The sequence below is a fragment of the Nitrospirae bacterium YQR-1 genome (assembly GCA_039908095.1).
In the GTDB taxonomy this organism is placed as follows: Bacteria; Nitrospirota; Thermodesulfovibrionia; order Thermodesulfovibrionales; family Magnetobacteriaceae; genus Magnetomonas.
Map to the genome: position 1 here is coordinate 67,643 of JAMOBJ010000003.1, position 115,343 is coordinate 182,985.

Here is a 115,343-nt window from a genome sequence, read left to right on the forward strand (position 1 = left end):
TGATGACAGTGCCTCAAGCCTGTTTTCAAAATCCTTAAGCGTTTCCTTGCCCGCATCCGCTATTTTTTCATAATCTATTTTTTCATGCACCGGAGTCGGGACACTCTGTTTAAGTGTCGTCTCAAGACGATTATCAAAAGCGGCGGCCATAGTGCTTAGTTCTGTTGAAAGAGTTGTCAGCTTACTTTCAATTGCCAGCATGAAGTCCTCTAATCCGGCCTTGAGTGTTGGTATGCCACATGTGGTTAGTGTCAGCATTTCAAGTTTATTCTCAAAATCCTTCAGAGTCTCCTTATTGGCCTCTGCAATTTTTTCATAATCTGTCTCTTGAACAGCTTGACTGATTGCTGCGCTGAGACTCGTTTCAAAGTTTGCAGCCATAGTGGAAATTTCTAATGAAAGCCCGGAAAGTCTGCTTTCAACTCCGGCATAATATGTCTCTGACTGAATTTTCATTGAGGGTATATCACTTAGTGCTCCTGTGAGAGTTTCATACTTAGAATTAAAGCTCACGGTAAGCTCCTGTTTTAACTCTGCTATTTTAGCAGACAGTATGTCTGCCACCATAGCCTGTGCTCTCTCCGCCCCTGCGCTTTGTTCAGTTTTATACATCTCTCTTATTCTCTCAAGGGCGCTCTCAACAACGCTTATACGTGATTGCAACACGCCGGAAAGATTAGAAATGTTCTCCTGTAAAAGCACATATTCCTGACTCTTTATCTCCCCGATGTTTGCTATAGCATTTTTAGTTTCTATTTCAAGCCGTCTCAGGATATTTTTTATATTTTCGTGTGTACCCTCAACAAACTTGTTCATCAAACTATGAATGAAGCCCTCAAGTCCTTCATTATCAGTTATTATCAATTCGCTTTTATGAATTTCAGAAAGCCTCGCATTAATTAATTTCAATTCACTCTGCATATCTTTAACGGCAAATGTAACTGAAGTGTCGGCGCCTTTCTTTTTACTCAATAGCAATATAAGGACAATTAAGAACAGTAAAAATATGATAATCAACAAAATAAGCCACTGATAGTTAAGCATCAGCTCTCCGATTGAACCGGGCGATTCGGCTTTCGTTACAGCAGTCACGGTGCTTTTTGGCTCAGGGGTACTCTGGGGCGTGCTCTGCGCAGTACCGGCAGGCACAGTAGTGGCTCCGGATGGGGGTAAAGCAAATTCTCTTTTTAATGAAATCTCCCCTCCCTGATATTTCAGCTTAACCAGACACTCATGCTTTCCCGCTGCTCCGGCGTACTTATAATCAATTAAATACTTAACCCTTTTAGGGATGAAGATTGCCCTCGAAAGACCTTGAATCTCCTCAAAACCAGGATTAACCAGCATCGTACCCTTTGTAAGCTTTGTTATATTATCCAGAGACTCAAAGTACAGCCGGTTGTTACCATATACCATTACATGTATAGGAATATGGGGCTTTTTAAAATCTTTGAGGAGCTCCTCAAAAGTTATATCGCTGTGGTCATCTTTTGCATCTGTAATTACCAACATGGACGTCTTTGCCGTCTTTGATTTCTCTGCTAATTTAAGTCCATCTGAAATTGCGCGGTAAAGTAAGGTTTTTTGCTCCAGAGCCGTAAGTGAATCTGTTTTACTTATCAGGGTGTCCTTATCATCAGTTAAGTTTTCAAGAATCCTTATATAGTTTCCAAAAGTCATAAGCATTACATAGTTACCGTCGGTAATGGGAGCAAGGAGGTAGGAAGCGTATTTTTTAGCACTTGCAAGCGGAATTCCATTCATACTCCTGCTCACATCAAATGCTAAAATAAGCGCCGTTGACTCATCGTTGACAGGGGTTAATGAAAAATCGCCTATTGTTTGGCCATCTACGGTTACACCGGTGTTTTCCTTCTTTAGCGGAATATCGCTGTCGTTGGAAACCACTACAGCCGTAACCCTGCTGTTGCCGTTAAGTTGTATATCATGAAATTCAAACGGAGACTTCTTTACACCGGAAACATTTGCGGTCACAGCTGAAATCACAACAACAAATACTATCGCTGCTATACAGGAAAAAAATAAAGATTTTCGCATTTTTATGCTCCAACATCAGAACCACAGGAGAAAGGACACTATCGGGCACAACCACTTCCACCTTATGAGTACGCCGCCTTAACATCCCTAATCTGTGTACCAAGACCTGTACTTATACGCACCGGCACACGGACATAAATACCGTGCCCTCCGTTTGAGTTTCAGTTTATGTGGTAATTATGCACTATTTTAGATAAAGAAACCTTACTTTCCACTTCCTTAAAAGCCTTATGTATCTGCTTTAAAACAACATCATATTCACTAAACTTAGGCATAATCAATTTCTTTTTTCTTTCAATTGAGTTCATAACATTCTGAATTTCTCTGAACCTGGTTACTACAATTTCTTTATCGTCTCTTGCCTGGGCAAGCTCATCCATAAGGTGGGTTTTAACGCCGGCCGTGTTTTGCAGATCCTCTTCCACTATTTTAATATTGCCCTTATAGCGGTTAATTTCTTCAATAAGGCGCTCTTTCTTGCTTTGTAACCCGGCTATAGCGCCCCCGTAGCCCTCCACTGTGGACTCCACACGCTGCAGCTCCTCTTTTGACCTCTTTATGATAACATCAAGACCATCCGCCTCTCCGGTCAGAGTTCTAAGCTTTTCTTTTAGGACAACATTGTCCTTTACAAGCTCCTCTTTAGACTGGGCCAGCTTTTTTAGCTCATCTATTAGTTCATGTACCTCTTCAAAAACACTTTTTTCAGAATACATATCATCCATCATATCTTCCATTTTCTCACCATAGACCTTTTTGATATATATTATATGTACATTTATAAATTACAATTCCCGGCAGCTTACTCCGGGTTCTCATCATAATTTGCAAACTTAGCATCCAGGTTGTCCCTGTATCTCTTCTGTAAATCTGCTAACTTGCCCTCTCTGATAACCCTCTCCCCTTCCAAAGTATTTAACCGTCGCTGATAAAAGTTCAGCTTGCCGGCGGCTTTTTCCAGTTTTGACTCTAAAACGCCGACGTCTCCTATCAGATCAGCCTTTTCGTTTTCAAGCTCTTTTATTCTCATTTTTGCAAATTCGAGTTCTTTGACTGCCTTTTCGGCTTTCACTTTCAGGTCATGAATAGTTGCCTGAGCGGCGTTTCTTTCATTAACCATATACTCTACCTCTGCAAGCATCTGGTTTTTGGCAGGTATCTCCTGGCGCATCTGTTCAATCAAAGCCTCACGCTCCGCCTTTTCCAAGCGTAGGTCCGCAATCGCATCCTTTGCAGCGGTTATGTCTCTGACTAAGGCTGCATTTATTGAGAGCACATCGTTTAGCTCCGCCTCCATTCTTACCAGCGAGACCACTATTTCCTTAACAGTTGCGCCAATATTCGGCGAGGCTGTCTCTTCATTTAGTAACTTGAATATATTTAACTCCTTTGCCTTAAAAAACCTCCTTGCAATCGGACTCACTAAAGCATCACCACCGCTCTCTATGGCAACATCATTACTATGCTCACCCGGTTCACTACCACGCTCATCCTCCGGCTCCTCTGTTAAGTAAAAGTCTTCCATAGTCTCACCTTTTATAATATTTTATTTTAAAATTTCTCTCCACTGTCTTTATGCCGCTGTGGAGACCCAGCAATGCATCAGAGGTCCATTTCAGCCGCTCGTGAAGGTATTCCAAATCTTTGTATTTGGTTGAAATCCTCTGCTGCGCCTCTTCTGTCTTATCCCGGAAAGTCTCTGTCTCTCCCTTTGTAAAGTCCAAATCTATGAGGCTGGCTCCGATGTTGTTTATCTCTGTGTTGAGCCGGTCGGAAAGCTCGTTGTATTTTTCCATCAACTGCACCTTCTCCGCTTCTAAAAACTTTATCTCTGAGGCTAATCTGTTTTCCTCGGAAAGTGGCGGCAGGTTTTTTCTCTTTATTGCACTTATTTTTTCCTCCTGCTTTTTAGCCTCTTTCTCTTTTACTAAAATCTCATATTCGAGCTTCTTTATTTCCTTTTCCAGATTATGGTTTTCCTCTTCAAGAGTTTCCACCTCTTTGGAAAGCTCCTTCTTTTCATTACCCAGACTCTCGGAATATGAGTTGAGTTCGTCTTGATTTTCCAGGATTTTCGCTATTGCCGCCTCCCGGATGCTCTCAGTGCTGATAAAACCACTGTCCGGCATTAAGTCATCATTTTCATCTGTATCCATCATATGTCCTCTGTAGTATCCCCTGATTGCTCAGAGCTTTGCACTGCGGCCTCTGAGGAGACTGATTCCGGCAAAACCGGCTCAGGAAAAACTGATTCAGTTGTCAAAGGCGATAGTTCCAGTGTCTTTACGCCTTGCCACCATCTCCTTAACTTATCTATTTCCGATGCAAGCACATCACCTTTGAGATCAATGTTGAAGGACACATACTCGCCGGTAATTGTCTTTATAGCTTCAAGCGCTTTTTCCCTGACCTCACGCGATTCATCCATAAGTGTGCGTATCAGGGGAGAAACGGCTCCTTTGTCCTTTATTGAGCTAAGGGCTGCTATGGCTGCCTTTTTCACGCCCTCGTCTCTATCATGAAGTACCTGCACAAGGGCGGGAACCGTGTCGGCGGAATCTCTCCAGCCTAAAAACATCGCCGCCGTCTTTCTGACCTCATGGTGCTCATCCTTTAACGCAGAAAGCAGCACAGGGAGGGCGTCAATGTCTGAGGCAAGTTTATATAGTCCCCTCAGACTCCCTACCCTTACCCTGAAGTTGGGAAACTTAGCAGTCTCTTTTAAAAACGGTACGGCCTCGGCATCCCCCAGATTTATCAGCGCATTTATAATGTCTGAAATCAAATACGGATTTTTATAATTGGCTGCCTCTATCAAAATCGGCACTGCGGCTTTAAACCCAAAACGGCCAAGCTCCGATACCGCCATTATTTTTATCTCCATTTCACTGTCAAGAATATCGCCTGCAATTTTAGCAAATATCTCCCGCTCGGAATCCGTCAAAAACTCTCTACTCTTTAGCGCCCTCTGGATTGCCGTCTCTATTGAAGATGATATTTTACCGTCATCCGGCTTACCCTTTTTATTTATCATAGAGACGGTCTTAGACTGGCGTTTTTGTGCCTCTTCCTGCTTTTCAAGTTCCGCAAGCTCCGCCTGTCTGCCTCTCAAACGCTCTATTTCACGTTCGTAGTCTTTGACCTGTCTTATAATCACACTTACGCTTTCCGACTCGGCATCCTCGCCCGCAGCGCTAAGTCTGCCGATCTCTGCGTATAATTTCTTTACCTTATCTTCGTAATCCTTAATCTTAGCGTCAAAGTCCTTCCTCCGCCCAACACCGGCAAGTCTTGTTGAGAATATATTATCCGGAAATTTAGGGAATTTCGGCAATCCCGGCATCCTGGGCTTAATGTTCACTACAGAGTTTGCGGCTTTTGAAACAAGGTCCGCCGTTGAATCATACATGTTTAATATGGCGGCACCTCCGGCATTTAATGCCTTTGCAAATTCACTCAGCATAGAGGGCCTCTGCGTTGTTGATTTATCTTCCATCCTAGTATATACCTCCCTTTTTCTTTACCTGAGATTCAATAAAAGTTTCAACGCCATGAAAATTAGTAAAAAAGCTATTATCTTCTTTATAACCACGGCATTTGTTTGTTTTGCCGCCTTTGCACCAAAAACCGCCCCTAAAATTGTCCCAACCCCCACAAATATAGCATAATCAAAATCTATTGTGTGCAGCCCTATGAAGGCCAGCACGCCAAAGAAACTGGTTATCACTACGATGAAATGGCTGGTTGCAGCAGCCACGTGAATCGGGATACCGATAAAACTCATAAGAGGAACATGTAAAAGCCCTCCGCCTATGCCAAGCAACCCCGAAAGAATACCGACAATAAAACTCCCGCCAAACCCTACCGATAAGTCCGGTGCATATGTGTGTATCTGCCCGTAGGCGTCATTCAATACCCGCTTTTTAGGCTGTTGCGCCGTCTTTTCACATACCAGCGAAAAGTCCTCCATAAATACCATGCTATAGGAAAGCACAATTAATAAAATTGAAAACATTATGGAGAAAACTAAAAAATTCAGCGCCTGCGTAAGAAACGCTCCTATTATCACGCCCACCACCGCTATTACGGAAAACTTCACTCCCAGCTCATAATCTATCCGCTTTTGCTCTATGTAGGAAAACGTACCGGAAAGGGCATTTAAAAACACAACCGCCGTTGATGTGCCTATTGCGTGCTGCGGAGTGAAATTATAAAAAATCAAAAATATAGGTACTAATAAAAACCCGCCGCCTGCTCCTATCATTGTGCCCAAAAACCCGACAAATAATCCTACTATAACCACCTTAATTACATCCCAAAGCCCGTCAAGCGTTATATGCTCCGGAACCGTCAGCACAGTAGCGCAGCCCCCTAACAACACAATGAGAGCGATGAGTGCCGTTACTTTCAACATGCTCTTCACGGCGGCTACAATATCCCACCGGCTAAGGCGTTTTTAAGATTTTCCAAAGACATCTCATACTTATCTGATATTGATTTTAATGCCTTATGGTTAAGTTTCAGAAACTCCTCTATTGGAACACTAAACTGGGTAAGACGCTCTGTTACGCCTATTTCCAGCTCCCTAAGCGATACTTCCTCTTTGAGGGTCCTGACCTCTTCACGCTTTAGAGCATGATCATTGACCGTCTTTTCAAACCCCGCTGCAAAAACCCCTTCTTCTTTTATCTGAATCTCAGTCTTCTTTATCTTTCCTTCACTCTCCGTCTTTGTGCTTTCCAGAGCATGTAGTGCAGCTGTTAACGATTCTTTACCCGATTGAAGCTCCGACACTATCTTCTGTAACTCTTCCACAGATTCGTAGCCGGTAATCTCAGCAATTTCCCTCTCCAGCTCCTCTTTCTTTGCGGTAAGACTTTGACGCTCATTGTGTGCCTTATCGCTTTGTGCAGTGCGTGCAGAAAGGGTCTCTGTGCTTTTTGCTATCTCTTTGTTTACGTTTTCTATTGCCCTTTTAAGGCCGGCTATTTCCCCCTGTGCCTCATCCTTATACCTCTGAAGTTCGTTTAAATCCTTATACGGCGGAATCACGGATTTTTGAAAGGCAAGTGTCTCACTTAATTTTTTTGTCTCATCAGTCAGGTTATCCAGCTTCTTTTGAGCCTCGGTTACCATACTTTCTGAACGGTTTTTCTCTTCCACTATTTTCTCGTGGCTCTTCTGAAGATGTTTGGCCTTACCCTCTGAAACAGCAACCTCTTTTTTAAGTGAAAATATCAGAGCATCTCTGTCTATCAACTCCGCCGCTTTTTGCTCGATATTGGCAAACTTTTCTATTTCACGCTCTAAATGCTCTTTTTCTTTTTTAAGATGAGAAATCTGCTCTGTCATCTCTGAGGATAAATCGTTATGCTCCTTCAGGGATTTCTCGGCTTCCGAGTTTTTTAACTCAGACCGTTCTATTCTTTCCCTGTAATATTCCAGCTCTTTGGTGATTTCATGAATTTCGGCCTCTAAATTTGCCTTACGCATTTTATGTACGACATTTTCACCGAAAATACCTATCAGCCGGTGTATATCCTCTTTGGTGTATGTTATATCCTGCTCCACGAACATGCCCATGGTTATATCCTCAGTATATTTATGGTTTCTTCAAACAGCTTTTCCATTATCTCTATCTCTGCCTCGATGTACTTGTTTTCCTGAAAATAAGATTTTATGCCCTTAAAAACTCCCTCGTTTTCCCTTATTATTAACTCAATTCTTGCCTTTTCACGGTTAATGACGCCTATTTCATTTATAAACTCCTTAAACTGCTTTTTAAGGTTTTCCGCCTCGATCTTCTTTGCTGCATTTTTTTCTTTTTCAGCTTCTAACTTTGCAAGCAGCTCTTCATGTGTTGTCTGCAGTGTTTCAAGTGAAAACTCAATAGCCCTCTTTTTGCTGCCAAGCTCGGTCAGCTCAGCATTTAACACCTCCTGCTGTGCCAGATACTCCTTAGACTCCTGCCTCTTTTTCTCAAGCGATGCAAGCTCTTTGGTTAATGATTCCACTGTGCTTTTTAACCCGGGCAACACACTTTCGTCCTCGTTGAGTTTGGTATTAACCGTTTCTGTTTCATGTAGGATACCGTCCCGCTTTTCAGTAAGGGACTGAAGCTCTTTTTCCATTTCGGCTTTTTTTACAAATATATCAGAAACATTTTTAATTTCAGCAATCTCGCCGTTAAGAGATTTCCTTTCCTGCTCTCTCTCTGCAATTCCTAACTTCAGCGTTTCCATTGTATCAGAGTTGGATGATATTATCTCACTAAAAGCCGCCGTCTCGGTTTCATACTTTGTTATCGCCCCGGTTGATGCTGCAGACTTTTCCTTAAGCTCCCTTATCTCATCCTCTTGTCGTGCATACTGTTGCGCCACCTTATTCATGGAACCGATAGAAGACAACCTCCCTCTGTACATAAACACATCGGCTTGCAGCGATTTGACCTGCTTTTCCTTTGCAGCATTGTCAACCAACACATCTTTCAAGCCGGCCTGTTTGCTTTCATAGCCTGCAATGAGTTGCAAAAGAGTTGCAGAGAGTTCTTTTAGCTCCGACTTATACTTAAGACGGTCGGCTAAAAGCTCGTCGGCTTCCTTTGTAAAACTCCCTATATCCTGCCAATTTAAAGGTTTATGCTTTTCCATATTATACACCCTGCATCAGCTTTTCCCACTGTTCCTGAAGGCGATTAAGCTTTTCCTCAACGTTCTTTTTCTCCTCCAAAGCACTGCTTAGCTCAGCCTTAGCGGTTGTAAGTTTGTGTGTTAAATCCTTTATAGTGTTTTCAAGCCCCTCAACCTTTGAGGTGTCCATTATCACTTCTTTTAATTCCTTTTTCAGTTTTTCGTTTTCCAACTCGAGCCGCTGAACCTGTTGTCCCTTTATTATTGTGATTATATTCTGAAGATTCTCATCAGACTGCTGTCTTACGGTTGCAAATACATTCCTTTTCTCGTTTAATACCGTCTCCATATTGGCAACGGCATCCGCCAGTTTCTCAAGCAAGGCTGCTCTTTGCCCGTCATCTAAGGATTTTATTTTAGTCTTTAGCGCAGTTGCAGTATCCGACATATCTCACTCTCCCTGTTTTAGTAATTTGTGCTCTACACATTATTGAACCCCCGGAGTTACTTTTGCCCTGATTTCCGACTCAAAGACCGGCATCGGCTTAAAATTAAAAAGGAGGTTAAATATATTACCGGGAAACATCTTTAATCTTGAGTTGTAATAACTTGACTCTCTGTTGTAACTAATGCGCATCTCGACAATTTTTGTTTCAGTGTCGGAGAGCTCTTTTAGCAAAAGAGTATAGGCCTCAGATGACTTCAGCATTGGATAAGCCTCCGCTACCGCCTGAAATTTAGACAGCACCGAGAGGTCATCGGGCTTAAGCCCCTTAAGCTGCATAGCCTTATCCAGAGATTTAACGGCGGCTCTGACATCGGCCACGTGCATAAATACATTTTGCTCATAGTTCATATACTTTGCAGCCGTTGCCACCAGATTGGGAATGAGGTCGCCTCTCCTTTGCAGTTGCGCCTCTATCTGAGCCCTTTCCATTACCACCTTGTAGTAGTTCATTATAAATGAGTTGTAGTAATACACACCGGCGGAGAGTACAACCATAACAAGAGCTACGAAAGCGGTTTTTAAGGCTCCCGACTGCCTACTCCACAGAGTGCTGTATATTCTGCTCAGTACATTTTTGTTTCTCAGCTCTATGTTTGGAGCTTTCTCTATAAAACCAAGCTCCGCTGCATAGACCTTTTTCAGTATCTCGTTTATCTGATCTCTGTCATTCATACTGTTTGCTTCTATCCCTTTACAGTTATAAACATGGGCTGTCCCGCCCTTATTATATCCAATACAAACCCCTCTTTAACATTAACCTGGCCGGTTAAGCCGACAAATGAAAACATATCATAAACCGGTTTGTTATTTATCGAGGTTATCACATCACCTTTTATGATTCCAGCCGCCTTTAACACACCGCCTGAGTCGGAAACATAGACGCCTTTTTTGATATAAGCTGAAAGCGGAGCTTTAATCGGTTGAATTTCAGAGCCCAGCCAATCGAACTCTTTTATCGGTTTCACAGCCTGTGTCATTTTAGGAAGAAACGGCGGCTCCGGTATCGTCTTCATAGTAACCGTCTTTCTTGTATCACCGGTTGCCACCACTAATTCAAACTTTGAACCCGCCGGTTTATCCGCTATGACGGTCTTAAACTCCGCAACATTGGCAAGCCGCCTGCCGTCAATTCGCAGGATAACATCTCCGCGCTGCAGGCCCGCCGCCTCCGCAGGTGTGCCCGGATAGACCTTATCCACAAGAAGACCGCCACTGTGAGGCAGGTTAAAGTGCGTTGCTATAACGGAATCCACATCAAGCAGCAGTGCGCCGAAAAAGGGCTGTGAGGCCTGAGGGTCTTGTAAAGCTACGGGCACATTGGGATTCTGTCCCGCAGGGGTTTGTTCCAAAGGATTCCGCCCCACAGGGGCTTGAGCCGCCAAACGCCCCTGCCCATTTAGTTGGCACAATTGAGGGTGGCAATCCAGACACTTCCCTCTGTATGGATGCGGAGGGGTTATCATCATGCCGCCCGGCAGTTTATAGGAATTCCCTACCTGCTTACCCTGCTTTGCCCATGCCACCATCTGACCGCCCACCTGCGGCACTATTTCATTAAAATCAACCACACCGGCTACCAACTGGGAAGCCTCGCTTATCGGAATGGCAAACCCTATGCCTGTAAAGCCGCCGGTCGGTGAGTAAATTGCATTGCTTATCGCTACGACCTCACCGGCTGTATTGACAAGAGGACCGCCGCTACTTCCTTTATTCAGAGCCGCATCGGTTTGGAACAGCCCGTCATATACCCTGCCCCCTACCGTAATTGACCGGTCTCTGCTGCTTATTATACCCACACTTACGCTAAAATCAAATCCAAACGGGCTGCCAACCGCTATGACCACATCACCGGTGCGCACTGCATTGGAATCGCCCAGTTCAGCATGGGGAAAAGGTCCCTCGCCGTCAAGCCTTAAGAGGGCCAGGTCCGCCTCCTTATTTACATTTACTACCTTAAGTTTGTACTCCTTGCCGCCTCCGGGCAAATAAACCGTGCCTTTCATCTTCTTAGCATTGTCTATCACGTGAAAACTTGTAAGCACATAACCGGTGGGCTCCACTATAACGCCTGAGCCGACCCGTGTATATGTAGTCGGAGGATTGGCCACAAGCTCAGGGACCTGAAAGGCCACGTTGGTCTGTGGGTTAGGGTCAAACACCACGTCTATGCTTATCACAGCGGGACGCACTTTCTCTATGATTTCGTGATAACCCGCCTGTACTTTGTTTATCGGTTCCACCAAAGCAACATTGTCATATGGGTTGGGCTTTTTCATTTTGACCATCTTTTTGATGTCGTCTGTTTCGAGGATATTTTTGACAATACCCCCCTCCTTGTAGCTTTCAAAAAAAGCCCAGCCTAACGTTAAAACAGCCAGCAGTACAAGGGTCCATATCCACGGCCTAAAGCTCTTCGGGCAGCTTGCCCGCGGCTGCTCAAACCCGTTGAGGTTATTGTTTCTGTATTGTCTTTCGCTAGTATCACCCATGGCCCTCTCCTATCTGTCTTCTCTGCCTGTATCATTGTTATCGCCGTTTTTCTCCATTACCTTGGCCTTAAGTCCTGTGTTTCTAATGCCTGCCATCAGGGCTACAAACCCGCCCACTATCAGCACTACCGGCATAACCGCCAAAAACACATCCATCACATACCACTTGTACTTTACCACTCCCCACAACCCTAAACAAATTGCTATTAATCCCATCACTATACTTGTCATAACCACCGCTCCTTTTGTTTCTATATTATTAGTATTTTATTTAAAACCCTTTCCTTCCAGCTCAAGAGCCTTTTTGAAATACTTCAGTGCCTCCTCCCTCTGCCCCTTGCCCTCATACGCAAGCCCAATGCTCTGGTATGCTTTTATAAAGTTTGGGTTTAAGGAAATTGCATGTTCATATGCCTCTATTGATTTATCAAACTCATTCATGCTGTCATAGACAAGCCCCTGCTTGTAATAAGCCTCTGCAAAGGAAGGGTCAAGCCTTATTGACTCACTAAAGGCGGTCAACGCCTTTGCATACTCATCAATCATGTAGTAGGATGAGGCAAGATAAAAGTAACACTGTGCATCTGAACGATTTAGCACTGCAGCACGGCTTAACACCTCTATCGCCTCATTGGGCAGTCCCACATACACATAGGCCTTACCCAGCCTCATAAGCGTCTCAAGATGCGTGCTGTCAACATCCAGCACTTTCTTATAAGACTTTATCGCCCCCTCATAGTCGCCCTTTTGCTTCATCTTATCGCCTGTGCTTATGTAAATCTCTACTGCATCCGTTGGATTTAGCTTTGTCACGTCATTGTAGGCATCTATCATGCCGTCAAGCAACCGTTTGCCGTTTGTCACAACGGTTTTCATAACAATTTTAAACTCGCTCAGATCAAGGTTTAATTTCAACTTCTTTATTGCATCCATCAACTCCATCCCCTCATAATTATAATATTGAATGTCCGATTATTATCAAAAGTATCCACACTACAAACATAAACTGCTGGGTATGAATCAGCTTCATTTTATTATAAAGTGCAGTTGTTTTTCCCCATTGCATTATACCTCCGACCACACACAGCCAAATGGTAACCAGCATAGAGGCCTGAAGTATTATGTTTCTCTCATCGGCATTATGTCCGTGAATGAAAGTCAGCAGCAACCCTATAAGGTTTAAAGTTATATGCAGGTCCAGGTATGTCCGGAAAAACCTGGCTATCTCCGGCGACTGCCCTATAAACTTCTTTGTAAGTGCTTTAGCCGGATAGTAGGCATTTGCCACGATAAATAACACGGCTGTCAAAAAGCCTAAAAAATCATTACTTACTCTCATCTAAGCCCCCACCATTTATTCACAGGCACGGTTTTAACAAACACCTCGTCTATTCCTTCCACCTTTTGAAGGACAAGGTTTCTGACGTACCCTACAAGTTCCTGCGTCTCAAGAACTGTTTTAGAACTTAACACCTCTATCTCCAATTCAACGGAGCACTTCTGCCCCATACACCTTGACCGTATCTTTTTCACTCCTTCAATGCCCTTTATGGAAAGACAGGTTCTGGATATGTCCTGAAGTATGTCCTTATCCACGGCTACATCAATGAGGCCGTTGACTCCCTTCATAAACATCTCGACACTTATATGAAAAACAAACACAGCAACAACAAGGGCCGCTATAGTGTCTGCATACACATAACCCAGTTTTGAGCCGATGAGACCGGCAAGCACAGCGATGGAGGCAAGGCTGTCGGCTTTACTTTCGGCGGCATCCGCAAGCAGTGCCGGAGAGTTTAACTGTGTGGCCGCACAGGTGTTTGAGGTGTACATCAGCCACCCATAGAGCAGGGCAAGCAGTGTTGCCGCTATTGCTGCATTGTCGGGTATTTCCCGCGTCCCTGTTTTAAAACTATGTAGAGCGTCTATTAAAATAAACACGGCACAGATAAAAATAAACACACTTGCCGACATCGTGCTTAAATATTCAACCTTACCGTGTCCAAACGGGTGCCCCTCATCTTTTGGTTTACCGGCAATTTTTAATGCTATCAGCACAAACAACGATGAGATGGTGTCTGCGATTGAGTGCACACCGTCTGCCATAAGCCCCTTGCTGCCCGTTGTCAGTCCCACAAGAAACTTAAAAATGGACATCGTAAAATTCCCTATCACACTAAGGCGCGGAGACCACTTACCGCAATACTCACACTCAGGATACTTCATACGGCAAATCTCCTTTGGATGTTAATTGACCATTGGGACATTTTTTGCACCCTCCTGCGCTTTGTAAAACTGTTTCTCATGAAAACCAAGATATTTGGCAAATATATTGTAAGGAAAAAGGTAAATAAAATCATTGTACTCAAAGACAGCCTCATTGTATTTTGTCCTGGCATAGGAAATTCTCGCCTCCGTAGCCGTCCTTATATCCATAAGGTACAGAAAAGGCCCCTTTGCCTTAAGCTCCGGTGACCGCTCACCTAAGTATGACAGCTCACTCATCAGGCGTACTATTTCGCTCTTTGCATGCCCCTGTGCAGCCTGGGCGGCACCGGCTCTGATGAGTCCGCTTAACTCTACCAACAGGTTAAATAGCTTTGCCTCAGTTTCCATATAGGTATCGGCGGCTTTGGCGGCACTTTCAAGTACCTGATGTCTTCTCTGCTCCTCCGCTATGAGGTTATTGTGTGTGATATCGTATATATGTTCCTCATCCACCAACTGGTTGTATATAAACACATGCACCAAAAACTTATAAAGCAGCAAAACGCCGAGCGCAGTGAATATGTACTTAGATTTTAGATATTTGAATTTAAATTTATTCTTTATCATTATTTCCAGCTTACCTTTAAATTGTCGTCATCCCATACGCTAAAATACTTCCTTGCGTGGTTTCCAACCGTCATAGTTGAAGCGAGATTGAAGGCGGCTCCTAAGGGCACCCCTATATAGGGAATGTATCTGTAGTACTTCTTTAACAGTCTTGGGATAAGGCGTTCGGCAAACTCCACCGTGGCCACCTCCACCCCTCTGTTGATATAACCCTGGGCAATCTCATCAACTGCGCTTCTGAGCAGCCCGGCAGCGGTTGCCTTAAAAGCCTGGCTTGAGCCGGAAAACCCCAAAAGCGCCAGAGTTATTGCCTTTAGCTCATCCTCATCCAGCTCAACCCCGTATGCCGCCGATATGGCAAAACACAACTCTATCTGAATTCTTAGAACCAAAGCAAGATCAACTATGGAACCGGCAAGCACCGTCCCTATAGTTCCGATAACCGGAATAGTCATAGGAAGCGTTGTAAGCCCTCCGATACCCGCCGCTTTAAATGCCGCCCGTTTCATAAGCTTACTGGAAACGGCATAGGATATATACTTCTGAGGCTTGTCCCCACCCATTTTAAGGTCAAACTCCTCCACAAGCTCATACACATCTTTTCTAATCTGAGGAAGATGTGTCCCGCTTAATGTCAGGATTTTGTCAAACCATTCATATTTTTCAGCCATATAACCGATAGCTCCTAAAATGCCTCTATGCCCATATTTATACCGCTGATATTGCCCATTTTAGCTTTCAGCGTGTTTTCCACCTGTGCTCCAATTAAATAACCCTTATCAAGAGTGTGACTTTGGTCAACTTTAATAATCATATCCACCCATATTCCATGCCCGACCTTTCTGGCATTTACCCTTGCCACACGCCTTACACCCGGCACCAGCATGGCTGTCATCTCCATCTCCTTAAGCACGTTTTTGGGCAGCGATGAGTCCATTATTCCTTTAAAAGAATCGTTTAACATCCCTGCACTAAGCCTTATCAAATCCAGTGTTTCAATAACAGCAACCAGCGGGTCGGCAAAATAGAACCCAAACCTTGTCAGTAACACTGCACCTGCAACAAAGGCGGACGACACAGCATCCGAATGATTATGCTTTGCATTGGCCACCACAGCCGGACTTTTTAATTTCTCACCCACGCAGTACAAATATGACGAGAGCTTGTAGTTGGCTATCATGGAAATGACGGCAGCCCAGAGAGCTATCAGCTTCGGTTTATAAATCACACCGTGGTAAGCGTGCCAAATATCTTTGACCGAGTGAATTAACAAAAACAGAGTGCCTATTATAATCAGTATGCTTATCAGGAAAATGGAAACATACTCAATCTTGCCGTGCCCGTAAGGGTGTCCGTCATCGGCCGGCTTACCAGATACCTGCACTCCTATAAAGACAACAAGGGAGGTCAGAAAATCCTTAAAGGAATACAGGGAATCCGCCAGCACTGCACGGCTTCCGCTTATTATACCCACTATAGCCTTAAACACGGCAAGAAGCAGATTGGCGCTGACGGCGGTCCAGCCCGCAGTTTTAGAGCACTGGTAACACTCTGCGTAAATTATATTATTTTGTGGCAGTTGGTGCATGTTCCTCTGTCTCTGTGCGGCTGTTGTGCGCCCCACTTAATTGGGGGTGGTGCAATTGGAAGCGCATCACCTAAGTCCATTGTCAATGTCCCCGTGTTTTTCCCCGTTTTAGCGATAGAGTGGCATTTATCACACGGGCCGTAGTAGCCGTGGGGGCTTCTGTCTGTTGAAAATATCATGGGAGCCGCTTCCATTTGAGCCACACCTAGGGCCTCCGGTGACTTTACCGGTATCTTTATATCGGCGTTTTTCCTGTAAACCGCCACCACCGCCTCAGTGCTGTTTGCAACAGCTTTTGTCGCCAATTTAAATGAGTGCAGATCTTTTACAGGCGTCTCATTAACTGCATATATCACATCCCCTGCATATATGCCCGATGCTGCGGCAAGCAGAGTTACCTCATCTATAAGCACGCCTGAGATGTTCTGAGCAATCCCGTTGGCTTGTGCCAGCTGCGGTGTAAGCGGCACAACCTCAAGTCCTATCCAGTGCCCTTCTTGAAGTATGTTTTCAAGCATGGCGGTATTAACAGAGGGGGCGGCAGGCTGTGGTGCGGTGGTGTTGTCGGCATTAGCGGTCCAAAACATATCCTTTGGGTCAATCCGCCACCCTGCTGCAGCATTGGGCTCGGCTGCCTGTGGGGCGGCACCGTTGTTGTAGCTAGGGCCGTAGTTGTTTGCTCCCGGGACGGCATTAGGGTCCATCAAATCCCCTTGCCGGTTCATAGCCACAAGAGATGGATTCATTGCATTTTGCCTTACCCTTTTTATGAGTTCTTCCTCCTGCTTTTCCTTCCCGCCCATAAACTTCTCAGGGCTGAAGATTAAAAGATACGAGGCTGTCACCACTATCAACACAACGAGAATAAAGTTAACTGATTTCCAGATGTTTTTCACTTTTATGTCTCCGTTGCCTTAAGCTCCAACATGCAATCGAGTTTCTGCTTTACCTTATTCTTTATCTTTTCAAGTAAAACTGGATTATTGCGCTTAAGCACCTCATAAGCTATAGCGCCGGTAAATACTCCCAGAAATATTCCAATCATAGTCTTAGCCATTGTTGAAATTACCTCCTGACGGATGCTTTCTCTCCACCTCTACCATCTTTCTTCCTCTGTCTTGTCACCGGATTCAGTTTTATTGTTATCTTCCAAGCGTTGAGTTTCCGCTGATTCGTCTTTGGTCTCAACCTCAGAAGCCGGCTGCTCACCGGCTGCACTCTCGGGCTCATCAATAGCCGCCTCTTGCACAACCTCTTCAGCCTCAGCCGCCACCGGCTCCTCAGGGGTAGAGTAAACACTCTCCGGTTGTACCTCGGCTTCAACCGCCATCGGCTCCTCAGGGGCAGCCTCAGACATCAACGGCGCATCCACTACCACCACCTCAGCAACCGTAGGCTCCTCCGGTGCGACCTCAGCCGCTTTACAGCATGTTGGATACAGGCGCTCTTGTCTTTCCTTTATTAGTTCATTGAGTTTTTCTTCATTTTCTTTCAGTTTACTCAGATACCCTGCGGCTTCCTCATCCCTTAGTAAGTCAGACAAAATCTGTCCCTCGAAAATCCTCCTGCCAAGCAAGGTGATGAGTTTTTCGTTTTCTTTCTTTAAACGGCGTATATCATAAGAGATGATGACCCCTCGGGCGGAGCCTTTTCCTGCGTCTGCAGAAGTCTTTGCCGCGGCAGATGTTGTATTGGCAAAGAACCTGCCGGTGGCTGATGCCCCATCGGCTACTGTTTTGCCCATAGAGGAGAAAAATCCGCCGATTTTAGAGAGCGTCTCAGGATTTGTAGAGGCATCCACAGTAGCGGAGGCTGCCTTTGCTATAGCCTTGCCGGAGATTACAGCCCCATCGGCTATTGTTTTGCCGGCTTTGGATAATAGCTCACCTACTCCCAAAGACTCTGCGGCGTCAACTGTGGCCTTTGCCGTAACAGTCGTGGCCTTTGCTATTGCCTTACCGGAAATTACTGCACCTTCCGCCACAACTTTACCCATTGTGGCAAAAAAGTCCCCCATATCCTCCGTAATTGTCACCGCATAATCACCAAGGTGTTCCATTACATATCTGAAATCTTTATTTTCAACTTCCTCATAAAATTTCTTTTTCTTTACAGTCTCTTTCTCAGGCTGTTTTTCATCGGCCTGCTCTTGAGCCCTTAGGGGTTCCACCGCCGGCTCCTCAACTTTTTCCTCAGCTGCCGGAGATTCTTCCTCTCTCTCCTGCGGTACACCAGCCTCTTCTGTTGCCACAGCTTCTTCTGTTACTACAGTCTCTTCTGTTACTACAGTCTCTGCTGTTGTTCCTTCTTCCGCTGATGTTACCTCTGTCACTTCCTCAGTCGGGGCGGGTTCATCCACATCCGGCACTATGGGCATATCTGAGCTTTCAACAGCTGCCTCCGTTTCCACAGCATTTTCCTCAGCCGCTATGGCAGGAGTTTCATCCTCACTATGTGTCTCTTCCAAGTTTTCTTCACTCTTCACATTCTCATTATTATATTCATCGGCCATAGTTACCTCCATATCACTTTTTTTATCACTTTTTCGCTTTCTTCCCATTCTATTAAATCTCCGTTTCTTTTCTTCTTTTTAATTTTTCCTGCATCTTCTTTATTATCAGATAAGTCACTATCGTCATTACAACACCCAGCGCTACGCTAAAAACTATAATCAAACTTAAATTCACGTGAACATGGCTTCCAAAAAAAACCTTGACGGGAACCTGCATTTGATTCTGATCAAGGAATACCACAGTAAGAAAAATAGCTATTGAAGCAGGCAGGAATTTTAGCAGTATAAAATCTCTCATAATGGTTCAGTCCAACATGTTTGCTGTGTTATAAAAACAACATTTAAAGGCCATACGTGTATGTATGTATCCTCTTTGCCCTGCACACATGTTACTCTTAACCTCCTCAAGCCCTTACCGTCCCCGGCCCTACGACCAAGCTTTACATCCCTAAGTACTCAGCCCCCGTTACACTTAGCAGTATTGTACCGCTGTGACTCATAAAAATCTATTTTTTCTTGCTGCCGATTTCGTTCCAATACTCCTCAGGCATATCCTTACAGAGCAATAAAGCTCCGTTTGCGCCGGCAAAAAGAGTTTCCTCAATTCTTGTAACCTTGCCGTAACCGAGGTGTATTTTCATATAATCTTCAATTTCTTTTTTAAGCCCTGCTATCTGGCTGCCGCCGCCGGCTAAATATACGTTTTCTTTCAAAACCGCCTGAAACTCGGGATCAAAGGTGGCGATAAGTTTCTTAACACCCTCTACTATCTCAGGAACAATCTCCCTGCAAGCCATCTTCAGCTCATTTGTTACATCATGTCTCTCAGGTTTGCCCTTTACCGGTATCTCTATGAAAATACTGTCGCCATGTTCCGATATATTGGCGTTGTCCTCTTTAAACCTCTTTACCATGTTTACTGTGAAATTAGCGTTTCCGTGCTTTTTCATAATCAGGTCGTAAAATACCGAGTCTATATAGTCTCCGGCTTTAGTCGTTGTAATCTGATCATCATCTGAGGGCATAGTACCGTGCATTCTGCACAGATCCACTGTCCCGGCGCCAATGTCCACAATTAAAACATTATTAAGAAGATTCAGCCCGTAAGCTACGGCAAAAGGTTCTGAGACAATCATAACATCGTCAAGAATACCCGCGGCGATTTCAAGCAGTACTTTTTTATTTTTTCTGCTTGCCATGGCAGGAGCCCCTAAAACCCCTCTTACTATAAATTCGCCCTCAACATCGGTGCTGCCCTCTTTAGCAATTTCTATTAAGTGACGCAACAAGTCCTTTGCTGCATTTATTGAATGCTGATATCCGGCGTCCTTTTCCGTCAACTCATCAGTATATTTCAGCATGCCTTTATCAAAAGGTCTGTACAAATTTACCGCCATCTTGTTCCTTAAAGCATCATCGCCAAATGCCATATCCTTACCAAGGAGTTTTTTCGATATTGCATCTTTTGGATACCCAACATAGCTCGACACAAACGTCCGTATGCCGTTGTCACAGGCTATTACGCTTCGTGATGTTCCCAAATCTATGCCGACGTTCAGTATATTTCTGTCAGACATTATTGTTCTCCCGTTAGCTTTTTTAAAAACTCAGATTTGCTGATCATTTCATTTCCGAACGCAGCTCTACATTTTCCATAACTATACTTTTCAAAAAAGATTTCTTTGAATCACTCAGTTTTTTCTTAGGCTCAGACAGCTTGCTCTTTTTAGCCAAACTTATGCCATGCTTTTCTATGTAAGCAAGACGTTTTTCAATTGCCTCAAGCCGTTGCTCTATATTAGTAAGGCGCATACTACGCCTCTTTATCAGGTTCTCTATGTATAGCAGGATTTCTTTAATTTCCTTTGCCGCCTTGTCTGTCAAATCTTTTATCGGCTGCATGACGCCTCTAACGGGGGCGACTATCCCTTTAAGCGGAACGGCTACTTTAGCTATCGGCGCCCCTACCGCTTTTCCCCCTCTTACCACATAACTATACACCACCAGCACAGAGTATTCCATAGAGGCATAAGTGTAAAGCCATGATTCGTTAAGTATTTCAACGCTCCCTGATACGGAAGAGTCCAGCACTTTCTTTATGTCATCATAATCTACTTTCACATTCGGCACTCTCATACAATCCTCCTTAATAGGCCACCGTTTCCAGTACCATCTACATCTGCAATAATTATTACAGACGAACACATCCGATACAACGCCAAAATTCTATAAAAATAAACAAAATAAAGTCAAGCAAATATTTTTATTGATAATCTAAACTTTAACTACATCATTTACAAAAACATTATTGTATAACATAAACCAACAGGTAAAGTCAAATTTTTATTTTGAGTAAGTTGTTTATTTTGAGTAAGTTGTTTATTTTGAGTAGTTCACCACATTAGCGATTATATCGGCAAACGAGGTAAGGACTTCCTCATCGGCAACATATTTTATTACCGCTCCTCGCTCATGGCCATTACGAGGGCTCCCTTTGATGTGGCATTTAACGGATCCACCGCCGTCCTAACCTCAGAGATTTCTATCGGCAAACGCACAGCTCCTATGGCCTTTTCCACTCTTTCCTTTAAACCTTTCGGCATGCACGTTCCGCCGCTTAACACTATTGGAATTGGAGAGGTGATTTTGGGAACCTTATCAGAGGAGGCAATCACCTGCTGTAAGCTCCTGACAAGTGAGTTAATCAGGTCCATATAGTAAATATGAAGGGACATTTCCACTTTATTGGTGGGCAGTACTGAGAGGTCCAGCGCCTCCTCTTTTATTACCTTTATCTTGGTAGCTGATTCATTAACGTCTCTGCTTACCATCTCATCAATATAATCTCCGCCCTTTTGGATGCTATAGGTGATGACCGGCACGGATAAATACGACAGGCAAATGTTACACATGCCCCCGCCCATGCTTATGCCGATACCTGTGAAATTATTGTCGGCAAGCTCCGACATAACCACAGCAAGCCCCTCATTTATCGGAACCGGCGTATAGCCCATGGTCTCAAAAAACATCTTTAAAATTGACTGGTGCCCTATCGAAAGCACAGCGCTGCCGACTGGGTCACCCGGAACGCTGTAGCAAAGAATCTCACCAAACTTCTTGGGTTTTTGCACGACGGTTTTTATTATTGACTGCATGAGGGTTATGCCTTCGTTTTCACGGGAGCTTAGAAATCCCCTTTCCATCGGTCTCCTTGTATTGGTATTAAACATGTTTGCGAAGTTTTCTGCAGAATAGCCGATTATATAATATTGCTTATCGAACTCTATAAATGTGACCTCATTTTTATTAAGAATTGACTTGGTAAACCTCGACTGTGGGATTGTGAAAAAGGCATTTACCTGTTTCACTACATGGATGCTGTTACCCTTATTCTGAGCCAGGACGATATTGCTGGTACCAATATCCATCCCAATAGGCCCATAAGGACTTTCGGCAACCTGCCCGGGCTCCTTATCAGTGGTAACAGTCGCCTTTTCCGTAGTCCGGTATGCTGACTCAATCCGTGCATCCGACACCGGTCTGTCATAGACAGGCGGCGGAGCACTAATTGAGGGCGCAGGGGGTACTGCGTTCTGTGAATCCTCTTGTGAATTCATATCACTCAATCTTGATTTCAATCTTTCTATCTCATACTGAAGGTCATTTTCTTCCGACATTTACTGCCTCCCTTTTATATGTTCATAATATTTATGGTATCACAGCCAAATACACATTTTGTTTAATACCCTTTCCTGCCGGTTCACAAGCCTTTTGAGATACTTCAATGTCTCCGTCCTCTCATAAAACCACCGCTTCCAAAGCAAGATATTCCTTCATTAACAAAAAAACCTTAAATAACACTTTTTTCATTACGACATATTATCAGAAAAAAAAAAAAAATAAGTCAAGTAAAAAATAAAAATAATAAAAATATTTATTTACACCATTGACAAGCCTCAGCTCCCCGCTTCTCTATCGCATCAGAGACAGTTTTATACCGGGTTGCATTCATTCGATTAACTTTGTCGGCATCGTCAAAAGCTCCTTGACGTAGAAAGTCTATAGTTGGTATAGTGGCTGTGGCAGGATAACTTGCTGCAACTCATCGTACATTGAGTGGGCGTGGACAAAAATTTACGCCCTGTCTGTAATTTCAATGACTGATAGATTTCCAATTCACACTAAACCATGACAGATGGACAATACAGATAAGACAAAAGAGCAGCTAATCGATAGGGTAGCAGAGCTGGAACATCTTTTAGATAAATGCAAGAGAGAACTACGGCATAGCTATAAGGAAATAAAATCACTTCTTTTCTCAACCCTTGATTCGACTGCCGATGGTATTCTTGTTGTGGACAGAAAAGGAAATATAACGTACTTTAATCAGAAATTTGTGCAGATGTGGCAAATACCGGATTCCTTATTGTCCACTAAAGATGACGCCAAACTTATCTCTTATGTGCTCAAACAGTTGAGCGATCCGGAGGAATTTCTCAAAAAAGTAAATAACCTTTACGATAACCCCTTAAAATCGAGTTTTGATACTATAGAATTTAAGAATGGAAGGTTTTTTGAACGATACTCGCAGCCGCAAAAAATGGACAATGATGTAATTGGACGGGTATGGAGTTTTCGTGATGTAACAACACATAAAACGGCACAACGTAAACTTCAAAGTAGTGAGAGGAGATATCGCCGATTGGTTGAACTGCATCACGCCGGCATATGTGTCTTTGATAAAGAGGGTTCTGCTGTATATGTAAATCCTGCGATGGCAAATATGCTGGGGTACAATGCTGAGGAAATAATTGGACATAAGGCACAGGAATTTTTAGATGAATCGGATATTCCCTTGTTGGTGGATGTTAAAGAAAAATTGCGGGAGGGGAACTACGAGAATTTGGAGTTAAGATTTACTAAAAAAGACGGCACTAAACTATACGCAATGGCAGACTTGTCACCCATGTTTGATGAATTTGGGATATATGATGGAATAATAGCAGGAGTTGTCGATATAACTGAAAAGAGGTTGATTGAACAAGAGCTGCGGCATTCTCAAAAGATGGAATCAATAGGACAGCTTGCCGGTGGAGTAGCTCACGATTTTAATAATATAATTTCTTCAATTTCAAACTATGTATATTTGATAAAAAGAAAAATAAATGATATAACAACAGAGGAATTAAAAGACTTTGTAGATGAGATACAAGCATCGGCAGACAGAGCGTCAAATCTTACAAAGAGTTTATTGGTATTTAGCAGAAAGCATGCATTTGAGTTTAATACAGTGAATCTTGGTGATATTGTTTATAAGATGAAAGACTTCTTAGCTAATCTGATAGATGAAGATATTGAATTAAATATTGAAATAAATGAAAAAGATTTACCCATATATGCCGATAGAAACCAGATAGAAATGATGCTTATGAACTTAGCTGCCAATGCACGTGATGCGATGGTCAACTGTGGGAAATTGGATATTAATTTACAAAAAGTAAAATCTGACGAAAAATTTCTGAAATTAATGAGTGTGGAAAAAACCAGGGAATATGCTTTACTCAGTATTACAGATACAGGGACAGGAATGGACACAGAGCTAATTAAAAAGATATTTGATCCCTTTTTTACTACAAAAGAAGTGGGAAAAGGAACCGGACTTGGGTTAGCCACGGTTTATGGGATTGTAAAACAACATAAAGGATACATTGACGTACAAAGCGTATTAGGCATAGGGACAACTTTTTCAATATATCTTCCCCTGACCTATAATTTTATTACTAATGCAGAACTGCTGCTTAGTGGTGAGACTGATTATGAGTATGGTAAAGGGTGCATTCTTTTAGCTGAAGACGATGATGTTCTAAGACAGATAACATCTCGTGTGTTGACAAGAGTAGGTTATCAGGTGATAACCGCAGCGGATGGTAAAGAGGCGGTAAATCTGTATAGCAAACACAATGTAGATTTAATAATAATGGATATTATAATGCCAAAGATGAATGGTAAAGAGGCATACGATAAAATAATAAAAATGAACAAAGATGCTAAGGTCATCTTTGTCAGCGGCTATACGGACGATTTTTTAGAAAATAAGCTGATAAAAGAAGAGGAATTCAATTATTTAAACAAGCCTATTAACACAGTTAAGTTGTTATCCAAGATTAAAGAGATATTAAATTGTTAAGCCAACCCAGCAAAGGAAAAATACTCATTGTAGATGATGATATTTTTTTACTCAAATCGTCAATGATGATTTTGAAATCTGAAGGCTATGACGTAGATACAGAGCCGGAGAGTAGGATAGCGTTAGAGAGAATTCCTAAAGGAGAGTATGACATAATAATAAGCGATATCAGAATGCCGAATATTACCGGTTTGGAGCTGATAGCCGAGATGAGAAAAAGAAATTTGGAAGAACCTGTAATCTTGATGACAGCATATGCAGAGTTACCGGCGGCGATAGACGCAATAAGAAGGGGAGCATTTGATTTTTTACTAAAGCCGTACAGACCTGAAGATTTTATTTTAGCGGTAGATAGGGCAATACGGTTTAGATATTTATTGAAGATTGAAAAAAACTATAAAAAGCAATTGGAACAAGAAGTGTCGCTCAAAACAAAAGAATTAAGAGACGCTTTTAGTAAGATAACTGAATTGAATAATGAAGTAATGTTCCGTCTGATAAAAGCATCAGAATATAAGGACCAGGAGACGGGCGAACATGTTTTAAGAGTAAAACAATATGCCGTAGTGCTTTCAGAGGAGTTGGGAATGCCCAGAGATTTCATTGACAAGATAGCATTTGCCAGCCCTCTGCATGATGTTGGAAAGATAGGTGTGCCTGAAAGTATTTTACTAAAAACCGAAAAACTAACCAATGAAGAGTTTGATATAGTAAAAACCCATACAAATATAGGAGCTGACATATTAAAAGGATCAAACAATGAACAGATAAGATTAGCAGAGGCAGTGGCACTTAGTCATCATGAAAGGTGGGATGGCAGTGGTTACCCTTTAGGTTTGAAAGGAGAGGATATTTTCTTAGAAGCAAGGATAGTGAATATCTGTGACCAGTACGATGCCCTAATGACAAGCAGACCATATAAGCCGTCGTTTGGACATGAAAAGACTTGCGAAATATTAACCAAGGGAGATGGCAGAACAATGCCGAGTCACTTTGACCCTAAAGTGCTTGAGGCATTTAAAAACTGCGCTCATATATTTAAAGATATATATATATCCTAATGCCAAGTGCTCCACCATAACGATTTATCTGGTCAATATGAATTTCTATAATTTCATCAAGTCCAAGAAAAACAGGATCCAAATCAATCTGCCAATCTCTTTAAAACCCGTCCAAATTTTTGATTTATATAAATAAGTGCTTCCTTAAATATTTTTTGCCTTTCTTCATCCACACAAGGTGATACACGAAACAAAGAAGTTTCAGAGGCAGACATTAGAATCTCTTGAATATCTTTACGTTCTAAATCAGGAAAAACTTTTAAAATTTCGTCTTCCCTCATGAACTCTGCAACCATACTAAATATAGTCGTTACCGGAATACTTAATTCTGGTACAAATGGAACATCGCACATTTGATCTGGACAAACTGTAATTCTTTTAAAACCCATCATTAATCTCCTCAATTTAGTATAACAAAAACCAATACAAAATACAAAAACATTAAAAAAACATCCTTTAATCAGAGCGAATTGCCTCATCAAAAAACTATACGAAAAGGAAACGTTGGCTCAAGTAAAAAACAATACGAAAAAATACGATAATGTTTTCTTTTTTTATCATTCCCGCGAAAACGGGAATCCAGAAACTATAGTGGTTAAGAGGGTAAACAGGAGTTCCCCCAAAATCAGGACGTTAAAATCTTAAGTGCTCTCAGTCTGCTTGGATGTTTTAGCTTTCTCAGCGCTTTAGCCTCAATTTGCCTGACACGTTCCCTTGTTATCGAAAGATGCCTTCCAACCTCCTCCAACGTGTGGTCCCTGTCAACACCTATACCAAAACGCATCCTTATAACTTTTTCCTCTTTTGCCGACAGAGTTCTTAACACTTTCTGCACATACTCGGAGGCCTCACTCTTTTCGGCGTCGGAAAACGGCGACGGACTGTTCTTATCCCCTATAAAATCCTCAAGCTCGGTGTCCTCATCGCCAACAGGGGTCTGAAGCGCTATGGGGTCCTGAATAGCCCTGAACACCTCCTCAACCTTTCTGAGGGGCACCTCAAGTTTTTGCGCTATTTCCTCATTTGTCGGCTCACGTCCCAACAACTGCGTAATCTCCCTCGACACCTTCGTCACCCGATTATAAAACTCCATCATATGAACCGGCACTCTTATGGTCTTTGTCTGGTCTATCAGTGCCCTCGTTATAGCCTGTCTTATCCACCATGTGGCATATGTGCTGAACTTAAAACCCTTTTCATACTTAAACTTGTCCACAGCCTTCATAAGGCCGATATTGCCCTCCTGTATTAAATCAAGAAGAGGCAGCCCTCTGCCTACATAGTTCTTTGCAATGTTGACAACAAGCCGTAGGTTTCTTGTTATAAGCTCATTTTTTGCCTTACTTACCAGCTCGTGTGCCCGTGAAAGCCGCTCCCAGTGTTTTTTAAAGAGATCAATCTTTATGCCCATCTCGTTTTCGAGCCTTTTGCACTCACCCACTATTTCTTTAAATATCAGCTCCTGATGCTCACTCTCAAACTGCTTAAGGCTGACAAGTTTCTTTATTTCCTTTAAAGAACCATTGCAGTTTATTCTGTCATCAAGCACCCTGACGGACTCCGATATCTCCTCAAGACGCTCAAGGGTCATCTTTAGCGCCTCCTCCGCCCGCTCGTCCTCCAAAAGGGTATCATCACTGAGATCGAGGCCATCCTCAAACTTCTTAAAAAGAGGAAGCGATACCACGATATCTTTTATAATCTCACGCCCCTCCTCAAGACTCTTTGCCAGTTCCGTTTCCTCATCTTTGCTGAGTATCGAAATATCCCCCATTGAATGAAAATAAGCCTGTACCAAATCCTCAGTCTTTTCGTACCCCTCTACCTCCTCCTCCGCCGCCTCCGCCATTGCAGCAGCCCGTTCCTGATCCACAACTTTCACTCCCATGTCCTGAAGCAGATCCATCAAGTCCTCTATTTCATCAGGTGAAAAGTACTCCGAGGGCAATGCATCGTTTATTTCATCAAATGTAAGCGAGCCACGTTTTTTGCCAATGCTTATTATCTCTTCAAATATGTCTTTTTCCTTCATTGTCACCAGCTCTCCAAAATAAAAAGGTTACTATGTGATAACTCCCGGCCACCGAGCCCGGAGGCTTTTTTCCGGCTCCTTGTCACCTTTCTCTATTTTCAGTATCCATCATATACAACTATATTAACAAGCACAAATAAATATTATAACATATTAATAAAAAAAATCCAAAAAATATTATTACTTATCAGCAATTGTCACTAAATACTTTAAAAGTATGTTACTATTTCTAAAATGGAGTTGAAAAAAGCAGAAAGAGCCCTCGCTTTAATGTCAATTCCGCTCTTGGCATATCTGCTTTTTTCATGGATCAGAATAATTTTTCTTTTTCCGGTTAACCCTGACGGCGGTTGTTATCTTTCCGTCACAGAGCGGCTTAGTGACGGGCTGCGGCCATATGTGGACATCTCAATGAATTACCCGCCTGTAAGTTACTACTATTATCTGATTTTCAGAGAACTTATCGGTGGCGGCGATATAATATACAGATTTGCCCTTTTAACTATTGAGGCGGCCTCATCTTTTGTGCTGGCTTTAATAACAAAGAGGTTATTTAAGAGCACGGTTGTCTCTGTATTTAGCGGCATTTTATTTTTATTTTTTTATTTAGCGTATGACGGACCATGGTTTGTTATGGAGCCTTTTGTTAACTTATTTTCTCTTGCCGCCGTGTTTTTTCTGCTTAATTCATCTAAAGCCGGTGCTCTTGCCTCAGGTGCATGTCTTTTACTTTCAGTCATGTCCAAACAGTACGGAGTTTTAGTGCTTCCGTCCCTTTTACTTTTAATTTTCAGGAAACAGGATGGATTTGATGTTAAAACCGGCCTGTTACGGGGTCTTCTACTATGTGGCGGTTTTCTTTTAACAGCCCTTGTGATGTTTCAACTGCTTCACATTGATGTGGCGATATTCATTTCCAAAATAAGCGGACACGGATATGAAAAGGAGGGAATACTAAAAATGCTCTCCGCTCTTTTTAGCACAAGGGGACTGTGGTTTATAGTAGTGCTGATTTTACCGGTGGTTGTGCTATTAAGAAAATTCGATTTTAATTTGTTTATTTTTACGTTCCTTTGTCTTTGCCACACGGCTCCCTTGTATGTCAGAACCTATCCCCACTACTTTCAACTGCTCTTACCCTATGGAATAATCCTGCTCATCTATGCTGCTGTGAAGTTCTTTTTTGAAGAGACCTCTACAGGTAATTTCAAGAAGGTAACAGCCGCAGCCCTTATCCTGACCCTTACAGGCCCTGCCGCTGCAGCCCTATACGTGCCTGCCCGTTATGCTATGAGTTTTAAAGATAAACGTGAAATAGCTGTCACAGCTCAAAAAATCAACACAGTTGTTGGACAACGCTCTGCGGCACTTGTTATAAATGAGCCGCAGTTTTGGTACCTCTGTAACCTGTATCCGCCAACGCATGAGGAGGGTTACCATGTTGTATATAAAAGCGGCGACTACGGCAACCCGTTTAAATACAACATGGCGGATATCCCCTTTGTTTTATGGTTTGACGGAGATACTATTGCCCTTGATGACCCCCAATTAACCGGCTATTTAATGTTAACTCACAAGAAAACGGCGGTTTTACATTTTCATGGCGGTAAGCGAACAGTGGAAATATGGGACAGGAAATAATATTTTTCCATTATACCGGCTTTTATGTTAAAATCTAATAAAACTAAGGAGGACAGATGATATTTGATACCCTTAAGGAGTTTATGATGGCAACCCTTGGAGCCCAGGAGATGCTGAAACAGTTTGTAGAGGATTTGGTAAAAAAAGGGGAATTGAGCGAATCCCAGGGAATGAAGATGGTCAAAGAGTGGTCTGAAAAACTTGGAAAAACAGGCAGCGATTTGTCATCGAACCTTTCAGAGACCGTAAGCAAAACATTAGAGAAAATGAACCTTGCCACAAAAGATGATATTGACAAGCTAAATAAGAAAGTGAATTCTCTTTCAAACCGTATAAGTGCTCTTGAGGGCACAAAAAAAACAGATGAGTAAAATTTAACAGGGAACAGTGTAAGCATAAAAAATGTTTTCAGAAATTCTAAAACTTACAAAAACATATAAAAACATAAACAGAATAACCCAGATTCTAAACATACTTGCAAAGCATGGGTTTGGACAGTTTATAGAGCAGCTGAACTTAAACCGCCTGATACCGTTTAGGAAGCGGTTGAAAATACTTACTCAGGGACAGCTGATAGAGACAACGATAGCGGAGCGGTTGCGGCGGGCGTTTTCAGACCTGGGGCCGTCATTTATAAAACTGGCTCAAATCCTGTCCTCACGCCCTGACCTGATAACAGAGAAGTATGCCGCCGAGTTTGCCAAACTACAGGATGAGGTGCCGCCGTTTCCATTTGATCAGGTGAGGGAAATAATAGAAAAAGACCTCCACCTTCCCATTAATGAAATATTCATTGAGATAGAGCAGTCACCCATTGCCGCAGCCTCTGTTGCACAGGTACATAAGGCAATTCTCTATGACGGCACAAAGGTGGTTGTTAAAGTACAAAGACCAAACATCCGCCAGGTTATTGAGACCGACATAAGCATCATGAAATTTCTGGCTGCCCTGATGCTTAAGTACATTGCCGGAACGGAAATATTTAACCCCGTGGGAATAGTCGAGGAGTTCTCGAAAACCATAAAGAAAGAACTGAATTTTATGGAAGAGGCTAAAAACGTACAGCGTTTTACCAGGAATTTCAGGAGTGTTGAAAGCATAAAAATCCCGATATTATATCCTGCCTATACATCTGAGAGAGTACTTGTTCTTGAGCGTATAGAGGGTGTAAGGATAAATGATGTAAGGGCCATAGAAAAACTTGGATTAGACAAAGGGGAGATAGCGGAGAGTCTTGTAAACGCATACTTTAAGATGATTCTTGAGGATGGTTTTTTTCATGCCGATCCTCATCCGGGGAATCTTTTTGTTATGGATGACGGCGTAATAGGCATAGTGGATTACGGCATGGTTGGGTGGCTTACACCGGATGTGATGGAAAGCATTGCCGGAATACTTATAGCCATTGTCAACAAGGATTTCGAGAGTCTCATAGATGAGTTTATAACCATTGGAATGGTCACGGAGGAAATAGATATAGACCGGTTCAGAAGGGAGTTTCTTAACGATATGATGGAAATTCTTATTCCGCTTTATGATACGGCCCTTGCCGAGATTAACTTTGCCGAGTACCTTGACACTATAACCCATCTTTCCCTTAAGCATAAACTAAAGATTCCGTCCTCGCTCTTGTTGATAGATAAGTGTATGCTCATGGTTGACAGTATAGTGAGGGAAATAGATAAAGACTTTAACTTTATAACAGCCTCAGCCCCTTATACCTCCATGCTCATGAGGAAAAAGTACGGACCAAAAAAACTTTATGATAAGATCGGCAAAAATATTTCAGATTTGGCCGATTCCCTTGTTGACACTCCTAAGAAGATGCGTGTTTTGCTCAGAAAGATGATAAACAATGAATTCATTGTAAAATTTAACATAATAGGCATTGAACGCATTATAAGGGATTTTGACCGCTCCACCAACCGTCTTTCTTTCAGCATTGTAATCGCCTCAATTATAATGAGCTCCGCCATATTGACTATGTCCGGCAAAGGTGCAAAGATTTTTGATATGCCGGCAATCGGGACACTGGGTTTTATGATAGCCTTCTTCCTTGGCATATGGCTTATTATTTCCATAATACGCTCCGGAAGGCTCTGACATATTTTTTTAAAATATGTCTGTTAATTTTACAATCATTTCTTTTATAATACCGGCGGTATTGGATATTATTTACAGAACTTATACCGGGTTGCAGTCAAAAGAGTAACACAGAGGCGGCTGGGAGAAAGCGACACCTCTCCTTACAGGGGATTCCCCTTTAGGGGAGACGTCAAGGAGCTTTCGAACAAGCCGGCAAAGTTAATCGAATGAATGCACCATGGTATTAAACGAAAAGAGAGGAGTGTTTAGATGCCACTTATAACATGGACTGACAACCTGAGTGTACATGTCAGGGAGTTTGATGATCAGCACAAGAAGCTGATACAGATAATCAATGACCTTTTTGACGCTGTAACGGCAAGAAAGGGCAAGGAAGCACTTGAGCCGGTCTTAACGGAACTTATAGAGTACACAAAGTACCATTTTATCAATGAAGAGAATTTATTGGCTAAACATGGCTACCCGTACGCAGCGATTCACAAACAGGAGCATGATGATTTAACTCAAAAGGTAATGAGTTTTGAGGCTCAATTTAAAGCCGGCAGGGCAATGGTTGATCTGCTGCTTATGAATTTCCTAAAAGATTGGCTCACGAAACACATACTGGGCACAGACAAGAAGTACTCTGAATTTTTAAACAGTAAGGGCGTTAAATAGCCGCTCAGGGGTTATTATGATAGCGATAGTGGATTACGGCATGGGGAATCTCCGAAGTGTGCAGAAGGGTTTTCTTAAAGCGGGGATTGATGCAAGGGTCACGGCTCAGGCAGGTGATATTGAAGACGCCGGTGGAGTGGTCATTCCGGGGGTTGGAGCTTTCAGGGATTGTATGCGGAATCTGCAAAATCTCAACCTCATTGACACTATAAGGCGCTCAATTGAAAAAGGAAAGCCGCTTCTTGGCATATGTCTGGGCCTCCAGCTGCTTTTTACCGAATCGGAGGAGTTTGGAAACTCTGCCGGGCTTGGTATCTTTGAGGGCAAGGTTGTCAGGTTTCAGGATAAAACTCTTAAAATCCCTCACATGGGCTGGAATATTGTATCGCTGAAAAAGAGGCCGCCGCTTTTTGACGGTATAGAGGACGGAAAGTATTTCTATTTTGTCCATTCCTACTACGTAGCACCCACAGATAGTTCCATCATCTGCGGTGTAACTCCCTACGGAGCAGGATTTACCTCAATGGTGTGGAAAGACAACGTGTTTGCTATGCAGTTTCATCCTGAGAAAAGCCAGGCGGCAGGCCTTAAGATTTTAGAAAACTTCGGTAAATTCGTTAAAGCTCATTAAGCAGCTCCATCACCGTTTTATTTAACAACGGGTGTAATTTATGGGGGGCAAGCTCCAAAAGCGGCCTTAACACAAACTCCCTTTCGTGCATATGAGGATGTGGGATTTGAAGCTCTGCGGTCTTTATTATCATATCTTCATAAAACACAATATCCATGTCTATAACACGAGGCCCCCACCTGTAAATCAACCGGCGTCCCATATCTCTTTCAATTTTTTTGAGTATAGTTAAAAGCTCGGAGGGCTGAAAAATTGTATCAATTTCCACACACATGTTTATAAAATCCGGTTGAGTTGTTACACCCCAGGGGCGGGTTTCATACATTGAGGATGCAGCCTTAACCACCACGGCGTGTGATTGCAGCAGCTCAACAGCCCTTGAGCAATTGGCAGCCCTGTCTCCCATGTTTGAACCTATACTTATGAAGGATTGCAATTAAATTTCCGGTGGCATGAGAGATAAACATTATACTCAGCCGATAGCTCATACCAAGTAGCCTTCATATCGTTTGACCCAGCACTAACATCTATTGCAGAGATAATAACCCAAAACTGTTACAGTTATAAAGTAATGCCGATTGTCCTCCGTTATTTTTTTTCTTGACATTTAAGTAGTCTTTAATATAATGTTATGCTAATCATTTCAACTGGTACCAGGTATTATCTTTATTGGGAGGCCTTATGGCTACAAAACCGAAGTTAAGCATGTACTGGGCTTCATCGTGCGGAGGCTGTGAGATTTCTTTAATAAATATTAACGAAAAAATTCTTGATCTGGCGGCAAGTTTTGATTTCATGTTTTGTCCTTGTCTGCTCGATACAAAAAAGAAAGACATTGAAGCACTCAAAGACGGCGAAATTGCTATAACGTTTTTCAATGGGGCAATACGTACTGAGGAAAACGAAGAGATGGCACACCTTTTACGAAAAAAATCGGCACTGCTTATCGCCTTTGGCTCGTGCGCCTATGAGGGATGTATTCCCGCCCTCAGTAATCTGTACACAAAGACCGCTCATTTCAATTCCATTTATCTGGACAGTCCTACCGTGGATAACCCTCTGGGTATCGTTCCTAAACCTGAGACCACAGTGCCCGAGGGCAAGCTTACATTACCGGCATTTTACGACAGGGTGAAAACCCTCTCACAGGTGACAGATGTGGATTATTCCATCCCGGGCTGCCCGCCTGAGCCAAAACAGATATGGAATGTTATAGAGGCCGTGATTGCGGGTAAGACACCGCCCCCAAAGGGAAGTAACCTTGGAGCCGGTAAGTCTTCGGTATGTAATGAATGTGAGAGAAAGAAGGAAGACAAAAAGATAAGCCGGTTTTACCGCACTTACGAGATAGTACCGGATACGGAGACGTGTCTGCTGGATCAGGGCCTTATTTGTATGGGAATAGCCACAAGTGACGGCTGCGGCGCACTGTGCCCAAAGGTAAATATGCCCTGTACGGGCTGTTACGGCCCACCTGAGGGAACTCTCGACCAGGGGGCAAAGATGGTGGCCGCCCTCGGTTCCATTATTGATATAGGCGACAAAAAAGGCCTCAGTGATGATGAGCTGGCAAATCGGGCGGATGCTATAATTGACTCCATACCGGATTATTCCGGAACTTTTTACAAGTACAGCATGGCAGGTTCAATTTTAGGAGGGACAAGGCAATAAGGCGCATTTCAATAGACCCCATAACCAGGCTTGAGGGACACGGTAAAATAGAGATATTCCTTGACGAGGGAGGAGATGTTGTCAACACGTACTTCCAGGTGCCGGAGTTAAGGGGGTTTGAGCAGTTTTGTGTCGGTAGGCTTGCCGAGGAGATGCCGGTTATCACTAACCGCATATGCGGGGTGTGCCCTGAGGCACATCATATAGCCTCTGTTAAAGCCCTTGATGAACTCTTTGGTGTTGTGCCGCCTGATGCCGCTAAAAAAATAAGAGAACTTATATACATGGCTTTTTTCATTGCCGACCACACTACCCATTTCTATGCTCTGGGGGGGCCTGACTTTATAGTGGGCCCGGATGCGCCTCCCTCCGAACGAAACATCCTGGGAGTTATCAACAAGGTCGGCCCGGATGCCGCCAAAGAAGTGATTAAATGCAGGGCAAGAAATCACCACGTGCTTGAAATGGTAGGAGGCCGTGGAATTCACATGCCTGCCGGAGTTCCCGGGGGCTGGAGCAAATCCATAAATGAACGGGAAAGAAAAGAGATTGAGGTTATAGCTAAAGAAAACATTGACTTTGCACTCTTTAGCCTAAAAGCCTTTGATGATATAGTGCTAAAAAATCCGGCATACCTTGACCTTGTCACCTCAGACGTCTATGTCCACAGCACATACTACATGGGGCTTGTAGATAGCCGAAACCGTGTAAACTTCTATGACGGAATGGTCAGAATAGTTGACCCTGAGGGTAAGGAGTTTGTAAAGTACCATCCGCGGGATTATGTAAGCCACATAGCCGAACGTGTAGAGGAGTGGTCATACCTGAAATATCCTTATATTAAAGCAGTCGGCTGGAAGGGTTTTGTTGACGGAAAAGACAGCGGAATATATGCAGCCTCTCCGCTATCCAGATTAAATGTCTCAGACTCCATGCCAACACCCGGAGCACAGGAACACTTCGAGAAAATGTATGAAACTCTGGGCTCCAAAAAAGTAAACGGCAGATATCAACCCATCCATCACAGGCTTGTTACTCACTGGGCACGGCTTATAGAGCTTCTCTATGCCGCAGAGCATATGCTTGAGCTTGCCACCGGCCCTGAGATTACTTCCCCAAAAGTAAGAGTAATCCCGGAAAAGATTGTGGGCAAAGGGATAGGGTGTGTTGAGGCACCGAGGGGTACGTTGACACACCACTATGAAAGTGACGGCAGGGGAGTGCTCACTATGGTCAACATGATTGTAGGCACCACAAATAACTATGCCCCTATGACACTTTCCATAAAAAGAGCGGCGGAGAAACTCATAACTAAAGGAAAAATAATAGAGCAGGGATTGTTAAATAAAATAGAGATGGCCTTCAGGCTATATGATCCGTGTCTTTCATGTTCCACACATTCACTGCCCGGACAGATGCCGTTGGTTGTTAACATAAGAAACTCTGACGGAAAGGTTGTAAGGACATTCAGCCGGTAGAATCTGTATGGCTGATTGCAGAGGAGTTTAATTGAAAACTATAGTAATAGGACTGGGAAATCCACTATTGCGTGACGACAGTGTAGGACCTAAAGCCGCCCGGTTAATAAGGCAGCGGCTGGAGGGCGATATGTTATGCCACAGAGCGGATGTTAGAGTCTCTGAGGTTTATGCCGGAGGAATACGTCTTTTGGATGCAATGGCAGGGTTTGACAGAGCCTTTATTATTGACTCAATCATAACCGGAAAACCGCCCGGCACGGTTTACAAATTAACGCCGCAGAGCTTACCGCAAACAAGAAATTGCGGCTGTAGTCACGACATGACGTTGCCGATGGCCCTTGGCATGGGTAAAATGCTTGGGATGGAACTGCCTACAGATATACAAATCTGGGCAATTGAGGCAAAGGACATTAACTGCTTTGGCGAGGAGCTTTCGCTGGAGGTTGAGAGGTCCCTACCCATGGTTATTAATGATGTTATGGACGTCTTAAAATGAAAAGGAAGGGGTCAAGGGGGTTAGCCCCCTTGCGGATAGGGTTTTAGGGAAAGGCAGAGCCTTTCCCTAAACTCTCTCTTTCTCATTTAAGGAACAAAGTGAATGAAAATAGGAGTTTATTTTTGTAACTGCGGCTCGAACATATCCGGCAAGGTGGATTCTGAGCAGGTCGGAAAAGTGATTGAAACTCTTGGCGATGTGGCATATTTTAAGATAAACGATATTATGTGCGCAGAGGAGGGCAAGCAGTTTTTAAATGATGACATAGCAGCGGAGAGACCGGAGAGAATCGTCATAGCGGCATGTTCACCCCGTGAGCATGAAAACACATTTATGTGTGTGCTCTCCGGCACCGGTATGAACCCATACCTTATGCAAATGGTCAACATCCGGGAGCAGGTAGCATGGGTAACAGACGATATTGATACGGCCTCGGCAAAAGCCGCCAATCTCATAAAGGGTGCTGTAAAAAGAGTAGCCTTTCATAAACCGCTGGAGAGAAAATCAATACAGATGTCTCCGGATGTCTTAATTATCGGGGCAGGGCCTGCCGGATTAAAGGCGGCGCTAACCATAGCGGAGACGGGCAGAAAGGTAACTCTTGTCGAAAAGAGACCGGTTATCGGCGGGCAGCCTGTGCTCTATGAGGAGGTATTTCCAAATCTTCAGTGTGCTCCTTGTATGCTTGAGCCCATCCTTAATGAAACACTTCACGGGCGGCACGCTGAAAGTATAGAGATACTTACCCTGTCTGAGGTTGTGGAATTAAACGGCTTTTACGGCAATTTCATAGCAAAGATAAAAAACAATCCGCGATATGCAGACCTGCACCGGTGCATAGGCTGTGGGGAGTGTATCGGAGTGTGTCCGGTTGATGTAAAAAATGAATTTAACAATGCACTTGACAACAGAAAAGCAATATCGCTTTCATTTGCAGGGGCGCTGCCTAATGTTCCATTTATAGATATGACGGCGTGTTTGAGGGCAAAGGGTGAGGAGTGCAAACTATGCAGCCAATCCTGTCCGCTGGGTGAGGGCATAATACTTTATGACGATGCAGAGGAAATTGTGGAGAGGCAAATTGGAGCTGTTATTGTGGCAGCCGGGGCGGCGCTTTATGACGCCGGATTAATCCCGGAGGTGGGATACGGCACAGTGTCTGATATTTATACAGCCTTTGAGTTTGAACGGCTGCTCTCTTCAACCGGCCCCACTGGAGGCCGGCTTATAACCAGTTTAGGCTCTGTACCGGAGTCCATTGCTATAATTCACTGTGCCGGAAGCCTTGACGGTAACCATAAGGAGTACTGCTCCGGTGTGTGTTGCCAGTGCGCATTTAAATTTAATCTGATGGTAGAGCATAAACTGCCCAACACACAAATACACCATTTCTATAAAGAGCTTGTGTATCCCGGCAAGGAGGAGTACTTTCTTTATAAGCGGGCAAAGGAAAACCCTAATGCTACATTTACAAGATACAGCAATATTGACACAATAGAGATAAGTGCCGGTGATGAGGGTGGTATCATAATAAAAAACATCTTGTTGGAAAAGGGTTTTATAAAAACAGACATGGTAGTATTGTGCCTTGCTATGGTGCCGGCCAAAGATTCGGCCACACTACATGAAGTGCTGGGTACAACGGCGGATACTTACGGTTTTTTTGAGCAACTCCATGGATGTCTGGATTCAACCAAAAGCAAAGTGCGAGGGATATACATAGCTGGAGCATGTCAGGCGCCTGTAAACATTGCACAGGCGATGACTCAGGGGACGGCTTCAGCAGGGTATGTGCTCTCCGGGCTTGTTGAGGGAAAGCAACTGGAGATAGAGCCCATAACGGCCTCTGTGGCTGCAGAGAGATGCTCCGGATGCAGGGTTTGTATGCACTTATGTCCGTACAGGGCAATAGCGTTTGATGCAGAGACACGGAAATCCTCAGTTAACGATGTGCTTTGCCAGGGCTGCGGAACATGTGTTGCAGCCTGCCCTGCCGGAGCTATAAGCGGTAACCATTTTACAAATGAGGCAATATTTGCAGAGATAGAAGGGGTTTTGTCATGATAGAGGACAGGACTGGTAAACCCTGCAGTTTTGAACCAAAGATAGTAGGTTTTTTGTGTAACTGGTGTTCATATGCCGCAGCGGATAAAGCGGGAGGATTGCAAAAGAGCTATCCACCCAATGTAAGTATCATAAAGGTAATGTGCAGCGGGAGGGTTGACCCTCAATTTGTACTTAAAGCATATAGTGCGGGGGCGGACGGTGTTTTGATACTGGCCTGCCATCCCGGCGATTGCCACTACAAAGAGGGCAATTACATAGCTATGCAACGGCACCGGTTGCTTTTGCGGATGTTGAATCAACACGGCATTGAAAGCCGGCGGTGCAGGTTTGACTATGTTTCAGCCGGAGAGGGAGAGCGATTTATCGAAATCATGACTGAGATGGTTGAAACAGTCAGAGAGCTGGGTCAGTTAAACAAATCCGTGATTTCAGACAATGTGATGGAAGAAAATATAACAGAAAAAAGGAGTTAAAATATGGCCACTATGGTGTTAGACCTTAAGGGTATGAAGTGTCCGCAACCCACACTTCAGATGACTGTAAAGGTGCGTACGGAGTTAAAGCCGGGGGACCTTCTGGAGGTAGTTGCCGATTGCCCAACCTTTGCCAATGATTTGAAGGGATGGGGGGAACGGATGAAGAAAACCGTCCTGTGGGTAAAAGATGAGGGCAACGGCGCTAAACGTTGTCAGGTGAAAATATAGAAGCTCAGCGGCCCCAGGCATTTTTAAAAGAGCTTAGCCCGAAATCCAACATAGAGGAGAGAAAACGAGTAAAAATGTTGAAATTAAAGGAGATAAATAGTAGAAAAAAAATGGATAGTCTGCTGTAATCTGAAATTTCTGCTCAAAAATCCCTTTTTTTAGGGAATTCGATTTTCTATATTGGATTTCGGAAGGCAATGGTTTATTTCTTTTTTTTAACGGTTTTGATATAATAGCAGCCATGGCATATACATTACCAACAGAAGTGTATAATCTCCTTGAGAAGAAACTTGGAAAAGATGAAACCCTTGAAATCGGTAAAATGCTTGAGGACTCATTAAGTAACAGTCAAACTGTGCAGACGGAGTCAATTACCAAAGCAGACTTAACAAGACTTGAGGAGGTTTTTAAGACAGACATAACACGGCTGGAAGAGACATTGAAGATACACACTCAACACTCAGCCGGCACTAAAGTTAAGACTGAATATAAAACTGAAACAACAGATCCAGCCTCACCGATTAGTGAACTCATAGATAGAGCGAAAAAATTCTCAGAGGATATATTTAATCAGCCAATAGGCGTCAAAGGGGTTGATGATTCTGATGTCTCTGCGGTCTTTAACCATCTGTTTACAAATTTCAGCGATTATAAGGAACAGATGGAGGAAAAGTCCGGCGAGCTGGCTGAGATCAACAAACAGATGCTCACCGAGATAGTGGAGAGAAAACGTGCAGAAAAGAAGTTGCAGTACGTAGTTGAGCTGATTAAACTGATAACTAATATATCATCTACATTTATAACGATCCCCTCAGGGGATGTAAAAAATTGGCTTAATCACGCCCTGCAGACAATCGGTGATTTTATCGGTGTTGAAAGAGGCTATATTGTGGTGTTTACGGGTGAGGGTATAGCTCAGGTGGAGCTCTTTGAGTGGTGTGCGGAGGGTATATCGCCGAAGTACTCGGGAAGGGAAAGCCTGCTTACAGATGAAACCGGTCTGCTTAGGACGGATAACCTCATACCGGAGAGATGGTTTGCAAAGTTAAGTGTTTTTGAAAACATATATATCGGCTCGGTAAACGAGCTGCCGGAGGATCCGCTAACCGAACGGGAATTTTTTGAAACCTACTCTATGAAAACCATGTTAGCCCTGCCAATGGTCTATGGCGAGACATTAATAGGGATGCTTGGGTTTGATGCAATAACAGAAGAGAAATACTTTGCCTCCGATGTTATATCTCTTATGAGAATAGCGGCTGAAATATTTGTACATGCCCTTCAAAGAAGACGCACTGATGATGCAGTGCGTGAGAGTTGGGAACGTTTACAGGCAATTGTTGACAATGCTCAGGCAGTTATATACTTAAAGGATAAAAACGGCCGCTATATGATGGTTAACCGCCGCTATGAGGAAATATTTAATAAATCAAAAGAGGATGTTTTAGGTAAAGCCGATAATGATATTTTTGATGAATCTTACGGTGAGCCGTTTCATATTAATGACCTGGAGGTCATCGAAAGCGGCAACCCGATTGAGACGGAGGAAACCATACATCACGCCAAAGGGGTAAGCACTTTTGTCTCTATGAAGTTCCCCCTATTTGATAAATCACAGTCCATATATGCTGTGTGCGGCATTTCAACCGATATAACACAAAGGAAACAGGAAGAGGAAGAGCTGATTACCTACAGAAACCAGCTTGAGAAACTTGTCAAAGAGCGTACACTTGAACTTACCGCCTCTAATGAAAAACTATTGCTTGAGATATCACAACGTAAGAGAGTAGAGGAGGAGTTAATCCGCTCCAAAAATACTGCAGAAGGCGCAAACAAGGCAAAAAGCGCATTTCTGGCCAATATGAGCCATGAACTCCGTACCCCAATGAACGGCATAATAGGAATGACGGAGTTAGTACTCGATACCAACATAGACTCAGAGCAGAGAGAGTATCTAATGATGGTTAAAAACTCATCACACCACCTATTGGGTCTCCTAAACGGTATCCTGGATTTTTCCAAGATTGAAGCCGGCAAAATGGAAAAGGATGAGGTGGATTTCGATTTGATCTCAACGATAAGAATCACAGTTGAACCATTTGTAATACAAGCTCAGAGCAGGGGGATAAAGCTTAGTACTGAAATATCACCGGATGTGCCTGCTTTATTGAGGGGAGATGTCGGAAGGCTAAGGCAGATACTGGTTAATCTTATAGGTAATGCACTTAAGTTTACCGAAAAGGGTACTATAGGGTTAAAGCTTGAGGTTGCTCCGAAAACTATAGGCAATAGAACTTTCCCCGCTGTTGATATTAATGAGATGCGTTTACTGTTTAGCGTATCCGACACCGGAATAGGAATTCCGCAGGAGAAGTTTGACATGATCTTTGAGAGCTTCACACAAGGTGAAGTTTTTATGACAAAAAAGTATGAGGGCACAGGGCTTGGTCTGTCAATAGTAAAAAAGGTTCTCAATGTAATGGGTGGTGATATCTGGCTTGAGAGCGAGTTTGGAAAGGGTAGCACATTTTACTTTATCATTAAGTTTTTATTGCAACATTCGGTGCCTGCGCCTGCGGCGGTGCCGATAGCAGAGATAAAGCTAAAAGGCAAACGCATACTGGTAGTGGACAGCAATCCAACAACAATGGCCGGTGTGGCTGATATGATAAAAAGTGAGGGGGTTTTAGCAGATACAGCTCCAAACGGTAAAATTGCTCTGAGTATGCTTAACTCTTTGAAATCTGATTATGATGCAATCATTTTGGATTTTCAGCTTACCGACATGGATGCTTTTGACCTTGTAGAAAAAATAAAAACAGAGACCGGACCGTTAGTTAAAATAATCATGCTGGTATCAGCCGGTTTACGAGGTGATGCGTTACAATGCAGGGAACTTGGAATTTCAGGCTATCTGGTTAAACCGGTATATAAATCGGATTTAATAGAAGTACTAACTATAGCAATAGAGAGGGGTAATGACTCTGCCGCTTCACTTTTGACACGCCACACAGTGCGGGAATTACACGAAAACATTGATATTTTGGTAGCCGAGGACAACATTGTAAATCAAACTCTTGCCATTAAACTTCTGCAAAAGCGCGGTTACAATCCTGTGGTGGTGGGAACAGGCCGTGAGGCTGTGGATATGTTGGCTAAACAAAATTTTGACATTGTACTTATGGACGTACAGATGCCGGAGTTGGATGGTTTAGAGGCAACAAAGTATATAAGAAACTTAAAAGATGCTAAGATGAATGTGGGGATACCTATAATTGCCATGACAGCCCACGCCCTTAAGGGAGACATGGAGCTTTGTCTGGCAGCAGGCATGGATGACTATATCTCAAAGCCGTTAAAGGCTGAAGATTTATATAAGCTGGTTGAAAAATACACTGCTTCCATACACAAAGACAAGGGGGTGCAGGAAATGCCGCATGAAATACAGGTGAAACCTGAGACGCAGGAAAAACACGAGGCGCCGATGAAACCGGAGACACCGGCTCCAAAACCGGACTCAGGACAGGAGAAACTTTCTATCTCTTTACAAAAGCCCATGGTTGCACAACAGCCTTCAACGAGAACCTCTGCAAAGGCTTTGGATGTAAAAGAGGCTCTTCAGCGTCTGGACAACGATGAGGAAATTCTCAGAGATATGTGGATTGCTTTTGTGGAGGATGCGCCAAAGCAGTTAGCGCTCCTAAAAGAGCTCTTTGATGCAGGCGATGTGGAAGGACTTCAGAAACAAGCCCATACGATAAAAGGAATGTCTGCAAACATTGGTGCCACAGCCCTTAAGAGTGAGTCTTTCAGAATGGAAATTGCTTTAAGAAAACTAAGCAAAGATATGAGTGATGCGGAAAAATTGATTGTTGCAACCTTTATTGAAAGTTTGATGTTTGAACTGGATATGGCCATGAAGGATATTAATACAAATCTTTCTAAACCCATCGGTACAATAAAGTAGGCCACCGTCTCCGGCCAGGTTATACGCACTCACTTGCCGGATGATGGTACTAACGGTTCCGGCATTATAGCTGCCGGCACTAAAGCGCCCGATGTAAAGCAGCGGATACCGCAGTGGTACTCCAAAGTGTTGAAATCAGACAGTTTTGCCATCTTACCAATAGTGGTTGCTGAAAAGCCGGCTGCAGTTATTATATATATAAATGCCGTTTTGAATATAATACCAAGTAGCAGTCATGGAATTAAGAGCTTTTTTTAAAGTTTCCGTCATATGTCCGCAATTTTTTTCCTGAGGCCACGTCCCAAATTGAAGCTGTGCCGTCCCACGAGCCGACAACAACCAGTTTTCCATCCGCTGTAAGTGACAAAGAAGAAACAGACAGTACATCGGGCGGGAAAACTATTTTTTCTTTTCCATTAGTCAAGTCCCAGAGTCTAAGACGCTGCGAGATTCCACCGGAGAGGGCATACCTGTCATCAGGGGTTATCACAATGGCGGTTACGGCATTACTGTGCCCCAAAAGCACTCCAGTCTCCCTGCCCTGTGCAATGTCCCACATCCTAATGACTCCATCATACCCTCCCCCTGTCAACATAAATTTAGCGGACTTACTTATAGCTATCGTTTTTATATTATGTGCGTTGCCGGAAAAAATCTTTATTTCCGTCCCTGTCCCGATGTTCCAAAGCCTTAAAATATTATCCATGCCTGCTGAGGCTGCAAGCAGTCCGTCTGAGGTTATGGCTATCGTTTGTGTGTTGTTTTTTGGGCCGATAAATGCCATTATCTCCCTGCCGGTGACAATGTCCCATAGTTTTAGTGTATCGTTCTTTGCAGCGCTTAACATGTGCTTGCCATCCGGGGTTAGGGCTATAGCGTTTATATGGTCCCTGTGGCCTGCAAATATCTTTACTCTTTTGCCGGTTTCAATATTCCATTTTCTAACCGTATTACCGGCAATTCCCAGTATGTACTTACTGTCTGTTGTTATATATGCAGACCTGATAGAACGGTCACCAAGAGAAAACTCTCCAGCCAAATTACCGCTTTTAATATCAACAAGTTTTATATTGAAGGTGGTTTCTATGATTTTGTCACGGCCATATACTATTGCGGCATATTTGCAGTCAGGTGATACGTTTACAGAGGTGACACTGCCGTCGGAGCCTACCGGCTTAAAAACACTCTTATCCGGTATAGCACTAATCTGCACTGCCGGCTGTAACTTATAAACAGTTATGTGTCCGCGGTTTTTTGCAGTAAATTGTTCATATATGTCAGGGTTTGGCATGTTGCCTATTGTCGGGCCGTCGTGAATATCAATAATGAGAGGCCGGTAGTAAACGGCATAATCAGGCGGAGGGTAAAGGGGGGCTACATTTGTTTCCTCAGTTACACACTCAGTTAATATCCAGTTTGGCAGGCTTGTGAAGTTAACAGAGTCCAAAAATCTTGCATTAATAACCTGCATACCTGTATAAAACATCAGTGGAAATTCAGGGCAAGAAACCAGTATTGTATCCCCGGGGTTACCTTTCTTCCTTAAATATTTTACAGTATCCTCAAGCCGGTTTAAGGAATCAGTTTTTATGACATTCACCAGACTAAGAACCGTAGCCCGGGGTTCATGCAATGTAACCACCACATCGTTTAAAATCCTCACGGGCCATGCGCTCACATAGGATATAAAATTTGTAAAACACAACAGGCATATCAAAGACACCCTGAGCCATGCAGAGGAAACATAGGTGGTAAGAATGAACACTGTCAGGAGTACAAAATTTGGTATAAGATGCACCATATATCTTACATAAATTCCCGGGGCAAGGGGCACTATAAGCAAATTTAAAGGTATGGTAAGTAACAGTAGAAATGCTAAATCGCTCTGAACAGTGGACACTTTGGACATAGCGGCATATCTGTCCTTTATCGTTAACCTCCGGTGCATGTAATACGCCAGTGGAATTAAAAACAAGAAAAAAGAAAAAAAGTGGAAATGAATCTCGGCGAGATAAAACTTAAATTTTGTCATGAATTCCCCATGGCCGATGTAACTGGATTGATGCCAGGGTTTTGCATATACAAGCCACGGCAGTGCCATGAGTGTAAAAACAGCAGAACTAACGAAAACGGAGAAAATCATTCCTGTGTTTCTTTTTTCGGTAAATAAAGCAAAAATCCATAGCGCAAATATGTTTCCGGCCAGGACTATGTAATTTGTATAAAACTGTATTGCCATGCTTAGAGTCAACACAATGATACCCTTTGGTTTTTTCCCGGCCATAATAAGGTAAACGGCAAATATGAGGCACACCTCTGCAAATATTACCAATGAGTAGTACCTGCACTGCCTTGCATGGAGGACAAACATTTCAGATGTGGCTATAAACAGGGCCGCCGTTAGAGCCGCTCTGTGGGAGTTAAATATACGGTACGCTAACAATGTGGTTAAGAACACGGTGGCTACCCCAATCAGGGCAAAGGGAAAGCGTCCTGCTGCTGTTGTCTGTCCAAGTATTTTGAAAGAAGCCGCAGCGATGTATTCATCCAGCCACGGCCTCCATGTAACAATGTGAGATTCGTTTTCAAACACAGATGGTCCGTAAAGAGAAATATAATTTTTACCGTCATATGCCCTGGGCAAACCGAACTTTGTTATACTTATGGCAAGGTTGGCTGTTTCAGCCTCATCCGGCCAAAGATATTTATCGTTAAGGTTGTAGCATAATATAAATATTGTATATAAACACAGTGTTGCATACATTAATGTGTTAAGAAACCCGACGGTTTTTAATGATGTTGTAAGAGGCTTAAGCAGATAGATACTTTCCTTTTATGAGACTATTTTTTTAGTGAAATTTATAGTAATACACACTCATATAGTTTACCATAATTGTATTGTCACAGTATATTTTTTTTACACGGGGTTGTATTGTTTATTAATAAAACATAGAAAACTCAAATAGATGAATTAAAAGTACAGAAAAAGGGTTTGCAGTTGACTATCATCTGTCCGCTCTCTTGGTGGACATTTTCAATTGCTAAAAACCTGACACTTTTACTTTGCTAATACAGCCTAATTATAGCTTGTAAAACAAGCTATATTAAAAGTACAATATCCAGAGCTTTACAGCTATTGGAAAGTCTTAATCTGTAAGAGGGAATACTATTGTGCTGAATAATAAGGTAACGGAGATTTGCAGGGAACTCATCAAAAAAGAGCTTACCACTCTGAAGGATTTGCCTGTGGAACTTGCCGACACTATTGCCAATATTTACTACACGTTTGTAGTGCTTATTTTGCCTTATGTTAATATTGAGCCGGGTGGAAACTCACTTAAGTCCATCAAAGAAGCACTAAGTGCAGCAGAGCTGTATTTTGAGGATGGGACAGATAACGTGCGCACCCCTGTGGAAGAGATAGCCGCCTCTATGGCCGGCATCACTGCCGTTACCCAGTTTGTCACCATACTAAGAGATATAGATAAAAACACGGACCCCCTACAATATCGCTCCGCCACAGAACTTATACTTGACTACCTTAAGTACGGCATTGAGGATGCCGACAAAAAATTGCTTTTTTTAAGGCTTTTTGAGCGCCTGACCAAAAAATCAAAGTCTCATGGAAAAGAAATCATTAAAGGTCTTTCAGAAGTTATAGGAATATGAAAAGCTCCCGTAAATTATGTAATTGCCGGAATGGATGCCTGTAAGCCGTGGGAAATAATAAGGCAATCGTAACAATGGCTATAGGGGAGGCATATCAGACAATGTGGCGGAGCCTCTGTATGACCGGTTGGGAGAGGTATGCACAAAAGCACGGATATGATATTATTTGCATAGACAATCCCTTAGACAAATCAGAGCGTGCCCTTAGCCGCAGTCCGGCATGGCAGAAGTGTTTAGTGTTAAGTCAGGATTTTTCAAATAAATACGACCGGATTGTGTGGATGGATTGTGACATTTTAATAAATCCCTATTTTGCCCCCTCAATTGTGGATGAAGTGCCGGAGGGTATGGTTGGCGCCGTGGACGTTTGGTCGTCTCCAACTTCAGGATGGTTTCCCCTGGCATTACAGAGATATATGGACATAACCCCTGGAAGCGATACATTTAGCCTAAGTGTTTCCGCCTATTATCAAAAGTACGGCCTGCCTGATACCTTCGATAAGGTAGTGCAAACAGGTGTGCTCGTGATGTCCCCAAAGCACAGGGCTGTGCTGGAGATGACCTACTACGAGTATGAGGAAAAAGGCGGGCCGCAGTGGAACTATGAGATGAGACCTCTTTCTTATGAATTGCAAAAGGCCTCGTGCGTCCACTGGATTGACGTTAGATACAACATGAGCTGGCCTGTTTACAAGTGTCTGTTTTACCCGTTTTTAATGTTGGAAAGTACCCTTGACGATGAACAAAAAAAGGCACTGTCGGGGGCTTGTGTCAATGCCGCATACCATTACGGATACTTTCTACACTTTCCAGGGGATAAATCTGATATGCATCTGGTTAACCAGGAAACATCCCTGTGGACTGACTGTAAAATATAATTAAAAATGAGTCTTGACATAAACAAAGGTTTTTTTGTTTAATAGATTTGCGGTTGACACAGACACCGATACTAACAGACAATATTTAGGAGGATGAAATGGCTGATATTAAAGCAGATCAGGTTTTGGATACAAAGGGGTTGAACTGTCCAATGCCGGTATTAAAGACTAAAAAGGCTCTTGATGGGATCGAATCCGGCAAAGTGCTTGAGGTAATATCAACGGACGCCGGTTCAAAGTCTGACATTCCGGCTCTTTTAAACAGACTTGGCCACGAATTACTGGAGACCAAAGAAAGCGGTAACGTTATTTCATTTTTTATTAAAAAGGCATAGTTATAAACTTTTTCGGCAGCTTTGCCGATTAGTAAATGGTGCCGATAGAGAATGATATAAGTATAAATAGCCAGGATGTCAGGCATGCCCTGATATTATGGCTTTTTTTTAGCCGTGTTAACTCCGTGGAGTTTGTATGACTGATACTGGCTCAAAAGATGTTTTTTTAGTAATTGTAGTTTTATTAGTTTGTATTTACCCATGCAGTCTTTTTGCAGACATTTACATGTATGACAAAGGAGGCGGTGTGGTGTATTACTCTAATATAAAGCGAACCGGTCATAAAACCCATATTGTAAAAGAGAAAATCACAAAGAAACGGGCAGGGCAGGTTGTTGTGGCATCATTTAACAATGAACCAAAAGCCTATTTGTCACCTCCTGGTGGTGATTTGGATTTGTCGAAATACAAAGACATCGAGGACATAGTACATAAGAAGGCGGCGGAACACTCTCTGGATCCCTCACTGGTAAAAGCGGTGATAAAAGCTGAATCTAACTGGAACAGTGTGGCGGTGTCTCCAAAAGGAGCTATGGGACTGATGCAGCTTATGCCCGATACCGCTACTTTCCTTTCGGTTGCAAACCCTTACGACCCAGTTGAAAACATAGATGGCGGCATAAGATATCTAAAGTATCTGCTTGGCAGATTTAACGGTAACGTAACGCTTGCCCTTGCCGCTTACAATGCAGGTCCTAATGCAGTATCACGACATGGAGACGCCATTCCACCCTATGCTGAGACACAGGACTATGTACAGAAAGTGCTAAACACTTATAACGGAGTAACGACCTATTACCCACGGGACAAAATACAGTCTGTGTTGCCGGAAAAAAGTGCGATGACTTTTGCCTCATCAAGGCAGATATTTAGGGTGGTTACCTCTGACGGCACAGTGCTGTTTACAAATATTCGCCCGTAAGGTTTACAAAATATACAGGAGAGAAATTGAAGCACCTTGAACTGACAGAACAAATATTAGAATTAAAAGAACAGAGAAAGGCTCTGATAATCGCACATAATTATCAGAGAGATGAGGTTCAGGCATTGGCTGACCTTACAGGGGACTCCCTTGAACTATCCAGAAAAGCTGCGGAGACCGACGCCGAGGTAATCGTCTTTTGCGGAGTGAATTTTATGGCGGAGAGTGCCTCCATCTTGTCACCACAAAAAACAGTTTTGATTCCTGCTTTGGATGCAATGTGCCCAATGGCTGAGATGATAGCCCTTGACGGCCCCAGAGGGATTTATCAAGCCTTTCCGGGCTATCAGAACCCTCCAGGATACGTGTTTCCGGCAAGCTTTACGCTAAGAGACATAAAGGCAAAGTACCCGGGTGTGCCGGTGGTAGCTTATGTAAACACAACTGCTGAGGTCAAGGCCGAAAGTGACATCTGTTGTACCTCTGCAAATGTAGTTAAGGTCATTGAGTCGCTGCCGGCAGAGCAAGTAATCTGTATCCCTGATAAGAATCTTTCCATGTGGGCACAGAAAAATACTAAAAAAGAGGTAATCTCATGGGATGGTTACTGCCATGTCCATGACAGGGTAAGAACGTCCGATGTTTCAGAGGCAAGGGCGTTGCACCCCAATGCCCTGCTGATGGCTCATCCTGAGTGCAGGATTGATGTGCTTGAGCTTGCCGACCACGTTACAAGCACCTCCGGCATGCTAAGATATGCTGCATCCTCACCGGCCTCAGAGTTCATAGTCGGTACAGAAATCGGACTGCTCTATAGACTAAGAAAAGAAAATCCCGGTAAGGTTTTTTACCCCCTGCGCAAGGACATGGTCTGTCCCAATATGAAAAAAACCAATCTTACTCTGGTGTATGAGGCCTTAAGAGATATGAAAAATGTTGTAAAGGTTCCAGAGGAAATCAGAGTGCCGGCGAATAAAGCGCTTGACAGAATGCTTGCCATTTAACATCGGCCATTTTGCTCTTTTTTCTTATTGTTATACTGTGTTTCCGGTTCCTTTAAAATCCCCTCATCTTTTCCCTCCTTCCAGTTATACCAAGTTGCAGTCAAAAGAGTAACGAGGCGGCAAGGAAAAAGCGACACAGGCGTACTATGCTCGTACGTCAAGGAGCTTTCGACGAAGCCAACAAAGTTAATCGAATGAATGCAACTTGGTATTATCTGACCACAAACGTTACAGTGTCAACAACAGCACCGGTTTTGTTAGCTATGGAGACGGTATATTTGCCGGATTGAGGTTTCCAGAGAAAGGTGTCTTTAAATACGCCGGTGTTTTCACCGTTGATTATCCACTGGAAATTCCCGCCTGCGGGTTTGTAGTTAAACGGGATAAGCTGAGTGTCGTCAGGAATATCTATATCTATGGCAAATATGGCACCCTCAACCGGATATGAGATATGTGTAATACCCTCGGATTTTACGGCTGCGATGACGGAATCCGGCTCAGTGCCTTTTATAAACCACTCAAGGCGCGGTGACTCTGAGGTCGCTGAAAATGAAATCTGTCTTTGTACTAACTGAGAAAGCGGGGCAGGGGGCTGAGACGGACTGAATCTGTGCAGATATGTCATAGCCTCAAGCCAGAGGGGGGCGGCCCCGGTTATTCCGGTCACATCCCGCATGGGCTCACCGGAGAAATTGCCGACCCAAACTCCCACCGTGTATGTCTCTGAATAGCCCACACACCAGTTATCCCGCATATCCTTACTTGTACCGGTTTTGGCGGCACTCCAGAATTTTGTGGAAAGTGGATTTTCAAGCCCAAACGTGGTGCTCCGCGCCTCTCTGTCGGAGAGGATTGAGGAAATTATAAAAACCGCCCTCTCATCCATTATTCTTTTGCCGGATATGGGTGTGTTATTAACTGTCGTCATTGACAACGGACTGTATATGCCCTTGTTTGCAAGTGCTCTATAGGCGTTAACCAGCTCCATAAGAGTTATGTCGGCTGAACCCAGTGCAAGTGATGCGCCATAGTAGTCGGCCCCTTCCGTTAAACTATCAAACCCAAGCAGTCTGAGGAGGTTGTAAAACGGCTCTATACCGGTTAAGATTATTGTCTTAACGGCAGGGATGTTGAGAGACGATGATAACGCCGTTCTCAAAGACACAGCGCCTTTGTAGGTGTTATCATAGTTTTCCGGCACGTACAGCCCTGTGGTGGTTTGTAATTGTACGGGGGTGTCTTCAATTATTGAGGCTGCGGTAAGATATTTCTTCTCTAACGCCAACTCATACAGAAAGGGTTTGAGAGTGGAGCCTGCCTGTCTTTTTGCAGTAATGCCGTCAACATGGCCGGCACTGGAGCTTAACCCTGAATTACCCACATAAGCAAGTATCCGGCCGGTTTTGTTTTCCACCACCAGAATTGCTCCATCTCTTACATTACTTTGGCGTAACCGGTAGATACTGTTGTTGAGGGTTTCGATAAGGTATCTCTGAAGATTACCGTCAAGAGAGGTTGTTAAATTATCAAAGCCTGCTTTGAGGAATTTCCTTGCAAAATGGGGAGCCAACGAGAGCGCAGGAGTTATTTTATACGGCACAGTTAACTGCTCTTTTGTGAGAGTTTCAATTTGCGCACATTCGGTGTTTTTGCCCATAGCTTTACTCAACGCGCAAGCACGTTTTGCCGTAACCTCAGGGGCTGCGTTTGGGGAGATTATTAAAGAGGCTAAGATAAAAGACTCTGTTTCGTTTAACCCGTCCGGGGACTTTCCAAAGAGACCGTAAGAGGCGGCGCTTATTCCCTGAAGCTCTCCCCGAAATGTTATCAGGTTCAAATACGCCTCAAGGATTTCGTTTTTTGACCAGTGTTTTTCGATAACCCTTGCCGCCAGGATTTGATCCCATTTTTTAGCAAATATTTTCTTGTTGCTCTTGATGTCTTTCTTTAGAACAACAGCCAACTGCATAGTAATTGTGGAAGCGCCCCTGCGCTTTTTCTTTGTATATGTATCAAGCACACCTTTTATAAGCGCTTTGTAGTCCACACCGGAATGTGTATAAAAATGCCTGTCCTCTGAAAACACCAGTGTTTGTTTGAAAGAGCCGGATATTTCGTCAACTGAAGTCCAGTTAAGCCGCCGGCCTGCGGTGTCTATGCGAATCTCTTGCAGCGGATTTCCGTGTCTGTCAAGTAAAACCACATCGCTTTTTTTGTATGATTTCTTAATGTAGTTGAATTCAGGGACTTTCCAGATGAAATCCGGGATGAAAAGTGTGATGATTAAAACCACCGGAATAAGTGGTAGTGCTGCAATGATGCCGTATTTTATAAGCCGCCTGATAATGTTCATTCAGTGCCCTGTTTTTAAGGTCTTATATCAAAGTGCTGATAATAAATAAAGTTCAGGGAATACTCAGAGTTTTTGCTTTGCTTACCTTTTCGTTTGCCATGAAACCATAAGCAGGATGATTTTATTAAGAGAATCTCTTTTTGATATAGATTAGTACGAAATTCCAATAATCATTACCGGAATATCAATGTCGGCACTTCCCCTTTTCTCCAAATCCCAAACAAACTGTTCAAAGTAGGAAACGCCGGTTGACATTTCATCTGCAAACTCTTTTATAGGTACTATTTCAACTCCGGTATCAATAACACCAAGGTTATGAAAAATAGTCATTTTCGCACACACATTATAAACCATAAATGCATATTTACCGAACTGAACCTCAACACCAAGTTTTTCCTTTACAAAATCCATGTCACGGAAAGCACCACCAGCCATCGGTTTTGGATTATGAGCTGCGGTATAATACCTTGTAGGATATTCACAATTAACCTTATAGTTAGTCCATTGCATAGAAGCAAAATGTTTTTTAAAGGATTTGTTTAGTGCAACAGGACTGTATAGCATTTTTCCTTTCATCGTTCTTTCTTTGCTTTCTTTAATAATATGTTCACCGGCATCTACAGATAAAATAACATATTCAATTTCTTTTAATAAGTGAGGGTATTTCTTTTCAACTGTCTCCTTTCCATTATTAAATGAAAAAATTCCAGCAATTATCATCTATTTGTGAACCATATTAGGCCATTCTATAGGGATTTGAGAAACACGTTCTCTGCCGGTAGGTTTAAATATTTCCTTACCAAGAGGGCGTATCTGAAGTGTGCCTTCATAATATGAGTTTAATCTCTCTGTAGCAATTTTACAATATTCTGCGTCTCTGTCTATACCCATTGCCTTGCGATTATGTTTAACGGCAGCAATGAGTGAAGAACCTGCACCACAAAAAGGATCCAAAATCCAGTCTCTTTCTTTTGTGAATGCAAGTATGCAACGCTCTATGAGTTCAATTGGAAATTGACATGGGTGAGATGTTTTCTCAGGGTGGTTTGACTTAACATTAGGAATCTCAATAACCCCTGCTTCAAACTCCTCAGTGATAATTTCCCAAAAATCAGAAGGGTTTTTACCTAAGGGATTGCCACTTGGCTGTCCGCGCTTCTCTCCCTTATAATGACGTTTACCAGGGTACTTGGATGGTACTCTTACTTTATCCAGATTAAAAGTGTAATTATCTGTTTTCGTAAACCATAGCAGTGTTTCATAACGCCCTGAAAATCTATGAGATGCATGTAAGCCATGACCAAAATGCCAAATAATTCTGTTGCGAAGCTTTAATCCTGCTTTCTTAAAGATGGGATAAAAGTAAATATCCAGAGGAAAAACCTCTCCGTTATTTACATAGTTACCAACTTGCCAACACAAACTACCTGTTTCATTCAAAATTCGCACAAATTGCAAAATAGCCGTTTCCTGCCATTGTAGATATTCTTGTAAAGACATTTCTTTTTCATAAATTTTTCCGATGTTGTAGGGAGGGGAACTGACAATGAGTGAAAAAGTATCATCCGGTAAGTTTTGACAAGCACTTAATGTATCAGCCTGTGCTACAACAAGCTGAGCGTCAGACCGAAAAGAATCATAAATCACAGGCTTGTCATTAAACATATCCATACGGTTAAGCCTACTATTTTGTCTGTGTAAAAAGCAACAATTTTTCAATACTGGTAAAGACTAATCTTTCCATAAGAATATTGAGATTATGTGCCAAAACTGTTATCCACTCAACACTGCATGGTGTCAGTTTTCAAGCACTGCCGGGGGCAATAATGTGTTCAAGGCTGATTGATATTTTCCGGCCTGTCGTGTTAGTCTTTATCGGTGTGCAATTAACGATAATTCATAACAGGAGAGACTTTTAATGTCAAATGAGGATATTCCTAAAGGCTTTTTAATATCAACTGCGGAGGCGGCTATAAAGAAACCGGGCCGCAGGGATATGACTGTCATATATTCAACTGTAAGGGCACACGCTGCAGGGGTTTTCACAAAAAACACCGTTAAAGCCGCCCCTGTTATTATAGATATGGAAAGAATATCTGCCGGGTACGGAAGGGCTGTTTTGGTCAACAGCGGAAACGCCAACGCCTGCACCGGTAAAAAAGGAATGGCGGATGCCTTGAAAATCTCCGCCACCCTGGCAAAAGCTCTGAAAATCCCCGGCTCCGAGGTGTTTATTTGCTCAACCGGCGTAATAGGCACCCCACTTCCAATGAGCAGGATAATCCCTATGATACCTCAATTAGCCGGCAACATGGGCAAATCCACCCTGCTTGATGCCGCCAACGCCATCATGACTACCGATACGTTTCCAAAGCTGTTTTCAACAGGGATGAAATTTGGTAAAACGCAGGCAACACTGTCGGCAATTGCCAAAGGCTCAGGGATGATCTGTCCCAACATGGCCACCATGCTCTCATTTGCCATAACCGATGCAGCAATTGAAACCGGAGCGCTTAAGGAGGCTCTGCTTGCCGCAGTCAATGACACCTTTAACAGCATTACAGTTGACGGACAGATGAGCACAAACGACACGCTGATAGTCCTTGCAAACGGCCTTGCCGGAAATGCACCAATAGGGCAGGGCTCGAGGGAGTTCAAAAGTTTTCAAAAGACCCTGACTGAGGCTTTCTCACATCTTTCCGATATGATAGTAAAAGACGGTGAGGGCGCCACTAAGTTTATTACTGTGGAGGTCAAAGGCGCTCCTGATAGTGAGTCCGCCCGAGCTGTAGCCGGTAAGATAGCAGACTCCCCGCTTGTTAAAACCGCCATATACGGTCATGACGCAAACTGGGGACGCATCATGGCCGCCATGGGTACTTCTGACGTGCACTTTGACCCCCTCAGGGTGGATATCTATTTCAATAAAGCTAAAGTCGTTAAAAACGGACTCTCCGCTGATAACGACTCTGCCGCCACAGAGGTGTTAAAGGAAAAAGAAATACATATTACAGTAAATTTAAATATGGGTAAAAAAGCGGCAAAAGTGCGCACCTGTGATTTAACCGAGGGCTATATCAGGATTAATGCAGAGTACCGGACTTAAACAGCCTTGTGTTGGTTTTGGAATATCTCCGCTTTAGGAGAGGACGGAATATAGAGCTATGCAGGACTATACTGAAGTTTTAGATTTAATTTATAAAAAATCCCTGTTTCAAAAAAAGAAAATAGAAAAGGATTTCTCCAAAAGAGACAAGGTTTTTTTTGATGAATTCAACCTTTTTTTAACTGAATATACCGCGTGGCTGAACTCTCAGAACATTGATATAGATTATGCTGTAGATGCTTACATAGAGTTATGTGCCGATATGCTGGATTGCCAAAAGAAATTTCTCAAAAGCGGAGAGTATCCCACAAAATCCTCAGAAATGTCTTTTGAGCAAACCTATTCAAATCTGTCTAAGATGAAGTCTTATATGGCAGGGCTTGCTCTCTCACAATTTCTGTGGAAAACTCATTATGAAATTTATAAGTTTTATGATAAGTTTATCGCCGGCAAAGCGGAGTCAGTTTATTCTTACCTTGAAATCGGCCCGGGCCACGGTCTGTTTCTTAAAGCCGCCATTACGCATTTATCAAACGTAAACAGCTTTACCGTTGTAGATATAAGCCCTCAGTCAATAGAAATTACCAAATCCCTGATTGAGTTTTTTTTCAAAGAAACCCAAAAAGTAACCTACAACAATTGCGATATAATGGATTTTCACAACAGTAAAACATATGAGCTGATAACCATGGGAGAGGTGCTTGAGCACGTTGCAAATCCCGGAGCGCTGCTCAAAAAGATTAGAAATATACTTTCCCCAAATGGAAAGATATTTATCTCAACCTGTGTAAATTGCCCTGCAATAGACCATATCTATCATTTTAAAACAGTGGATGAGATTCGGGACATGTTGAGCTCAAATGGACTGATGATAGTTAACGAGAGAGTGTTGCCTGTTGAAGATTTTCCGATGGAAAGAATAGTTAAAAACAACATTACCATTAATTATTGTGCAGTTTTGAGTAAAGACGGCAGTAGCCGATGATACGTTGAAACACAGTCTTTACAGCCATGAAGTGTATTTGCTAACATGTCAGAGGTGATACATCATCAGTATGTAGAGGAGGCTGTCTTAATCAGGTCGGTGGAAGAGGAGCTCCTCAGGCTCTACAGACAGGGACTTGTCAACGGCACGGTGCATACGTGCACAGGTCAGGAATTCTCGGCACTTGCTTTCTGTAAACAGCTCAAAGACGGGGATTTTGTATATTCCAACCATCGTTGCCACGGCCATTATATTGCATTTACCGGAGACGTCAAGGGCCTGACACTGGAACTAACTGGCCGCAGTGGCGGCACATGCGGAGGCATAGGTGGAAGCCAGCACCTTTTTCACAACAAGAGACGCTTCTTCTCTAACGGCATTCAGGGCGGCATAACAGGTGTCTCTGCAGGGATAGCTCTGTCGTATAAACTTAAAAAAACCACCGGTATCGGAGTTGTATTTATTGGAGACGGCACTCTGGGGCAGGGGCTTGTTTATGAAACTCTCAATATTATCTCCAAATGGGAAATCCCCCTTCTGATTGTTCTGGAGAACAACCACTATGCCCAGTCAACCGCCCAGGAAATCACTCTTGCCGGAAAAATAGCCGCCCGCCCAGCCGCCTTTGGTATAGCAACATTTGAAAGCTCCATATATGAAACAGACAAGTTATTTGAGGATGCCGCACAGAGCATTTCCTATGTACGCAGTGAAAGAAAACCGGCTTTTCATATCGTAGAGACGTACCGTCTGTCGGCTCACTCAACAGGGGATGACCTGAGGGACCCTAAGGAGATACGGCGGCACTCAGAGTGCGACCCGTTAAATATAATAAAACAGGCCGACCCCGCACTGTACAAGCAAATAGAGCTGAGGGTGGATGCTAAGATAGCTGAGGCGCTAAGTGAGGTAAAAACCGGTGAGCACCAGCCGCCTCAAAACTATTACGGTGATGTGCAGGCTGTGAGAAGCGAGCCCCTTAAGTGGACTGTTGTCAGCCCTGATGTTTCCCGGCAGCGGGTGATAAATAAAGTAAACGCCGCACTGATGTCGCTTATGGATAAATACGAGGATGTAATCCTTATCGGTGAGGATATACACAGCCCATACGGCGGCGCATTTAAAGCCACAAAAGACCTCTCTTTGAAATACCCGGGCAGAGTTCTGACCACAGCCATTAGTGAGGCGGCCATAACGGCGGTTGCCAATGGGCTGGCAATGGGCGGATTCCGGCCCTTTGTCGAGATAATGTTCGGAGACTTTATAACTCTCGCTTTTGACCAGATTGTCAATCATGCCTCTAAGTTTTACCACATGTACAATAAACAAATCTCATGTCCTGTGGTTATAAGAACACCGATGGGCGGTACAAAAGGTTTCGGGCCCACTCACAGCCAGAGCCTTGAAAAGTTTCTTATCGGGATTGACAATGTTAAGGTTATAGCGTTAAACCGTCTGACAGATATCGTACATATTTACGACACCATATACAAACAGGAAAGGCATCCAGTCATTGTCATTGAAAACAAGGTGGATTATGCCAGGGTGTTTGGGCAGGTGGCAGAGGAGATATTCAACAATTACACCCTTGAGTCCCTCAACACCGGCTATCCTGTTGTGAGATTTTCCCCTAAGGACACAAAAGCCGACGTAACTATAATAACCTACGGAGGCACTGTAAATGCGGTACTAAGTGCGGCAAACAGTCTCTTTTTTGAAAAAGACATTCTCTCTGAGATTATTGTCCTGACTCAGATTCATCCCATTGAGTACAAACACCTGTCGGTGGCAATCGGCACTGATTACATCTTTACCGCCGAGGAGTGTTCCGCCTCAGGAGGTATAGGTTCAGAGATAATATCAATACTTTGTGAAAATGGACATGCCTCTAAGAGGCTCTGCAGGGTGTCATCCATGCCGGTGCCGATTCCGGCTGCCGGTGAGCTTGAAAGAGTGGTTCTGATAAATGCAACTCTTATAGTTAACACCGTCTGGAGAGTGTATAGTGGCAATTAAGACAGATGTAGTGGTTCCTTTTGAAAACGTCACCGACGATTCCATTGTCGTTGCCGAGATAATGTTCAAAACAGGCAGCCACATTGAAAAAGGGGATATTTTATGCCGGATAGAGACATCAAAGTCAGTGGTTGACGTAGAGAGCCCTGAAAGCGGATACGTTGAGCTTATGTGCAGTGAAAATGACGAGATTAAACCGGGCGGCGTATTGGCTGTTATTACAGAGGCTGTGCCTCGGAGTATCACCCCCAAACAACCGGAGACAGCCGCTGAAAACACTGCTAAAACAGCCGGCCTGACAACCCTGTATTCAAACTCTGCGAGTCGAATGATGACAGAGCACGGCCTCTTATCTGATGTATTCAACGGCAGGGCTTTTGTAAAAGAATCGGACGTGTCGGCATACCTTGGGAAAAAAACGCCGGAGAAAATAAAATCATATTCAGGCTATGACGACAGCCGTGTGGATGCTATCCCGCCTGTAAATACAACTCTAAAAAGAATCCCGCGATGGAAGGCCGCCGAGGTTGCAGCTCTTTCAAGCAGCCAGAACCTTCTCATCACCAATCTTGCGGCAAAGGTTACACTGCCGCCGTCTTTTGCTCATACCGGCAAAGCCCCTTTTGGAAGCCTTCTAAGCAGCCTGACGCCCCTGATTTTGAAATTAACATGTGAAACACTTCAGATATTTCCAGAGTTTAATTCCTTCTTCCACAACGGCAATATATACACATACGACCTGATAAATATCGGCTATACCATTGACCTTGGCAGCGGCCTCAGAGTTGTCAGCCTTGGCAATCTGCACGGGACTTCCCCCGATGAGATAAACAAGCTAATCTTCAGCGCTACTAAAAAGTATTTGAAAAATGCCCTCAAACCGGAAGAAATCACAGGCAGTACCTTTACAGTGACCGATCTTTCCTCAGAGGGTGTGGAGTCATTTACACCGTTGATAAACAGGTATCAGAGCGCCTCTTTAGGTATATCATCTGTAGATGAGAGGAGTTTAAGTTTTATCCTAAACATAGTGTTTGACCACAGGGTGCACGAGGGCAGGTCTGCCGCACGATTTGTAAGCCGGCTGCGAAAGGAAATTCAGAAGTGCCTCGAAACTCAAAGTCCTATTGTTCAGGCGTAACAATCGGTGAGTTTTCCGACAGGGATATACTCTGTAACGTAATAGCGCCCGACAGGCCTTTTTTCAGTGTATGGGAGCCCTGCGAAACTCTAATAGTGCTTGGCCGATCAAATGTTGCCGCTGATGAGGTTTACATGCACAGGGCACAGCAGAGCAGCATACGGGTTTTAAGACGAATGGGCGGAGGCGGCGCTGTTGTGCTCTCAAAAGGAATGCTGATTCTTACCTTTTCCACAATGTCCAATGTGCTTGTTAACCCCTCAGATGTATTTAACACAGTTAATATGAAGATTATGTCGGTACTTAGCAGCTACGGCGTCAGGGAGCTGTCTCTGATGGGTATATCGGATATTTGCTTAAACTCTAAAAAGATTCTGGGCAGCTCGCTTTATCTTCCACAAGGCGGGATTGTTTATACGGCGTCGCTTCTGTTTAATTGCGAGCTGTCAGATATTGAAAAATACCTGAAATTTCCAACCAGATATCCACAGTACAGAGCGGAGAGGACACACAGTGAGTTTCTAACAACGCTTTACAAAGAGGGATACACCATGCCGGCAGAAAGCCTTGCGCAGAGCCTTATGAAATCATTTTGTGACATGTCAAAACCCGCTCTGTCAATAATTGAAATTTATACCCGAAATCCGATATAGAAAAACCAGCAGCCCGATAGAATTGGTTAAAGTTTATTTTTTCATCTGCTGCTGCAATTACAAAAAAATGGTTGACTTCTCAAAGTTTTTATATTATAATCACCGAAATTTCAGATAAAAGATACAATGGGCTTTTAAGAAAAGGAGCAGGAAAATGAAAATGAGCCATGCGTGGCGTCCGGTGATAGTAATTTTAGGAGCGGTTATTTTTCTTTTGATTTTAAGGACAATTTATGTGCCGGCAGATTTTACCGCTAAAAACGGCGATTACAAGTATCAGTGGCACAGGACAGGTAATGAGAAGTACTGGCAGGATTATCCGGCCAAACACATGGGACAGGAGTTCTGTGGCACCTGCCATGCTGATAAGGTGGAAAAAATAAGCGCCTCCGGACATCAGAAAGTAGAGTGTGAAAGCTGTCATGCCTTACCTGAAAAGGCGGCTAAGAAGCACCCTGTTGACTTGAAAGAAGATTTTAAATACCTTCTTGAGATAGGTGTGGACAGCACCCGGGAGCTGTGTAAGAGATGTCATGCAAAACTGCCGTACAGACCGGCAGAGTATGCAGGGGCCAAGGGTACAGTAAAGTTTAAGATGATAGACCCCAAGACCCATAATGCCGGCATTGAGTGTGTAACTTGTCACGATGTTCACTCAGCGGGATTTAAATAGCGGCTTAGGCTGTTTTGCCAAAACATAAGGAGATAGCAGGTCATGGTAACAAGAAGAGATTTTATTAAGGCAGGGTTGCTCACTGTAGCCGGTATGACAATACCAATAAGTGCTCTTGAGATATTTAAACCGGAGGCTCTGGCATCACTTGTGGAGTCATTCAGTAAGAAGAAACGTTGGGCCTTTGTAGTGGATACAACCAAATGTGTAGGATGCGGCATGTGTGCCAAAGCGTGTAAGCTGGAAAATGAAATTCCTTTTGAGGCTGAAGTACAGCGCACTTGGGTGGAGAGATATATACAGACGAAGGACGGTGAGGTGATTATTGACTCCCCAAGGGGAGCCCGATATGGTTTTACCTCAAATGACCCTTATGGCAAAGAACTGAAAGATGAGGAAGTTGCTAAGGAGTTTTTTGTGCCAAAGCTTTGTAACCAGTGCGAAAAGCCCTCTTGCGTACAGGTATGCCCTGCCGGTGCCACCTATAAAATGGAAGACGGTGTTGTTCTGGTTGACCGCTCATGGTGCATAGGATGCGGTTACTGTGTAACCAACTGTCCGTATTTCGCAAGGTTTTTTAATCCTGTAACCAACACGGCTGACAAATGCACTTTCTGCTACCACAGGATAACCAAGGGCAAACAGACAGCCTGCATAGATGCGTGTGCTTTTGGAGTCAGAAAGATAGGTTACCTCCACGACCCCAATAGTGAGGTGTTTAAAATCGTGAGCACTCAAAGAGTTGCTGTGCTAAAACCTGAATATGGCAACGAGCCACATGTGTTCTATATTGGCCTTGACCACATAGTAAAATAAAGGAGAATCAGTAATGGAAGAGCATACACTTGCGCATGGAGCGTATTGGACTGTAAAGGAGTTTTTCACATACCCTAATGAATATATATATTGGACAATTCACATTGTTATATATCCTTACCTGACCGGTCTTGTGGCAGGTGCGTTTGTTCTTTCATCAATGTATCATGTTTTTGGAAAGGATGAGCTAAGGCCGGTAGCTAAGTTTTCTCTGGTGTTTTCCCTGGCTCTTTTGATAATGGCGCCCTCTCCCCTTCTTTTTCACCTGACGCAACCCCAAAGGTCCATTAATATTATGATGACACCTCACTTTTATTCTGCAATCTCAGCCTTCACATTTGTGTACTTATCATATATGGCGATAGTTGTGTTTGAGATATGGTTTGTCTTCAGGCCGTATATTGTAAAGCAGGCACAGGAAAGAGACGGTATAGTGGGTCTAATGTACAAGGTAATGACCCTGGGCAGCTATGACGTCAGTGAAGCGGCACTACACCTCGATCATAAAATAATAAAGATTCTGGCAACCGCCGGAATCCCTGCAGCAGGACTTCTTCACGGTTATGTAGGTTTTATTTTTGGTTCCGTAAAAACCGTGCCTCTGTGGAAAACTCCACTTATGCCTTTCATTTTTCTTATGTCAGCCGTCATATCAGGTGTTGCCGTTTGCATTGTCACCTATATAGCGGGAATGGCTTTTAAAAAGCATTTTATCTGTTTTGTACCTATAAAGAGTATGAGCAAAGTGCTTGCATATTTTTTGGTCATAGCATTTCTTTTAGAGGGAATAGACATAGTGTTTCACGCATACACGGCGGAGGAGTTCTGGCACATAATGAGCGAGCTGTTGTTTAAGCGTTTTGCCTTTAAGATGATAGTGGTGCAGTGGATATTAGGGATGATTCTGCCTTTCATTCTTCTTGTGCTTCCAAATCTAACTATGCTCAGGTCCTTTATTGCCGCCTCGCTGGTGCTGATGGGCGTCTTTACAATGCGTTGGGACGTTGTTATCGGCGGGCAGTCTATGTCCCGCAGCTTTGCAGGCTTTCTGGAATTTAATTTGCCGGTTTTTTCAAAAAATATCGAGATATTTAAAGAGGGCCTTATTCCTGCTTTGTTCTTGCTTGCCGCACCGTTTTTCCTCCTTTATATTTTCAACAAGGTGTTACCGGTGTTTAAGGATATCTTCACTGAGCAGGAGTGTGCAGAGGCTGAGGATAAAATGTCTAAGAGGCTCTTTTAGTTAACCCTGCAAATATAGCCTTTAAGTGCACTGCCACATGCCGCTGTTGTCTTACAGAGATCACAGCTCTGTTTTACATGGTTGTGGGAGTGCGCTTATTATCTTTGAAACAAAAACGTTTTTTATGATACAATAGGGTACGTGCGGCCGTTTGCCTGATACGGCTGTTTAAATATTATGTACTGAATATATTAAATAAAATATCATGCTAAAAAAGAGTATTCTTGTTGTTGACGATGAGGCGGTGGTGTCTCTGGAGATAAGCACCTTGCTTCAGAGCTGGGGCTACAGGATTGCCGGAACTGTCGGTACCGGAGAGGAAGCCATTAAATGCGTAGAGGCATCCCCCCCCGATCTGATTTTGATGGATATTAATATCAGGGGTGAGTATGACGGAATAGAAACATCAAGGCGCATAAAGGCTATTTCCAGCATACCCATAATATATCTGACTGCTTATGCTGATGAGGCAATTTTGAGACGCGTGGAGAGAACTAATCCCTATGGATACATTTTAAAACCATTCCATGACAGCGCTCTTTATGCCGCTATAAAGATTGCTCTTTACAACAAGATGGTAGAAAGAGATCATGAGGTTCAATATCAGATACAAAGCGTGCTAAACACAATACTTAGAATTTCACTTGAGCCTATTACTCTCATTGAACAAATGGATAAAATCTTAGAGACTATAATAACCCTGCCATGGTTAAAGTTTGAATCTAAAGGAGCTATTTTTCTTGTCAAAGACAATGCGGAAATCTTACAACTAAAAGTACATAAGGGCTTTTCTGCTGAACTTTTAGAGGCTTGCGATGAGGTACCCTTTGGTAAGTGTCTCTGTGGTAAAGCGGCAGCCAGCCGTAAAATGGTTTTTTCAGATTGCATAGACGACCGCCATGATATTACATTTAGGAGAATGACACAACATGGGCATTTCTGTGTTCCTATTAAGCTGGCCGGTAAACTTCTCGGCATATTTAACCTATACCTGAAAGAGGGACACAAAAAGAGCCATATTGAGGAGGACTTCCTGACAGCAGTATCAAACACGCTTGCCGGTATCATAGCTCGCCGTGGCGCTGAGGAGGCATTAGTAAAATTAAAGATGCAGCACGAGCTGATTTTGAACTCCGCCGGTGAGGGAATCTATGGGCTGGATGCCAATGGGATTATCTCATTTGTAAATCCTGCCGCCTCTAAAATGATTGGCTGGGGGGCGGAAGAGCTCCTTGGAAAACACAAACATAGCATCATTCACCATAATTATCCCAACACAACCGACTGTGAAAATGAGGATTGTTTCATATATAAGACTTTTAAAGACGGTGTGGTTTACCGTGTAAATGACAGGATGTTCTGGAGAAAAGACGGCACCAGTTTCCCTGTGGAATATGTTTCAACTCCTATTTTTAACGAAAACCAGCAACCGGCAGGCGCAGTTGTCGTATTTAATGATACCTCCGAACGAAAAGAAGCTGAGGAGAAACAGAGACGCCTTCTTGAGGAGTTAAGGCAAACAAACGATAAACTAAAGCTTAGCACGGAAAAAATAATACAGTCCGAGAAAATGGCTGCTTTGGGGCAGCTTGTCTCAGGTGTCGCACACGAAATAAATACGCCTATAGGCTCAAGCGTGATGTCCGCTTCACATCTGCTTGAAAAAACCAATGAAATTGTTCAGTTGTTTGAACAAAACAAACTCACAAAATCGAAAATGCAGCAATATTTCGAGGTAGCCTCCGAGGACAGTGATATTATAGTGAAGAATCTTTTACGTTCCTCCGCTATGGTTAAAAGTTTTAAGATGGTATCCGGTGACCAGACCAGCCATCAGAGGCGTAAATTTAAACTCAAGGAATACGTTGAGGAGATTATTATGAGTTTAAAACCTATGATTAAAAAAACTCCTCACCAAATACACATACATTGTGACAGAGAGGTTGAGCTGGATAGCTATCCCGGAGCAATTGCACAGATAATAACCAACCTTATTATGAATTCGTTTATTCATGCTTTCGACAAGGACAGGGATGGTACCATTGATATCAGCATTATAGAAAACTTCAACAATGTGGTACTGATGTTTAACGACAACGGCAAAGGAATACCGGAAGGAATACTGGGTAAAATATTTGACCCGTTTTACACAACTAACCGTAAAGGGGGCAACAGTGGGCTGGGTTTGCATATTGTTTATAATATAGTAGCTCAAACGCTCAAAGGTGAAGTATATTGTGAGAGTGTGGAGGGGCATGGAAGCAGTTTTGTTATTACTATACCAAAGGAGTTATCCTGACTTTTTTATATAAAAAACTTCGGGTGTGCTTATGAAGGATACAGAGGATACATATTCATTTTTTAGTGATGACGAGGAGCAGCAGCCGGGAGCCATCAGGGATTTCTGGAAAGTACTTGTTGTAGATGATGATGCCGAGCTGCAAAGAGCTACAAAATCAGCACTTGCCGGTTTTATTTTTCAGGAAAAAGAACTTCAATTACTCTTTGCCTTTTCTGCTACACAAGCCGCTTCTGTGCTCAGAGATAACATGGATACAGCTGTGATTCTTTTGGATGTGGTTATGGAAGACGACCTGGCAGGCCTGAACCTGGTAAAGTATATCAGGGATGAATTGAAAAACCGCTTTGTCAGGATATTGTTGCGTACAGGGCAACCCGGAATTGCCCCGGAAAAATCTGTAATTGTTGACTACGATATTAACGGTTTTCTGGAAAAAAGCGATTTGACAATCCAAAAACTATACACTGCTATAATTACCTGCTTACGTTCCTACAGAGATATAATGGATTTAGAGAAGGCCAATGAGGCCTTTGCCGTAGAATTTCAAAAACGGCTGGAAGCGGAGAAAGCAGCGGCGGAGCAGTCACAGCAAGCTGCAATCGGGCTGGCTATATCACAGATAATCCATGGAGCTAAAAATATTCTCAACGCCTTAAAGGGTGGTAAATATATAATTGACACTGCATTTAAAAACGCCGACATGGATTTGGTAAAACAGGGCTGGGATATAACAAAAATTGGTATAACTAAGATGGAAACCCTCACAAGCGATCTGCTTAATCTGTCACGTTTTAATAAGCTTGAGCTTAAACCAGGCCGCCTTAACGTGCTGGCATGTGAGATTCTCCAGTCCTATAAAGACACTCATGCCTGCACCGGGAACAATTGCGTTGACATAAGCGGTCAACTTGAGGAACACTTGCCTGAAGTAATGTTTGACCACGCAGCGCTATATACCGCCTTAATGAACCTGCTCTCTAATGCTGTAGATACCTGTAAGGACAAAGCATATCTTCCCTGTGAATGCGCAAAAGTGCTGCTGCGGACTTATACGGACACTGACGGGTATATTAATTTAGAGGTGGAGGACAATGGCTGTGGGATTAAAGCCGCCGACGTTCCCAATATATTTAAACTGTTTTACTCTACAAAACACTCTAAGGGTAACGGCCTTGGGCTATCAATTACAAAGAAAATTGTAGAGGAGCACGGTGGGGCGCTGGATGTATATACAGAGGCAGGGAAAGGTACTATCTTTCAGATAAAGCTTCCACCTGTAAAAAAGCAAACAAATGAGTTTTAATGTTAGTCTAATAAATTATGCAAAAGGAGAATACCTATGAGTAAACGAGTGCTGGTTGTAGATGATGACGAGGCTACACGGAAATTCCTTTCTATAGTTTTGGAGCAAAACGGATATGCAGTGCTATTAGCTGAAAACGGCGAGGCTGGATTTAAAAAAGCAAAAGAAGAAAAACCTGATATTATAATTCTGGACATAATGATGCCTAAAAAAAACGGGATAAGCACCTTACAGGATTTAAAAAATAAAAAAGAATTAAGAAGCATTCCCGTCATTATCTTAAGCTCCGCTCTGAGCTTTATAGAACAAGCAAGAAATGAAATCAACAATGAGGAAATTATAAAGGAAATGCAGGAACTGCTGGATCGCGTGGATAGTAAAATAGATAAATTTTTCCTGCGCTTTACCTCTTACAGAAAAATGCTACTCTTTGAGAGAGAACGGATGCTTGAACAATTCCGTGACAAAGAAGCTAAAATAAAACCATATATATCTTTGCCGGAACTGTTTCTTGATAAACCGGTTAATGCTGAGGAATTACTTGAAGCCGTAAAAGGATTGCTTGAGGAATCAACACAGGGATAAAGATAAAAGTGACAAAGGGAAGGCGCTGCCTTCCCTTTGAATCCCTTCCGCAAGGGGAAATGATTTCCCCTTGACCCCTCGTTTCAGTTAATCTTTGGGTAGGTTGAATATATACCTTGACAGAGACTTACCAAGTAGCAGTCAAAAGAGTAACGAGGCGGCAAGGAGAAAGCGACGCAGGCGTACTTTTAGTACGGTGAGGAGCTTTCGACAAAGCCAACAAAGTTAATCGAATGACTGCTACTTGGTATGAGATAGATTAAAGTATTCTTAAATATGACCGATATAGTAAGTATAACCGATGATGCAATAATGTAGTAAAGTATTCGTATTAACCAAACGTTAAGAATATGCACTTAGGAGGTTGTCATGGCGGTAGATGGAATAAGCGGCAGTGTAGTGTATAGTAGTTTTCAGTTATCAATATCGATGCAGAGCACACAAACCACTATTTCAGCAGTAGATAAGGATGGTGATAACGATAGTGGAAAAGTAGGCGGGCCTAAGGGTGGAGGCGGGCAAATGCGCGCTTTTATGGATAGTGTCATGCAGACTTTGGACCAACTCGGTTTTGGTCCTCAGGGGCGTGGCCCTAACGCTCCCAAAGCTGCCACCTCAACTGCCCCTACCGATAATGACAGTAACAACGACAGTGGAAAACCAGGCACTGACAACGTAAAACAAGCACTGAACGCCTTCCTGCACAGCATGTTTAAAGCCCTCAAACAGGATACAACGGGCAATCAGGTATCCGGTAATAGTAACAGTGACAATACCAATAACTCCGGCAACTCCGGAAAAGCTGCCGCTGCAGCGCACTTGCTGTCAGATGGCTATGGAAATATGACAAGTAAGCTTCAGAATCTTCTGAAAAGCCTGAACCCGGACAGTTCAGGAACAAACACTAATACTGCTGATTTAAATTCTACTTTTCAGAACCTGATAGATTCTCTGACCAAAGAAAAAGCACCTGATTCCCCCACCGGTAATCAACCTAATCTTCAGACATTCCTTCAGACATTGATACAGAACCTGGCTAGTCGGAGTAACCAAACTCCGGGTGCGGTTAACTCTGTAGGCAATATTGTCAGCACTGAGGCATAGATATATAGTTATACCAAGTTGCAGTCAGAAGTAAACGCAGGCGGCTGGGAGCTTGTGACAATGCCAACAAAGTTAGACGATTGAATGCAGCTTGGTTTTAGGTATTAAAAAAATTATGCACACCACTATACTCGGCGGGAAATACAATATCCGCAGGCTTTTAGCCTGCGGATATTGCTAATTATCTCTGTTGTACCTTAACCTGCCGGTACTCCAACAGTACTTTGTGGTAAAGTATGCGTGAACTGGGGCAACGGAGTGTCTTCTGAAAATATCGCATTATCAATACCTATCCACAGGCGAAGCATTTTAGCCAGGGTGGGATAAACACTACCCGTACCACTTTCCACCACACCATCACTAAACTTTGCCGCCCACCTTCCCAGGTGGTCTGTCATAAATCTCTGCTGCCCGGCACGTACTATATCAATATGCTCGGCATCACCTTCCTCCACAGCCACAGATTCCTTTAACGCCATCACGTGCATAAACTCAAGCTCTGTAGCTATATGGTCAACCCGCTCAGGCACATCTGCTGACGGATCAAGGCCAAAAGCACGATAAAAGCCCGCCACATCCGCAAGCTCCGCCTGTGAGGTCAGAGAGTGATGGGGCGTATCCTTCGCTATTTCCATCTCGTAAGGACTGACATGTGTCCGGCCGTAGGGCAGAAAAAGACTATTATACTCATCATACAAATTGCTGTAGATACTGCTTTTCAAAGCCTCGGAGAGGGAATCAACAAGGGGCAGAAAACGCTCTTCACCCTCTGTCAAATACCCCACTACCTCTTTCCATGCAGAAATATAATGCCCTGCGGAAAGCTCCTGAAAATGCTCTTCACTCATTTGGCGAAACCCTGCCGCCAACAAGTCGTAAACCCTGCTTCTTACAACAGCGGTTGCCTTTTCGTACTCTACAGCATTCATCGTTTTTTTGACCTACCTTTCAGTGTCAAACACCAGAGGTGTCCACACTATAGATATGGATTTCATACCGTTTACATCACCACCTGCACCGTTCCATGCAGCAAGGTTGACGTAAGTCTTCTTACCGGAAACAAACTCCGCATCTCCGCCCTCTGCACGTTTCATATCCCTGACAAACACAACTGTCCATTTCCCTTTATTGTATGTGCCCTTAGCCGACGGACTTTGATGCTTCAGTTTTGTCAGTGTACCGTAGCCCTCCGATATATACTGAATCATGGTAGCATCAGGGGACGGTTTCTCAGGGTACTGCGTTTTTAAAATTGCATCTGAGTAAGAGACATGCACGCCGCCTGTAAGGGGCTGGCGAGCATCGAGATTACGCTTGCCGTCTTTTTCCGCCTGCCAGTCGGCTCTCCACTGCCATACGTTAACCGGCTCACCCTTTGCTCCCATCAATGGAGAAGGGTAAAACGTTGCTGCCTGATTAACAGGAAACATCAGTGCCACCGAGTCCCTGAAAGTGTCTATTGCATTTTCCGTATCTGAGGTTGCATCGTCCCAGGTTAACTGAAAGGCAACCTTTTTACCGTTATGAACCGCTTTAACCGTCACTGTCGGGGCCTGCTTTGACAGGTTAAATACATACCTGGCATTACTGTTGAGTGCCTTAGCATCTGCCGTAGGGACAGTGCCGTTCTTTAGAGCATTGGTAGTTTCAAGTGCCAGAAGCGGGACCTTTACGGCTTTTGCCGCCTGCCACTGTCCGTCATTGCCTAAGGAAATGTCACCCTTTATAAATCCAACCCTGACGCCCTCCTCCTGTGCGGCAAAAGAGGCGCCCACGCTCAGAACTACGAGCATAAGCGAGATTGCGATGGCCTGTATAACCGTTTTTCTCATTCTATAGTCCTCCTGTCGTAATATGCCCTGTTTACCGGGGGCGTTTTTAGGTAACATCCAGACGATAAACGTCAAGTTTCTTGTCGTAGTGCTCCCTGATAACATTGGGCTCCACTATGGGGGTTTGCGCTACGATGTCACCCTTACTGTTGTAGCCGATAGCTATATCGTTTTTAACTTCAAACTTAGTCATAAGCTCGGCACAACTTCCAAACAAAACCAAAAGCCCCTTCAAAGTGGTATCCGATGGAGCATCCTTATAGGCTTTAATTGCAGCTTCCACCCCTGTGCCAAACATCTGTGTCAAATATGGTGGAGGCACATGAGTCGGCGGTATATAGTACACATTCGGCTGTGTGCCAAACTGCGGATACAGCGGAAGCGCTATCTTCCTGACATGCACCAGGTAGTCTATAGGATTAGTCGGGTCCGCTTTGTCAGGCGGGTTAATCCAACCCTGAACCCTGATTTTCCCTATACAGTGCTCCATACACTGAGTGTGAAGGCCGGCTTCCGTTTTTGGATAACAGGCCACGCACTTTTCACTCCTGTTGGTGGTAGCATTGTACATAGGTTTTTTATACGGGCAACCCGATACACACTGTCTGTATCCCTGACACCGTGACTGATCAATGAGAACTATTCCATCCTCAGGTCTTTTATAAACCGACTGGCGCGGGCAAGCCGCTACACATGCCGGATAACTGCAATGGTTACAAATTCTGGGCAGATAGAAAAACCAGATCGGATGGGGAAGCGACTCTATGTGCATTCCCTGTGTTACCTGTCCGCCGTAAATCTCATCTTCACCCATGTTAGGGTATGACCAATCCTCAAGTGCAGGAAGAAAACCCTTAACGCTTAAGTTTTCCTCGGCGGCTTTCTCAAAGATTGTTTTCCCCTCGTAAGTCTTATTAGCCCATTTACCGCCGCCCAGTTTCTCCAGCAGTTTGGAATCCCAGTAGAGAGGGTATCCGCCGTAAGGTTTAGACTCTACGTTGTTCCAAAACATATATTCCTGCCCGCGTCCAGCCGTCCACGTGGTTTTGCAGGTGATGGAACATGTTTGGCAACCAATACACTTATTTATGTCAAAAACTGCGGCAAATTGTTTCTCCGGTTTAGCTGCCGGATATGGGTACTTCATGTTCCGGTTTATTTGCCAGTTAAAGACGTCTTCCATTATTTATTTCCTCCTTTGCTGGTATTATCCGACATACTGTCCGCTCAGATATTTTTTAAAGCTGTCACTTTCATAGGTAGGCCTTCCACCTAAAGAGATAGGTCTCCACTTACCCTTACCGCTCTCGCCGCCGTCCTCAGCTTTGGAAAACTTAACAAAAGACTCGCGGGGGGCGCCGTTGGCGCAGTGAACATCAGGGCAGAAGCCCACTCCAGTTGCCTGTCCCATGAGTTCCTTACGAACCAGTGTATCGGTAAGAATTGTAGGCCTTAGCCACGAGCGTGTTCCACTCTGATGCCCTCCGTAACGATACAATGATTGGTAGCCGGTATCAGGACTCTTGGCCAACCCATCCTTTCTCGTTTCGTGTCCCTTTACAGAACCAAAAGAGGCCATATAGAGGTTAAACCAGGTTCTTAAAACTCCACGCGGAGTACCCGGATAATATCTTGCACGGAGCATACAACGAGCTACTTTGTACTCTTTTGGGCGCCCTTGCCAGCCTGCAAACGGCATGTCCTCAGGGTCGGCGTCAACCCACACGTAATCACCGTCCTCAACTCCGTAGGCTTTAGCATCATCGGGGTGTATATCCATATACCCTTCACCTACCCAAGGTTTACGCTTATCCTTGCGGTACATATCGCCAAAGGGCCCCCACCACACTGAGAGGTAATCCAAATCTGCAAACATAGAGTGTACACTGTGGCGGTACTTAGGAGTGAGCCATATAAAATTATATTTTTCCTTAATGAGCGGATGCTCTGTCTTTAAAAGTTGATCTACCGTGTAAATAACGTTACGTACCTGACGGGTTTCGCGGCTCAGATCGCTGCTTGGCCAGCCGTAGTCTTCAGGCTTTTTGGGTTTTATCAACGGATGCGCAGAGGCCACTATAACATTTGGTTCGTAGAATGTGGCATCAATCGGCTCACGGTGAAGAGGAATACTCTCACCATAGTCTTTAAACTCAGGCTCATCACGATAAAACTCCAGCCTTCCGCTTTTGCTAAACCACGGTTTCGACTCATTACTCTGCTCGTAACCTATAAACTTAGGATAGGTTCTACCCATCATAAGCGCCGGGATACCATCCTTAGACTTTACCAAAAGGTCCTCGACATCGTAGCCCTTAAACATATTTGAATGGCTCAGCACACGCTGAATATACGGTTTTGCCTTGTGGGGAGCATTCATTAAAGCCCAGTAATCATCAAAGCGCTTATCTCCCGTTATTCCTGCCAGAGCATGGGCCACACCCTGATAGGTTTCCACGTTGCTCTTAGTATTATGAATACGCTTAATTTCAGTAAGCGGCATAACCTGCATAAAAGGATTGGTACAGGACTGGGTCATATCGTGGGCATTGTACTCAGCCCAGCTATCCACGCCAAAAACAATGTCGGCATACTCGCAAGTGCCTGTCCACCACCACTCGTTTACAAACACAGCTTCAATCATGCGTTTGTGCATTCCCTTGGCTCGATATGCCGGGTGGCGTAAGAGATTCATTACTATCTCATAGTGGCCCTTGGCATTGCCTAAAATGGAGTTTGAACCGGAAAACCACATGGATTTTGTTGGAAAAGGCATATGACTTTTTCCATTGAAATAATGTCCATGTACTTTCAGAGGCTGATCACCGTGTGAATAGTAATGGGCGGACTGCATAGCATAGGTTAGTTTAACCTTTGCAGGTTTTGCAGGATCCAATGTTATATCAAAAGGATTTTCCGCCATGTACTGAGGCATTCCATTAAAGTATGCCGCACGGTAGTTACCTGCGTAACTGCCCACGTTTCCACCGAAGAATCCGACATTTCTTGTAAGTGCCGCCACTAAGAATATTGCTCTGTCTTTCTGGTCTGCGTTAAAAAACTGGTTTGGTCCCATGCCGACAGTGAAAAGAACTTTCTCAGGGTTTTTGGCAAATTGTCTGGCAAGACTGTATATGGCGGAGACTGGAGCCCATGTTACCTTTGAGGTGTTTTCAGGCGTCCATGTATCAGATAGATGCTGCTTAATTACATCAAATACAGGGCGTACTTTTACATCTTTACCATCTATGGTAACGGTAAATTCACCCTCAATGGCAGGCTCTATGCCTAACTTGTGGAAGTGCTCGCCAACGTCGTCACTGGAGACGGCAACAGGTTTGCCGGTTTTAGTGTCCCACATAACGAAATCGCCCCATGAGTTACGCATAGCCTCTGTAACACCGGGCATTCCCTCGTTTGTCGCAGCAGGCTTAGGCAGGTCCTTTGCTTCTTTCACTATTTTTTTCAGTTTAAGTTCCTTGGGTTTATAATCTTTAAAGATATCCCCGGCTTTGCACATGTTGCCGGTATCCATCCTGACAAGCATAGGTAGGTCGGTGTGTGTTGTAATAAATTTCTTGTCATAGAGATTTTCCTTTATCAAAACACTGGCTATTCCAAGAGCTAACGCGGGGTCGGTGCCGGGCCTTATAATTACTATTTCATCAGCCTTACTGCAAGTGGAGCTGTACTCAGTGGTTATCGCAACGACTTTTTTACCCTTCATGCGTGCCTCGGTAAGCCAGTGACCATCGGGCATCTTAGTGGAAATCCAATTTATACCCCAGCATGCAACGATATTACAGTACTCAACGTTTGAGAGGTCAAAGTCAATAGTCTGCTGTCCACACACCATAGGGTGTCCGGGCGGCAGGTCGGTATGCCACGTGTAGTTATCCAGCCCCACACCACCCACTGCTTTATCATCTTCTACTTTTCTGATGTGTTTGTCCAAAAGGGCCATCGAGTTTGCGTTTCTGTACTGCCCAAAGAGCTTGATTGAGCCAAGCGCAGGCATACCGCCTCTGAACTTCATAGCTCTTGTGCCGGCACCATCCATGCGCTTAACCATAGCCTCATCGTAGTCCTGCTTTTTCAACAACGACGCACCCTTTTCACCTGTATAGGTTTTGGCTATTTCATAAAACGTCTTTGCCGCTATTTCATATGCTTTTTCCCATGGAACCGCTACATAGGTGTCCTCGCCGCGTCGAAACATCTCGGCAGGGGGCATTCCGTTTTCATCACGCGGGAAACCTTTCTCCACCCACTGTAGAAATCCCTTACGCACCATAGGGGCCTTTACACGGCGGTCTCCGTAGAAACGTCTCACCAGTGAAATTCCCTTGTTACAGTGCCTTGGGTCCCAACGCTGGGATGCTTTCGTACCATAGACGTCGGTTGCTTTGTGGTAGTTCTGAGACGGACCGACACGCACTACAACTCCGTTTTTCACATATGCCCTAAGGTAGCAGTTGTGCGTACAGTTGGGTGTACACATAAAAACAAAACTTGAGTCCGCTTTATAAATATCCCTGTAGAGCTTTTCCCAGTCACGGGCAGGGTAATGACTGAGCGGATTAGCAACACCTGTGGCAGGCTCAAGGGCGTGCATCGCCAGGGCCTCGGTGCCACCGGCAAGGGTCAGCATTATTCCGCTTCCGGTTGCTTTTAAAAAGTTTCTTCTTGATAAATTGGCCATATAAATTTTATCCCTCCTTACAAGATAGTGCTTGTCTGAAATTTAATGCCGCCTGTGCAAGCATCTACCTGTTATTTTTTCATAAGTTTCAGTGTGTATGACACCAGATTCCACCGTTGTTCCTCGTTTAACGAATCCTCATAAGAGGGCATTCCGGTGCCGTCAAGGCCGGTAGTGAAGGTCATATAGACGTTTTCGGCTGTTGAGCCGCGTTTAAGCTCACCGGTGGTAAAATTAAACGGTAAAATCGGCTTACCCCAGTCATCTTTAATCTCCATAGACTTAGGACCGTCTCCTTTACCTTCTTTACCATGGCACTCCCAGCACTTCATTTTGTCATATACATCCTTGCCCTTTTTTACAGATTCGGCAGAGCCGACCCACTTAGGCTTGGCCACCGCAAAGGGCTTACACCCTTCCTCCTCTTTCCAACGCGTTGAAAATGTCTTCAGATACTCTATAACCGCTGTAACATCAGCCTTAGAGACATCCTTATGGGAGGGCATAGCCGCTCTCATTATACCCTTTGAAATTATGTACTCCAGGTCTGCCTGAGTAGGAAGGCAACCGGTCGGAGTGGATCTGAACTTATACACACCGACTGTCAAGTCTCTGGGATAGACCGACCACATCTTCTCTCCAACCACTCCTTTTTCTACAATTCCAATGGCGCCGTTGCCGTCTCCTTTAGAATTGTGGCAAATGGCACAACGGCTTTCAAAAACCTTTTTGCCGGTATCCGCCCCCGCCCCGTATGCCGTTTCAGTAAACTGCGGCCAAAACAACACACTCATAAAAAGTAAATACACCACTGCTGCACTCACACAAGTACCCCTAACTGCGGATTTTTGCATGTGTCCTCCTTTCTGGGAATTTTAAGCCTAGTACAAAGCGCTTTTGACAAATTTATGTATAGTATGCAGTTAACACCAACTTTTCCGCAACTTTTATCACGAAATTATTTTTTTTTAAGAAAGTGGAAAGATTGTAGTATGTTATACCAAGTAGCAGTCAAAAGAGTAACGAGGCGGCCGGGAGAAAGCGACACAGGCGTACTCTCCCCTAAAAAGGGGAATCCCCTGTAAGAGGAGGCGTAGTTTTCTCCCAGCCGCCTGTGTTTACTTCCGACTGTAGCTTGGTATTACCATTATAAAAAATAAAAAGTAAAATTTTTATACAGCTTGACAATCATTATTTTTATAGGTTAAATATTAATTACTGTGCTTTTAGTTACTGCGCTTGAATATAAAAAGAACTAAATATACATTATAATGATAAAAAGTTAACAGGAACTGTTTTGAAAAAAAAAGTTAGTAGGAAATTTTATGATGGATAGTGTTGATTTATTTGTGTTTAATTGTATTGCAAAACTACAGATAGCTTGTTGGGGTTTTTTACACTCTTACAGCACACACAAATTGCCGGTAAAATATTTAGTAACTGATATTACAAAATAAGAAAAGGTGAAAAGGAGGTAAAAAAATGGCGTTTTCAAGAAGAGAGTTTATAAAAAGAGCTGCCGCCGTATTTGCAGCAACAACAGCAGGTATAGCAGTGCCTGGGGAGCTTCTTGCAGAGGCAGGCAAAACAGAGGCACAGTGGAAGTGGGATAAGTCCGTGTGCCGGTTCTGCGGCACAGGGTGCGGCATAATGGTAGCTGTTAATAATGACAAGGTGGTGGCCGTTAAGGGGGATCCCATAGCGCCGGTTAACAAAGGGCTCAACTGCATAAAAGGATACTTTAATGCAAAGATTATGTACGGGGCGGACAGGTTGTCCGAGCCTCTTATGAGGGTTAACGAAAAAGGTGAATTTGACAAAAAAGCCAACTTCAAACCTGTTACATGGAAACGGGCTTTTGATGAAATGGAAAAACAGTTTAAGAAACACTACAACGCTCTGGGTCCCACGGGAATCGGCATTTTCGGTTCCGGACAATATACCATTATGGAAGGTGTGGCCGCTGTGAAACTAATAAAAGCAGGCTTTAGGAGCAACAACATTGACCCCAATGCACGTCACTGCATGGCCTCCGCCGTGGTCGGCTTCATGCAGTCATTTGGAATTGACGAACCTGCCGGCAACTACGACGACATGCACCATGCAAACTCTATTGTCCTGTGGGGCGCAAACATGGCGGAAATGCACCCGATTTTATGGTCAAAAGTTACCGATAGAAAATTAAGTGATAAACAGAATATAAAGGTGGTCAACCTCTCCACGTTTACAAACCGCTGTTCAAATATTGCAGACCTAGAGATTATATTTAAACCCGGCACTGACCTTGCTATCTTAAACTACATAGCCAGGGAAATAGTGTATGCCCAGCCTGAGGCCATTGATCAGGAATTCGTAAACAATAACTGTGCCTTTGTGACCGGCCCGGTAGATATTGGTTACGGTATGAGAAACAACCCAAAGCATCCTTCCTTTGGACCTAAAGAGCAGGATACGGTTGCAAAAGAGGTATCCAAAGTAATTTCTGAAAATGAAGCTATCGGGCTTTCCGCTTTAGGCATAAAGGCAGGGGACACAATGGAGATGAAAAATGCCGATAGCGCTATGAAGCACTGGGTAATAACCTTTGAGGACTTCAAAAAAGGCCTTGAACCATATACTCTGGACTATACGGCAAAACTTGCCAAAGGCAAATCCGACGAATCGCTGGAAGATTTTAAGAAAAAACTACAGGCCCTGGTAAATATATATACGGAAAAAGGGAAAAAAGTAACAAGTTTTTGGACAATGGGCTTTAACCAGCACATAAGGGGCACATGGATTAACGAGATGATTTACACTGTGCACCTTCTTTTAGGAAAACAGTCGGAGCCTGGAAACGGAGCATTCAGCCTTACCGGACAGCCCAGCGCCTGCGGCACGGCCCGCGAGGTTGGCACATTCTGCCACAGACTCCCTGCCGATATGGTTGTTGATAATCCAAAACACAGAGAGAAAACCGAAAAACTATGGAGCCTTCCCGAGGGTACGCTTAATCCGGTAGTCGGCTCGCACTATACAAAGATAATGAGGGACCTTGAGGACGGAAAAATCAAATGGGTATGGGTACAGGTTAATAACCCATGGCAAAATACCGCAAATGCAAACCACTGGATAAAGGCGGCACGTGAGATGGATAACTTTATAGTGGTCTCTGAGGCTTATCCGGGCATCACGGCAAAGGTAGCCGACCTGATACTGCCCAGCGCCATGATTTTTGAAAAATGGGGAGCCTACGGAAATGCCGAACGCAGAACCCAGCATTGGAAGCAACAGGTAACCCCTTACGGCAAATCTATGTCCGACACGTGGCAAATAGTTGAGTTTTCAAAGAGATTTACTCTTGAGGAGGTTTGGAAGGAACATAAAATCAACAAAGATGTGACAATTCCCGACATCCTCCCAAAGGCCTCCGAACTGGGTTATAAAAAAACCGACACCCTGTATGACGTGTTGTTTGCAAACAAGAGAGCCAAAGAGTATAAGTGGCCTGACCCTGTAGGGAAGAACACTATGAACTCTGAGGTTGCCGGAGATAAAAGAAATGTAGAGAATTTTAAGGGCTACGGATTTTTCCTGCAGAAATACCTATGGGAAGAATACAGAGCTTTTGGTATAGGAGACGGGCACGATCTGGCTGATTTCGACGCATATCATAAGGTCAGAGGGCTTAAGTGGCCTGTTGTGGATGGAAAGGAAACCGAATGGAGATTCAATTCCGAGTATGACCCATATGCTAAGAAGGCAAACAGGGGAAAATTTGCATTTTACGGTAAAGCTTTTAAAAGCCTGCCCTCCGGCGACCTGCTCGGGGTGAAATCCAAAGAAATGGTGGATTTGGCCAACAAGGCTAAAATCTTCCTGCGGTACTATATGGAGCCCCCTGAGATGCCTAACGAGGAGTATCCTTTCTGGATGACCACAGGCAGAGTGCTTGAGCACTGGCACAGCGGAACCATGACAATGAGAGTGCCCGAGCTCTACCGCGCTGTATCGGAAGCCCTTTGTTTTATAAATCAAAATGATGCAAAGAAAATCGGAGTAACTGACGGGCAGCTTATGTGGATCGAATCCAGACGTGGAAAGGTTAAGGCAAGGGTGGAGACCAGAGGAAGGAACACGATGCCCGACGGTATGGTGTTTGTGCCGTGGTTTGATGAAAACGTGTTTATAAATAAGGTAACTCTGGACGCAACATGTCCGCTTTCCAAAGAAACAGATTTTAAAAAGTGTGCGGTAAAACTATATAAAGCGTAACAGGAAAGAAGGACAGTGGATACAACAGGAAGACGTAAATTTTTAGAAAGAGCAGGGATTATGGCCTCGGTGGGTTTTCTTTGGATAACACACCTGCTTGAGGCTAAATCGGAGGGGATGATTTTGCGGCCGCCGGGGGCGATTGCCGAGCCGGAGTTTCTGTCCGTTTGCATAAAGTGCGGACAGTGTGTGGAGGCATGTCCATTTGGCACTCTTACGCTTGCCGGTTTCGGCTCCGGCAAGCCTGTCGGCACCCCGTACTTCACTGCGCGCATAATCCCCTGCAAAATGTGCAAAGACATACCCTGTGTGCCGGCGTGTCCGACGGCTGCGTTAAGTGCTAAATCAGTGAGCTCTGCGGATGGTAAATTGGATATTAATCTGGCCCGGATGGGACTTGCCGTCATTGACCGCAACACATGTGTTGCATACTGGGGACTTCAGTGTGACGCCTGCTACCGGGTATGCCCGCTTATTGACAAGGCCATAACGCTTGACATGTACCGTAACGAACGTACCGGAAAGCACGCATTCATTGCACCTGTTATTCAAAGTGAACACTGTACCGGATGTGGAATGTGCGAGCGTGCCTGTATTAACGAAAAAGCCTCTGTTTACGTCCTTCCCCGCCACATAGCTATGGGTAAACCAAACGAAAGATACTTACAGGGATGGAAAGATTCCGCCGAAGGGCCTCAGATATTACCCACACCCGATAAAGGCAAAAAAAATGAACAAAAAACTTTGGATTACTTAAACAGAGGATTTTAGTATTGCCATGATAAAACAATACAGATATACAATTTTAAGAAGGCTCTCTCAGCTATCCATACTGAGCTTTTTTATTATGGGCGGAGTATATGGATTAAAGGTACTCAGAGGGAATTACTCATCGGCAAAGGTGTTTGATGTTTTAACCCTATCTGATCCTTTCGCAGTGCTTCAGAACCTTGTAACGGGAAATATTGCCGGCAAGCCGGCCGTAATCGGGAGCCTCATTGTTGCATCCTTTTATGCAATAGCAGGGGGCAGGGTCTTTTGCGGCTGGGTGTGTCCGATGAACCTCGTTACGGGACTTGCCAACTCCATTCGGAGAGCGCTTGACATAACCTTTAGCTATAGTCCTGAGGTCAATCTCCGCTACCGGCTTCTTATCCTTGCCCTTGTTCTGTCGGCTATAACAAAGGTAGCGGCATTTGAGTGGATAAGTCCGATAGGAGTGCTTCACCGCGGGCTCATATTCGGGATAGGTTATGGATGGCTGTTGATAGCGTCTGTCGTGGTTTTTGATGCTTTTTTAGTACGTAACGGTTTTTGCGGCCATTTATGTCCGCTTGGCGCATTTTATGCGCTCATCGGACGGGGCAATTTAATTAAGCCATACTACAATCATGACAAATGCACCATGTGTATGAAATGCCTAAAAGCATGTCCTGAAAAACAGGTGCTTGACATGGTCGGGCAGAAAAGTTCCATGGTGAAATCCGGGCAGTGCATACAGTGCGGGCGATGTGCAGAGGTTTGCAATGACAACGCAATAACATTTAAAAGCAGATTTTCATAAAATAAAAGGAGGAGAAAAAAAGTTATGAAACAAAAAAAGATATGGCGGTTTATAACGTTGACTGTGGTTTTGGTTATAACACTTGCAGCATTACCGGTGTGGGCCGGGCAGAAATCCATTTCTGAGGATGATATGGGATTTAGGAAACAGACGCTCTTTGATGAAACCAGCGTTTCCGGAATAAAAAGCACAACGTCAAGTCCCCCTGCCGGGAAAAGCAAAAAGTACGAACGTTCTTTTGAAAACAGCCCTGCCCTAATACCTCACAGCACCGATGGGCTTGAAGTCATCACAGACGGGAAAAATGAGTGCATGGGCTGCCACATGCCGGAAAGTGCAAAGGATTTCAATGCAACGGCAATTCCAAAAACACACCTTGCCACAGACGGCTCCAAAATTAGCGGCACTTCTTATAACTGCCTACAGTGCCATGTAACTCAGTCAGACGCAAAACCTCTTATCGGAAATAAATTCTCACAGTCTTTCAGAAACAAGAAATTGCGTCACAGCTCAAATCTCTCTGAAACCGGCAAAGAGGGGATAGAATAAAGTGGATATATCCGGGTTGGTAGTAAAGACTGCTCCTGAGCATCTCGATGAGGTGCTCAGGACACTGGGCTTACTTCAGTGGTGCGACATACATTTCAAAGACGAAAGCGGCAAAATCGTCATAACAATTGAGTCATCTTCAAATGATGAAACCATAAAGAAAATGAAGGAAATAATAGATATCAAAAACGTTGCATCGGCAGACCTTGCTTATGCTTACACAGGGGAGGGGTTGTAGAGCTGCTTACCTCATACCGAGTATTATTTCAACAAAAGACACCCTTGCATAAAAGGCTCTTGTAGTGCTCCCATGCCCGGCTCCTTTTGTGCGAGGTTGAATGAATTTACCAACTTTCCCGCTCAAAGCATCAAACCCCTTTGCTTTGATTGTGGAGCGGACACTCTCATAATCGTCTTTAATTTGCTGCCAAAAACTTGTTGAAAGCAGATCAAAACTATTCGCATAAATTATAGCGAAAACCATAATTCCGTTCATTATTTTTAGTGGTTGAGATTGCCCTCCCCTGAAATAGGGATTGTTCATACATTTCATTGTAACATTTCAAAAAACCATTTGTCATAGTTAACGTCCGATAAAATCAAACACAATGCTGTTAAACGCATCAGGGACTTCAACCATTGGGCTGTGGCCACAGCCGGGTAAATCCACAAATATGCAATTACCGATTGCTGCCGCAGTTTTCCGGCTTCCCTGTATTTTTACAAACCTGTCCTTTTGGCCGTGAATAAAAAGGGTCGGACAGGTAATCAACCCTATCCTGTCTGACCAGTCAACGTCAGCCATAGCCTTAGTGTGCCCCAAATAAGCCTCGCACGAAACAGCCTTTGCCTCTGCTATGATTTCTTCAAAAAATTCATTGTCTTTTATCTCCGGCATCACGTTTTTAATTGATTTTCTGAGTACACTGTCACGTTGCCGTAACTGTCTGAGTTTGTCCTCACCATAGGTGTAAAACACAGGGAAACCGTGCATCGGGATGGAATTTACCAAGACAAGTTTCTCAACCTTTTCAGGGTGGTTTATAGCCGTCAACTGAGCGATGCCACCCCCTAATGAGTGTCCAACCAGAGTTACACGCTCAAGTCCCTGAGTTTTCAGGAAATCGGTAACCACTGCGGCCAGGTATTCCATGGTTCTTGTTACACCCGGCTCTCTGGTCTTCCCGCAGCCGGGAAGGTCTATAGCGTAACCCTCAAATGGTGCTCTGATTACTGAAAGTGTCTTTTTCCACCACAGGGATGAGGCAAGGTTGCCATGTATAAACACTATCTTGTTGTCTCCGCCGCCTGCCTTTATAAAATGAAGCTCTGTCATGATTCTCTTGATTTATTATAAGCCAAGACTGTTGATGATTTCCGTTAATACCAAGTTGCAGTCAGAAGTAAACACAGGCGGCAAGGCTAAGCAAAAATATCCATGACGTTGAAAGCAAGGCCATCAATGGCTTTAGAGGCAACAATACCATCAAATGCCGCAACGGAATGCAGCCTGTACTTATCGCCTTCAATGGTTAATATCTGAATTGTTTGCAACTCCGGCATGACTATCCAGTACTCCGGCACTCTGTACTTCTCATAGACAGCCTTCTTTACCTCAGTGTCCATTTCATAACTGCCCTGAGATATTATCTCACAAACCATATCCGGCACGCCTCTTATCCAGTCCTGCTCAATACTTGAGTTTTCCTTTTTTATAAACAACAAATCCGGCTGGAGCCTGTTAATACCCTCTTCAAAGATTACGTCAAGTGGTGAAAAATATAATTTCCCTGAATTGTGTTTTTCTAAGTGAAACAGTATTTTCTTTGCAATCTCTGTAACAATATCCTGGTGTCTTCTAAATGGACTAGGCCCCATAACTTCCTCTCCGTTAATAATTTCCGTTAAGTCAAAATCTCTTTCAATAATTTGCATACTAATAGTATATCACGGTTTCACGGTATTGTCTATGCTGATAAAATACAGGTTTTAATCATAGCCCGTCATGGCATTCGCTTTGATTTATCCTTAATCCGTTTCCACTTGTACCAGATGATTTCATTGCTGCCGGAGGGATATATCAGCCGTTTTACTTTACGGTAGGGCTGCCCAAACAACAGATTGTACCACTTATTAAAACCGGTACGTTTGGCTAACTCAAACTCATCCGGCGTCATCTGATCACTACGGAAACGCTTCTTGTGTTTATACAGGTGGTAAATGTCCTCACGAATGAGGCTATTAAAAATCCAGTCAACAAACCTGCCTGTTATCCCCTTTAACGGCCTGAAATACATGCTTATCTGAAAATCTATGAGATATGGTCTGCCCTCTGTTGCGACTATTATATTACCTAGCTTATTTAAATCAAGATAAAAGATTCGCCTTCTGTGTACCTCTTCAATTATTCCTTTAAGGTTATCAAAAAAATCATCCGGCAATGTCCCCTTAAACTCATGCAGTGTGACACCCTCAATGAATAAATGAAAATATCCCCGCTTACCATACCTCGGCCCAAGCTTTGGCACACCGGCAATGTCTCCGACTTTCTCATAAATCCTGTACTCACGCCGCGAGAAAAACTGTGCAAGCGGCCTTAATAAAACACCGAATATGAACCTAAAATCCGATAGTTTAAGAACATACCGGATACCCTCACCGCTTCTATAAAGAACGTTAACCGAAAAGAAATCATCTTTAAGAATTTTCTCATAAAAAAACTCCCGGCCCTCGATTGTTATACTTTTTGGAAAATCCCTCATACCCGCTATATTACAATTTTTAGCCCTTTATAGTAAAATACATCTGTGGCGGCAATACCGGTATTAATGTACCATCATGTCAACGCATTTCCCGGCAAACCGGAAAAGGGTTGTGATTTTATCACGGTTGAGGTTAACGCATTTGTAAGACAAATGGCGTTCCTTCATCGACACGGTTATACAACCCTTTCAACATCCGACTATTTGCAAATCATAAGAACCGGCAACACTCCCCCAAAACCGGTAATGATAACCTTTGATGACGGCTGGCTGGATAACTGGGTTTACGCCTACCCTGTGCTTAAATCATTAAACCTCAAGGCTGTGTTTTTTGTTATCACTTCACTGCTTCCTGATAATGGATTAAGAAAACGCATGGATGAGGGATTTACCGGGGCGCTGCCAACCCACAGCCGGTGTAAAGCAATAGTTGAGAGCGGCAGGTGCGCCGATGTAATGATGTCATGGGATGAACTCAGGGAGATGGAACACTCCGGCCTTATTGATGTTGCTTCCCACACCCATACCCATCAAAGATGGGACGCACTACCCCCTGAGGCACTGTACCAGGATATTGTCCTGTCAAAAACAACAATCGAAAAGCACCTTAATAAGGATTGCACAGCCCTGTGCTGGCCCTGGGGACTACACAGAGAGGACTACATTAAGACTGCGGAAAAAGCCGGTTTTAATCTTCTATTTACCACAATAAAGGGAACCAACACAGCAGAGACTAATCCCCTTAGCCTTAAACGCATTCCCATAGGAAACGCCGGCGTATTGAACTTCAGAAAAAAACTCCTCATTAACTCTCATTACGTCCTGAGCAGCCTCTACTACAGGATACTAAAATAACCACTATGAGAATACTTCACACCGAATGGTCAGACGGCTTTGGAGGGCAGGAAAAGCGTGTGTTGACTGAGGCCGTTGGAATGAAAAGCCGTGGGCACAGTGTAACAATTGTCTGCCGCAAACACGCCAAACTTCTCCCTGAGGCACTAAACAGAGGTATTGAGTGCAAAACCCTCCCCCTTCGCTCATCATACGACATTATCAGCATGTTCAAACTCTTCCGGTATATTAAAAATGAAAAATTTGACGTTGTTAACACCCATAGCGGAAAGGACTCGTGGATTGGCGGCATTGCCGCTAAATTTGCCGGCTTCCCTGCTCTTGTCAGAACCAGACATCTTAACATCCCGCTTAGAAGAAACATTTTCAATTTTATCCACTACCTGCCGCAGTCCTTCATAACCTGCGGGGAGAACATGCGCCAAAATCTTATTAAAAATTGCGGCTTCCCTGAAAACAAAGTACTCAGTATTCCTACCGGTGTTGAGGAGAGGTTCTTTAGAGTTAAACGGACACCGGAGCTGAAGTCCGCCTTTAACTTGCCACAGCACTCCGTAGTTATATCCAATGTAGGGGTTTTGCGGGGTGTAAAGGGACATGAGGTTACACTCAGGGCGGTAAAAGCAGTGGTCTCAGAAATCCCACATGCAGTATTTATCCTTGCCGGTGACGGTCCTAAGAAAAACTCACTGATAAGGCTTGCTGATGAGCTGCGAATAACCTCGCATGTCCGCTTTACAGGCTATATAGAGGATGTTACCACGGTGTTTGCCATAAGTGACATATCGGTTCTGAGTTCCCACTCTGAGGGCATACCGCAGAGCATTTTGCAGTCTATGGCGGCAGGCGTCCCGGTTGTGGCAACACGTGTGGGAGGCGTGCCTGAAATTATAATAAATGAACAGAGCGGACTATTAGTGCCACCAAGTGACCATATTGCACTGGCCTCATCCATCATCCGGTTAATAAATAATCCCACCCTGCAAAATTCAATAATTTCCAATGCAAGAGAATTTGTTTTAAAAGAGCACTCTGTTGAGGTAATGCTCGATAAAACCGAATTGCTATATAGTAAGTTGATTAGAGATTAATAAAGTTGCAATCAAAAAAGTAAAATCAATAAGGGGAAGGACTCTGTCCTTCCCCTTATACCCTTTCCCGCCTAATCATCAGGGGTCTCCCCACTTGTGGGGACTTCCCATAGACCCCCGGTTTCCAAGGTTTATACCAAGTTGCAACATAGTATGACCTCTCTCCGGCACATAACGGTTAAATATCTCAAGGACTGTTTTAAGCTCCTCTGCTTTTATGTCAAGATTCATCTGAGCCGTCTCCTTTTAACCTGTAGATGAGTTCCTCAAGTTTTCTCTTAAGTGTCTCATCACGGCGTGCGCCTTCTTCAAACCTCTCCTGTAGTTCTTTAATAAGGCCGGTGATTTGCTTCTCTTGTGTTGATTTGTCCTGTTGCTTCATAACGGCTCTGCTGCTTACCTTTTTGCAAAACACATAAAAATTTGGAATTGCTCCTGATAGAGTATCTCCGGTCTGCGCAGGCCGCAGTCTGTACCCATTTTTAGCAATGCAGACATTGCTTCAGGAAAATCTGGGGTGGTGCCGCAGGCTTTTGAGTTTCCGGTATTATCCATATATTATTATACACATTTTATATCAATAGTGGCTGCCGCTGCGACCACAAAAACAGCTTACCAGCTATGAAATCTGTGACGGCTTTATGTTCCTCCGCTCCTTTTCCCCTTATAACCATAGGCTCACCAAAGGCAAAATAAGCCTTTTTATCCGGGTCTATTTTGCCGTAGTCTTTAAGGTACTTGCCGCTTCCCCATGCATCGGTTTTAAGAGCTACCGGTATTACCGGAACATTTGCCCTCTGAGCCAGCTTTACCCCGATTGTGTTAAAAGCCTTAATATCAAAATGCACTGACCGCGTGCTTTGAGGAAACACAACGACAGAGCGCCCCGCAGCAAGTGCCTCCATGCCGCCCTTTAGCACCGCCAACAAATCATCTTTAGGGTTTTCTCTTCCCACAGCTATCGCCCTTATTCCAAACATTATTCGCTTAAACACCGGATATCTCAAAAGGCTCTCCTTTACCACATAAGTTAACTCCTTGTAAGGACAGATAAACATAGAGAGCATAAAAGTCTCCATCACACTCATATGGTTGGAAATAAAAAGACACGGGCCGTCAACTTTATTTATGTTATCAATCCCCGTAACATCAAAAACCACCCCTACTTTTTCAAGCTCATGTACAATGCCGATTCCGCTTTTATAAAAATTCTTTCTGTCATAAATCCCCAGCATCGCCTCCCAACTGGCCTGATACACAGTGCGTGCCATGTTTGGGTAAAAAAACAAGGATGGAAAAGTGGTTTTACCAGGATTTTCGGTTTTATAAATACCGTTTTCAAACGGTAAAAAGTCTATTTGTGCCGTTGAAAGAAACAATTTCAGCTAATAACAATTTTAAGAAATTTTCTTTTACCGGCGCTTATAATGTACCGGCCATGAGATAGTTTTTCGTTAGTGTCTGTAACAACCCTGCCGTCTATTTTAACACCTCCCTGTTTGATTACTCTCATGGCTTCACTGGTACTTGCCGCCATGCCGTTGTCTTTAAGGATTTTACAAATCCAAACCGCCTCAGGCGATGTGATGACAACCTCAGGAATATCCGCCGGTATCTCTTTAGCCTTAAACACCCGGTCAAAGTCTTCTTTTGCCCTCAGCGCCTCTTCCTTTCCGTGGTAACGCTCCACTATTTCCATGGCAAGGGCTTCCTTGGCGGCTTTGGGGTGAAGTGTGCCCCCCTGCAGCGCATCCTTAAGAGATGCAAGCTCTGCAACACTGATGTGGCTTAAGAGCGCATAGTACTTAAGCATAAGTTCATCTGTAATGGAGAGGATTTTGCCGAAAATCTCCTTAGGCGGCTCACTTATGCCGATATAATTGCCAAGGCTTTTGGACATCTTGTTAACTCCGTCAAGGCCCTCAAGCAGTGGCAGCATGATTACAGTCTGTTCCTTCTGCCCATATGAGCGCTGAAGCTCCCGTCCCATAAGGAGATTGAATCTCTGGTCTGTACCCCCAAGTTCTATGTCGGATTTCAAATGCACCGAATCATATCCCTGAAACAGTGGATAGTAAAACTCCAGCAAGGTAATCGGGCTGTGGCTTTCAAAGCGTTTTTTGAAATCATCCCGTTCAAGCATCCTGGCCACTGTCTGCATAGCACCAAGGCGGGCAATGCCGATTGCATCCATCTGTGAAAACCACCCGCTGTTAAACACCACTTTTGTTTTTCCCGGGTCAAGTATCTTAAAAATCTGCTCTTTATACGTCTGAGCGTTTACCATGACGTCTTCTTTGGAAAGGGGTTTTCTCAGTTCATTCTTACCGCTTGGATCGCCTATCATTCCGGTAAAGTCCCCGATAAGAAATATGACCTCATGGCCAAGCTCCTGAAACTGCCTCATCTTTTCCATTAGCACCGTGTGTCCAAGATGAATATCCGGCGCTGTGGGGTCAAACCCGGCTTTTACTCTTAAGGACACTCCGGTTTCATAAGACCTCCTGAGTTTTCCAATAAGCCCATCCTCCGGTATTATCTCTGAAACTCCCCTGCTGAGTTCCTCTAATTGAGCCTCCGGCGCTAACATATACCTGTATAATAACAATTAAAGCCCCTTGCGTCAACTATAGGAAGGGAGTTATATTGTAGAGTTTATGAAAAGATCCAAATACACGGTAACGATAAATTATGAGGACTGTGACGGCTGCGGCAAGTGTGCCGCCGTATGTCCAAAGGTTGTCTTTAAGATGGAAAACGGCAAACCTGCGTTATTTGATGCAGGTAACTGTGCCGGGTGTGCCAGTTGTGAAGCAGTATGCCCGCATGAATGCATCAGGGTTGCACAGTAGAGTAAGCCTCCTCCTCCTTCACTCTTGCTTTAAATGTCAGGTAAAAGAACAGTCCCGGAAGGCTTGATATTATCACAGAGATAAAATATGCAAAAGATACGGCTATAGCCTCATCATGAGGTACACCGATGATTTTAAAAAGATAAATAAAAGCCCCTTCCCTTAAACCTATACCGGATATTGATATGGGTACAGCGGTTATGACTATTATTATTGGCACAAATATTATTAAATTTGCAAAACTGACATTCACATTAAGACTCAGACATATAAGGTAAATGACATAAATGCAGACAAACTGCGCACCGAGTGATATGAGAAAAGATTTTACAAGTATTTTCTTTTTGCTGATATAAAGACTGAAATATTCGTGCAGCCTGTTAACAAATGAGAATCTATTACCGAGTTTAAAACCGAAGACAACTGCACTTCCAACAAAAAATGAAATCACTGCAACTGGTATAAAAAACACAATAACCGTGTCTTTAAGCTTATTGAAACCTATAAGAAAGGCGGCAAAACCCAGAATTACGATTGTGGTAAAACCCATATATCTGTCTATAAAAATTGAACCGGCTGACTTTACACCGTCTTTGATGCGTTTATAAACATAATACAATCTGACGGCGTCTCCCCCTGTGGTCCCCGGCAACAGAATGTTAAAAAACAGCCCTATCATGTACAAAGCAAACAGAAGCTTAACAGAAATTTCCTCACCGAGAAACAGCTTCCACCTGAAAGAAGCAATAAGTGTAGGCAGAAGACTAAGCAGGCAGGCAAGAAAATAGTAGAGCACATTAATATTCTTAAAAAGTACTGCAACCTCCCTGAGACCGGCTTTTTTTAGAAGATACCAGAGCAAACCACCGCTGATTAATACTTTCAACAAAACTAAAAGAATTTTCTTTGTCTTTGGCGTCAATTAATTTTTGCCTTTAATTTATTATAGAGCTTCCTCATCGTTATAGCTGCCTGTCAATGTAGTATATAGAAACATGAATTTTAAGTCAATCGTGCCGCTGCGCATTTGAACTAGTCGAATTTGAATCTACCCTCTGTAAGCAAAGAGACAGCTGCATCAACAACATCAGGGTCAAAGAGAGTTCCCCTGGCTTTTTTTATCTCGGCGATGGCTCTTTCAATGCCAAGCCCGGGCCTGTAAGGCCTGTGAAAAGATATGGCTTCTATAACATCGGCAACGCAAATTATCCTGGCCTCCAACAATATCTCATTACCTTTGATACCCAGCGGATAGCCGCTTCCATCCCATTTCTCATGGTGCTCAAGCACTATGCGTGCCACAGGCCACGGAAACTCTATTGTTTTTAAAATGTCAAAACCCACTTCCGGGTGCATTTTTATCAAATCAAATTCTATATCACTGAGTTTTCCGGGTCTGCTCAGAATCTCCGCCGGTACATAAATTTTCCCTATATCATGTATAGTACCGGCCATCCTTATGGCATCTATCGTATCCTCCGATAGTTTCATCTCCGTGGCTATTGCTCTGGCAAGGTCTGCCACCCGCCTCTGATGCCCCGCCGTGTAAGGGTCCCTTACCTCCACAGTCATAGCTATAGTCTGGATTATCCCGCCTATCACTTTTCTTAGCTTTTCAACACTTTTGTGGAGCTCCGCCTGGGCACTTTTTCTTCTGCTTATATCTCTTAATATGCCGGTAAAAAAAGTTTCTTTATAGTTTTTCCACATAGCAAGTGACAGCTCTACAGGGAATTCCTCCCCTTTGATGTTTATCGCCGTCAGCTCAAAAGTTTTGCCTATAACCGACGACAAACCTGTTGTTATTACCCGCTTGATTCCATCGTTGTGTCTGTGTCTGAACCTTTCCGGAATTACAAAATCAAGAGTCTTGCCCACTACATCGCCAGGTTTGTAACCGAAGGTTTTCTCGGCTCCGTCATTCCAAAATAAAATAACACCGTTACTGTCAATTGTTATTATAGCATCCTGGGTTGACTGCACTATGGAGCGCAGAAATTCCTTCTGCTCCCTTAAAAACTCCTCTGCATTTTTGCGCTCTATCACGTTAGCTATTGTATTTGCCACCGTTGCAAGGAATTCTTCCTCATCTGTATCCCTCTTATGATTATGCCCTATAAAGAGATTTAGAACCCCCAGCAGCTTTTGCCCTGATATGATTGGAACACAGTAGTGGCCGTGTGGCTGCATAGATTCAAAGGTTATATCATGACGTTCATCTATATCAGGGGCATATATGGCCTCCCTGCTTTGGGCTACCCTGCCGCAAATACATCTGTTATAGGGCAGTTCATTGCAGAGATTTAACACCGGCTCAGATAATCCCCTCTGTGCTTTCATTCTGAGTTTTTTACTTGTCTCGTCAGCTAAAAACACACAGCCCTTTGATTCAAGCGCAAGTTTAGGGATTTTAAATATAAAATCCAGAATTCGCTCCAACTGCTCCTGCAAAGCTATAGGCTCAAGGGAGATTTGAAGTATTAAATCCACCACTGATTGCATTTGAGAGTTTAAAACTATTTTTTGCTCTGTCTCCAGAAGTGATGTTATGTCCTCTATGACCTCCAGATAGTGGGTTGCTTCACCGTCTGCGTCCAGCTTAGGGATGATTGTCACCTTCAGATGCTTTTCCCCAAATAACCTTTCCACCACAGATGGGCTTTTTGTTAAGAGACAGTGGGGTTTTCTGCAAAAACTACACACCTCAGGCTCTTTGTCCTTGCTTTGGCCGTCAACTTTCTCTCCTAAAACTTCATAACACCGCTTTGCTGTCAGCTCCGCTTTTGTTTTGCCGGTTAACTTCTCGATAAAGCCATTGACCTTCAGTACCGTCATATCCTTGCCGATATAAAGAATGCCAATGGGGATAGTATCAAAAAACATTTGTAAATCACTGCAATCTCTTAAAATATGAGAGGAATCATAGTGTTCATCGCCTAAAAAAAACACAGGCACTTTATTTATGCCGTTTTTACTGATAAGTGATATGTTCATTGCGTCTCTTAGAACACTTTTAAATTTTATTACATTTACAGGTTTTCCGATAAAAGAAAAAACTGCTCCTTTGGTACAATCATCCAGTTTTTTCCCTCCGCGTTTATCCTCCGACAGGACTATTATAAGCGGTGCGGCACTACGCATACCATCAGAGGATGATGTTGTAAGGTTTTCTATCAGCTCTCCTGCATCAAGCCCGGCACTGTCAACATCAATAATCACCGCCGACGGAGTTTTACTAAAAAAAACGTCTAACGCTTCCCTGCCCCCTTTAGCTACAAGTGCTTCAATACCCTCTTCTGCTAATGTTGAAACAAGGGACTGAATAAGGGGCTCATCGCTCTCAACAATTAGGCAGGTTCTATAAGTCATAAGTCAACCCTCAAGGGAAAACGCTAAAAACCCCTCTTTTGTTTAATCACAAATATATCTCCATTTATTAGTAATAGTAACAAAATTATGATATTTCTTACAAGAATTTTTTTAAATAAAAACATTCTGATTGACAACACTAAAAAAAAAGTGTTACTTTTGTATTGAAGGTTGTAAGAGTTGCATGACAATAGAAACATGTTGGCAGTAAGGGTATCTGGCCAGCAGGGGGGTCTATAAGATGTCGGAAGAACAGACTTTAGATGAATCATTAGATACAAGAAATAATGGCGGTTCTGAGCAGGGTAATACTAAAGTTACAACACAAGTGGCAGCAAAAAAGCAAAAAAACGGGAAAAAGCTGGTAAATGAGGAAAACCCGGAAATCAGTGAAGAACCCATAATGGAGGAGCCGCTCAATGCCTGCAATGAGCCGCTGAATACCTGTGGATATCCCAAAAACAGTGAGGAGCAGAAAGCCGGTGACAGCCAAAAAGCCGGTAAGAAACTAAACTGTTGGGAATTTCACAATTGTGGAAGGCAGCCCGGTGGAGTAAATGAAGAGAAATGGGGGCTCTGTCCTGTGACAACGGCAACATCATTTAACGGCCTTCACGGGGGAACAAACGCAGGCAGAGCGTGTTGGGCGGTTCTGCCCTCTATTGGTGACAAAAAAGAATCCTATGCCGCTAAGATAAGAAGGTGCACTAAGTGCGAATTTCATCAACTGGTAATAAGGGAAGAGGAAAAATACCATAGTGCCGTTAAGCATCTGAAAAAGTACAAAGAAGAGGTAAAGACAAAAGCATTTAAAGAACCAGGCTTTGTCAAACACATATACGAAAAGAGTAAACACACGGCCTTTGAGGATGATAACGAGGTAGAGTCAATCATCATCTCACTGTTGATAGGATGGGTTAGTCTCTGTCCGTCTGTCAGTATGCTTGAGGGCAGCAAGAGGCTCTGCAAAGAGGACCTTGTTGATGAACTTATGATTATTGATGCCATAGCGGACCATCCAAGAAGCAGAGCAGTAAAGGTAGTTGCTAAGACCATGTTTAAAGCTCTCAGAAAGCAGATTGGTAACTATTTCGACCCTCTTATAGAAAAAGCAAAACTCAAAGATGATAAAGATAAGTAATACCTGAGGCGCTGACTCCGTTACGACAATGGAGCCGGGCAGGACAGTCTCTGCGCAGCTAAGAGGGGTGAGAGTACTGTTGTCAGCGGATAGAATGTCTGATGAACTCGACTATTGCTTGAGCGGCTTTCTCAGGCAAGCGGTTAAATAAGATTCCCAGCTCATAAATATCAGAGTTTTTTACACAATGTTTAACTGCACAGCGCAGTAAAAAATCGTCATCGTAGCCGGGTAGTTTCAATTTTAGCTCCAGTGTTTCACATGTGGAAAGTATTTTTATATCAAAGATGTTTGACGCCCGTACCACGCTCTTGCAGCCAGCTGTGCTTATATCAACAACTGTAGAGTCAATCACATTGTAATCAGCTCTTATTTTTGCAGGCAAAAGACACTCCACTCGCTTAGTTGACCTTAAATTGTGCTTCTCTAAGGTTTCAGGATATTTTAAGAAAAACAGTTTTTTTGAAATTACCACTGTTGTCATAACTTCGGTGCTAAAACCATACAAAGCACCTTCATAAAAGTACCTGACTATTAACTTCGTTCCTTTTGCAAGTTTTGCCTCAAAAACATCCCCATTACCTATAATCAATGGCCTTATCAGTAAAAAATTTCCTTTATCCATACCCAGAGTAAATGCCTTATAACGATCCGGTTGCCCCTCTGCCTGAATTTCGATTTGTGCTCCCAACTCTAACTGTAACACAACCTCTTTTTTAGCAGCACTCGTATCTTTTATTGACGTTTCATTTTCTGCGGAGTAATTGGCCATCCCCTGTCTCCTCTGTCCGGAATAATTTCTTAAATAATTCCAAGCGGTAATTATCTTTACAGCAAATAAGCTGTATTTATAACTATCATATTTCTATGATACCGCAAGTACCACTAAAAAAACACACCTAACCGGGTAGAAATTTTTAGTATGTTTAAAATTGATTTTCTAAATGAGCACAATTAATTTATAATAAGCACGCTATCTTATCGGTGTGCTGTGGGGGCGGGATGTTGTACGATATTTTAATATATGGATTTGCGGGAGAGTCGGATGAGACAACGAATAAGTGTTGATGATTTGAAAATAGGCATGTTTCTTGACGGCATGGATGCCTCATGGGAAAAAACGCCTTTTATGGTGGACCGCTTTCTTATAAAAACTGACGAACCTATAAATAAGATAAAACATGCTGGCATTAAACACGTCTTTATAGACACTGAAAAGAGTGTGGCTGTCAAAGTAGATGTTTCAGAGGAAATAGATAAGATAAACTTTATAAAAAAGGAAGATATGCTGGAAGTTACCGGCACTGTGGAGATGGATGAGGCCGTTTTATTTAAAAAAGACACAGTTGCGAAAACAACAGGTGGCTTACCATATACAAAGGAGGACCTCGACAAGTTTTATAACGAATTTAATAACTACAGCCATATAGATAAAACCACTCTGGTTATAGGCACCTATATAGACTTTCCTTTGTATGTAAAGAGGGATTTACAAATAGCTCAGTTATTTTTTTTAAAAAATAAAGAAGTCCCTGTCACAGACGAAATGTTAAATGTGGATGGAGATTTCATGATACATCATAATGACAAGACCAGGTACAAGGGTTATCTGAAAGAACTTATGAACTTAAAACCATCCGGGGGCTCCACCGAGCTAATCAGAAACAGAGTGGTAAAAGAAAACTCAAAATTATTGATGGAAGAGTTGCTTGCCGACCCACGCTCCGGTGAGAAAATCAAAGAGTGTCAACTTAACATAGAGGCAATTGTCAGTACCATGCAAGACAACAATTCTTTAACAAACGGGCTTTTTACAATAAACAAATCCGACTACTACACCTACACCCACTGTGTAAATGTAAGCGTATTAGCCGTGGGGCTTGCCATGAATTTAGGCATGAAAAAACAGTCGGAAATCTTTGCACTGGCTATGGGAGGAATGCTTCACGATATAGGCAAGTGTAAGATTCCCACCTCAATACTAAACAAACCTACCAAGCTTACCGACGATGAGTTCAGAGTTATGAAATCACATGTTCTTTTAGGTAAAAAAATTTTAAGTTTACATAAAGACATCTCAAAGGAAACACTTTACTCTCTGACCGAGCATCATGAAAAGATGACAGGCAATGGTTATCCGCATGGGCTTGGGTCCGGGGATCTGCATTTTGCGGGGAAGGTGGTGGCTATGGCTGACGTTTATGATGCTCTGACCACAGCCCGCCCGTATAAAAAGGCTTTTAGCTCTTTTGAGGCTCTGTCCATTATTCGCAGCCAGATTGACGATTATGACAAGGAAATATTTCTGAGTTTTGTAAAAATGCTTGGAAACTAAACATGCTATAAGTCCACCTCTTCTACATGTATGCCCTGTGTTGGATACCTTCAATAAAGCCGGCCATTCCAGGTTCGTGCTCCACAGCATTTCCCTCATCAGTGTCTATATGCATGTCAAGCCTGAAATCAGGGTGGACTCTTACCAGTACGTCACCAAAAGTCAGTTCCCGTTTGCTCTTAATTTTAACAAGTACCACATCTCTGTCTCTGAGGCCAAACCTGAGGGCATCCTCCGGGGACATGTGTATGTGGCGTCTTGCACAAATCACTCCTTTGTCAATTTTTAACTGCCCGTGAGTGCCCTCAAGCGTAATACCCGGTGTACCTTCTATATCGCCGGAGTCTCTGACAGGAGCATCTATTCCAAGTTTAAATTCCTCCGTGCGGGCTATCTCCACCTGACATTCCTTTCTGTATGGCCCAAGTATTCGCACCTTTTCCACTCTGCCCTTAGGGCCAACCAGATTTACCGTCTCCAGAGCGGCAAACTGCCCGGGTTGGCTCAGCGGCGCTTTTTGTGTCAGTTCCCTGCCGTCGCCAAATAGTACCTTATATGCCTCCCTTGTGACATGCACATGGTGGGCTGATACATTTACAGGGATGGGTGTGGTTTTATACTCCTGCTCCTTCCGTGTTGCAGTGGTGTGTCTGCCAAGGGCATGGAGGGTTTCACGGGCTATCATACGCTTTTCGTCAGGTTGAATTACAAGAATCCTGACTTTGGAGTTAGGCTCCGATATCTCCTCCACTTGTTTTAAAAAAGGCCGTACCTGCCTGTTTGAATCATCGTAAATACTTATGCCGAAGGGGTCAAGCCCCTGGCATATTCTTGCCCGCACCTCCGTGGAATTACCACCGATACCCCCTGTAAATATTAAAACATCCACTCCCCCGAGGGCTGCTATATACGAGCCTATATATTTTTTTGCCCTGTAACAGAATAAACTGATGGCTTTTTCAGCTTTTTTATTCCCATCCTCTGCAGCAGCCAGCACCTCTTCCATATAGCTGCTAACCTCACTTACTCCCTTTATGCCGCTCTGTTCATTTAACATTCTGCTTAGGTCATCCGCATTGTAGCCTAAGGACATCAGGTAGATGAACAGCCCTGGGTCGGTATCCCCACTTCTTGAGCCCATGACAAGCCCCTCAAGGGGGGTGAGCCCCATACTGGTGTCTATACTTCTGCCGTGGTCTATTGCCGTTATGGATGAGCCGTGGCCCAGGTGGCAGGAAATTATTTTAAGCTGTCCTGCAGATTTCTTCAGATACTCGGCTGCCTTCAGTGTCACGTAATGGTGATTGATTCCATGAAAACCATAACGCCTTATCATCTCATCGTTATTTAAACTGGACGTCAGGGCATATTTATGGGCGTGCTCAGGCATACCCTTGTGGAAGGCAGTGTCAAAAACCGCTACATGAGATGCAACAGGCAGAATTTTCATAAAATACTCAATGCCCTGAATGTTGTATGGATTATGCAATGGGGCAAATATGTTGAATTTTCTTATGTTTTCTATCACTTCCTTATTTATTACAACCGCATTATAAAACTTATTGCCCCCATGAACCACGCGGTGTCCAACAGCCGCTATTTCCTCAATACCGGTGATGACACCTTCTTTAGCATCCGTCAGTGTTTTTATCACAAGCTTTATAGCCTCTTCCATGCTCCCTATTAAGGCATCCACATGGAAGTCGCCCTTTGAGCCTGACCCTTTTAAATAAGACAGCGGGGTGCCTATTTTATCTACAATTCCATCTACGACGGCAACGCTGTATCTGGTATCAAATAGGGAGAACTTCAGGGAATTTGACCTGCTATTTATAACTAAAATTTTTATCGGGTCAGTGGCGGAACTAAAATCAAGGTCATATGGATCGGTTGACCTGGTCCTTGCGTTATAAATTGATGCTTTTTCATTGTCACTTTTATCTCTTCTGATAAGACGGTGAGCTATGGTTTGAGCTATTTTGGTCATCGTTGCCGGATTTCCGGAGATAACTTGTGAGACGAGCTCCCTTGGAATTCTCAGAAGCCGGGAGGCACCCTCAGATATAATGTCCGCCCCTGAGGGCTCACCGGTCATCAGGGACATCTCTCCAAAAATATCCCCGCGGCTAAACATTGTTATCGTATCACCGGACTCTAAAACCACTTTTACTTTGCCGTCATAGACAACGTAAAAAAACCTGCTCAGCTCCCCTACTTGTTTTATGTGCTTACCGTCTGAGTAGTCCACCACAGAGGCGGAGTCGGAAAGCAATCTTAACTCTTCTTCACTGAGATCCTCAAACTGTTTTACCTGCGACAGAAACTTATTTATATTCATCACTCCCCCCGATTAGTGGATTAATTTTTTTTCACAGCCTCTTTTGCATTATAGAACAAATCCGCTTTTTCTGACAATTTGCCGGCAGGCTGATATTTGTAGTGATGCAGGAAAGTTATTGTAGCTTATCTGACAAGGTAACGAAATATTGCAGCAATAGCGGCAAGATGGCCTATCCAGAGCAAAAACATCCATTTAATGTTTTCTTTGCTTGCCTTCTCAATTTCTACACGTAAGTGACCCTCTAGTTTTGCCGTGGCTTCTTTCTGGCTAACCTCGAGTTTTGACATGGCTTCTTTCTGGGCAGCTTCAAGATTCATAATTCTTTCACTGAGCCGACTCTCAAGTTTTGCCAAAGCCTCTTTCTGGGTAGCTTCAAGATTCATAATTCTTTCACTGAGCCGGGCCTCAAGATTTATCATATCATCTTTTTGAGTGAGCTCATGTTTTGCCATAGCTTCTTTATGGGCAGCCTCAAGACTCATAATTCTTTCACTGAGCCGGGCCTCAAGATTTATCATATCATCTTTTTGAGTGAGCTCATGTTTTGCCATAGCTTCTTTATGGGCAGCCTCAAGACTCATAATTCTTTCACTGAGCCGACTCTCAAGTTTTGCCAAAGCCTCTTTCTGACTACCCTCAAGTTTTGCCAAAGCCTCTTTCTGACTACCCTCAAGTTTTGCCAAAGCCTCTTTCTGTCTGCCGTCAGACTTTGCAATATCCTCACGAACCTTACCTATCTCAGTGGTAAGTCTTTTTTCAAGCCTCTCCTCCGCTAAAACCAGTGAATCTTTACGGGCTTCCAGATTTACCTTGTTGACTAAATCCGCAAGTGACTCACTGGCTTCCTCCCCAAGCCTGTTTCTCAGCGTCTCCGGTACTGTCATTACTGCCATGAACTTATTGTACCAGAGATAAACGAAAAAAGTAAAAAAGACTTTTGAAAAAAAGAAGTACCTAATACTGCTGCTTAACCGGCCACCTGTGTTTAGTTCTGACTGCAACTTGGTATAAGTGTCTGTTTTAGTATCATAAGCGTGACTTGCGGATTAATTTTTTCAAGGACATTCAGATCATCCTGGGATATGGGAAAAACAACGGTGTCATCTGATGTTGAAACTGCCTTTTTAGCTCTGAGGGAATTCATAAGCATTTCATCAACGCCAAAGGTATCTCCCGCGATTTTCTGAACTGGAGGTTGTCCTTCTACTGTCAGAGAAATGCTCCCGCTCACTATGTAGTAAAAACAGTCAGCCATAGCCGCCTTATCAAACAGGATTTGCCCGTCATTGAGAGCAACTGTAAATTTAGCCGGTGCTGCAACGTCTGTACGGCCTGAGAGAAAACATTCAATAGTTATCAGCCTGATTTTTGACAGTAACGCAGTGAACTCCACTCCGGCAATAAAAACATAAAAGTACAGATATACCCAGAAAAACACTATAAAGATTGCCTTCAGAGAGCCAAAGATAAAACCCATCTGAGGATTAATGTGCATCAAAAGTGCAAAAGATGGCCTTAACACTATCCATGCAAAAGCGGTCAGAGTAGAGCCGGCAAGTATGTGTTTTACATGTACCTTTACCGGTATAAACACGTAATAAAACAATACTAATCCACAGAGGGTTATTACAAAGTTACCTGTGATATCTATAAGATCAAACGGTATATTAATATCTTTAATCAAAGGCTTTATTATCTCGATATATACAATTTCACCAATTACAAGAAACATCAACAAACACATTAAAATAAAAGTTGAAAGCACATTTGCAGCTAACTCCACAAGAAACGGTCTGTTGATTTTTTCCTTAAAAACACCGCAGAAGAGTGTTCTTAAAGTATCCACCAGAGGAAAAATAAACCAGACACAGACAACTATACCTGCAATGCTCCATGAGCCCTCCGCAATGTAGAGGTTCTTTACTTCCTGAAGAATGATGTCCTGCGAATAAGGTAAAAAGAGTGTAACCGTTTTCTTAAAATCAAGAAATACAATGTTTGAGGACATTATGTATTTTCCCAGCATCAGAAAAATCAAAAGCAGAAACGGCACGGAGGAAAGAATTCCCTGATAGGCTAGTGCAGAGGCCAACACACCGCCGTTGTTTTTTCTAAAATGTCTGATTGTTTCAACTATTATAAATTTATAATAAGCCACTAAGTCTAACGCCGAAGGGAACTATTTGCTGATTTTCGGCGTTTCCCTTTTATAGTTTTCATATTGAAGCAGCATTTTCTCAATCTTGTCTTTCCATTGTGTATCGTTGTCGGGGGTTTTCTTTAGGGCAAACTGAAACAACGTGAAAGCCTCACTGGTTTTTCCTGTGGTAAAAGCAAGGAGCCCCAGGGCATAGAGGTCCTCATAAGTGCTGCTAAAGGTAAAAATATCAACGCCTCTTGAGAGCATTTCATATGCCTCTTTATCTTTTTTTAGTTTTGAATAACTAAACCAGAGTTTTTTATACACATCTTTTTTAACAGGGTCATCGGTTGCATTTGCCAAAGCGGTTTTAAAAGCTGTGACGGCCTCCCCGTATTTGCCAAGCTTGTTGAGTAAATCCCCCTTAAGCAGGTAACCCCTTGGATTAAGCGAGGATATACGTATCATTGCATCGGCATGAACCATAGCCTCATCGTACTTTTTCTCATTTGTAAGTATAACGGCAAGAATCTGGTTGACAAGCTCAATGTCAGGGTCCGTCAAATATATAGCCCTCAGCTCTTTCACAAATGAGTCAAGCAGTTCAGGGGGTATCCGCCTCATATCCAACCCTATCAGGGTAAAGGGGTCAATGGTATTGAGAGCGTATTTTTCCACAATTTCAGCCCGCCTTGAATAAAGCACTTCCACGTCGTCAAAAAAGACCGCCCTGTACTGCGGGTGTTTTGCTATCAAATCCCTAAAAACACCGTGAAGTAATGATACGATAATATAGTCCGGCTTGTAGGTGTCTAAGAACCTCACAAGCCCTGATGGATTTGTAAGAGTACTGAGAGCGTCAAACATATCCTCATCCTTAAACAAAAAAGGAATTTCCATATCCATGAAGATTTTGTACCGTGGATAGAGTTCCCACTGAAGATAGCCGCCGCTGTTGGGATGGTTTAAAATGGTGCCGCCGGTATTAACCTTCTTCAAAAATGATGTTATACCGTGAGGAAGTGCCACGTTTGAGACAGGTAAGGACTTAAGCAACATCCGCACGTATATAAACGGCAGGGACATAAGTATCAGGGAAATGAAAATAAGCGCAGGGGGATGAAAAAGAGGTTCGCCGTTTTTTCTGAGGGGTGAGTTGGCACTTACAATAGGAAGTGATAGCAGGGCAAATTCATTTGAGAATCTGTTACCTTTAAAGATAAGATACGATGCGCCAAGAAAAATAATCAGATGACTTACCCGCAGCCTTCTGATATTGGCTGCCAGCCCTATAGCACACACTATCAAAAACAAACTAAAGACGGCAGGGGAGGAGACCTCTTCAGTGTTTACAATAAAAGAAAAGTAACTGGAGAGAGGCAGCTTTGCCAATTCGATTATATACTCGGAGGCGTACTTAGTGCTGGTAAAAGGGGTTTTAAGAAGCCCGGCCCCGTGCGGGGTCATATAGACTGTACAGAGGACTAAAGCTAAAGACAGCACGAACCATTGCTCGTCTTTTGTAAAATGACTCTTTTGTCTTACCCTGATTATATATGTTTCAAGCAGATACGCCGTGGTTATCAGAATCATAACCGGAAATTCAATTCCGTGAAAGTTAACCCACAGGATTGCTATAATGGGAAGCAGCCATGCTTTTTCCCTTTTAAATTCCATTATGTACAGAAACACGGCTATACACAGATAGCTGACAGCGTGAGGACGGCTCTGCAGCCCTCGTGCAAGCAACAAGAGAAAGTACATGGAAAAGATAAAAGCAACGTGCGGGAAAGACTTTCTTTTGTCTTTAAGCAGGTACAAAAGCACAATGCACTCTGTAATAAAAAAAATAAGCGATCTGACAAAAATCAGGCCTGAGTTTCCAAACCAACTATAAATTTTATAAACACACAGTTGGAACAGCCAATAATAATCAATCCACCGCCGTTGTGGAGTTACAAAGGAAAAGTAAGATGTCGTGGGAATTTCTTTGTGGCTAAGTATATACCTGCCGCCGCTTAAGTGGTAAAACAGGTCGGTATCTCCTTTAAGTATCGGCAGAGTGCTTGTCGAAATCATGGTATAAAGCACTAATGCAACAAGGTAAAAAATGCAAAGCGCTTTTAAGGAACATTTATCAATTATTTTTTGTATCATCATTTTCATTAGTTTAACGGCAAAGATACTGAAAGCGTATTGTAACACAATAGTTCATGGAGAGGCTAATTTGTAGCACACTTCATCGCGTGCATTTTTATTGTTGAGAATATTTTTTATGGGATATTGACTAAATATCGGCAGTTATGATATAAACAACGGTGAAGAAATTATTGTTTATAGCGCTACTGCTTATCACAGTGTTATGTTATTATTCGGCAAATGTTTGGGGGATGAGCGGTTGTGACACAAACTGCAGCGCCTGCCACACTTTAACCGAGGATGAGGCCACGGAGATATTAAAGCAGCTGGGCCCCTCAATTACTGTAAAGAGGGTTCAGGTGGCTCCGTCAAAGGGACTGTGGGAGATAGCAGTAAAGGCGGAGGATAAGGAAGGCCACCAGAAGGACGGTGTTGTGTATCTTGATTACTCTAAGGGCAATGTAATATTAGGGAACATTATTAAGTTAAAAACCAGAGAAAACCTGACTGATAAACGTATGGGGGAGTTAAAAAAGTTTGATTACAAATCCATACCGTTAAAGAATGCCCTGCTGCTTGGAGAGAAAAGTGCTAAGCATAAACTAATAGTTTTTACCGACCCTGACTGTCCTTTTTGTCAGAAGCTTCACGGCGATTTAAAACAGGTGGTTTCTGAAAGAAGCGATATTGCATTTTACATCATATTGTTCCCGCTTACGGAGATTCATCCTGATGCATACAAGAAAACTGCTTCAATAATGTGTAAAAAATCTTTAAAGCTCCTTGATGATGTAATGGAAAAGAAGGAAATAGCAGAGGACAAATGCGGCTCTAAAATTATTGATGAAAATATAAAACTTGGAAACAAACTTGGGATAACCGGCACTCCTACCGTTATCTTACCCGATGGCAGACAATACAGGGGAAACATGAAAACAGATGAATTAATCAAAGGAATTGAAAATAAGTAACCTGAAAGAATCCACTAATCTGCTATACAAGTTTGGAAATATTTTTTAAACGATTGGTTAAACCGTAAAATTAACAATGTTTTTATCTCATTCATCATACAATATCGTGCACAATCCGTAACTTGACGTATTTTTTTTAAGGGCAGGCTATTATTGAATGCTGCCGGCCGATAGTTTATGCAATGATGAGTACGTTATCATTTAAAAAGATATGAATTTATGAAAAAAATAACCATTATTTCATGTCTATTGCTTTTACTGTTACTAACTTTATTTTTAATATATGGCCGGCGCATCAACTCAAACTCAAAGACTGCTATTGAATACATAAAACGTGGTAATGCTTTTAAAAACGGCGGCAGAGTCAAATGCAGCCCTTTATTCCCCTCTATTGAACAGTCCTGGACAGCGCTAATACATATTCAGTTTCTTTTTTTATACGCAGTGACAGCGGATCGGGTTTTTTTGTTTTTTTACCGTGCTTTTGAAATTGCTTATTTACCTCAAGGATAAGGTCCTTACGTTGCACAATTGAGAGAGTGTACCACTTCTGAATATACTCTCCGTATGGAGTGTTTTCATATTTTTTGTACGGGTGTTTTTTTAGCTCTGTGATGTATTCTCTGAGAACTTCTCTGATTCCAAATATCTTGTGGACGTAGTTGGCGTTTTCAACATTTTCAACATACTTGTAAAAAACTGACGGGTCACCCCTGCTCCGGCGGTAGTACTGTGATACAGTGCCCGGAGAGCTGTTGTATGCCCAGAAGGCCCACAGCCAGCGCTCTGAGGCAGCCGGTTTTTTACCTTTAATCCCAAATGCTCTGTCCCAGGTATGAGTCATTTTAAAGTTATCCTTAAGTAATGCAATGGCGGCATCTGTGCTCATTTCAGGATCATTGCGGTGGTCATGAGTGTCTATGAGTCCATAGGACCTTGCCGTTTCAGGAATAAATTGCCAGTAGCCGCCCGCCCCTGCCTGTGACAAGGCGGAAGCGTTCCACGAAGACTCGGCAAGAGCTAAAAACACTATTTCAAATGGCACAGACTCAGCCCGGCTCTTGTTGTAAATCATCCTTAAATGGCCGCTTTTTACCATTCTCCACCATCCGGCTATCAGGTTCTGGTAAGAGGTCCTAAGCCCCATTGCAGTATTTCCCTTGTATGCCAGTATGCTTGTGTCGTACTGTATATCACGTTCGCTAAGCACGGTCTTCCATCTTAAAACCCGGTTGGCATTTGCCTTCCCGGCCGGTGGATACACGGCAGGTGCGCCAAATAACAGCTTCTGAGTAAGCTGCTCATCTGTGAGGGTTTTTGGTGAAACGGTACCGGTCTTATCCACCGCTGCCCTCGTTTTATTAACATGCCGGTGTGTGGACTTTGCTAAAACCTCATGGGATGACATCAAAACAAATGCCAGTATAGATAAAATAAGTCCCGATAGCTTCATCTCATCCTTTAATGAGCCTCCGCCCAGTTTTTTCCAAAACCTATGTTAACCCGTAGAGGCACTTTAAGTGGATAGCAGCCCTCCATTTCCTCTTTGATTAATGCCTTTGCCACCTCAAGCTCATCCTCGGGGACTTCAAACACCAGCTCGTCATGCACCTGTAAAACCATTTTCGTTTTTAACCCCCCGTCTTTAATCTTTTTGTGAAGGTTAATCATTGCCACTTTTATAATGTCGGCGGCAGAGCCCTGTATGGGGGAGTTTACAGCCAACCGCTCGGCCTGTAACACTTGTGTCTTGTTTGAGCTTAAAAGCCCCTCGATTTCACGTCTTCTGCCCAACACCGTTTCCGTATATCCCAGTTTTTTAGCCCTCTCTATGGTTTCATTTATAAATGCGCCAACCCCTGCGTGTTTGGAAAAAAAGGTTTCTATATAGCTTTTGGCATCATTTTTTGAAATCTTAAGAGCCTCTGAAAGGCCAAATGATGACATTCCATAGATTATCCCAAAATTTATACTCTTTGCCACTGTGCGATGCTCAGGGGTTACCCGCTGAGCCGGAATGTTGAAAATTACCATGGCTGTTTGTGCATGGACGTCCTCATCCCCTTGGAATGCTTCTGTAAAGCCTGTGTCATTGCTGAGGTGCGTGAGTATGCGGAGCTCTATTTGAGAGTAATCGGCAGAGATTATATAGTGCCCGGAATCGGCGCAAAAGGCCTCCCGCAGTGCCGTTGCCCACTGTCCCTTTATGGGAATGTTCTGAAGGTTTGGAGCAGTGGAGCTTAATCTGCCCGTTGCCGTAGCGCACTGGTTAAAAGTTGTGTGAATCCGCCCGGTTTTTGAGTTTATAAATCCAGGCAGTGTATCCAGATAAGTGTTTTTCATTTTACTGAGATTACGATAGAGGATGATTTCACCCGGAAGCTCATGTTTACTCATGAGGGACTCCAGCACGGCTGTGTCGGTTGAATAACCGGTTTTTATCTTTTTGCCGGGAGAGAGTTTGAGTTTATCAAAAAGTATCTCCTGAAGCTGCTTAGGAGAGTTTATGTTAAACTCGCAGCCGGCTATAAAGAATATTCGCCTTGTAACAGTTTTTATCTCCTCTTCATATCTGACGGAAAGCTCTTTCACCTTTTCCCTGTTGAGCTTGACCCCTGTTTTTTCCATATCGTAAAGAACCGGTAAAAGCGCCATTTCCACGTTTTCGTACAAATCGTTGAGATTTGCTTTTTTTAGCTTATCACTAAGGAGCTCATGAAGTTTAAATATTAACACCGGCGCCGTGTCATCCGCCTCACCGGCTTTATAAAAAGCCGGGAGATGTTCCATGACCAAATCTTTTAATTGCAGATTTACCTTGTTTGGGTTTAATATGTAGGCGGCTGTCATGACGTCATGAATATTTTCAATATTACCGGAGCAGCCATGAGCGTGGAGCTCTTCTTTAAAGCCGCAGGAAACCTTTTGAATATCCTTATTAAGGAAAATCTCAGAAAAAAGTGCTAACCCAGCCTCCTTATCGTCATTTAGCGGCACGTGACAGGTACTGCGTCCGTCAAAGGAAAAATAAATCCCTCTGTGAGGGAAAATCCCCTCAGTTGCCTTACTGTAGCTCTTTATTGCGATTATCCCAGGGCACTGGTGCAGCTGCAGTGTTTTTGATAATTCCGCAGTTGAGGTTATCTCTGAAACCGCTGTCTCTGAGACTTTTTTGTCCTTCGCCGCCACGGCAGCTGGAATGAGTTTTAAAAGAGAAGAAAAACCATATTCCAGAAACTGCTCTCTGAGGGCATCCCATGAGGGCTCTTTTAAGACAATATCCTCATATAACATATTAAAGGGCACGTTGGTCTCTAATTTGACTAAAGTGTCGCTTAACCGGATGGTTTCAACATTGTCGCCGATAAGTTTTCTAATCCGTTCATTTTTTATTTTTCCCGGGTAACTTAACAGCTCATCCAGAGAGCCGTAATCTTTCAATATTTCAACAGCAGTTTTCTCCCCTATGCCCTTAACCCCCGGCACACCGTCTGACTCATCACCGGTTAGCGCCATAAGCTCATGGAGCCGGTCAGGTGGAAGGGAAAACCGCTTCTGCACATAATCGGCATCTATTATCACATTTTTAACGGGATCAAATATTTTAATATCCGGCCCTAACATCTGCATCATATCCTTATCCCCCGATACGATATAGACTGTACTGCCGCCACCGGCAAATTTCAGGGCAATAGCGGCCATTATATCATCGGCCTCAAAGCCGGCTATGGCTATTGTTTTAATGCCAAGAGCTTCAATTATTTTCACGGCTGGTTCAATCTGTCTGATAAAATCCACAGGCGGTGCGGGTCTGTGGGCCTTGTATGCTTCATATATCTTATGTCTATGGGTTTTCTCTTTAGAGTCAAAAATTAACGCCATTGCATGAGGCTTTTTTTCATTTATCAGCTTAAACATCATTGTGGTCAGCCCGTATATAGCGTTTGTTGGAAAACCTGTTGGTGAACTGAGCACCCTTACGGCATGAAAAGCACGATACAAAAATGCTGTTGCGTCAACTAAATATGTTTCTTTTTTTCCCATTTTTTATGTTTCGGTATATGAGATACACATATATCCACAGTCCAATGACTATTTTTTAGTAGATGGGGTTAACTTGACGCTTACACGTTTCTTATGAGCGTCCTATAGCAGAAAGCTGCTATAGGGTGGTTTTACCCAGAATCTTAATAAATTCCTTTAGCACATCAGGGTCATAATCGGCGCTGAGAGAACGTAGATGAGACAGAGCTTCAAAGGCGGACATCCCCTTATATCCAGGATGCGAGGTTGTCAGAATATCGTAGAAGTCAACAATTGCGGCTATTTTCCCCGACGTGTGCATATTAGCACCAGTGAGCCCGTTTGGATAACCCTTTCCGGATACCTTTTCATGATGTTCTAAAAGAGGATATGATGTTGCCTCCGGTATCCCTTTGTACAGCTTTAATATATTATAACCCTCCGAAACATGTTCCCTGAAAATATCCAGCTCAAATTTACTTAATTTACCAAAGGGCTTGGCCATAATCTCCGGAGGGATAGTGGTCTTTCCTATGTCGTGCAACAGACAGCCCATGCCCAGGGCAAAGAGCTCTCCTTCAGAAGTTACCCCTGATGACACGGCGGTAGCAACAGCCAGCACACTTAGGTTTACAGAGTGGGAGTATGTATAGAAGTCTTTTTTGTTTATCGTAAGCAGATTAGTTATCAGGCCTTTACTGTCTAATATGGCATGTATGATACCTTCTGTTACCTCTTTGCTCTCCTGCACTTTTTCATCGCTTTTGGGATTATTGAAAAGTTCTTTTAAGCAAATTTTGGCACTTTCCTTTACAAGGATATTTCTAGCCTCTTGCGAACCTCCCGGGGCCGAGGCCGCCCCCCTGATGTATGATTTATACCGGGGTATATCCGTAGGCGTTATCATTAATTCGCAGTAGTTGACAAACACCTCTTCATTTACCGCTATCTCCTTACCCTTGTACTCTAAGACAGGGTCTATATTCATATTGGATTTTCCAAATAGTGAAAAATCCACATAACTACCGTTGACTATACTTGTTCGCTCTATTGAAAATAGCTCCTCTTTCTTTTTTATATATTCCTCAAATGTCGGCTCAACCCGTGACGGTGCTTTTCTGGTTATTACGGCAGGGCTCTCTGTGGATTGCACCGGAGGAGGCATCTTATCAACAGAATCAGTAACCACAGTTTTACTTATCACCACCTCAGGAGTTGCAGCCTTACTTTTCACCGCCTCAGGAGTTGGCATGACGTCAAGGCCTCTGTCTGTATCTATAAAAACAAATGCAATATCTGCATCTTTTATTTTCTTTATTTGTTCGCTGCTTGTTATTTCAAAGCGGTTTTTCACAAACGGGGTCTTTAACCAGTTTGTATCTAATCCGTCAAGGAACATCCCCACTCTCAAATCATCGGCAGAAATACGTTTTTTCAATCAAACCCTCCTGCATAAAACCATAACCGGAAGCCATAAGCTCCTACCCGTTAATTATAACATATTTTTTATGTAAAATTATAATACACTAGTAAGATATGGTTGATATTATTTTTTTTAAAAAATACTTTTTAGTAAACGTACATTTTGTATGTTATAATGTCTGGGTTGTGAAAAAGAGGCATGTGCTTTCTTCTGCGCTTGTTATGGTGGCAGCGGTTTTATGGTCTTTGGTTGCTGTGGCGATGGAAAGTAGTAGTGTTTCTGTGCGCTACAGCGAGCAAGCAGGATACATCCGCTTTGTTTTTGAACTGCCTGATGAGTCGTGGCTCAATCAGGCAAAGGTTATGGCCTCTTATAGTGTCATAAAAGTATCGCTTCCGGATTCCTTTACAATAGCACCACCTAAATTACCGGAAAATATTAAATTCTCCAGCAGGGAGAACAATATATATTTGAATGTTGTGAATCTCGAAAACATAAAAGTGATAAAACTCTCAGGCCCCTACAGAGTTGTGGTTGATGCCTTTGTCACAGACTACAAGAAACCGGAGCAAACAGTCCCTGCGGAAAGTAAGGAGTTAAAACAGCTTACGATTGTTATAGATGCCGGGCATGGCGGCAATGATATAGGATTACCGGTTGGGAACACAAAAGAGAGTGTCCTTACGCTTTCTTTGGCTAATGAACTCTCAAAAATGATAAACACACGGTCGGCTAAAGCTGTTTTACTCAGAAAAGACGATTCCTATATGAGTTTGAACAGCCGCATAACAGAGGCGTCAAAGAGGCGTATAAGTGTATTTATATCTTTGCACGTATCTGAGGGCAGGTTTTTCTCTGTTTATAGAACAACATTGCCTGCCGGTTCACAAACACTTTCATTACGCTACAGGACCGATATGGCTCAAGCTGCTTATTTAGAAAGAAGTCTGGGACTTGCAGAGGCTGTTGAAACATCGCTGAGGGAGACCTTTACCGATGTTGAGGTTTACCACAGAGAGATGCCGCTGCTGCTCCTTAACTCTGTAGCTGCTCCGGCAGTTTTGATTGAGATTCCGCAAAGTAGTGATTTTTTATATAATGCGAGTACCTTAAAATCCATCTCAGAGGCTGTTTACAAGGCTTTGGCGTCATATGCGAAGAGGTAGTACGATATTTTTATTGTTGATACCCATCTTTGTAATGGTTGGGATTGGAGTCGGGTATTTTCTTATGTCCCGAGGGGATACCCCCACTCAATTACAAAGCGTGTTTGCACTTAAGGAGGTAGAGCAGGGTAAGGTAATAGGGGAGGAGTCGACCGTAACGGTTGTCTATCGTAACGGCATGGAATTGGAGAGCGTCTCAGTTAAGACAAAGAAGTACTTTGACTCTCTGAAGACGGCGGAGGCGGCAGTGTCTGAGCTTCTAAGTGGTGAGCATATCACAGTCAAAGATGCAGTGCCCGATGGTGCTAAGCTTCTGGGTATGTACTACGGTATTGACAGAATATTGTATGTTGACATATCGCTGGAATTAAAGAGAAACTTCAGGGGAGATGCGGCAATAGAGTTTCTTTTATTAAAGAGTATATATGATACAATAACAAGTAACATAGAGGCGGACGATGTGTTTTTACTTATCAACGGCAAGGAGGAGGAAACTCTGGGAGGCCATTGTTATATAAAGTATCCATTGAAAAAAATGTTGACACAAGAGGTAAAATTTAATGAAACATAAAAGTGTGGCTGATAAACCTATCGGTATATTCGACTCAGGGGTGGGCGGCCTTACAGTGTTAAAGGCGATACATGCTCTGCTCCCTAACGAAAGTACCATATACTTAGGTGACACGGCAAGAGTGCCTTACGGGATACGGTCTCCTGAAACTGTAACAAAGTATTCCCTGGAAAACAGTTCTTTCCTGATAGAAAACGGCATCAAGCTTCTGATAATAGCGTGCAATACGGCCTCGGCAATCAGTCTTGACATAATAAAACAGACGTTTGATATCCCTGTTTTGGGCGTTATAGACTCAGGAGCCGGGGCAGCGGTCAGTGCCACCGGAAACAACCGAATTGGTGTAATCGGCACAGAGACCACAATAAAAAGTGGTGCTTACAGGAGGGCTATACAGCAAATTGACGACTCCATAGTCGTATTTGAGCGTCCCTGCCCGCTCTTTGTTCCGCTTGTTGAGGAGGGGTGGCTTGACACGGATGTTACTCTGTTGGTAGCCACCAGGTATCTTGCCGACCTGAAGGAGTCCCTGATAGATACACTTGTGCTGGGCTGCACACACTATCCGCTTTTGAAAAATGTTATAAGAAAAGTGATGGGTGAAGGGGTCACATTGATAGATTCAGCCATAGAGAAGTCTGTAAATGTCAAAGCACTGCTTTCAGAGATGGATATTCTCAAAAAAAGCACAGACGGTACTTACAGGAAGTATTACGTAACGGACAGTCCTGAGAGATTCCAAAATATCGGTAAGCGATTTCTGGAGGACCCCATAGAGGATATAACCAAAATCGAGGTAGCCTCCCTTGAAACGGCAGTAGCCGTTTAACTCATTTACACTGACAGGAATAATTATACTATGAGAGTTGATGGCAGAGCAGACAATGAGCTAAGAGCAGTTAAGATGGACTTGGGAGTTATGAAACATGCCGAGGGCTCCGTACTAATCAGCGCCGGCGATACCAGAGTAATCTGTACTGTAACAATAGAGGACACGGTACCGCCGTTTTTAAAGGACAAGGGCAAGGGCTGGATAACTGCCGAATACGGCATGTTGCCTAGGTCAACCAACCAGCGAATGCAAAGAGAGGCCCGCGGGGGTAAACAAAGCGGGCGGACTCAGGAAATCCAGCGTCTCATAGGGAGGGCTCTTCGCTCGGTAGTTGATTTAAAATCACTGGGCGAGAGAACAATTCTTATAGATTGCGATGTTTTGCAGGCAGACGGGGGCACTCGTACCGCCGCCATAACCGGAGCCTATGTCGCCCTGGCTGAGGCGCTAAGGTTTGCCAAAGAAAACGGGATAATTCTCAAGTCTGTGCTTAGAGACTACCTTGCCGCAGTAAGCGTGGGGGTTGTAGAAGGTAAACCGATGCTTGACTTAAGCTATAGTGAGGATAGCACCGCCGATGTTGATATGAATGTTGTAATGACAGGGACAGGGAAATTTGTTGAAATTCAGGGGACGGCAGAGGGCCATCCCTTTAGCAGGCAGACTATGGACATTCTTATTGCCCTGGCTTCTAAGGGAATAGGGGAGTTGGTGGAGATGCAAAAAGAGGCACTATCCGCATGAAGATATATCTTGCTACCAATAATAGAGGAAAAATACGAGAAATAAATGCGCTTTTTAAGAGCACGTCTATAGAATTTATCGGCGGGGTTGACCTGTCTTCCGTAGTTGAGGACGGCAATGACTACAAGGATAATGCGTTGATTAAGGCCCTGTATGTGTATAAGCAGTCAGCCACTTATGTGGTTTCAGAGGATTCCGGCCTTGAAGTTGAAGCACTGGACGGTGCGCCGGGTGTTCACTCGGCAAGGTTTGCCGACTTACTGAAAGCTAAAAATGCCACAGATGCCGACAACATCGTTAAACTGCTGCAACTTCTTAAAGATGTGCCGCAGCACAAAAGAAACGCTAAATATGTGTCTGCCTTTTGTTTTATAGACGGGGGGCGGGAGACATTTTTTATGGGTGAGGTTAACGGAAAAATAATTGACTCACCACGTGGCACCCTTGGTTTTGGCTATGACCCTGTGTTTATACCTAACGGCTATGACAAAACTTTTGCAGAGCTTGGTGATGAGATAAAAAACACAATAAGCCACAGAGCTGTGGCCTCTGCTAAGTTAAAAGATTTTCTTGTTGATAAATTTGTAAGAGGTTAAGGCAAACCCCTCATCATGTTTCTCGTCATTTGCCCCCTGCGCCTCAACTATGCTAACATAGTGCTGTTGTGATAGTTTATCTAAACGGGGAGTTTATGCCGGTTGAGGAGGCCAAAGTGTCCGTTTTTGACCACGGGCTGCTCTATGGTGACGGTTTTTTTGAGACATTACGCTCATACGGCGGAATTGTTTTTAAGGCGGATGAACATTTAAAGAGGTTTAACAGGGCTGTCAGCCTCTTAAGCATGAATTTAAGTATTTCTACAGAAGAATTGGAAGCACTTATTTATAAAACTATCGAATTAAACGCCCTCAGTGATTCCACAATCAGGGTGACAGTGACAAGAGGAGCCGGCCCTCCAGGCCTTGATCCGGTTGTCTGCCCAAAGCCCACTATCTTTATCTACGCCCACACTTTTAAACCATACCCTGATTCATACTACAGAGACGGAATGGAAATAGTGACTGCATCAGTGAGGAGAAGTCCCATTGAGTGCCCGGCGTGGAAAACCCTTACACAAATAAAATCCATTAACTTTCTACCGAATATACTTGCCAAAATCGAGTCTAAACAAAGCAGCGCTGGTGAGATACTCTTACTTAACAGCTCAGGTCACATAACCGAGTGCAGTGTTTCCAACATTTTTTTTGTTAAAGGCAGTGCTCTCTACACTCCATCGCTTGAGTGCGGAATTCTTGACGGCATCACCCGTAAGGTCGTCACAGATATAGCACAGGAGCTAAGTATCACCGTCTATGAAGGAGAATTCTTTCCTGCCACCCTCTACCGTGCTGATGAGGTATTCTTAACAAACACAATAATGGAAGTAATGCCGGTTGGCAAGGCTGACGGCAGAGTCTTTAACAAAGAAAGGTTAATCACAAATCGGTTAGCTGCTGCGTATAGAAAAGAGACGGAACGATGATACATTTTAAAAGCGGTCTTGACAATGGGGGCTACTATAGTAAATAATGTGAGAAAATGAAGATATATCCAAAAACTACTATTATTCTGTTGTTCATAGCATTATTACCAATTTTTACAATTAGCGTTGCCGCTTATCATATCGCCGGAATAGTATTAAAACAACATATTATTGACAGCCTTGAATCGACTGCAACGGTTCAGAAACAGAGAATTGAAAGCAAGCTGGAAATGAATATCGAGAGAATGGATCTAATTACAAGCAGACCTCCGATGCGTGCAGCACTTGAGAATTATTTAAAAACCGGCGATAGACAACAACTGGAAATAGTTGTCACTGTTATATCAAATGCTAAGGCAGTCATAAAGGACATAGAAGACATCCACATATTGAATAAAGACGGAAAGGTGGCCGCCTCGACAAACGATTCGCTACTCAGTATGGATTTTTCCAAAGAAGAGTACTTTATCAGGGGAATGAAAGGCTATTCGATGGATGTTTTTTCTCTTAGAGATGAGGTTAAAGTTGTCAATTACCTTTCATGTCCGTTAGTGCATGAAAAGAGGCTGATAGGGATATTGGTTGTTGAAACCACATTTAAGCCAATTATAGAAATTACCCGTGATTATGCCGGATTGGGAAAAACAGGGGAATCTATCCTCGCAAAGATTGATGAAAATGGAGACGCCCTTTTTATTGTCCCTCTGAGATTCGATGAAAACTCGGTATTGAGAAAAACTACTCATATGAGTAAAATAGATAGTCCGGTTGTTCAGGCGTTGATGAAAAAAGAAAATACCCTGTATGATGTGATAGATTACAGAGGGAAGGTAGTTACAGCTGTAACAAAGTCTATTGGGAAGACTAACTGGGGGCTGGTAGTGAAAGTAGATGGAGATGAGGCACTTTCCCCGCTTTTTAAGCTGCGCAATCTCTTTATAGGAGTTGCCGGTATTACAATTGTCCTTGTACTTACGATCTCTTTTTACAGTGCCCGTTCAATTACCAAACCTATTACAAATCTTACAGTCGTTGCAATGAGAATAAAAGAAGGTGACACCTCTGCAATTGCAGACATTAGTTCAAGTGATGAGATTGGCTTTTTATCGGAGACGTTTAACGAAATGACGGCAGACTTGTTAGAATCGAAAAAGAAACTGGAACACGATATAGAGGAACAATACAAGTTGTTTTTTGAAAATGCCGTGGAGTCTATATTGCTGTGCGAGGCAGAGGGGCAAAGTGCCGGAGCAATAATTAAGGCAAACAGAGCTGCTTCGGAAATGTATGGTTATACTATAGAAGAACTCCAACAGATATCCATCTATGATCTTAACTCTACCGATAGAGCCTATTTTGTTAGAGAGAGCATAGGCAGCGTAATATCTGGAGAGCAATTAAAGGGTGAAACAAAAAACATAAGAAAAAATGGAAGCAGTTTCCCCGTCGAATTTACAGCAGTCTTGCTGGAAATTAAAGACAAAAAATATATTATTATGTTTTCAAGCGACATATCGGAACGTAAAAGAATAGAGGCGGCACAGGACGCAGCCCGTAAAGAAGCTGAGGCGGCCAACAGGGCAAAGAGTGAATTCATTGCTAACATAAGCCATGAGATAAGGACTCCAATGAATGCAATTATCGGATTATCATCCCTTACCTTAAAGACTGATTTAACAACAAAACAGCGGGATTACCTTAATAAGCTGTTACTTTCAGCTAAATCACTTTTGGGAATAATAAACGATGTCCTCGAT

Annotated in this window: 105 protein-coding genes and 1 pseudogene (1 of these 106 cut by a window edge); 51 read left to right on the forward strand and 55 right to left on the reverse strand. The window is 43.3% G+C overall.

The genetic code is table 11. The features are described from left to right. From H7844_03135 to H7844_03255, 25 genes are all read right to left on the reverse strand, one after another. On the reverse strand, positions 1–2,058 hold a 2,058-nt coding region (locus tag H7844_03135), incomplete at its 3' end, for a VWA domain-containing protein (protein MEO5356276.1). A 161-nt stretch (positions 2,059–2,219) separates the two neighbouring features. Then, on the reverse strand, positions 2,220–2,795 hold the full coding sequence (locus H7844_03140) for a hypothetical protein (protein ID MEO5356277.1): 576 nt from the start codon (positions 2,793–2,795) through the stop codon (positions 2,220–2,222). Positions 2,796–2,860: 65 nt separating this feature from the next. Beyond that, positions 2,861–3,583 (reverse strand): hypothetical protein, encoded by a 723-nt coding sequence (locus tag H7844_03145; GenBank protein MEO5356278.1) that lies wholly within the window; start codon positions 3,581–3,583, stop codon positions 2,861–2,863. Positions 3,584–3,587: 4 nt separating this feature from the next. Continuing rightward, entirely contained in the window at positions 3,588–4,217 is a 630-nt protein-coding gene (locus H7844_03150) for a hypothetical protein (GenBank protein MEO5356279.1), read from the reverse strand. Then, positions 4,214–5,554, reverse strand: coding sequence for a HEAT repeat domain-containing protein (locus tag H7844_03155; GenBank protein MEO5356280.1), 1,341 nt, complete (start codon positions 5,552–5,554; stop codon positions 4,214–4,216). The genes H7844_03150 and H7844_03155 overlap by 4 nt, the downstream gene beginning before the upstream one ends. 24 nt (positions 5,555–5,578) lie before the next feature. Beyond that, a complete protein-coding gene (locus H7844_03160) occupies positions 5,579–6,472 on the reverse strand; it encodes a sulfite exporter TauE/SafE family protein (GenBank protein ID MEO5356281.1) in 894 nt (297 codons plus the stop codon). A 14-nt stretch (positions 6,473–6,486) separates the two neighbouring features. After that, a complete protein-coding gene (locus H7844_03165; GenBank protein MEO5356282.1) occupies positions 6,487–7,641 on the reverse strand; it encodes a hypothetical protein in 1,155 nt (384 codons plus the stop codon). Positions 7,642–7,643: 2 nt separating this feature from the next. Continuing rightward, a complete protein-coding gene (locus tag H7844_03170; GenBank protein ID MEO5356283.1) occupies positions 7,644–8,708 on the reverse strand; it encodes a hypothetical protein in 1,065 nt (354 codons plus the stop codon). 1 nt (position 8,709) lies between these two features. Then, complete coding sequence (locus H7844_03175; GenBank protein MEO5356284.1) at positions 8,710–9,135, reverse strand: hypothetical protein; 426 nt, start codon at positions 9,133–9,135, stop codon at positions 8,710–8,712. 39 nt (positions 9,136–9,174) lie between these two features. Further along, positions 9,175–9,867 carry a LemA family protein gene (locus tag H7844_03180; protein ID MEO5356285.1) on the reverse strand — a complete coding sequence of 231 codons (693 nt, stop codon included), beginning with the start codon at positions 9,865–9,867 and terminating at the stop codon, positions 9,175–9,177. 11 nt (positions 9,868–9,878) lie between these two features. Next, positions 9,879–11,684: a PDZ domain-containing protein gene (locus tag H7844_03185; protein MEO5356286.1), complete on the reverse strand. Its 1,806-nt coding sequence runs from the start codon at positions 11,682–11,684 to the stop codon at positions 9,879–9,881. Positions 11,685–11,693: 9 nt separating this feature from the next. Continuing rightward, positions 11,694–11,915, reverse strand: a complete 222-nt coding sequence (locus tag H7844_03190) for a hypothetical protein (protein MEO5356287.1) — start codon at positions 11,913–11,915, stop codon at positions 11,694–11,696. A gap of 36 nt (positions 11,916–11,951) precedes the next feature. After that, positions 11,952–12,617 carry a tetratricopeptide repeat protein gene (locus H7844_03195; GenBank protein MEO5356288.1) on the reverse strand — a complete coding sequence of 222 codons (666 nt, stop codon included), beginning with the start codon at positions 12,615–12,617 and terminating at the stop codon, positions 11,952–11,954. A 19-nt stretch (positions 12,618–12,636) separates the two neighbouring features. Further along, a complete protein-coding gene (locus H7844_03200; protein MEO5356289.1) occupies positions 12,637–13,023 on the reverse strand; it encodes a hypothetical protein in 387 nt (128 codons plus the stop codon). Beyond that, positions 13,020–13,910 (reverse strand): cation diffusion facilitator family transporter, encoded by an 891-nt coding sequence (locus tag H7844_03205; GenBank protein MEO5356290.1) that lies wholly within the window; start codon positions 13,908–13,910, stop codon positions 13,020–13,022. The genes H7844_03200 and H7844_03205 overlap by 4 nt, the downstream gene beginning before the upstream one ends. A 21-nt stretch (positions 13,911–13,931) precedes the next feature. After that, positions 13,932–14,519, reverse strand: coding sequence for a LemA family protein (locus H7844_03210; GenBank protein ID MEO5356291.1), 588 nt, complete (start codon positions 14,517–14,519; stop codon positions 13,932–13,934). Continuing rightward, on the reverse strand, positions 14,519–15,190 hold the full coding sequence (locus tag H7844_03215) for an EcsC family protein (GenBank protein MEO5356292.1): 672 nt from the start codon (positions 15,188–15,190) through the stop codon (positions 14,519–14,521). Before H7844_03215 ends, H7844_03210 begins: the two co-directional genes overlap by 1 nt. Positions 15,191–15,204: 14 nt before the next feature. Further along, the gene (gene mamM, locus H7844_03220; protein ID MEO5356293.1) at positions 15,205–16,107 is read right to left on the reverse strand and encodes a magnetosome biogenesis CDF transporter MamM; all 903 of its coding nucleotides are present in this window, start codon (positions 16,105–16,107) and stop codon (positions 15,205–15,207) included. Further along, positions 16,080–17,003, reverse strand: coding sequence for a PDZ domain-containing protein (locus H7844_03225; protein MEO5356294.1), 924 nt, complete (start codon positions 17,001–17,003; stop codon positions 16,080–16,082). Before H7844_03225 ends, mamM begins: the two co-directional genes overlap by 28 nt. Positions 17,004–17,005: 2 nt before the next feature. After that, entirely contained in the window at positions 17,006–17,164 is a 159-nt protein-coding gene (locus H7844_03230) for a hypothetical protein (protein ID MEO5356295.1), read from the reverse strand. 39 nt (positions 17,165–17,203) lie between these two features. Next, positions 17,204–18,667: a hypothetical protein gene (locus H7844_03235; protein ID MEO5356296.1), complete on the reverse strand. Its 1,464-nt coding sequence runs from the start codon at positions 18,665–18,667 to the stop codon at positions 17,204–17,206. A gap of 4 nt (positions 18,668–18,671) precedes the next feature. Continuing rightward, entirely contained in the window at positions 18,672–18,917 is a 246-nt protein-coding gene (locus tag H7844_03240) for a lipopolysaccharide assembly protein LapA domain-containing protein (protein MEO5356297.1), read from the reverse strand. A gap of 208 nt (positions 18,918–19,125) precedes the next feature. After that, complete coding sequence (locus H7844_03245) at positions 19,126–20,196, reverse strand: rod shape-determining protein (GenBank protein MEO5356298.1); 1,071 nt, start codon at positions 20,194–20,196, stop codon at positions 19,126–19,128. A gap of 43 nt (positions 20,197–20,239) precedes the next feature. Beyond that, a complete protein-coding gene (locus tag H7844_03250; GenBank protein ID MEO5356299.1) occupies positions 20,240–20,755 on the reverse strand; it encodes a hypothetical protein in 516 nt (171 codons plus the stop codon). Between the two features lie 320 nt (positions 20,756–21,075). Then, positions 21,076–22,296: a hypothetical protein gene (locus tag H7844_03255; GenBank protein ID MEO5356300.1), complete on the reverse strand. Its 1,221-nt coding sequence runs from the start codon at positions 22,294–22,296 to the stop codon at positions 21,076–21,078. A gap of 518 nt (positions 22,297–22,814) precedes the next feature. On the opposite strand from H7844_03255, the gene H7844_03260 reads away from it, so the two are divergent. Both H7844_03260 and H7844_03265 read left to right on the forward strand, forming a co-directional pair. After that, positions 22,815–24,806, forward strand: a complete 1,992-nt coding sequence (locus tag H7844_03260; GenBank protein MEO5356301.1) for a PAS domain S-box protein — start codon at positions 22,815–22,817, stop codon at positions 24,804–24,806. Further along, positions 24,800–25,867, forward strand: a complete 1,068-nt coding sequence (locus tag H7844_03265) for a response regulator (GenBank protein ID MEO5356302.1) — start codon at positions 24,800–24,802, stop codon at positions 25,865–25,867. Before H7844_03260 ends, H7844_03265 begins: the two co-directional genes overlap by 7 nt. A gap of 83 nt (positions 25,868–25,950) precedes the next feature. On the opposite strand, the gene H7844_03270 is transcribed toward H7844_03265, so the two are convergent. Both H7844_03270 and H7844_03275 read right to left on the reverse strand, forming a co-directional pair. Further along, positions 25,951–26,259, reverse strand: coding sequence for a DUF433 domain-containing protein (locus tag H7844_03270; GenBank protein MEO5356303.1), 309 nt, complete (start codon positions 26,257–26,259; stop codon positions 25,951–25,953). 233 nt (positions 26,260–26,492) lie between these two features. Then, positions 26,493–27,899, reverse strand: a complete 1,407-nt coding sequence (locus H7844_03275; GenBank protein ID MEO5356304.1) for a sigma-70 family RNA polymerase sigma factor — start codon at positions 27,897–27,899, stop codon at positions 26,493–26,495. 270 nt (positions 27,900–28,169) lie between these two features. On the opposite strand from H7844_03275, the gene H7844_03280 reads away from it, so the two are divergent. The 5 genes from H7844_03280 (at position 28,170) to hisH (ending at position 32,934) form a co-directional block, all read left to right on the forward strand. Then, positions 28,170–29,540 (forward strand): hypothetical protein, encoded by a 1,371-nt coding sequence (locus tag H7844_03280; GenBank protein ID MEO5356305.1) that lies wholly within the window; start codon positions 28,170–28,172, stop codon positions 29,538–29,540. A 56-nt stretch (positions 29,541–29,596) separates the two neighbouring features. Beyond that, positions 29,597–29,911: a phasin family protein gene (locus H7844_03285; protein MEO5356306.1), complete on the forward strand. Its 315-nt coding sequence runs from the start codon at positions 29,597–29,599 to the stop codon at positions 29,909–29,911. A 31-nt stretch (positions 29,912–29,942) separates the two neighbouring features. Then, positions 29,943–31,643 (forward strand): AarF/ABC1/UbiB kinase family protein, encoded by a 1,701-nt coding sequence (locus tag H7844_03290; protein ID MEO5356307.1) that lies wholly within the window; start codon positions 29,943–29,945, stop codon positions 31,641–31,643. A gap of 252 nt (positions 31,644–31,895) precedes the next feature. Continuing rightward, complete coding sequence (locus H7844_03295) at positions 31,896–32,303, forward strand: bacteriohemerythrin (protein ID MEO5356308.1); 408 nt, start codon at positions 31,896–31,898, stop codon at positions 32,301–32,303. A 16-nt stretch (positions 32,304–32,319) separates the two neighbouring features. Next, a complete protein-coding gene (gene hisH, locus H7844_03300; protein MEO5356309.1) occupies positions 32,320–32,934 on the forward strand; it encodes an imidazole glycerol phosphate synthase subunit HisH in 615 nt (204 codons plus the stop codon). Here the strand turns inward: hisH and folK are convergent. After that, the gene (gene folK, locus H7844_03305; GenBank protein ID MEO5356310.1) at positions 32,921–33,340 is read right to left on the reverse strand and encodes a 2-amino-4-hydroxy-6-hydroxymethyldihydropteridine diphosphokinase; all 420 of its coding nucleotides are present in this window, start codon (positions 33,338–33,340) and stop codon (positions 32,921–32,923) included. The two genes, hisH and folK, sit on opposite strands and share 14 nt — an antisense overlap. Before the next feature lie 275 nt (positions 33,341–33,615). Here folK and H7844_03310 point away from each other — a divergent pair, with 275 nt between their 5' ends. The 9 genes and pseudogenes from H7844_03310 to H7844_03350 all read left to right on the forward strand — a co-directional run bounded on the left by H7844_03310 (position 33,616) and on the right by H7844_03350 (position 43,578). Continuing rightward, positions 33,616–34,605 carry an NADH:ubiquinone oxidoreductase gene (locus H7844_03310; GenBank protein MEO5356311.1) on the forward strand — a complete coding sequence of 330 codons (990 nt, stop codon included), beginning with the start codon at positions 33,616–33,618 and terminating at the stop codon, positions 34,603–34,605. Further along, the gene (locus H7844_03315; protein ID MEO5356312.1) at positions 34,602–36,083 is read left to right on the forward strand and encodes a Ni/Fe hydrogenase subunit alpha; all 1,482 of its coding nucleotides are present in this window, start codon (positions 34,602–34,604) and stop codon (positions 36,081–36,083) included. The genes H7844_03310 and H7844_03315 overlap by 4 nt, the downstream gene beginning before the upstream one ends. A gap of 31 nt (positions 36,084–36,114) precedes the next feature. Beyond that, on the forward strand, positions 36,115–36,582 hold the full coding sequence (locus tag H7844_03320) for a hydrogenase maturation protease (protein ID MEO5356313.1): 468 nt from the start codon (positions 36,115–36,117) through the stop codon (positions 36,580–36,582). Between the two features lie 513 nt (positions 36,583–37,095). Next, positions 37,096–37,398: pseudogene (locus tag H7844_03325) on the forward strand (FAD-dependent oxidoreductase). Between the two features lie 21 nt (positions 37,399–37,419). After that, a complete protein-coding gene (locus tag H7844_03330; protein MEO5356314.1) occupies positions 37,420–38,646 on the forward strand; it encodes a 4Fe-4S dicluster domain-containing protein in 1,227 nt (408 codons plus the stop codon). Then, a complete protein-coding gene (locus H7844_03335) occupies positions 38,643–39,122 on the forward strand; it encodes a hydrogenase iron-sulfur subunit (GenBank protein ID MEO5356315.1) in 480 nt (159 codons plus the stop codon). Before H7844_03330 ends, H7844_03335 begins: the two co-directional genes overlap by 4 nt. A gap of 3 nt (positions 39,123–39,125) precedes the next feature. Further along, positions 39,126–39,353 carry a sulfurtransferase TusA family protein gene (locus H7844_03340; protein MEO5356316.1) on the forward strand — a complete coding sequence of 76 codons (228 nt, stop codon included), beginning with the start codon at positions 39,126–39,128 and terminating at the stop codon, positions 39,351–39,353. Positions 39,354–39,594: 241 nt separating this feature from the next. Then, positions 39,595–43,320 (forward strand): response regulator, encoded by a 3,726-nt coding sequence (locus tag H7844_03345; GenBank protein MEO5356317.1) that lies wholly within the window; start codon positions 39,595–39,597, stop codon positions 43,318–43,320. A gap of 33 nt (positions 43,321–43,353) precedes the next feature. After that, positions 43,354–43,578 carry a hypothetical protein gene (locus H7844_03350; GenBank protein MEO5356318.1) on the forward strand — a complete coding sequence of 75 codons (225 nt, stop codon included), beginning with the start codon at positions 43,354–43,356 and terminating at the stop codon, positions 43,576–43,578. Here the strand turns inward: H7844_03350 and H7844_03355 are convergent. Further along, positions 43,562–46,084, reverse strand: coding sequence for a glycosyltransferase family 39 protein (locus tag H7844_03355; GenBank protein MEO5356319.1), 2,523 nt, complete (start codon positions 46,082–46,084; stop codon positions 43,562–43,564). The two genes, H7844_03350 and H7844_03355, sit on opposite strands and share 17 nt — an antisense overlap. 407 nt (positions 46,085–46,491) lie before the next feature. On the opposite strand from H7844_03355, the gene H7844_03360 reads away from it, so the two are divergent. The 5 genes from H7844_03360 (at position 46,492) to nadA (ending at position 50,128) form a co-directional block, all read left to right on the forward strand. Then, positions 46,492–46,989 carry a hypothetical protein gene (locus tag H7844_03360; GenBank protein MEO5356320.1) on the forward strand — a complete coding sequence of 166 codons (498 nt, stop codon included), beginning with the start codon at positions 46,492–46,494 and terminating at the stop codon, positions 46,987–46,989. 47 nt (positions 46,990–47,036) lie between these two features. Then, on the forward strand, positions 47,037–47,867 hold the full coding sequence (locus tag H7844_03365; protein ID MEO5356321.1) for a hypothetical protein: 831 nt from the start codon (positions 47,037–47,039) through the stop codon (positions 47,865–47,867). Between the two features lie 98 nt (positions 47,868–47,965). Continuing rightward, positions 47,966–48,202, forward strand: coding sequence for a sulfurtransferase TusA family protein (locus tag H7844_03370; protein ID MEO5356322.1), 237 nt, complete (start codon positions 47,966–47,968; stop codon positions 48,200–48,202). Positions 48,203–48,338: 136 nt separating this feature from the next. Then, the gene (locus H7844_03375; GenBank protein MEO5356323.1) at positions 48,339–49,124 is read left to right on the forward strand and encodes a lytic transglycosylase domain-containing protein; all 786 of its coding nucleotides are present in this window, start codon (positions 48,339–48,341) and stop codon (positions 49,122–49,124) included. Between the two features lie 26 nt (positions 49,125–49,150). Then, complete coding sequence (nadA, locus tag H7844_03380) at positions 49,151–50,128, forward strand: quinolinate synthase (GenBank protein MEO5356324.1); 978 nt, start codon at positions 49,151–49,153, stop codon at positions 50,126–50,128. Positions 50,129–50,339: 211 nt separating this feature from the next. Here the strand turns inward: nadA and pbpC are convergent, their stop codons facing one another. The 3 genes from pbpC to H7844_03395 form a co-directional block, all read right to left on the reverse strand. Next, complete coding sequence (gene pbpC, locus H7844_03385) at positions 50,340–52,481, reverse strand: penicillin-binding protein 1C (protein MEO5356325.1); 2,142 nt, start codon at positions 52,479–52,481, stop codon at positions 50,340–50,342. A gap of 150 nt (positions 52,482–52,631) precedes the next feature. After that, the gene (locus tag H7844_03390; protein MEO5356326.1) at positions 52,632–53,201 is read right to left on the reverse strand and encodes a restriction endonuclease; all 570 of its coding nucleotides are present in this window, start codon (positions 53,199–53,201) and stop codon (positions 52,632–52,634) included. Continuing rightward, positions 53,202–54,152, reverse strand: coding sequence for a site-specific DNA-methyltransferase (locus tag H7844_03395; protein ID MEO5356327.1), 951 nt, complete (start codon positions 54,150–54,152; stop codon positions 53,202–53,204). Positions 54,153–54,399: 247 nt separating this feature from the next. Here H7844_03395 and argJ point away from each other — a divergent pair, with 247 nt between their 5' ends. The 12 genes from argJ to H7844_03455 all read left to right on the forward strand — a co-directional run bounded on the left by argJ (position 54,400) and on the right by H7844_03455 (position 68,408). Continuing rightward, on the forward strand, positions 54,400–55,587 hold the full coding sequence (gene argJ / locus H7844_03400; protein ID MEO5356328.1) for a bifunctional glutamate N-acetyltransferase/amino-acid acetyltransferase ArgJ: 1,188 nt from the start codon (positions 54,400–54,402) through the stop codon (positions 55,585–55,587). Between the two features lie 58 nt (positions 55,588–55,645). Then, positions 55,646–56,572, forward strand: a complete 927-nt coding sequence (locus tag H7844_03405; protein MEO5356329.1) for a class I SAM-dependent methyltransferase — start codon at positions 55,646–55,648, stop codon at positions 56,570–56,572. A gap of 45 nt (positions 56,573–56,617) precedes the next feature. Further along, a complete protein-coding gene (locus tag H7844_03410) occupies positions 56,618–58,588 on the forward strand; it encodes a thiamine pyrophosphate-dependent enzyme (protein MEO5356330.1) in 1,971 nt (656 codons plus the stop codon). After that, the gene (locus H7844_03415; GenBank protein ID MEO5356331.1) at positions 58,578–59,729 is read left to right on the forward strand and encodes a 2-oxo acid dehydrogenase subunit E2; all 1,152 of its coding nucleotides are present in this window, start codon (positions 58,578–58,580) and stop codon (positions 59,727–59,729) included. Before H7844_03410 ends, H7844_03415 begins: the two co-directional genes overlap by 11 nt. After that, the gene (locus H7844_03420) at positions 59,693–60,382 is read left to right on the forward strand and encodes a hypothetical protein (protein ID MEO5356332.1); all 690 of its coding nucleotides are present in this window, start codon (positions 59,693–59,695) and stop codon (positions 60,380–60,382) included. Before H7844_03415 ends, H7844_03420 begins: the two co-directional genes overlap by 37 nt. Positions 60,383–60,536: 154 nt before the next feature. Further along, positions 60,537–61,055: a cytochrome C gene (locus H7844_03425; protein ID MEO5356333.1), complete on the forward strand. Its 519-nt coding sequence runs from the start codon at positions 60,537–60,539 to the stop codon at positions 61,053–61,055. 42 nt (positions 61,056–61,097) lie between these two features. Beyond that, entirely contained in the window at positions 61,098–61,871 is a 774-nt protein-coding gene (locus tag H7844_03430; protein ID MEO5356334.1) for a 4Fe-4S dicluster domain-containing protein, read from the forward strand. Between the two features lie 13 nt (positions 61,872–61,884). Then, positions 61,885–63,114, forward strand: a complete 1,230-nt coding sequence (gene nrfD / locus H7844_03435; protein MEO5356335.1) for a polysulfide reductase NrfD — start codon at positions 61,885–61,887, stop codon at positions 63,112–63,114. A gap of 205 nt (positions 63,115–63,319) precedes the next feature. Beyond that, a complete protein-coding gene (locus H7844_03440; protein ID MEO5356336.1) occupies positions 63,320–65,413 on the forward strand; it encodes a response regulator in 2,094 nt (697 codons plus the stop codon). A 31-nt stretch (positions 65,414–65,444) separates the two neighbouring features. Further along, positions 65,445–66,719: an ATP-binding protein gene (locus tag H7844_03445; protein MEO5356337.1), complete on the forward strand. Its 1,275-nt coding sequence runs from the start codon at positions 65,445–65,447 to the stop codon at positions 66,717–66,719. A 36-nt stretch (positions 66,720–66,755) separates the two neighbouring features. Continuing rightward, the gene (locus H7844_03450) at positions 66,756–67,304 is read left to right on the forward strand and encodes a response regulator (protein MEO5356338.1); all 549 of its coding nucleotides are present in this window, start codon (positions 66,756–66,758) and stop codon (positions 67,302–67,304) included. Positions 67,305–67,673: 369 nt separating this feature from the next. Next, positions 67,674–68,408, forward strand: a complete 735-nt coding sequence (locus tag H7844_03455) for a hypothetical protein (GenBank protein ID MEO5356339.1) — start codon at positions 67,674–67,676, stop codon at positions 68,406–68,408. 197 nt (positions 68,409–68,605) lie between these two features. Here H7844_03455 and H7844_03460 read toward each other — a convergent pair whose 3' ends face one another. From H7844_03460 to H7844_03480, 5 genes are all read right to left on the reverse strand, one after another. Next, complete coding sequence (locus H7844_03460; GenBank protein MEO5356340.1) at positions 68,606–69,337, reverse strand: molecular chaperone TorD family protein; 732 nt, start codon at positions 69,335–69,337, stop codon at positions 68,606–68,608. A gap of 12 nt (positions 69,338–69,349) precedes the next feature. Continuing rightward, the gene (locus H7844_03465; protein MEO5356341.1) at positions 69,350–70,240 is read right to left on the reverse strand and encodes an ethylbenzene dehydrogenase-related protein; all 891 of its coding nucleotides are present in this window, start codon (positions 70,238–70,240) and stop codon (positions 69,350–69,352) included. Positions 70,241–70,286: 46 nt separating this feature from the next. Further along, on the reverse strand, positions 70,287–71,423 hold the full coding sequence (locus H7844_03470) for a dehydrogenase (protein ID MEO5356342.1): 1,137 nt from the start codon (positions 71,421–71,423) through the stop codon (positions 70,287–70,289). A 24-nt stretch (positions 71,424–71,447) separates the two neighbouring features. Then, positions 71,448–74,942: a molybdopterin-dependent oxidoreductase gene (locus H7844_03475; GenBank protein MEO5356343.1), complete on the reverse strand. Its 3,495-nt coding sequence runs from the start codon at positions 74,940–74,942 to the stop codon at positions 71,448–71,450. Positions 74,943–75,013: 71 nt separating this feature from the next. After that, positions 75,014–75,796 carry a cytochrome c gene (locus tag H7844_03480; GenBank protein MEO5356344.1) on the reverse strand — a complete coding sequence of 261 codons (783 nt, stop codon included), beginning with the start codon at positions 75,794–75,796 and terminating at the stop codon, positions 75,014–75,016. A 628-nt stretch (positions 75,797–76,424) separates the two neighbouring features. Here H7844_03480 and napA point away from each other — a divergent pair. The 5 genes from napA to H7844_03505 are packed head-to-tail and all read left to right on the forward strand — an operon-like array spanning position 76,425 to position 81,547. Next, entirely contained in the window at positions 76,425–79,196 is a 2,772-nt protein-coding gene (gene napA / locus H7844_03485; protein ID MEO5356345.1) for a nitrate reductase catalytic subunit NapA, read from the forward strand. Positions 79,197–79,211: 15 nt separating this feature from the next. After that, positions 79,212–79,967 carry a ferredoxin-type protein NapG gene (gene napG, locus H7844_03490; GenBank protein MEO5356346.1) on the forward strand — a complete coding sequence of 252 codons (756 nt, stop codon included), beginning with the start codon at positions 79,212–79,214 and terminating at the stop codon, positions 79,965–79,967. A gap of 7 nt (positions 79,968–79,974) precedes the next feature. After that, the gene (gene napH / locus H7844_03495) at positions 79,975–80,760 is read left to right on the forward strand and encodes a quinol dehydrogenase ferredoxin subunit NapH (GenBank protein ID MEO5356347.1); all 786 of its coding nucleotides are present in this window, start codon (positions 79,975–79,977) and stop codon (positions 80,758–80,760) included. 24 nt (positions 80,761–80,784) lie between these two features. Then, the gene (locus H7844_03500; GenBank protein ID MEO5356348.1) at positions 80,785–81,309 is read left to right on the forward strand and encodes a nitrate reductase cytochrome c-type subunit; all 525 of its coding nucleotides are present in this window, start codon (positions 80,785–80,787) and stop codon (positions 81,307–81,309) included. Position 81,310: 1 nt separating this feature from the next. Further along, positions 81,311–81,547, forward strand: coding sequence for a chaperone NapD (locus H7844_03505; protein ID MEO5356349.1), 237 nt, complete (start codon positions 81,311–81,313; stop codon positions 81,545–81,547). A gap of 6 nt (positions 81,548–81,553) precedes the next feature. Here the strand turns inward: H7844_03505 and H7844_03510 are convergent, their stop codons facing one another. The 4 genes from H7844_03510 to H7844_03525 form a co-directional block, all read right to left on the reverse strand. Beyond that, on the reverse strand, positions 81,554–81,793 hold the full coding sequence (locus tag H7844_03510) for a hypothetical protein (GenBank protein MEO5356350.1): 240 nt from the start codon (positions 81,791–81,793) through the stop codon (positions 81,554–81,556). A 99-nt stretch (positions 81,794–81,892) separates the two neighbouring features. Beyond that, on the reverse strand, positions 81,893–82,645 hold the full coding sequence (locus tag H7844_03515) for an alpha/beta hydrolase (protein ID MEO5356351.1): 753 nt from the start codon (positions 82,643–82,645) through the stop codon (positions 81,893–81,895). A gap of 86 nt (positions 82,646–82,731) precedes the next feature. Beyond that, entirely contained in the window at positions 82,732–83,244 is a 513-nt protein-coding gene (locus tag H7844_03520; GenBank protein ID MEO5356352.1) for a Uma2 family endonuclease, read from the reverse strand. Between the two features lie 68 nt (positions 83,245–83,312). Beyond that, positions 83,313–84,071 carry a hypothetical protein gene (locus H7844_03525; protein ID MEO5356353.1) on the reverse strand — a complete coding sequence of 253 codons (759 nt, stop codon included), beginning with the start codon at positions 84,069–84,071 and terminating at the stop codon, positions 83,313–83,315. Between the two features lie 45 nt (positions 84,072–84,116). Here H7844_03525 and H7844_03530 point away from each other — a divergent pair, with 45 nt between their 5' ends. Further along, complete coding sequence (locus H7844_03530; GenBank protein ID MEO5356354.1) at positions 84,117–84,926, forward strand: polysaccharide deacetylase family protein; 810 nt, start codon at positions 84,117–84,119, stop codon at positions 84,924–84,926. Between the two features lie 5 nt (positions 84,927–84,931). Then, the gene (locus tag H7844_03535) at positions 84,932–86,017 is read left to right on the forward strand and encodes a glycosyltransferase family 4 protein (GenBank protein MEO5356355.1); all 1,086 of its coding nucleotides are present in this window, start codon (positions 84,932–84,934) and stop codon (positions 86,015–86,017) included. 78 nt (positions 86,018–86,095) lie between these two features. Here the strand turns inward: H7844_03535 and H7844_03540 are convergent, their stop codons facing one another. The 4 genes from H7844_03540 to tyrS form a co-directional block, all read right to left on the reverse strand. Next, a complete protein-coding gene (locus H7844_03540) occupies positions 86,096–86,248 on the reverse strand; it encodes a hypothetical protein (GenBank protein MEO5356356.1) in 153 nt (50 codons plus the stop codon). Beyond that, the gene (locus tag H7844_03545; GenBank protein MEO5356357.1) at positions 86,238–86,399 is read right to left on the reverse strand and encodes a hypothetical protein; all 162 of its coding nucleotides are present in this window, start codon (positions 86,397–86,399) and stop codon (positions 86,238–86,240) included. Before H7844_03545 ends, H7844_03540 begins: the two co-directional genes overlap by 11 nt. 190 nt (positions 86,400–86,589) lie before the next feature. Beyond that, positions 86,590–87,396 (reverse strand): 1-acyl-sn-glycerol-3-phosphate acyltransferase, encoded by an 807-nt coding sequence (locus tag H7844_03550; GenBank protein ID MEO5356358.1) that lies wholly within the window; start codon positions 87,394–87,396, stop codon positions 86,590–86,592. A 2-nt stretch (positions 87,397–87,398) separates the two neighbouring features. Beyond that, entirely contained in the window at positions 87,399–88,607 is a 1,209-nt protein-coding gene (gene tyrS, locus H7844_03555; GenBank protein MEO5356359.1) for a tyrosine--tRNA ligase, read from the reverse strand. A gap of 67 nt (positions 88,608–88,674) precedes the next feature. On the opposite strand from tyrS, the gene H7844_03560 reads away from it, so the two are divergent. Continuing rightward, complete coding sequence (locus tag H7844_03560) at positions 88,675–88,869, forward strand: 4Fe-4S binding protein (protein MEO5356360.1); 195 nt, start codon at positions 88,675–88,677, stop codon at positions 88,867–88,869. Here the strand turns inward: H7844_03560 and H7844_03565 are convergent. Together H7844_03565 and H7844_03570 are read right to left on the reverse strand one after the other, a co-directional pair. Next, positions 88,853–89,791, reverse strand: a complete 939-nt coding sequence (locus H7844_03565) for a flippase-like domain-containing protein (GenBank protein MEO5356361.1) — start codon at positions 89,789–89,791, stop codon at positions 88,853–88,855. The genes H7844_03560 and H7844_03565 overlap by 17 nt on opposite strands. Before the next feature lie 110 nt (positions 89,792–89,901). Further along, positions 89,902–92,238: a PAS domain S-box protein gene (locus H7844_03570; protein MEO5356362.1), complete on the reverse strand. Its 2,337-nt coding sequence runs from the start codon at positions 92,236–92,238 to the stop codon at positions 89,902–89,904. Positions 92,239–92,479: 241 nt separating this feature from the next. On the opposite strand from H7844_03570, the gene H7844_03575 reads away from it, so the two are divergent. Next, positions 92,480–93,379, forward strand: a complete 900-nt coding sequence (locus H7844_03575; GenBank protein ID MEO5356363.1) for a hypothetical protein — start codon at positions 92,480–92,482, stop codon at positions 93,377–93,379. Between the two features lie 82 nt (positions 93,380–93,461). On the opposite strand, the gene H7844_03580 is transcribed toward H7844_03575, so the two are convergent. Then, positions 93,462–94,151 carry a flagellar brake protein gene (locus H7844_03580; GenBank protein ID MEO5356364.1) on the reverse strand — a complete coding sequence of 230 codons (690 nt, stop codon included), beginning with the start codon at positions 94,149–94,151 and terminating at the stop codon, positions 93,462–93,464. A gap of 273 nt (positions 94,152–94,424) precedes the next feature. Between H7844_03580 and H7844_03585 the strand changes: the two genes are divergently transcribed. Beyond that, positions 94,425–95,714: a DUF3391 domain-containing protein gene (locus tag H7844_03585; protein MEO5356365.1), complete on the forward strand. Its 1,290-nt coding sequence runs from the start codon at positions 94,425–94,427 to the stop codon at positions 95,712–95,714. A gap of 22 nt (positions 95,715–95,736) precedes the next feature. Here the strand turns inward: H7844_03585 and H7844_03590 are convergent, their stop codons facing one another. From H7844_03590 to H7844_03605, 4 genes are all read right to left on the reverse strand, one after another. Next, complete coding sequence (locus H7844_03590; protein MEO5356366.1) at positions 95,737–98,052, reverse strand: acetate/propionate family kinase; 2,316 nt, start codon at positions 98,050–98,052, stop codon at positions 95,737–95,739. A 125-nt stretch (positions 98,053–98,177) separates the two neighbouring features. After that, a complete protein-coding gene (locus H7844_03595) occupies positions 98,178–98,939 on the reverse strand; it encodes a hypothetical protein (GenBank protein ID MEO5356367.1) in 762 nt (253 codons plus the stop codon). A 101-nt stretch (positions 98,940–99,040) separates the two neighbouring features. After that, on the reverse strand, positions 99,041–100,213 hold the full coding sequence (locus H7844_03600) for a YihY/virulence factor BrkB family protein (protein ID MEO5356368.1): 1,173 nt from the start codon (positions 100,211–100,213) through the stop codon (positions 99,041–99,043). 21 nt (positions 100,214–100,234) lie between these two features. After that, positions 100,235–102,355 (reverse strand): hypothetical protein, encoded by a 2,121-nt coding sequence (locus H7844_03605; GenBank protein MEO5356369.1) that lies wholly within the window; start codon positions 102,353–102,355, stop codon positions 100,235–100,237. A gap of 158 nt (positions 102,356–102,513) precedes the next feature. Between H7844_03605 and H7844_03610 the strand changes: the two genes are divergently transcribed. Then, positions 102,514–103,305: a DsbC family protein gene (locus H7844_03610; GenBank protein ID MEO5356370.1), complete on the forward strand. Its 792-nt coding sequence runs from the start codon at positions 102,514–102,516 to the stop codon at positions 103,303–103,305. A gap of 388 nt (positions 103,306–103,693) precedes the next feature. Here the strand turns inward: H7844_03610 and H7844_03615 are convergent, their stop codons facing one another. The 3 genes from H7844_03615 to H7844_03625 form a co-directional block, all read right to left on the reverse strand. Further along, positions 103,694–104,758 carry a transglycosylase SLT domain-containing protein gene (locus H7844_03615; protein MEO5356371.1) on the reverse strand — a complete coding sequence of 355 codons (1,065 nt, stop codon included), beginning with the start codon at positions 104,756–104,758 and terminating at the stop codon, positions 103,694–103,696. Positions 104,759–104,766: 8 nt separating this feature from the next. Then, entirely contained in the window at positions 104,767–107,349 is a 2,583-nt protein-coding gene (gene polA / locus H7844_03620; GenBank protein MEO5356372.1) for a DNA polymerase I, read from the reverse strand. Between the two features lie 118 nt (positions 107,350–107,467). Beyond that, the gene (locus H7844_03625) at positions 107,468–108,766 is read right to left on the reverse strand and encodes a DUF3391 domain-containing protein (protein ID MEO5356373.1); all 1,299 of its coding nucleotides are present in this window, start codon (positions 108,764–108,766) and stop codon (positions 107,468–107,470) included. Between the two features lie 170 nt (positions 108,767–108,936). Here H7844_03625 and H7844_03630 point away from each other — a divergent pair, with 170 nt between their 5' ends. The 7 genes from H7844_03630 to H7844_03660 all read left to right on the forward strand — a co-directional run. Beyond that, positions 108,937–109,917, forward strand: a complete 981-nt coding sequence (locus H7844_03630) for an N-acetylmuramoyl-L-alanine amidase (GenBank protein ID MEO5356374.1) — start codon at positions 108,937–108,939, stop codon at positions 109,915–109,917. Then, a complete protein-coding gene (locus H7844_03635; GenBank protein MEO5356375.1) occupies positions 109,904–110,488 on the forward strand; it encodes a GerMN domain-containing protein in 585 nt (194 codons plus the stop codon). The genes H7844_03630 and H7844_03635 overlap by 14 nt, the downstream gene beginning before the upstream one ends. Positions 110,489–110,492: 4 nt before the next feature. Then, positions 110,493–111,317 carry a glutamate racemase gene (gene murI / locus H7844_03640; GenBank protein ID MEO5356376.1) on the forward strand — a complete coding sequence of 275 codons (825 nt, stop codon included), beginning with the start codon at positions 110,493–110,495 and terminating at the stop codon, positions 111,315–111,317. Between the two features lie 30 nt (positions 111,318–111,347). Next, on the forward strand, positions 111,348–112,064 hold the full coding sequence (rph, locus tag H7844_03645) for a ribonuclease PH (GenBank protein ID MEO5356377.1): 717 nt from the start codon (positions 111,348–111,350) through the stop codon (positions 112,062–112,064). Continuing rightward, positions 112,061–112,660, forward strand: coding sequence for an RdgB/HAM1 family non-canonical purine NTP pyrophosphatase (rdgB, locus tag H7844_03650; protein MEO5356378.1), 600 nt, complete (start codon positions 112,061–112,063; stop codon positions 112,658–112,660). Before rph ends, rdgB begins: the two co-directional genes overlap by 4 nt. Before the next feature lie 95 nt (positions 112,661–112,755). Then, a complete protein-coding gene (locus tag H7844_03655; protein MEO5356379.1) occupies positions 112,756–113,586 on the forward strand; it encodes an aminotransferase class IV in 831 nt (276 codons plus the stop codon). Positions 113,587–113,642: 56 nt separating this feature from the next. Continuing rightward, on the forward strand, positions 113,643–115,343 hold the start of the coding sequence (locus H7844_03660) for a response regulator (GenBank protein ID MEO5356380.1). 2,028 nt of this gene lie beyond the right edge of the window; only the first 1,701 of its 3,729 coding nucleotides appear in the window; the start codon lies at positions 113,643–113,645; the stop codon falls past the right edge of the window.

Excerpts from the sequence above, each read along its gene's own strand:
- H7844_03500 (MEO5356348.1), top strand. The coding sequence starts at position 80,785 with ATGAAACAAAAAAAGATATGGCGGTTTATAACGTTGACTGTGGTTTTG.
- H7844_03390 (MEO5356326.1), bottom strand. The coding sequence starts at position 53,201 with ATGATAATTGCTGGAATTTTTTCATTTAATAATGGAAAGGAGACAGTT.
- H7844_03150 (MEO5356279.1), bottom strand. The coding sequence starts at position 4,217 with ATGATGGATACAGATGAAAATGATGACTTAATGCCGGACAGTGGTTTT.
- H7844_03430 (MEO5356334.1), top strand. The coding sequence starts at position 61,098 with ATGGTAACAAGAAGAGATTTTATTAAGGCAGGGTTGCTCACTGTAGCC.
- H7844_03570 (MEO5356362.1), bottom strand. The coding sequence starts at position 92,238 with ATGACTTATAGAACCTGCCTAATTGTTGAGAGCGATGAGCCCCTTATT.
- H7844_03455 (MEO5356339.1), top strand. The coding sequence starts at position 67,674 with ATGGCGGTAGATGGAATAAGCGGCAGTGTAGTGTATAGTAGTTTTCAG.
- H7844_03595 (MEO5356367.1), bottom strand. The coding sequence starts at position 98,939 with ATGACAGTACCGGAGACGCTGAGAAACAGGCTTGGGGAGGAAGCCAGT.
- H7844_03395 (MEO5356327.1), bottom strand. The coding sequence starts at position 54,152 with ATGGATATGTTTAATGACAAGCCTGTGATTTATGATTCTTTTCGGTCT.
- H7844_03540 (MEO5356356.1), bottom strand. The coding sequence starts at position 86,248 with ATGAATCTTGACATAAAAGCAGAGGAGCTTAAAACAGTCCTTGAGATA.
- nrfD (MEO5356335.1), top strand. The coding sequence starts at position 61,885 with ATGGAAGAGCATACACTTGCGCATGGAGCGTATTGGACTGTAAAGGAG.
- rdgB (MEO5356378.1), top strand. The coding sequence starts at position 112,061 with ATGAAGATATATCTTGCTACCAATAATAGAGGAAAAATACGAGAAATA.
- H7844_03585 (MEO5356365.1), top strand. The coding sequence starts at position 94,425 with ATGAGACAACGAATAAGTGTTGATGATTTGAAAATAGGCATGTTTCTT.
- H7844_03575 (MEO5356363.1), top strand. The coding sequence starts at position 92,480 with ATGTCGGAAGAACAGACTTTAGATGAATCATTAGATACAAGAAATAAT.
- H7844_03160 (MEO5356281.1), bottom strand. The coding sequence starts at position 6,472 with ATGTTGAAAGTAACGGCACTCATCGCTCTCATTGTGTTGTTAGGGGGC.
- H7844_03255 (MEO5356300.1), bottom strand. The coding sequence starts at position 22,296 with ATGTCGGAAGAAAATGACCTTCAGTATGAGATAGAAAGATTGAAATCA.
- H7844_03200 (MEO5356289.1), bottom strand. The coding sequence starts at position 13,023 with ATGAGAGTAAGTAATGATTTTTTAGGCTTTTTGACAGCCGTGTTATTT.
- H7844_03515 (MEO5356351.1), bottom strand. The coding sequence starts at position 82,645 with ATGACAGAGCTTCATTTTATAAAGGCAGGCGGCGGAGACAACAAGATA.
- H7844_03535 (MEO5356355.1), top strand. The coding sequence starts at position 84,932 with ATGAGAATACTTCACACCGAATGGTCAGACGGCTTTGGAGGGCAGGAA.
- H7844_03405 (MEO5356329.1), top strand. The coding sequence starts at position 55,646 with ATGCAGGACTATACTGAAGTTTTAGATTTAATTTATAAAAAATCCCTG.
- napH (MEO5356347.1), top strand. The coding sequence starts at position 79,975 with ATGATAAAACAATACAGATATACAATTTTAAGAAGGCTCTCTCAGCTA.
- H7844_03210 (MEO5356291.1), bottom strand. The coding sequence starts at position 14,519 with ATGATAAAGAATAAATTTAAATTCAAATATCTAAAATCTAAGTACATA.
- H7844_03480 (MEO5356344.1), bottom strand. The coding sequence starts at position 75,796 with ATGCAAAAATCCGCAGTTAGGGGTACTTGTGTGAGTGCAGCAGTGGTG.
- H7844_03545 (MEO5356357.1), bottom strand. The coding sequence starts at position 86,399 with ATGAAGCAACAGGACAAATCAACACAAGAGAAGCAAATCACCGGCCTT.
- H7844_03605 (MEO5356369.1), bottom strand. The coding sequence starts at position 102,355 with ATGATGATACAAAAAATAATTGATAAATGTTCCTTAAAAGCGCTTTGC.
- pbpC (MEO5356325.1), bottom strand. The coding sequence starts at position 52,481 with ATGAACATTATCAGGCGGCTTATAAAATACGGCATCATTGCAGCACTA.
- H7844_03475 (MEO5356343.1), bottom strand. The coding sequence starts at position 74,942 with ATGGCCAATTTATCAAGAAGAAACTTTTTAAAAGCAACCGGAAGCGGA.
- H7844_03470 (MEO5356342.1), bottom strand. The coding sequence starts at position 71,423 with ATGGAAGACGTCTTTAACTGGCAAATAAACCGGAACATGAAGTACCCA.
- H7844_03275 (MEO5356304.1), bottom strand. The coding sequence starts at position 27,899 with ATGAAGGAAAAAGACATATTTGAAGAGATAATAAGCATTGGCAAAAAA.
- H7844_03510 (MEO5356350.1), bottom strand. The coding sequence starts at position 81,793 with ATGGTTTTCGCTATAATTTATGCGAATAGTTTTGATCTGCTTTCAACA.
- H7844_03190 (MEO5356287.1), bottom strand. The coding sequence starts at position 11,915 with ATGACAAGTATAGTGATGGGATTAATAGCAATTTGTTTAGGGTTGTGG.
- H7844_03235 (MEO5356296.1), bottom strand. The coding sequence starts at position 18,667 with ATGGGAAGAAAGCGAAAAAGTGATAAAAAAAGTGATATGGAGGTAACT.
- H7844_03290 (MEO5356307.1), top strand. The coding sequence starts at position 29,943 with ATGTTTTCAGAAATTCTAAAACTTACAAAAACATATAAAAACATAAAC.
- H7844_03615 (MEO5356371.1), bottom strand. The coding sequence starts at position 104,758 with ATGAAGCTATCGGGACTTATTTTATCTATACTGGCATTTGTTTTGATG.
- H7844_03410 (MEO5356330.1), top strand. The coding sequence starts at position 56,618 with ATGTCAGAGGTGATACATCATCAGTATGTAGAGGAGGCTGTCTTAATC.
- H7844_03520 (MEO5356352.1), bottom strand. The coding sequence starts at position 83,244 with ATGCAAATTATTGAAAGAGATTTTGACTTAACGGAAATTATTAACGGA.
- H7844_03355 (MEO5356319.1), bottom strand. The coding sequence starts at position 46,084 with ATGTATGCAACACTGTGTTTATATACAATATTTATATTATGCTACAAC.
- hisH (MEO5356309.1), top strand. The coding sequence starts at position 32,320 with ATGATAGCGATAGTGGATTACGGCATGGGGAATCTCCGAAGTGTGCAG.
- H7844_03280 (MEO5356305.1), top strand. The coding sequence starts at position 28,170 with ATGTCAATTCCGCTCTTGGCATATCTGCTTTTTTCATGGATCAGAATA.
- H7844_03245 (MEO5356298.1), bottom strand. The coding sequence starts at position 20,196 with ATGTCTGACAGAAATATACTGAACGTCGGCATAGATTTGGGAACATCA.
- H7844_03240 (MEO5356297.1), bottom strand. The coding sequence starts at position 18,917 with ATGAGAGATTTTATACTGCTAAAATTCCTGCCTGCTTCAATAGCTATT.
- H7844_03460 (MEO5356340.1), bottom strand. The coding sequence starts at position 69,337 with ATGAATGCTGTAGAGTACGAAAAGGCAACCGCTGTTGTAAGAAGCAGG.
- H7844_03175 (MEO5356284.1), bottom strand. The coding sequence starts at position 9,135 with ATGTCGGATACTGCAACTGCGCTAAAGACTAAAATAAAATCCTTAGAT.
- H7844_03335 (MEO5356315.1), top strand. The coding sequence starts at position 38,643 with ATGATAGAGGACAGGACTGGTAAACCCTGCAGTTTTGAACCAAAGATA.
- H7844_03295 (MEO5356308.1), top strand. The coding sequence starts at position 31,896 with ATGCCACTTATAACATGGACTGACAACCTGAGTGTACATGTCAGGGAG.
- H7844_03205 (MEO5356290.1), bottom strand. The coding sequence starts at position 13,910 with ATGAAGTATCCTGAGTGTGAGTATTGCGGTAAGTGGTCTCCGCGCCTT.
- H7844_03590 (MEO5356366.1), bottom strand. The coding sequence starts at position 98,052 with ATGAATATAAATAAGTTTCTGTCGCAGGTAAAACAGTTTGAGGATCTC.
- H7844_03635 (MEO5356375.1), top strand. The coding sequence starts at position 109,904 with ATGCGAAGAGGTAGTACGATATTTTTATTGTTGATACCCATCTTTGTA.
- H7844_03195 (MEO5356288.1), bottom strand. The coding sequence starts at position 12,617 with ATGGATGCAATAAAGAAGTTGAAATTAAACCTTGATCTGAGCGAGTTT.
- napA (MEO5356345.1), top strand. The coding sequence starts at position 76,425 with ATGGCGTTTTCAAGAAGAGAGTTTATAAAAAGAGCTGCCGCCGTATTT.
- H7844_03260 (MEO5356301.1), top strand. The coding sequence starts at position 22,815 with ATGGACAATACAGATAAGACAAAAGAGCAGCTAATCGATAGGGTAGCA.
- H7844_03165 (MEO5356282.1), bottom strand. The coding sequence starts at position 7,641 with ATGGGCATGTTCGTGGAGCAGGATATAACATACACCAAAGAGGATATA.
- H7844_03445 (MEO5356337.1), top strand. The coding sequence starts at position 65,445 with ATGAAGGATACAGAGGATACATATTCATTTTTTAGTGATGACGAGGAG.
- mamM (MEO5356293.1), bottom strand. The coding sequence starts at position 16,107 with ATGCACCAACTGCCACAAAATAATATAATTTACGCAGAGTGTTACCAG.
- H7844_03655 (MEO5356379.1), top strand. The coding sequence starts at position 112,756 with ATGCCGGTTGAGGAGGCCAAAGTGTCCGTTTTTGACCACGGGCTGCTC.
- H7844_03580 (MEO5356364.1), bottom strand. The coding sequence starts at position 94,151 with ATGGCCAATTACTCCGCAGAAAATGAAACGTCAATAAAAGATACGAGT.
- H7844_03285 (MEO5356306.1), top strand. The coding sequence starts at position 29,597 with ATGATATTTGATACCCTTAAGGAGTTTATGATGGCAACCCTTGGAGCC.
- tyrS (MEO5356359.1), bottom strand. The coding sequence starts at position 88,607 with ATGTTAGCGCCGGAGGCTCAATTAGAGGAACTCAGCAGGGGAGTTTCA.
- H7844_03560 (MEO5356360.1), top strand. The coding sequence starts at position 88,675 with ATGAAAAGATCCAAATACACGGTAACGATAAATTATGAGGACTGTGAC.
- H7844_03250 (MEO5356299.1), bottom strand. The coding sequence starts at position 20,755 with ATGAGAGTGCCGAATGTGAAAGTAGATTATGATGACATAAAGAAAGTG.
- H7844_03345 (MEO5356317.1), top strand. The coding sequence starts at position 39,595 with ATGGCATATACATTACCAACAGAAGTGTATAATCTCCTTGAGAAGAAA.
- H7844_03370 (MEO5356322.1), top strand. The coding sequence starts at position 47,966 with ATGGCTGATATTAAAGCAGATCAGGTTTTGGATACAAAGGGGTTGAAC.
- H7844_03525 (MEO5356353.1), bottom strand. The coding sequence starts at position 84,071 with ATGAGGGATTTTCCAAAAAGTATAACAATCGAGGGCCGGGAGTTTTTT.
- H7844_03230 (MEO5356295.1), bottom strand. The coding sequence starts at position 17,164 with ATGGCTAAGACTATGATTGGAATATTTCTGGGAGTATTTACCGGCGCT.
- H7844_03340 (MEO5356316.1), top strand. The coding sequence starts at position 39,126 with ATGGCCACTATGGTGTTAGACCTTAAGGGTATGAAGTGTCCGCAACCC.
- H7844_03180 (MEO5356285.1), bottom strand. The coding sequence starts at position 9,867 with ATGAATGACAGAGATCAGATAAACGAGATACTGAAAAAGGTCTATGCA.
- H7844_03425 (MEO5356333.1), top strand. The coding sequence starts at position 60,537 with ATGAAAATGAGCCATGCGTGGCGTCCGGTGATAGTAATTTTAGGAGCG.
- H7844_03465 (MEO5356341.1), bottom strand. The coding sequence starts at position 70,240 with ATGAGAAAAACGGTTATACAGGCCATCGCAATCTCGCTTATGCTCGTA.
- folK (MEO5356310.1), bottom strand. The coding sequence starts at position 33,340 with ATGGGAGACAGGGCTGCCAATTGCTCAAGGGCTGTTGAGCTGCTGCAA.
- H7844_03440 (MEO5356336.1), top strand. The coding sequence starts at position 63,320 with ATGCTAAAAAAGAGTATTCTTGTTGTTGACGATGAGGCGGTGGTGTCT.
- polA (MEO5356372.1), bottom strand. The coding sequence starts at position 107,349 with ATGGGAAAAAAAGAAACATATTTAGTTGACGCAACAGCATTTTTGTAT.
- argJ (MEO5356328.1), top strand. The coding sequence starts at position 54,400 with ATGTCAAATGAGGATATTCCTAAAGGCTTTTTAATATCAACTGCGGAG.
- H7844_03270 (MEO5356303.1), bottom strand. The coding sequence starts at position 26,259 with ATGATGGGTTTTAAAAGAATTACAGTTTGTCCAGATCAAATGTGCGAT.
- H7844_03450 (MEO5356338.1), top strand. The coding sequence starts at position 66,756 with ATGAGTAAACGAGTGCTGGTTGTAGATGATGACGAGGCTACACGGAAA.
- H7844_03155 (MEO5356280.1), bottom strand. The coding sequence starts at position 5,554 with ATGGAAGATAAATCAACAACGCAGAGGCCCTCTATGCTGAGTGAATTT.
- H7844_03145 (MEO5356278.1), bottom strand. The coding sequence starts at position 3,583 with ATGGAAGACTTTTACTTAACAGAGGAGCCGGAGGATGAGCGTGGTAGT.
- H7844_03375 (MEO5356323.1), top strand. The coding sequence starts at position 48,339 with ATGACTGATACTGGCTCAAAAGATGTTTTTTTAGTAATTGTAGTTTTA.
- H7844_03215 (MEO5356292.1), bottom strand. The coding sequence starts at position 15,190 with ATGGCTGAAAAATATGAATGGTTTGACAAAATCCTGACATTAAGCGGG.
- H7844_03170 (MEO5356283.1), bottom strand. The coding sequence starts at position 8,708 with ATGGAAAAGCATAAACCTTTAAATTGGCAGGATATAGGGAGTTTTACA.
- H7844_03185 (MEO5356286.1), bottom strand. The coding sequence starts at position 11,684 with ATGGGTGATACTAGCGAAAGACAATACAGAAACAATAACCTCAACGGG.
- H7844_03140 (MEO5356277.1), bottom strand. The coding sequence starts at position 2,795 with ATGGAAGATATGATGGATGATATGTATTCTGAAAAAAGTGTTTTTGAA.
- rph (MEO5356377.1), top strand. The coding sequence starts at position 111,348 with ATGAGAGTTGATGGCAGAGCAGACAATGAGCTAAGAGCAGTTAAGATG.
- H7844_03310 (MEO5356311.1), top strand. The coding sequence starts at position 33,616 with ATGGCTACAAAACCGAAGTTAAGCATGTACTGGGCTTCATCGTGCGGA.